This is a genomic window from Paraburkholderia phosphatilytica (genome assembly GCF_003443895.1).
In the GTDB taxonomy this organism is placed as follows: Bacteria; Pseudomonadota; Gammaproteobacteria; order Burkholderiales; family Burkholderiaceae; genus Paraburkholderia; species Paraburkholderia phosphatilytica.
The window spans coordinates 115,344-229,454 of the sequence record NZ_QQOA01000011.1 but is presented as its reverse complement, the minus strand read 5'-3'; the positions used below and the strand labels follow the sequence as shown (position 1 = coordinate 229,454).

Annotated in this window: 105 protein-coding genes and 4 pseudogenes (1 of these 109 cut by a window edge); 45 read left to right on the top strand and 64 right to left on the bottom strand. The window is 64.2% G+C overall.

The window, feature by feature from the left end; translation table 11 throughout:
* Positions 1–415 precede the first annotated feature (415 nt).
* Positions 416–751 carry a transposase gene (locus tag DVS29_RS14760; RefSeq protein ID WP_276314302.1) on the top strand — a complete coding sequence of 112 codons (336 nt, stop codon included), beginning with the start codon at positions 416–418 and terminating at the stop codon, positions 749–751.
* A 389-nt stretch (positions 752–1,140) separates the two neighbouring features.
* Here the strand turns inward: DVS29_RS14760 and DVS29_RS14755 are convergent, their stop codons facing one another.
* Positions 1,141–2,295 (bottom strand): porin, encoded by a 1,155-nt coding sequence (locus DVS29_RS14755; protein WP_118181201.1) that lies wholly within the window; start codon positions 2,293–2,295, stop codon positions 1,141–1,143.
* Positions 2,296–3,056: 761 nt separating this feature from the next.
* Here DVS29_RS14755 and DVS29_RS37310 point away from each other — a divergent pair.
* The 8 genes and pseudogenes from DVS29_RS37310 (at position 3,057) to DVS29_RS14720 (ending at position 10,946) form a co-directional block, all read left to right on the top strand.
* Entirely contained in the window at positions 3,057–3,464 is a 408-nt protein-coding gene (locus tag DVS29_RS37310; protein WP_164707915.1) for a hypothetical protein, read from the top strand.
* Between the two features lie 120 nt (positions 3,465–3,584).
* Positions 3,585–5,111 (top strand): APC family permease, encoded by a 1,527-nt coding sequence (locus DVS29_RS14745; RefSeq protein ID WP_240655612.1) that lies wholly within the window; start codon positions 3,585–3,587, stop codon positions 5,109–5,111.
* On the top strand, positions 5,112–6,926 hold the full coding sequence (locus tag DVS29_RS14740) for a bifunctional protein-serine/threonine kinase/phosphatase (protein ID WP_118181200.1): 1,815 nt from the start codon (positions 5,112–5,114) through the stop codon (positions 6,924–6,926). It abuts the gene before it with no gap.
* A 21-nt stretch (positions 6,927–6,947) separates the two neighbouring features.
* Positions 6,948–7,067: pseudogene (locus DVS29_RS38320) on the top strand (IS3 family transposase); the annotation flags it as partial.
* 66 nt (positions 7,068–7,133) lie between these two features.
* Positions 7,134–7,367: a type II toxin-antitoxin system Phd/YefM family antitoxin gene (locus DVS29_RS14735; RefSeq protein ID WP_118181199.1), complete on the top strand. Its 234-nt coding sequence runs from the start codon at positions 7,134–7,136 to the stop codon at positions 7,365–7,367.
* Positions 7,367–7,744 (top strand): type II toxin-antitoxin system VapC family toxin, encoded by a 378-nt coding sequence (locus DVS29_RS14730; RefSeq protein WP_118181198.1) that lies wholly within the window; start codon positions 7,367–7,369, stop codon positions 7,742–7,744. The genes DVS29_RS14735 and DVS29_RS14730 overlap by 1 nt, the downstream gene beginning before the upstream one ends.
* Positions 7,745–8,337: 593 nt before the next feature.
* Positions 8,338–9,213 carry a lipid A biosynthesis lauroyl acyltransferase gene (locus DVS29_RS14725; RefSeq protein ID WP_118181197.1) on the top strand — a complete coding sequence of 292 codons (876 nt, stop codon included), beginning with the start codon at positions 8,338–8,340 and terminating at the stop codon, positions 9,211–9,213.
* 743 nt (positions 9,214–9,956) lie between these two features.
* Complete coding sequence (locus DVS29_RS14720; RefSeq protein ID WP_164707914.1) at positions 9,957–10,946, top strand: alpha/beta hydrolase family protein; 990 nt, start codon at positions 9,957–9,959, stop codon at positions 10,944–10,946.
* A gap of 45 nt (positions 10,947–10,991) precedes the next feature.
* On the opposite strand, the gene DVS29_RS14715 is transcribed toward DVS29_RS14720, so the two are convergent.
* From DVS29_RS14715 to DVS29_RS37305, 6 genes and pseudogenes are all read right to left on the bottom strand, one after another.
* Positions 10,992–12,284, bottom strand: coding sequence for an Nramp family divalent metal transporter (locus DVS29_RS14715; protein WP_118181195.1), 1,293 nt, complete (start codon positions 12,282–12,284; stop codon positions 10,992–10,994).
* 102 nt (positions 12,285–12,386) lie between these two features.
* Complete coding sequence (locus DVS29_RS14710; RefSeq protein ID WP_118181194.1) at positions 12,387–13,352, bottom strand: ferritin-like domain-containing protein; 966 nt, start codon at positions 13,350–13,352, stop codon at positions 12,387–12,389.
* 1,266 nt (positions 13,353–14,618) lie between these two features.
* Complete coding sequence (locus tag DVS29_RS14705) at positions 14,619–14,981, bottom strand: helix-turn-helix domain-containing protein (protein WP_118181193.1); 363 nt, start codon at positions 14,979–14,981, stop codon at positions 14,619–14,621.
* Positions 14,982–14,985: 4 nt separating this feature from the next.
* A complete protein-coding gene (locus DVS29_RS14700) occupies positions 14,986–15,288 on the bottom strand; it encodes a type II toxin-antitoxin system HigB family toxin (RefSeq protein WP_118181192.1) in 303 nt (100 codons plus the stop codon).
* Positions 15,289–15,402: 114 nt separating this feature from the next.
* Positions 15,403–15,779, bottom strand: a pseudogene (locus DVS29_RS37825) (tyrosine-type recombinase/integrase); the annotation flags it as partial.
* Positions 15,780–15,793: 14 nt separating this feature from the next.
* The gene (locus tag DVS29_RS37305; RefSeq protein WP_164707913.1) at positions 15,794–15,955 is read right to left on the bottom strand and encodes a hypothetical protein; all 162 of its coding nucleotides are present in this window, start codon (positions 15,953–15,955) and stop codon (positions 15,794–15,796) included.
* On the opposite strand from DVS29_RS37305, the gene DVS29_RS14690 reads away from it, so the two are divergent.
* Positions 15,954–16,325 (top strand): YciI family protein, encoded by a 372-nt coding sequence (locus tag DVS29_RS14690; RefSeq protein WP_118181191.1) that lies wholly within the window; start codon positions 15,954–15,956, stop codon positions 16,323–16,325. The two genes, DVS29_RS37305 and DVS29_RS14690, sit on opposite strands and share 2 nt — an antisense overlap.
* A 205-nt stretch (positions 16,326–16,530) precedes the next feature.
* Here the strand turns inward: DVS29_RS14690 and DVS29_RS14685 are convergent, their stop codons facing one another.
* The 21 genes from DVS29_RS14685 to DVS29_RS14585 all read right to left on the bottom strand — a co-directional run bounded on the left by DVS29_RS14685 (position 16,531) and on the right by DVS29_RS14585 (position 39,889).
* On the bottom strand, positions 16,531–17,784 hold the full coding sequence (locus DVS29_RS14685) for an arsenic transporter (RefSeq protein ID WP_118181190.1): 1,254 nt from the start codon (positions 17,782–17,784) through the stop codon (positions 16,531–16,533).
* The gene (locus DVS29_RS14680; protein WP_118181189.1) at positions 17,781–19,016 is read right to left on the bottom strand and encodes an MFS transporter; all 1,236 of its coding nucleotides are present in this window, start codon (positions 19,014–19,016) and stop codon (positions 17,781–17,783) included. The genes DVS29_RS14685 and DVS29_RS14680 overlap by 4 nt, the downstream gene beginning before the upstream one ends.
* A 7-nt stretch (positions 19,017–19,023) precedes the next feature.
* On the bottom strand, positions 19,024–19,575 hold the full coding sequence (locus DVS29_RS14675; RefSeq protein ID WP_118181188.1) for a hypothetical protein: 552 nt from the start codon (positions 19,573–19,575) through the stop codon (positions 19,024–19,026).
* 55 nt (positions 19,576–19,630) lie between these two features.
* A complete protein-coding gene (locus DVS29_RS14670) occupies positions 19,631–20,425 on the bottom strand; it encodes a hypothetical protein (protein ID WP_118181187.1) in 795 nt (264 codons plus the stop codon).
* 149 nt (positions 20,426–20,574) lie between these two features.
* On the bottom strand, positions 20,575–21,966 hold the full coding sequence (locus DVS29_RS14665; RefSeq protein ID WP_118181186.1) for a sigma-54-dependent transcriptional regulator: 1,392 nt from the start codon (positions 21,964–21,966) through the stop codon (positions 20,575–20,577).
* On the bottom strand, positions 21,951–23,435 hold the full coding sequence (locus tag DVS29_RS14660) for a sensor histidine kinase (protein ID WP_118181185.1): 1,485 nt from the start codon (positions 23,433–23,435) through the stop codon (positions 21,951–21,953). The genes DVS29_RS14665 and DVS29_RS14660 overlap by 16 nt, the downstream gene beginning before the upstream one ends.
* 490 nt (positions 23,436–23,925) lie before the next feature.
* A complete protein-coding gene (locus DVS29_RS14655) occupies positions 23,926–25,029 on the bottom strand; it encodes a relaxase/mobilization nuclease domain-containing protein (protein ID WP_118181184.1) in 1,104 nt (367 codons plus the stop codon).
* A gap of 1 nt (position 25,030) precedes the next feature.
* Positions 25,031–25,525: a plasmid stabilization protein gene (locus tag DVS29_RS14650; protein ID WP_124800640.1), complete on the bottom strand. Its 495-nt coding sequence runs from the start codon at positions 25,523–25,525 to the stop codon at positions 25,031–25,033.
* Positions 25,526–25,768: 243 nt separating this feature from the next.
* Positions 25,769–27,697: a PriCT-2 domain-containing protein gene (locus tag DVS29_RS14645; protein ID WP_118181182.1), complete on the bottom strand. Its 1,929-nt coding sequence runs from the start codon at positions 27,695–27,697 to the stop codon at positions 25,769–25,771.
* The gene (locus DVS29_RS14640) at positions 27,694–29,502 is read right to left on the bottom strand and encodes a type IV secretory system conjugative DNA transfer family protein (RefSeq protein WP_420816108.1); all 1,809 of its coding nucleotides are present in this window, start codon (positions 29,500–29,502) and stop codon (positions 27,694–27,696) included. The genes DVS29_RS14645 and DVS29_RS14640 overlap by 4 nt, the downstream gene beginning before the upstream one ends.
* A 20-nt stretch (positions 29,503–29,522) precedes the next feature.
* Positions 29,523–29,951: a hypothetical protein gene (locus tag DVS29_RS14635; protein ID WP_240655610.1), complete on the bottom strand. Its 429-nt coding sequence runs from the start codon at positions 29,949–29,951 to the stop codon at positions 29,523–29,525.
* Between the two features lie 32 nt (positions 29,952–29,983).
* Positions 29,984–31,141, bottom strand: a complete 1,158-nt coding sequence (virB11, locus tag DVS29_RS14630) for a P-type DNA transfer ATPase VirB11 (protein ID WP_240655609.1) — start codon at positions 31,139–31,141, stop codon at positions 29,984–29,986.
* A complete protein-coding gene (gene virB10, locus DVS29_RS14625; RefSeq protein ID WP_240655608.1) occupies positions 31,138–32,370 on the bottom strand; it encodes a type IV secretion system protein VirB10 in 1,233 nt (410 codons plus the stop codon). Before virB10 ends, virB11 begins: the two co-directional genes overlap by 4 nt.
* A complete protein-coding gene (locus DVS29_RS14620) occupies positions 32,363–33,175 on the bottom strand; it encodes a TrbG/VirB9 family P-type conjugative transfer protein (protein WP_118181177.1) in 813 nt (270 codons plus the stop codon). Before DVS29_RS14620 ends, virB10 begins: the two co-directional genes overlap by 8 nt.
* A 1-nt stretch (position 33,176) precedes the next feature.
* On the bottom strand, positions 33,177–33,911 hold the full coding sequence (locus DVS29_RS14615) for a VirB8 family type IV secretion system protein (protein ID WP_118181176.1): 735 nt from the start codon (positions 33,909–33,911) through the stop codon (positions 33,177–33,179).
* A 164-nt stretch (positions 33,912–34,075) separates the two neighbouring features.
* Complete coding sequence (virB5, locus tag DVS29_RS14610) at positions 34,076–34,783, bottom strand: P-type DNA transfer protein VirB5 (protein WP_118181175.1); 708 nt, start codon at positions 34,781–34,783, stop codon at positions 34,076–34,078.
* Entirely contained in the window at positions 34,780–36,027 is a 1,248-nt protein-coding gene (locus DVS29_RS14605; protein ID WP_118181174.1) for a TrbL/VirB6 family protein, read from the bottom strand. The genes virB5 and DVS29_RS14605 overlap by 4 nt, the downstream gene beginning before the upstream one ends.
* Positions 36,024–38,492 (bottom strand): VirB4 family type IV secretion/conjugal transfer ATPase, encoded by a 2,469-nt coding sequence (locus DVS29_RS14600; protein WP_118181173.1) that lies wholly within the window; start codon positions 38,490–38,492, stop codon positions 36,024–36,026. The genes DVS29_RS14605 and DVS29_RS14600 overlap by 4 nt, the downstream gene beginning before the upstream one ends.
* Before the next feature lies 1 nt (position 38,493).
* Positions 38,494–38,814: a VirB3 family type IV secretion system protein gene (locus DVS29_RS14595; protein ID WP_164707912.1), complete on the bottom strand. Its 321-nt coding sequence runs from the start codon at positions 38,812–38,814 to the stop codon at positions 38,494–38,496.
* A gap of 19 nt (positions 38,815–38,833) precedes the next feature.
* A complete protein-coding gene (locus DVS29_RS14590) occupies positions 38,834–39,187 on the bottom strand; it encodes a TrbC/VirB2 family protein (RefSeq protein ID WP_118181171.1) in 354 nt (117 codons plus the stop codon).
* A gap of 33 nt (positions 39,188–39,220) precedes the next feature.
* Complete coding sequence (locus DVS29_RS14585) at positions 39,221–39,889, bottom strand: lytic transglycosylase domain-containing protein (protein WP_118181170.1); 669 nt, start codon at positions 39,887–39,889, stop codon at positions 39,221–39,223.
* 591 nt (positions 39,890–40,480) lie between these two features.
* Between DVS29_RS14585 and DVS29_RS14580 the strand changes: the two genes are divergently transcribed.
* Complete coding sequence (locus DVS29_RS14580; RefSeq protein WP_118181169.1) at positions 40,481–41,611, top strand: J domain-containing protein; 1,131 nt, start codon at positions 40,481–40,483, stop codon at positions 41,609–41,611.
* A 224-nt stretch (positions 41,612–41,835) separates the two neighbouring features.
* Here the strand turns inward: DVS29_RS14580 and DVS29_RS14575 are convergent.
* The 10 genes and pseudogenes from DVS29_RS14575 to DVS29_RS14530 all read right to left on the bottom strand — a co-directional run.
* Positions 41,836–42,855 (bottom strand): annotated as a pseudogene (locus DVS29_RS14575) (RNA-guided endonuclease InsQ/TnpB family protein); the annotation flags it as partial.
* The gene (locus DVS29_RS14570; RefSeq protein WP_118181168.1) at positions 42,852–43,457 is read right to left on the bottom strand and encodes an IS607 family transposase; all 606 of its coding nucleotides are present in this window, start codon (positions 43,455–43,457) and stop codon (positions 42,852–42,854) included. The pseudogene DVS29_RS14575 and the gene DVS29_RS14570, both read right to left, overlap by 4 nt.
* A 231-nt stretch (positions 43,458–43,688) precedes the next feature.
* Complete coding sequence (locus DVS29_RS14565; protein ID WP_240655619.1) at positions 43,689–44,672, bottom strand: porin; 984 nt, start codon at positions 44,670–44,672, stop codon at positions 43,689–43,691.
* 107 nt (positions 44,673–44,779) lie between these two features.
* Positions 44,780–45,325, bottom strand: a complete 546-nt coding sequence (locus DVS29_RS14560) for an amino acid synthesis family protein (RefSeq protein WP_118181166.1) — start codon at positions 45,323–45,325, stop codon at positions 44,780–44,782.
* A complete protein-coding gene (locus DVS29_RS14555) occupies positions 45,322–46,737 on the bottom strand; it encodes an amidase family protein (protein WP_118181165.1) in 1,416 nt (471 codons plus the stop codon). Before DVS29_RS14555 ends, DVS29_RS14560 begins: the two co-directional genes overlap by 4 nt.
* A gap of 68 nt (positions 46,738–46,805) precedes the next feature.
* A complete protein-coding gene (locus tag DVS29_RS14550) occupies positions 46,806–47,993 on the bottom strand; it encodes an ABC transporter substrate-binding protein (protein WP_118181164.1) in 1,188 nt (395 codons plus the stop codon).
* Between the two features lie 3 nt (positions 47,994–47,996).
* Positions 47,997–48,755, bottom strand: a complete 759-nt coding sequence (locus DVS29_RS14545; RefSeq protein WP_118181163.1) for an ABC transporter ATP-binding protein — start codon at positions 48,753–48,755, stop codon at positions 47,997–47,999.
* Positions 48,742–49,476, bottom strand: a complete 735-nt coding sequence (locus DVS29_RS14540) for an ABC transporter ATP-binding protein (RefSeq protein ID WP_118181162.1) — start codon at positions 49,474–49,476, stop codon at positions 48,742–48,744. The genes DVS29_RS14545 and DVS29_RS14540 overlap by 14 nt, the downstream gene beginning before the upstream one ends.
* Positions 49,476–50,549, bottom strand: a complete 1,074-nt coding sequence (locus DVS29_RS14535) for a branched-chain amino acid ABC transporter permease (RefSeq protein WP_118181161.1) — start codon at positions 50,547–50,549, stop codon at positions 49,476–49,478. The genes DVS29_RS14540 and DVS29_RS14535 overlap by 1 nt, the downstream gene beginning before the upstream one ends.
* A gap of 3 nt (positions 50,550–50,552) precedes the next feature.
* Entirely contained in the window at positions 50,553–51,428 is an 876-nt protein-coding gene (locus DVS29_RS14530; protein WP_118181160.1) for a branched-chain amino acid ABC transporter permease, read from the bottom strand.
* Between the two features lie 605 nt (positions 51,429–52,033).
* On the opposite strand from DVS29_RS14530, the gene DVS29_RS14525 reads away from it, so the two are divergent.
* The 5 genes from DVS29_RS14525 (at position 52,034) to DVS29_RS14505 (ending at position 55,244) form a co-directional block, all read left to right on the top strand.
* On the top strand, positions 52,034–52,273 hold the full coding sequence (locus DVS29_RS14525) for a helix-turn-helix domain-containing protein (protein WP_118181159.1): 240 nt from the start codon (positions 52,034–52,036) through the stop codon (positions 52,271–52,273).
* Between the two features lie 307 nt (positions 52,274–52,580).
* Complete coding sequence (locus tag DVS29_RS14520) at positions 52,581–54,014, top strand: amidase family protein (protein ID WP_118181158.1); 1,434 nt, start codon at positions 52,581–52,583, stop codon at positions 54,012–54,014.
* Between the two features lie 23 nt (positions 54,015–54,037).
* The gene (locus DVS29_RS14515; RefSeq protein WP_118181157.1) at positions 54,038–54,370 is read left to right on the top strand and encodes a hypothetical protein; all 333 of its coding nucleotides are present in this window, start codon (positions 54,038–54,040) and stop codon (positions 54,368–54,370) included.
* A 207-nt stretch (positions 54,371–54,577) separates the two neighbouring features.
* Entirely contained in the window at positions 54,578–54,817 is a 240-nt protein-coding gene (locus DVS29_RS14510) for a DUF2191 domain-containing protein (protein WP_118181156.1), read from the top strand.
* The gene (locus DVS29_RS14505) at positions 54,807–55,244 is read left to right on the top strand and encodes a TA system VapC family ribonuclease toxin (RefSeq protein ID WP_118181155.1); all 438 of its coding nucleotides are present in this window, start codon (positions 54,807–54,809) and stop codon (positions 55,242–55,244) included. The genes DVS29_RS14510 and DVS29_RS14505 overlap by 11 nt, the downstream gene beginning before the upstream one ends.
* A 103-nt stretch (positions 55,245–55,347) precedes the next feature.
* Here the strand turns inward: DVS29_RS14505 and DVS29_RS36875 are convergent, their stop codons facing one another.
* Positions 55,348–55,596: a hypothetical protein gene (locus tag DVS29_RS36875; RefSeq protein ID WP_124800639.1), complete on the bottom strand. Its 249-nt coding sequence runs from the start codon at positions 55,594–55,596 to the stop codon at positions 55,348–55,350.
* Between the two features lie 197 nt (positions 55,597–55,793).
* Here DVS29_RS36875 and DVS29_RS37820 point away from each other — a divergent pair.
* A pseudogene (locus tag DVS29_RS37820) lies at positions 55,794–55,916 on the top strand (CoA transferase); the annotation flags it as partial.
* Positions 55,917–56,091: 175 nt separating this feature from the next.
* On the opposite strand, the gene DVS29_RS14490 reads toward DVS29_RS37820, so the two are convergent.
* Complete coding sequence (locus DVS29_RS14490; protein ID WP_118181153.1) at positions 56,092–56,928, bottom strand: FadR/GntR family transcriptional regulator; 837 nt, start codon at positions 56,926–56,928, stop codon at positions 56,092–56,094.
* Positions 56,929–57,177: 249 nt separating this feature from the next.
* On the opposite strand from DVS29_RS14490, the gene DVS29_RS14485 reads away from it, so the two are divergent.
* From DVS29_RS14485 to DVS29_RS14430, 12 genes are all read left to right on the top strand, one after another.
* Complete coding sequence (locus DVS29_RS14485) at positions 57,178–58,443, top strand: acyl-CoA dehydrogenase family protein (protein WP_118181152.1); 1,266 nt, start codon at positions 57,178–57,180, stop codon at positions 58,441–58,443.
* 16 nt (positions 58,444–58,459) lie between these two features.
* Positions 58,460–58,738 (top strand): phosphopantetheine-binding protein, encoded by a 279-nt coding sequence (locus DVS29_RS14480; protein WP_118181151.1) that lies wholly within the window; start codon positions 58,460–58,462, stop codon positions 58,736–58,738.
* Positions 58,731–59,768, top strand: a complete 1,038-nt coding sequence (locus DVS29_RS14475; RefSeq protein ID WP_118181150.1) for a 3-oxoacyl-ACP synthase — start codon at positions 58,731–58,733, stop codon at positions 59,766–59,768. Before DVS29_RS14480 ends, DVS29_RS14475 begins: the two co-directional genes overlap by 8 nt.
* Positions 59,765–60,712, top strand: a complete 948-nt coding sequence (locus tag DVS29_RS14470; protein ID WP_118181149.1) for a 3-oxoacyl-[acyl-carrier-protein] synthase III C-terminal domain-containing protein — start codon at positions 59,765–59,767, stop codon at positions 60,710–60,712. Before DVS29_RS14475 ends, DVS29_RS14470 begins: the two co-directional genes overlap by 4 nt.
* Before the next feature lie 42 nt (positions 60,713–60,754).
* A complete protein-coding gene (locus tag DVS29_RS14465) occupies positions 60,755–62,383 on the top strand; it encodes an acyl-CoA ligase (AMP-forming), exosortase A system-associated (protein WP_118181148.1) in 1,629 nt (542 codons plus the stop codon).
* A complete protein-coding gene (locus DVS29_RS14460) occupies positions 62,380–63,588 on the top strand; it encodes a pyridoxal-dependent decarboxylase, exosortase A system-associated (protein WP_118181147.1) in 1,209 nt (402 codons plus the stop codon). The genes DVS29_RS14465 and DVS29_RS14460 overlap by 4 nt, the downstream gene beginning before the upstream one ends.
* A 34-nt stretch (positions 63,589–63,622) precedes the next feature.
* A complete protein-coding gene (locus tag DVS29_RS14455; RefSeq protein ID WP_118181146.1) occupies positions 63,623–64,741 on the top strand; it encodes an acyl-CoA dehydrogenase family protein in 1,119 nt (372 codons plus the stop codon).
* Entirely contained in the window at positions 64,738–65,391 is a 654-nt protein-coding gene (locus DVS29_RS14450; protein WP_118181145.1) for a GNAT family N-acetyltransferase, read from the top strand. Before DVS29_RS14455 ends, DVS29_RS14450 begins: the two co-directional genes overlap by 4 nt.
* Positions 65,388–66,458: a 3-oxoacyl-ACP synthase gene (locus tag DVS29_RS14445; RefSeq protein ID WP_124800638.1), complete on the top strand. Its 1,071-nt coding sequence runs from the start codon at positions 65,388–65,390 to the stop codon at positions 66,456–66,458. The genes DVS29_RS14450 and DVS29_RS14445 overlap by 4 nt, the downstream gene beginning before the upstream one ends.
* Positions 66,389–67,381: a 3-oxoacyl-[acyl-carrier-protein] synthase III C-terminal domain-containing protein gene (locus tag DVS29_RS14440; RefSeq protein ID WP_338069329.1), complete on the top strand. Its 993-nt coding sequence runs from the start codon at positions 66,389–66,391 to the stop codon at positions 67,379–67,381. Before DVS29_RS14445 ends, DVS29_RS14440 begins: the two co-directional genes overlap by 70 nt.
* Positions 67,382–67,782: 401 nt before the next feature.
* A complete protein-coding gene (locus tag DVS29_RS14435; protein WP_205962452.1) occupies positions 67,783–68,571 on the top strand; it encodes a LuxR family transcriptional regulator in 789 nt (262 codons plus the stop codon).
* Between the two features lie 206 nt (positions 68,572–68,777).
* Complete coding sequence (locus DVS29_RS14430; RefSeq protein WP_164707911.1) at positions 68,778–69,449, top strand: acyl-homoserine-lactone synthase; 672 nt, start codon at positions 68,778–68,780, stop codon at positions 69,447–69,449.
* On the opposite strand, the gene DVS29_RS14425 is transcribed toward DVS29_RS14430, so the two are convergent.
* On the bottom strand, positions 69,432–70,160 hold the full coding sequence (locus DVS29_RS14425) for a hypothetical protein (protein ID WP_205962451.1): 729 nt from the start codon (positions 70,158–70,160) through the stop codon (positions 69,432–69,434). The genes DVS29_RS14430 and DVS29_RS14425 overlap by 18 nt on opposite strands.
* Positions 70,161–71,033: 873 nt before the next feature.
* Between DVS29_RS14425 and DVS29_RS14420 the strand changes: the two genes are divergently transcribed.
* The 3 genes from DVS29_RS14420 to motB all read left to right on the top strand — a co-directional run bounded on the left by DVS29_RS14420 (position 71,034) and on the right by motB (position 74,071).
* Entirely contained in the window at positions 71,034–71,942 is a 909-nt protein-coding gene (locus DVS29_RS14420; protein ID WP_118181141.1) for a YihY/virulence factor BrkB family protein, read from the top strand.
* A gap of 283 nt (positions 71,943–72,225) precedes the next feature.
* Positions 72,226–73,095, top strand: a complete 870-nt coding sequence (motA, locus tag DVS29_RS14415; protein ID WP_118181140.1) for a flagellar motor stator protein MotA — start codon at positions 72,226–72,228, stop codon at positions 73,093–73,095.
* 13 nt (positions 73,096–73,108) lie between these two features.
* Positions 73,109–74,071 carry a flagellar motor protein MotB gene (gene motB / locus DVS29_RS14410; RefSeq protein WP_118181139.1) on the top strand — a complete coding sequence of 321 codons (963 nt, stop codon included), beginning with the start codon at positions 73,109–73,111 and terminating at the stop codon, positions 74,069–74,071.
* A 23-nt stretch (positions 74,072–74,094) separates the two neighbouring features.
* Here motB and DVS29_RS14405 read toward each other — a convergent pair whose 3' ends face one another.
* From DVS29_RS14405 to DVS29_RS14395, 3 genes are all read right to left on the bottom strand, one after another.
* A complete protein-coding gene (locus DVS29_RS14405; RefSeq protein ID WP_118181138.1) occupies positions 74,095–74,691 on the bottom strand; it encodes a TetR/AcrR family transcriptional regulator in 597 nt (198 codons plus the stop codon).
* A 38-nt stretch (positions 74,692–74,729) separates the two neighbouring features.
* Positions 74,730–75,113, bottom strand: coding sequence for a tautomerase family protein (locus DVS29_RS14400; RefSeq protein WP_118181137.1), 384 nt, complete (start codon positions 75,111–75,113; stop codon positions 74,730–74,732).
* 171 nt (positions 75,114–75,284) lie between these two features.
* Positions 75,285–75,488 carry a hypothetical protein gene (locus DVS29_RS14395; protein ID WP_118181136.1) on the bottom strand — a complete coding sequence of 68 codons (204 nt, stop codon included), beginning with the start codon at positions 75,486–75,488 and terminating at the stop codon, positions 75,285–75,287.
* Positions 75,489–76,011: 523 nt separating this feature from the next.
* Here DVS29_RS14395 and DVS29_RS14390 point away from each other — a divergent pair.
* From DVS29_RS14390 to DVS29_RS14375, 4 genes are all read left to right on the top strand, one after another.
* Positions 76,012–76,227, top strand: coding sequence for an FmdB family zinc ribbon protein (locus DVS29_RS14390; RefSeq protein WP_118181135.1), 216 nt, complete (start codon positions 76,012–76,014; stop codon positions 76,225–76,227).
* A 118-nt stretch (positions 76,228–76,345) separates the two neighbouring features.
* Positions 76,346–77,425 (top strand): hypothetical protein, encoded by a 1,080-nt coding sequence (locus tag DVS29_RS14385; RefSeq protein WP_118181134.1) that lies wholly within the window; start codon positions 76,346–76,348, stop codon positions 77,423–77,425.
* A 493-nt stretch (positions 77,426–77,918) separates the two neighbouring features.
* A complete protein-coding gene (locus tag DVS29_RS14380) occupies positions 77,919–78,365 on the top strand; it encodes a DUF2844 domain-containing protein (RefSeq protein WP_118181215.1) in 447 nt (148 codons plus the stop codon).
* A gap of 10 nt (positions 78,366–78,375) precedes the next feature.
* Complete coding sequence (locus tag DVS29_RS14375) at positions 78,376–79,629, top strand: DUF3443 domain-containing protein (RefSeq protein WP_118181133.1); 1,254 nt, start codon at positions 78,376–78,378, stop codon at positions 79,627–79,629.
* A 13-nt stretch (positions 79,630–79,642) separates the two neighbouring features.
* Here the strand turns inward: DVS29_RS14375 and DVS29_RS14370 are convergent, their stop codons facing one another.
* Entirely contained in the window at positions 79,643–80,080 is a 438-nt protein-coding gene (locus DVS29_RS14370; protein WP_118181132.1) for a PRC-barrel domain-containing protein, read from the bottom strand.
* Positions 80,081–80,203: 123 nt separating this feature from the next.
* Here DVS29_RS14370 and serC point away from each other — a divergent pair, with 123 nt between their 5' ends.
* Positions 80,204–81,298, top strand: a complete 1,095-nt coding sequence (gene serC / locus DVS29_RS14365; RefSeq protein ID WP_118181131.1) for a 3-phosphoserine/phosphohydroxythreonine transaminase — start codon at positions 80,204–80,206, stop codon at positions 81,296–81,298.
* Positions 81,299–81,315: 17 nt separating this feature from the next.
* The gene (locus DVS29_RS14360; RefSeq protein WP_118181130.1) at positions 81,316–82,665 is read left to right on the top strand and encodes an ATP-grasp domain-containing protein; all 1,350 of its coding nucleotides are present in this window, start codon (positions 81,316–81,318) and stop codon (positions 82,663–82,665) included.
* A gap of 4 nt (positions 82,666–82,669) precedes the next feature.
* Here DVS29_RS14360 and DVS29_RS14355 read toward each other — a convergent pair whose 3' ends face one another.
* From DVS29_RS14355 to DVS29_RS14345, 3 genes are all read right to left on the bottom strand, one after another.
* Complete coding sequence (locus DVS29_RS14355; RefSeq protein ID WP_118181129.1) at positions 82,670–83,098, bottom strand: GFA family protein; 429 nt, start codon at positions 83,096–83,098, stop codon at positions 82,670–82,672.
* 175 nt (positions 83,099–83,273) lie between these two features.
* Entirely contained in the window at positions 83,274–84,329 is a 1,056-nt protein-coding gene (locus tag DVS29_RS14350) for a nucleotidyl transferase AbiEii/AbiGii toxin family protein (protein ID WP_118181128.1), read from the bottom strand.
* Positions 84,326–85,048 carry a DUF6088 family protein gene (locus DVS29_RS14345; RefSeq protein ID WP_240655604.1) on the bottom strand — a complete coding sequence of 241 codons (723 nt, stop codon included), beginning with the start codon at positions 85,046–85,048 and terminating at the stop codon, positions 84,326–84,328. The genes DVS29_RS14350 and DVS29_RS14345 overlap by 4 nt, the downstream gene beginning before the upstream one ends.
* Before the next feature lie 594 nt (positions 85,049–85,642).
* Between DVS29_RS14345 and DVS29_RS14340 the strand changes: the two genes are divergently transcribed.
* Positions 85,643–86,509: a DUF6216 family protein gene (locus DVS29_RS14340; protein WP_118181127.1), complete on the top strand. Its 867-nt coding sequence runs from the start codon at positions 85,643–85,645 to the stop codon at positions 86,507–86,509.
* 162 nt (positions 86,510–86,671) lie between these two features.
* Here DVS29_RS14340 and DVS29_RS14335 read toward each other — a convergent pair whose 3' ends face one another.
* Entirely contained in the window at positions 86,672–88,435 is a 1,764-nt protein-coding gene (locus DVS29_RS14335) for a winged helix-turn-helix domain-containing protein (RefSeq protein WP_240655602.1), read from the bottom strand.
* 25 nt (positions 88,436–88,460) lie between these two features.
* The gene (locus DVS29_RS14330; protein ID WP_118181126.1) at positions 88,461–89,750 is read right to left on the bottom strand and encodes an MFS transporter; all 1,290 of its coding nucleotides are present in this window, start codon (positions 89,748–89,750) and stop codon (positions 88,461–88,463) included.
* Positions 89,751–90,181: 431 nt separating this feature from the next.
* Here DVS29_RS14330 and DVS29_RS14325 point away from each other — a divergent pair, with 431 nt between their 5' ends.
* Together DVS29_RS14325 and DVS29_RS14320 are read left to right on the top strand one after the other, a co-directional pair.
* A complete protein-coding gene (locus DVS29_RS14325; protein ID WP_118181125.1) occupies positions 90,182–90,742 on the top strand; it encodes a hypothetical protein in 561 nt (186 codons plus the stop codon).
* A 98-nt stretch (positions 90,743–90,840) separates the two neighbouring features.
* Positions 90,841–92,529 carry a long-chain-fatty-acid--CoA ligase gene (locus DVS29_RS14320; RefSeq protein WP_118181213.1) on the top strand — a complete coding sequence of 563 codons (1,689 nt, stop codon included), beginning with the start codon at positions 90,841–90,843 and terminating at the stop codon, positions 92,527–92,529.
* Positions 92,530–92,545: 16 nt separating this feature from the next.
* Here the strand turns inward: DVS29_RS14320 and DVS29_RS14315 are convergent, their stop codons facing one another.
* From DVS29_RS14315 to DVS29_RS14295, 6 genes are all read right to left on the bottom strand, one after another.
* Entirely contained in the window at positions 92,546–93,349 is an 804-nt protein-coding gene (locus DVS29_RS14315) for a c-type cytochrome (RefSeq protein ID WP_118181124.1), read from the bottom strand.
* On the bottom strand, positions 93,346–94,974 hold the full coding sequence (locus tag DVS29_RS14310) for a b(o/a)3-type cytochrome-c oxidase subunit 1 (RefSeq protein ID WP_118181123.1): 1,629 nt from the start codon (positions 94,972–94,974) through the stop codon (positions 93,346–93,348). The genes DVS29_RS14315 and DVS29_RS14310 overlap by 4 nt, the downstream gene beginning before the upstream one ends.
* Entirely contained in the window at positions 94,964–95,533 is a 570-nt protein-coding gene (locus tag DVS29_RS14305; protein WP_118181212.1) for a cupredoxin domain-containing protein, read from the bottom strand. Before DVS29_RS14305 ends, DVS29_RS14310 begins: the two co-directional genes overlap by 11 nt.
* A gap of 9 nt (positions 95,534–95,542) precedes the next feature.
* Positions 95,543–95,743, bottom strand: coding sequence for a hypothetical protein (locus tag DVS29_RS36870; protein ID WP_124800637.1), 201 nt, complete (start codon positions 95,741–95,743; stop codon positions 95,543–95,545).
* A gap of 7 nt (positions 95,744–95,750) precedes the next feature.
* Complete coding sequence (locus DVS29_RS14300) at positions 95,751–97,001, bottom strand: c-type cytochrome (RefSeq protein WP_118181211.1); 1,251 nt, start codon at positions 96,999–97,001, stop codon at positions 95,751–95,753.
* A gap of 85 nt (positions 97,002–97,086) precedes the next feature.
* The gene (locus DVS29_RS14295; RefSeq protein WP_118181210.1) at positions 97,087–97,773 is read right to left on the bottom strand and encodes a c-type cytochrome; all 687 of its coding nucleotides are present in this window, start codon (positions 97,771–97,773) and stop codon (positions 97,087–97,089) included.
* A 466-nt stretch (positions 97,774–98,239) separates the two neighbouring features.
* Here DVS29_RS14295 and DVS29_RS14290 point away from each other — a divergent pair, with 466 nt between their 5' ends.
* Entirely contained in the window at positions 98,240–99,697 is a 1,458-nt protein-coding gene (locus tag DVS29_RS14290) for an NCS1 family nucleobase:cation symporter-1 (protein WP_118181122.1), read from the top strand.
* A gap of 79 nt (positions 99,698–99,776) precedes the next feature.
* Here DVS29_RS14290 and hydA read toward each other — a convergent pair whose 3' ends face one another.
* The 5 genes from hydA to DVS29_RS14265 all read right to left on the bottom strand — a co-directional run bounded on the left by hydA (position 99,777) and on the right by DVS29_RS14265 (position 107,116).
* On the bottom strand, positions 99,777–101,240 hold the full coding sequence (gene hydA / locus DVS29_RS14285) for a dihydropyrimidinase (RefSeq protein WP_118181121.1): 1,464 nt from the start codon (positions 101,238–101,240) through the stop codon (positions 99,777–99,779).
* Positions 101,241–101,338: 98 nt separating this feature from the next.
* Entirely contained in the window at positions 101,339–102,844 is a 1,506-nt protein-coding gene (locus DVS29_RS14280) for an NCS1 family nucleobase:cation symporter-1 (RefSeq protein ID WP_118181120.1), read from the bottom strand.
* A gap of 112 nt (positions 102,845–102,956) precedes the next feature.
* Positions 102,957–104,255, bottom strand: coding sequence for an NAD-dependent dihydropyrimidine dehydrogenase subunit PreA (preA, locus tag DVS29_RS14275; protein ID WP_118181119.1), 1,299 nt, complete (start codon positions 104,253–104,255; stop codon positions 102,957–102,959).
* A 68-nt stretch (positions 104,256–104,323) separates the two neighbouring features.
* On the bottom strand, positions 104,324–105,721 hold the full coding sequence (locus DVS29_RS14270) for an NAD(P)-dependent oxidoreductase (RefSeq protein WP_118181118.1): 1,398 nt from the start codon (positions 105,719–105,721) through the stop codon (positions 104,324–104,326).
* Positions 105,722–105,847: 126 nt separating this feature from the next.
* Positions 105,848–107,116, bottom strand: a complete 1,269-nt coding sequence (locus tag DVS29_RS14265) for a Zn-dependent hydrolase (RefSeq protein WP_118181117.1) — start codon at positions 107,114–107,116, stop codon at positions 105,848–105,850.
* 488 nt (positions 107,117–107,604) lie between these two features.
* Between DVS29_RS14265 and DVS29_RS14260 the strand changes: the two genes are divergently transcribed.
* Positions 107,605–108,303 (top strand): TetR/AcrR family transcriptional regulator, encoded by a 699-nt coding sequence (locus tag DVS29_RS14260; protein ID WP_118181116.1) that lies wholly within the window; start codon positions 107,605–107,607, stop codon positions 108,301–108,303.
* Here the strand turns inward: DVS29_RS14260 and rfbC are convergent.
* Entirely contained in the window at positions 108,279–108,830 is a 552-nt protein-coding gene (gene rfbC, locus DVS29_RS14255; RefSeq protein ID WP_118181115.1) for a dTDP-4-dehydrorhamnose 3,5-epimerase, read from the bottom strand. The genes DVS29_RS14260 and rfbC overlap by 25 nt on opposite strands.
* A 141-nt stretch (positions 108,831–108,971) precedes the next feature.
* On the bottom strand, positions 108,972–110,033 hold the full coding sequence (rfbB, locus tag DVS29_RS14250) for a dTDP-glucose 4,6-dehydratase (protein ID WP_118181114.1): 1,062 nt from the start codon (positions 110,031–110,033) through the stop codon (positions 108,972–108,974).
* 505 nt (positions 110,034–110,538) lie between these two features.
* Between rfbB and DVS29_RS14245 the strand changes: the two genes are divergently transcribed.
* On the top strand, positions 110,539–111,471 hold the full coding sequence (locus tag DVS29_RS14245) for a phytanoyl-CoA dioxygenase family protein (protein ID WP_164707910.1): 933 nt from the start codon (positions 110,539–110,541) through the stop codon (positions 111,469–111,471).
* Between the two features lie 65 nt (positions 111,472–111,536).
* On the opposite strand, the gene DVS29_RS14240 is transcribed toward DVS29_RS14245, so the two are convergent.
* Positions 111,537–112,718: a glycosyltransferase family 4 protein gene (locus DVS29_RS14240; RefSeq protein ID WP_240655600.1), complete on the bottom strand. Its 1,182-nt coding sequence runs from the start codon at positions 112,716–112,718 to the stop codon at positions 111,537–111,539.
* A 490-nt stretch (positions 112,719–113,208) separates the two neighbouring features.
* On the opposite strand from DVS29_RS14240, the gene DVS29_RS14235 reads away from it, so the two are divergent.
* Positions 113,209–114,111, top strand: the 5' portion of a protein-coding gene (locus DVS29_RS14235; RefSeq protein WP_118181111.1) for a hypothetical protein. It continues 321 nt past the right edge of the window; only the first 903 of its 1,224 coding nucleotides appear in the window; it begins with the start codon at positions 113,209–113,211; its stop codon lies off the right edge, out of view.

Sequence of the window (114,111 nt, the reverse complement as noted above, 5' to 3'; positions counted from 1 at the left end):
AGGCGCGCGATTCGTTCTGTCGCTGACGCTGCAGTCCGCTTGTGAAAACTTATGGTCCTTGGATTTGTGGAAGCCGCCGCCGCTTTGCTTTCCCACGACGCTTCTTGCCTTTCTGTGCCAAGACAATAGGCAGCATGCAAATCAGTCTCGGAGGGCTGAACGACCGGGGACGCAGCCGCGTGTCCCAAAAGGAGGAACAGGGTGAAAAAAATGACGGTCGGGCGACGACACATTTTCATTTTCAAGTTGTTGTCCAGAAGGAGGGAACGTCGATCCTCCAGGATACGTAGGGGTCGATAAGGGCCAGCAACACTGGCTATTCGATAAAGCGCCCGGAGTGAAGGCCCCTGATGCCACCCAGAGCTAGGATTATTCGATTGTCGACGAATCGGGCGCCGCTGTCGAATGACCGCTCATGGCCGACCTGCGACCAACGCCATCACGCGACGCGTGCCAACAGGGCGACTATCCAGCCATGGCCGTTTTTCCACAAACCACTGCGCCGCTTTCCAGACTGGTACCGCAGCAATCGACTTTTCAAAGGGCATACAGGCTGTCACGCAAGGATCGCAAAAAGGTAGAGATTCTGTTTGCTCACCTCAAATGCGTCCTCAAGCTCGATCGTCTCCGACTGCGAGGTCCATCAGGTCCTCACGACGAGTTCTTGTTGGCCGCAACTGCGCAGAATTTGAGGCGAATGGCGAAGCGGTTGATGCCAAAGCAGGAGAAAATGGCGGTAGCGGCTGCTTGATACGCATCGCGTGGCGATGCGCAGAAGCAGCACGATCGGAAAGAGCGCTGGGCGCGTCGATCGCAGCGCAAACATGAGCACGTCCGTGAGCGAAAACTGGGCTTTTTCAACGAAATAGGCCGTCTGCAGTCGCTCGCGAAGACTGGAATGTGCTGGCCAGTCCCGCTCATCTGCTGGCCGCGCCGATCGCAGTGGGCGAGCCAGGCCCCGTAGTTCGGAACGAAAGACTGCTCAGGCAACCGTGCCGGAGAGCGCTTCAGGCGCAACGCCAGGTCAGGTCGATTTTTTTGCGAGGCGACCTGCCGATGAGAAAGACCTGGACAGGATCCGGTCTTTCTCAGTGTGCCGTCATGGCAGCAGGCTGGCCGCACCGCCGCCTGGCTGCTGCATCAGAACCGGTGGCGGATACCGACCATCAGCAGTGCCTGCGAGTCGGTGCCGCTGTAACCATAAGAACCGATCGAGGCGACGGCGGCCTGTGTCGAACCATCCGACAGACGCTGCGTGCCATTTGCATGCTGGTAGGCACCCACCATGTAAAAGTCGGTACGCTTCGAAACCAGATAGTCCGCCCCGACGCTGACCTGGTTGTAGTGCGCATCCGTATCGCCGCTTGCCGACGTGTAAGCGTAACCAACGCCCGCCATCACGGACGGGGTGAACTGGTACAGGGCGAACGCCTTGGCGGTATTGTACTTCTCTGTACTGCCAAACGAGGACGACGCGTCGGCCTTGTACTGTGCGTTGCTGTAGCCCACTCCAAGCGTCACCGGACCGGCGACGTACCGGGCAGCCGCCTGGGCGATGCCGACGGACTTCGCCGTTGCGTAGCCGCTGTTGATATCGCTGTCGAATACCGAGTCGCCGGTCGCGCTGCTCCAGGTGGTACGGGCCGCGCCGTCGCCGCTGTCGTTGGTCATCCGCAGATAGCCGCCCGCAAGCGACAGGCCGCCCGTCGTATAGGAAACCGCGCCGCTATACGTGTAACCCTGGCCCGTCTGGCCCGCTACGCCACTGAACGCGTAAAGACCTTCGAACTTCAGGCCGCCGTAGCTGGGCGACGAGTATTTGACTGCGTTGTTGACGCGCGCACTGTTGTCGTTGTTGTCCACGTCACCGGGCGTCGCAAAGCTGCTCGCAAAGTAGTTGTCGCCCGTGACCGGCTGGACGAGGTCGACTTCCGGGTCGTACTGGCGACCTAGCGTCACGGAGCCCCAGCTGTCGCCCGTCAGCCCGACATAGGCCTGGCGGCCAAACATCCGGCTCGACTGGCCAAGCTTGCCGGTGTTCACGTTGAAGCCGCTTTCGAGCGCGAAGATGGCCTTCAGCCCGGAGCCCAGATCCTCTGATCCCTTCAGCCCCCAGCGACTTCCGCTGAGATTGCCCGAACTAAGACCGATCTCGTTCGCGCTCGCCGATGCATGATTCACGTACATCACGCCTTCGTCGATGAGGCCGTACAACGTGACGCTGCTCTGCGCGCGCGCCGCACCTGCCACTGCAAGCAGCGCAAGGGAAACTGCAGCCAATGATGTCTTTTTCATCCAATCCTCAATCCACTGGTTTAAACGGGTTAAAGCGGAACGCAGAATAGCGCCTGGTCACGCATAGAATCAGAAAGATGTTGGTTATATGCAACCATTCATCGCGCAGATTCTTACGGGGATAAAAAAAGGCCATGTATGCCATGGCCTGAAGTCTGGGCCAGCAATGAAAAATTGCAGGAGAAATGGATAAAACGACCCGGACGGACCCGAATCTAGCCGGCCCTCATCTTCGCGTCAAGGCGAGGTGGATTTCACAGGATTGCCAGATGATGGAAGGGCTGAGATGCAGAAAAGCCCTGTCAGAGAGGCACAGGACCTGTTCGCCGGAGCACCGGCTTCTGATCTGCCCGGCCGGCCTGTCGAATGCGTACGCCAGGCGGTTCATGAATCGGAGACATGGCCGGACTGGAACGTCTGATTCGAATTTCTTGTTTATTATCTTTTCAGAAAATAGTTCATTCGATTCTGTTTCAGAATTGTTAGCCAGCCTTTCCAGATCTGAATTGATCCGCACATGAAATACAGCGACAGGAATGCAATATCCAGTCAGATTAATGCGTGGTCGACGGCCTCCTGCCAGACGGACGCAGTCAAGGTGAGCCGGGATGCGTTACCCCGGAACTGAACGGTCCTGATGCGTCGATATCGATCGCGCACGGAAGCGGGCAGATTGCCGGCAATGACGTGTCTCTGCCCACCATGTATGCCGGGTTCGAAAGCTGGATTGAAAGACAGGACGCCGGAAGCTGGCGGCATCCATGCAGCCGCTTTTCGTTGCGCCGGCACACGCAAGGCGAGACGTCTTCTATCTATCGCAGCGTTGCCTGAAAAAACCGCACGATGGCAGCGTCGAACTGTTCATGAAACGCAGCGCGGTTCAAGCCCGGCAGACTGCTGCAGATCTCCGGCCGTATACGGGAAAGCCGGGCATCGCAGGGTGGAAGGAATTCTTGGTGGCCTGCGTTGCCGACTGCGTGATATTCGGGCGCGCCGGGCAGTTCCTCACGTACCGGCTCGTCGTAAAAAGGATGCGGCTGATGACGATCGTCGGCAGCGCTCCAGAGCTGGACGGGGCGCCTCGCGCCCCTCTTGCGCGACCGCGTCGCCCGGTGGACGCGATCGGCGTTATTCCGGGAATCTTCCGTGAGCGCACAGGCACCGTTTGAGTACCGCCGCACCACCACTGGTTGATTCGTGCACCTCTTTCCCGCAAGGTTTTTCCACGCCCGGCGACTCTCCGCCGCGATCGGTCTTACCCGGCCGGATGTGTGATCCCGGTCACCTGCATGGCACGGACCTTGCCTTTTCCAGTTCTCCTCGACCGGCTGCTCATCACACTGCATCGAATTACCTATCTATTCAATAAGGAATCCTACATGAATATGCGACAAACCGGAACGCACGCGGAAGCGGTATCGTCAAGTGACTTGCGCTCCGGCAGTCTCGGATTCGCCGAAGTGATTGGTCAATCGATCGCGAATCTTTCTCCGACCTTTACGCCATCCATCAACGTCACCGCGATCGCCGCGCTGGCCGGCGCGGGCACCTGGCTCATCTACGGGCTTTCTACAATCGGGCTGCTGCTGGTGAGCATGAGCATCATCGCTCTCTCCAGCCGGATCGCATCCGCGGGCTCGTTTTTCGTCTACATCTCCCGCGCACTCGGCCCAATGGCGGGTGGCATAGCCGGCTGGGGTTTGATCGCCGCCTACATCGGCACCGCGATGGGTGTCGGCGCCGCCGGGGTGGTATTCGTGCAGAACGCGTTTTCAGCCTGGAACATCAGCATCCCGTCATGGGCGACCTATGTGATCTTTGTCGGCCTGGCGTGGTTTTTTTCGGCACGCGACGTGAAGCTTTCCTCCCGCCTCTCGCTGGCGATCGAAGCAGCATCGGTGGTGATCGTGGCGGGAGTGCTGCTCTATGTGCTCGCCATGCATCCGGACCACATTGTCGATCACGCCCAGTTGCGCCTGCAGGGCGTGACAGGCAAGGGCATGGCACAGGGCATGGTGCTCGGTATCTTCTCGTACGTCGGTTTCGAAAGCGCGGCCTCGCTTGGTCAGGAAACCCGCGACCCGCTGCGCGTGATTCCGCGCGCGGTGGTATGGAGCGTAATCCTGTCAGGACTGTTTTTCATGTTCGTCGCCTATTCGATGACTATCGCTTACCATGACGACACGGCAAAACTGGGAGGCGACTCGGCCGTCCTCAACACGTTGCTCGCGAGCGTCGGCGCTTCGCCGCTCGGCCCGGTGTTCTATCTGATCGCTTCGGTCAGCGCATTCTCGTGCGTGCTCGCCTGCATCAACTCGTCGAGCCGCCTGCTCTATTCGATGGGCCGCTACCAGTTCGTGCATCGTTCGATGGGCATGGTTCACCGCACCCACCGCACGCCCTATATCGCGGTTGCGTTCTCGGCACTCGTGACGCTGGCGGTCTGCATTGCAATGCTCGGCACGGGTCCGCTCAATACCTTCGGCTACACCAGCACGTTCGCAACCTTCGGATTTCTGGTGACGTACTTCCTGGTCGCGGTGTCGGCGCCAATCTATTTGAAGAAGCAGGGTCAGCCCGCGACGTCCGCCGTCGTATGGGGCGTGCTCGGAGCGCTCGCCATGGTCGGTGCGGTGATCGGCAGCGTGTACCCGGTTCCCGACTTCCCGTACAACATCCTGCCGTATCTCTTCGTCGTGTATATGCTGGTCGGTATCGCGTGGCTGATGATGCTCAGGAAGCGCTCGCCTCAGGTGCTCGCGAAGATCGAGCATGATCTGGAGACCAGCGAAGTCATGACACACGGCAAAAAGTAAATGCGCACTCCCGCCTTCCGCGAAACACTGTCCGAACCAGCCGCGAAGGCCGAGACAGTCGACGCTGAAAGCGGGAGCAAGCCGGGCGGAGCGGCCGCTCAGGAGATCGATCTGCACCTGCAGCCTGAGCGCGGCGAATGCGCCGCCCTTTCGATCGGCTGTGTCTCGATGCCTGCCTCCATACGGGGGCGGTCCCGCGTCAACGAAGACTATGTCGGCGTAATGCCCGGCAATCTCGCTGAGCGCGCCGCGCGCGGCAGCGTGATTGCCCTGGCAGACGGGGTAAGCGGCAGCCAGGGCGGCCGTATTGCGGCCGAGCTTTCGGTGCGGACCTTCATCGATGCGTACTACGGTCTTCCCGACACCCTCCCGATCAAACTGGCAGCGGCCCGCGCGCTCGAGTCGACGAACCGCTGGCTGCACCACATGGGGCGCGTCGATCCTGCACTGAAGCAGATGGCCGCTTCATTTGCGGCGCTGATCGTGCGCCGCGCCACCGGGTATATGGTGGCGGCTGGCGACGTCCGCCTCTATCTGCTGCGCGACGGCATCCTGACCCAGCTTGGCGATGACGACGTCGAGCCAGTCGCCTTCGGTGCCTATGTCGTGCAGGCGGTCGGCCTGCATCCAACACTGCTGACCCGCATGGAAATCTTCGAACTGCTAGAAGGGGATCGCCTGCTCATCTGTTCCGATGGTCTCTACCGGCGCGTGCCGACACGCGAGTTGCAGGCGGTGCTGGCAATGCGCAGAAGCGCGCTCGATACCGCGCGTCGCCTGAATGCGCTGGCCATCGCGCGCAACTCGCAGGACGACGTGACTGGTGCCGTGCTTGATGTGGGCGCGTTGCCTCCGCTCGATCTCGACTACCTGGAGCGGGTAGTCGGTGCGTTGCCAATTGCGGCTGTGCCCGACGTGGGCAACGTCATCGACGGATTCTGCCTGACCGGTCTGCTGAGCGACGGCCCCTACTCCCGTATTTTCGCGGGCTACGATCTGGCGAATCCGCAGGTACCACTCGCCCTGAAGTTTCCGAAGCCGCGTGTGGCAGAGGATGAGAACGTGCGTCAGTCGATCGTCCGTGAGCGCTGGCTGGCCGGCAGGATCGCCGAAGGAAGCGTGCTTGCGCCGATGCCGGTCGATGCCGGGCGCCAGACCCGACTTTACGTTGTGATCCCGCTCGGCGCCGGCGTTACGCTCGAAAAACTGCTGGAGCAGCCGCAGGCGATCTCACTGCCGCGTGCGCTGGCTATCGCGCGACATCTCGGCCTCTCGATCGACGCACTCAATCGCCGTAACGTCTTTCACCGGGACATCAAGCCCGAGAACGTGCTGGTCCTTGCGGACGACAGCACACGCCTGCTCGATCTTGGTTTTGGCCATATGCCAGGCTTCGACGCTCCAGACCCAGAAGCAACCCCGGGTTCGCCAGCTTACATGGCGCCCGAGCTGATGGAAGGCTCGAAGGGTGACAGCCGCTCCGAGGTGTTCGCGTATGGCGTGACGCTGTATCGGCTGTTCAGTGGCGGCAAACTCCCCTACGGCTTCAACGGCCGGGTGCCACTCTATCGATACCGGCCCGACGCACCGCGATGGCTCGACGCGGTGCTGGAGAAGGCCCTGCAGCCCGATCCGGAGCGCCGGTATCAGGATGTGCTTGAGGTTTGCGCCGACATCGAGCGCTTCCCGAACGTCAACGAGACCGTGGCGCCATCTCGATTCCGGCCTTTGCTCGAGCGCAATCCGGTGCTGTTCTGGCAGCTGGTCGCCGGGGTATTGGCGGTAGTTCTGCTTTGGTCATTGCTGCGGTATTAACCAGGCGCGGGCCGGCCCAGGGATGCGCCCACCGAAAGCCTGTGGAGTTCGCTGAAGGTCGCACGACTGCACGGTCGGCACTTCGCGATGCGGCGTGCTGCGATGGACGAAATCGTCGACTGGCTTGTTTTCTGCAATGCAGTGTATTAGGACGATTGCATCTCCGAGTTAGCTAGGCTAAACTAAGCCAAATCGGATGGAGGCATTATGCAGACTGTAAATATTCACGAAGCCAAGTCGCAACTCTCGCGTCTTATCGAAGCGGCTGTCGGGGGCGAAGAGGTCGTTATTGCGAAGGCTGGAACCCCGTTGGTGCGTCTTGTTCCCGTCGATCAAAAGCCCAAGCTTCGCTTCGGCTTGATGAAGGGGAAGATCAGGATCACTGAGGATTTCGATGCGCCTTTGCCGGAAGATGTCTTGGCAACGTTTGAGGGTCGGTAATGCGCCTGTTGATCGACACACATGTTTTTTTGTGGGCAATGGGCGGCGACAGAAAGCTTCCGAAACACGCCGAGGCGACCATGTTGAGTGCTGATGCCGTATTTGTCAGTGCTGCGAGCATTTGGGAAATTTCAATCAAGTCGGGACTCGGGAAGCTTGACGCTGACGTGAACGAGCTAGTGGCGCGCATGGAAGAAGCGGGCTTTCGCGAACTGCCGGTAACAGCGGTCCACGCTGCGGCAGTTCGCGATCTGCCTGATATTCACCGCGATCCGTTTGATCGCATTCTGGTTGCACAGGCTATTACTGAACCGCTTCGGTTATTGTCCGACGATGACAACGTAGCGAAGTACACGGACCTCCTAATCAAGATTTGATCCGCGCAACAGCTCTTCAAGAACTGTCTCACCCAGCATAGATTCCTACAGCGTGTTGATCGCAACGAGTAGTGTGCCACGGTGCCCACAGCGGTCCAACATCGCTGGAACCAAATCAAGCGGGTCGCCGAAAATGCGATATCGATTTCGGGGGCGACATGCGAGATATCCCGGCTAGTGACGATTTTGCCCAAAGCTTTTGCGAGGAAGTTGGTGGCCTCGTTGTGGCGTTCGGTCGGCTCGAATACGGCAAGCACGTCACCGCTGCCTGCGAACCTCCGGTATCGGCGTGGAAGTGCCGTTCGCACAACCGTTACCAGCAGGAACTCGCTTTGAGTTTGGGAACCGAGTCGTCGTCGCTGGTTTCGACGGTTCACGACCAGAATCGTCGAAGTGGGTCACACCTGAGCCGTCTGCTACACTGCCTAACTCGCAAGTCGTCCTTGCAATCCAATGATCGCAACCTGGGCTATGCAGTCCGTAGTCCGTATCTTGAGCGAAAAACATTTCCATGACGCGGCGACGAACGGAAAGTTCGCCCGCATGGCGTTCGGCGGCGCTTTCCAAACATTACCATCCAGAGGGGACAGTCTTTGAAACACCTCGGTTTTGTGTTCATCGTGGTGTTGCTACGCACGCTTTCCGTACTTCCTTACAAATTCGTCGCAAGGCTCGGGATGGTTGTCGGCACCGCGCTGTATGCGGTTCCGAGTCGCCGCAAGCATATCGTCCTGGTGAACTTGCGTCTTTGCTTCCCCGAGAAGACCAGCCGCGAACATCAGAAGCTCGCCAGAGATCATTTCCGCCACGTTGTTCGCAGCTATCTCGAGCGAGGCATCCAGTGGTTTGGCAGTGCGCAGTCGATCCGGGATATCGTCCAGATCGAAAGCAAAATTGATCTCGACGACGACGCTGCCCCGCCCACCATCTTCATGGGGTTTCACTTCGTGGGCATTGAGGTCGGTTGCATGCTCTACTCGACGCGCCTCCCGGTTGCCTCGCTGTACACACGGATGTCAAGCACGGCCCTATGCGCGCTGGCCAAACGGCAACGCGGCCGATTCGGGGCCGAGATGATCGAGCGCGCGACCAGCGCCAAAAAGATCGTGGGATTGTTGCGTTCCGGCAAACCCGTCATGCTCGCGGCGGACATGGACCAGGGCGTTGACAACTCTGTTTTTGTCCCTTTCTTCGGCGTTCCCGCCTGTACGCTAACGGCTGTTTCGCGCCTCGCGAGACTGGGGCGCGCGCGGGTTGTTCCGTTCGTGACTGAGGTGCTCCCGAACTATCAAGGGTATAAGTTGACGATTTTCGAGCCGCTCACGGACTTCCCATCGGGGAGCGATGTGGTCGACGCACGCCGCATGAATGCGTTTCTTGAGGAGCAGGTCCTTAGGTTTCCCGAGCAGTATTACTGGGTGCACCGACGCTTCAAGCACCGACCACCTGGTATGGCATCGGTATATTGAAAGGCTCGGCAGGTCATGGAGCCTGCAGGCAGCGTTTGCCGGCGTCGACGCAAATTCAGCAAAGTCCGCTACATTCCAGAGCCGCATGCATTCGAGGCCGTTGTCGGCGGAAGTTGGAGGCGCGATCCCTGCCGCGGCCCGGAGATGCACCGGCTGAATGAATGCGCGCCGCTGTAACCGGTTCTCAGGGCACGAATTCAGGCGAGACATTCTTCTCTCGACGTCAAGGCGGCTCGAAGCTATGTCGACACCTATGCTGATCAACCCAGAGGGACGGTCTTGCTGAATCATTGAAATGAACTTCGATGAGCTAGGCATGATTTCGATTTCGCACATGAGGTAGGGACAACTCGCGTGTGCGATACCAGTCGTCGTTGATCGACCGGATTGGCCGCGTTGCTCGCCGAGGCTATCAGGCGGGTTTCAACGTCGATCGGACAATTTAAGCACCTGTCGATTGGAAGGCCAATGGCTGCTTCATATGGCCTTGCGCCCTGACGCGGAGGACCGCCCTCGACCCAAGACGGTCATCTAACGTTCATCGTCTGAGGTCCAATGATGAACGGAGAGCGGACTCTCGCGGAACCCGCGTATCGATCTCCGTCTAGAGTGGATTTCCCGTTTCTTCATCTGCCAACAATGGCGCCGGGGGTCGAGGATTTCCTGCAATTGGGTATGCTGCTCTCTCGATGGGCTCAATTCATTGCCTGAGCTGCGGCAGCAGTCGAAGCAGGAAACGACGGATGCACTCGAATCACGACCAGGAGCGCGATACCGCAGAGGAACCGCCAATGACGCGACGTACGGATTTAAACTACCGACCTATCGTGCAGCGCGCGGCGCGGGTCGTCATAGTCATGGCGCTTGTGATGGTCGGGACGATCCGTTGCAACGCGACTGACCTCGAAGACTACCTGCAGCTTCGGGGGCCGGCGCCGACCGAGACGTTCCGATATGGATCGGGTGCGTCCCAGATGGCCGAATTCTTCCGTCCGCGAGGGGATGGCCCCTTCCCGGTCGTCGTGCTGATCCATGGCGGGTGCTGGCTCAGCCGATATCAGGGCCTGCGCCAATTCCAGGCCCTGGCGGGCGTACTGGCCCGCGAAGGCGTCGCCGTCTGGAATGTCGGTTATCGCGGCATTGACGAGCCGGGTGGTGGATACCCGGGTACCTATCAGGACATCGCTGCGAGTCTCGGCGAACTCGACAGGCAGGCGGACAGATTGCGTCTGGACATGCATCGCGTCATCGCCATCGGACACTCCGCTGGCGCCCATCTCGCACTCTGGGCCGCAGCGAGGCCGGAAATCCCGTCAACCAGCCCGCTTTATACGGACGACCCCACGAAAATCAATGAAGTCATCGCATTGGGCGCGCTCGCCGATCTGCGTGGAGATGCTGATGCGATCGAACAGTCGTGCGGGGTGAATCCTGCCGTGTTGACGGGCTCGTCGAGCGCGTCGCGGTCCGATGTCTATGCCGACACTTCGCCGGCGCAGATGTTGCCCATCCATGCGAAAGTCGTGTTCGTGAACGGCGAGAACGATGCGATAGCGTCGCCTGCGCTCGCGACGCGCTTCGTTGAACTGGCCCGCAGGGCGGGTATGGATGCGTCGACCGTGACAGTTGCCGCGGCTGGACACTTCGATGAAGTCACGCCTTCGACGCCCGCGTGGACCGCAATCAACAAGATCATCCTGCAGGCAGTGAGAGCGCCGTCCGATCACGACTGACTGACGGCGGAAACCGGTCGACGACACGCGTCCAACGACCGGTCGCTAGACCGATTGCATGACCAGAAGTCCGTTCAGCGCGACGATCGCCACGACCCCCACCGTCGCGAGGATCGAAGTGAGGCGCCGGTTACGGTGGCACCCCATCACCGCTTCGCGCGAGGTGAACCAGGTGAGTGCGACCATCGGCACGGGCAAAGCGATGCTCAGCAGCACCTGACTCAAAACCAGCGCCCGCGTGACGTCGATACCGCATCCGATTACGACGAACGCAGGCACCATGGTGACCAGACGGCGCACCCAGACTGGCACGTGAAATCCGACGAAGCCCTGCATGATCATCTGGCCGGCCATGGTGCCGACCACCGAACTCGAAATGCCGGACGCAATCAGTGCGACCAGAAAGAGGCCCGCGGAAGCCGCCCCGAGCAAGGGCGCGAGCGTGCGCCAGGCGGTCTCGATCGCTGCGATTTCCGCGTGGCCAGCATGAAACGCAGCCGACGCCATGACGACCATTGCAACATTGATCAGGCCCGCGATACCGAGCGCCGCGACGATTTCGATGTTTGAAAACCGGAGCAGCTTCATACGGTCTTTTTCACTTCCTATCTCCGCACGGTTTTGCATCAGCCCGGAATGCAGAAAGAGCACGTGCGGCATGACAGTCGCTCCGACGATGCCGACTGCGATCGTCAATGCGCCCTGGTCCTGAAAACGAGGCGTGACCGCACCTGATGCGACCTCAAGCCAGGCGACGTGCGCGAGCACGAGTTCTGCCACGTATGACAGGCCGATCACGCCGACCAGTCCGGCGATGATCAGTTCGAGCGGGCGAAATCCGCGTTTTTCGAATTGCAGGAGGCTGTACGTGAGCGCGGCCGTCACAAGCATCGAGGGAATCGTTGCCAGATGCAGCAGGAGTGAGATGCCAATCGCGCCGCCGACGAATTCGGCCAGATCGGTCGCCATCGCGGCAATTTCGCTGACTATCCACATCGCGATCACAAGAGGACGTGGCAACCTGTCGCGACAGATCTCCGCGAGATTGCGGCCGGTCACGAGCCCCAGTTTCGCGGACAAAGACTGGAACAACATCGCGAGCACGTTCGCCAGAATCACGACCCAAAGCAATGAATATCCATATCCGGCGCCCGCCTGGATGTTGGTCGCAAAGTTACCTGGATCCATGTAGGCGATCGACGCGACGATGGCGGGTCCAGCGAGCGCCACCATCGCGCGTGGGCCGCGTTGCCTCCCCGCGAGCGTGTCGCGAATCACATCGCGTGTGCGGCCAGTGAGCGTGGGTGAAGCGACAACGGTGTTTGCGGCATCGTTCATGGCTGGTCCTGAAGAGCGCGTGCTTCGATCAAGGCAATCGTGAATACCGGCCACCGCGGTTCGGGTCGCGCCGACGCCGCGCAGCCGGTCGGACGATGGCACCTATGCGCTCATGTTCAACGTGCCGTTCACACCATTCGGGAAGAAGCCGCCCTTCATGGCGGACGCGCTGGTGAGATAGACGATATTCAGGACGTTGCCGTACGCCCTGCTGTACGCGAGGCCATTGCTGTCCAGCGGCACGATGTTCGAGGTCCCGGCGGCAGAGCCGGAGATGCCCTGATCGTCATGGCCGTTGTTGTCCAGGCTATCCCGCGCTGCCGAGATCGCGTTGGCGGCGCTCACAAGGCTCGTGGTGTCGACTCCTTTTGCGTATAGCGTCGTGCGAACGAGCCCCGCGTGATAAGCCTCCGCAGCCAGGATGCCCGCAGCGGCCTCGAGGAAGGTCTTGTTCGAGATCAACGGTGAAGCGCCCTTGTAGGCCGTCACGCCGACATCCTCAAAAATGAAGGCGCCCAACAGGAAGTTGTTGTCGTTCGCATAGGGATTGAATGCCGCACCCGCGCCAACGAGCCCGGCCGCCCGGGCTGCGTTGGAGAACGCGCCGTTCGGATCCGTGCCGCCGATATCGATGGACGGCATCGCAACGGCAGCAGAGCCCAGTGCGCTTCGCAGGAAGGCCACGTGCTCGCGCTCATCGTTGGCGATTTCATTGGCGTACGCCTTGACTACGGGATCCTGGAACGGCACCGCCTGACCGGGAATCACCGTACCCATTGTCCCTGTTCCCGCCGTCATCGCTGCGGGCAAGCCAGCACCTGTCGCCGCATAGGAGTAGAACTGTGATTCGAGATACTCCAGGTTGAGCGCAAAGTTGAGGATTTCCTCGTCGGTTGGCGCGGTCGTGCTCGCCTGAACGCTGATACCTCCTCCGCCGCATGCGCTGATGACAGCGCCGCCGGCAAGTCCCAGCACAAGTCCTCCAGAATTCCTGAAAAACTGGCGTCGGGCTGCGCGACGCTCCACGCGACGGTCAAAGGCATCGATGATCTTCGTTGAATCCGACATGGTTCTGCTCCTTGATAAGATTCGGTAGAACTGACTCGTCAGCACTCGCGTTCGCGGAGACAACAGAACAGCCCGGCGATGCGACAACGCGGATCGCTTCCGGTATTCGAAGACACAACGACGCCTCTCCGGTGACTTTCGTCCAGGATGGTGAGCACATCAACAGGTCTTCAACGCGACTTACGACCCGACTCGAATGCCGGATGCAACTCAACGAAATATTTCGATGTGCGAACGCACATTACCGATTATCTATTCGCACTGCGAATTAACGATCTGATCTGGACGGAACTGAGCTACTTTGCAGGGCATTCGAATTGCCGGGATAAAAAAGCTCATGAGAATGGAAGCAGTGCATTGCCCACTGCAACTGGAGAGCGATATTCCCGCTGTCAAGATTGAGTCTCAGCACAGCCCCGGGCGATGAAGACGGTCTCAGGGAACGACGCCTCATTCGACACACGGCTGGCATCGCGTCAGCGCCGAGAAACCTGCACGCACGGATCGCCTGCGGATAGATCGGAGACACAGGCAAAAAGACTCTGAGATCGGAACCCTGTGCGCACCTCGAAAGGAAGGTCGGCGCCGGCAAGCGATCACCGGCGTCATGCCGCCGGGCATGAACGGTCTTCGCCGCTGCATCACGCAGCATTCAGTATCCGCAAACCTCGTGGAAGACCAGAAGCATGAGGGGACCCCCTCTACCGATAACCTCGTCGTGGGACGTCGGCCCGTTCGCTTGCACTCGCAACCACCTTGGCTACGCGAAAGGCAAAAAAGGGCCCCGGGCAGGATATGCCCCGGGGCCCGTACACGTCGCTCCCAAAGCTGACCGGGAGAGGCTTCACAATACCGTTTCGACGCATTCATAAAAAGAGGCAGATCTTGCGTTGCATTCTCGTGCGAGAGACGCAGTTACCGACCGGACGTAACTATGGGGGCGTTTACACAGGCGTGGGGTTCTTTCAGGCATGCGGGCAGATACGATCGCCTGCAATCCGACGGACCAGCAGCGGGATCGGTCGAGACCGCGCCGGAAAGCTGCGGTAGTCCGACGTTGCGAATGACCGAAACGCGTCGAGGTTCAGCCAGATTTCTCTTTCGAGCGAGCGTCGCCTCATGGCCGGAAGGAGAAGACGGCGCCGGAGCCTACTCATCTCTGTCCTTGCACGTCTCATCATGTAATTGGCGGCTGGGGAGATGCCGTGCTCATTGGTTTATTTGCGACAGCCGGCACCTCTTCGGCGACTGTTGTCGATGTCGCAGTTACGCGATTCCGATCAGCACGTCAGCGGGAATATGCAGCCCATCGTGCAGCTTGCGGATCATACCGAGGCTCAACGCGCGCCGGCCCGCCAGCACCTCGTACACGCGGTTGCTGCTCCCAATGTACGGCTGCATATCGCGCACCGACAGGCCCGCCTGTTCCATTCGATACTTGATCGCGTCGATCGGGTTCGGTGCCGCCACCGGGAAGTGCTCCGCCTCATACTTCTCGACGAGGATCGCCAGAATCTCCAACTCGTCGCCTTCCGGCGTGCCCAAAGCAGGATCCATATCGACGAGCGCAGACACCGCCTTCAGGGCGGCCTCATAATCGGCCTCGGTTCGAATCGGGTGAATATCCATCTCGTTACTCCATTTCTACGGTTGCCGCATCGATCTTGTCGTATTCCGCGTGCGTACCGACAAACTTCACATACATCACGCCGACCTGGTAGGCCACCGCGACGATCAACCGGAAATCGTTGCCCTTGATGTTAAAAACCACGCGGTTCCGACCGACGAAGCTCGCGCTGGCGTACTGCTCCTTGATGTTCTGCGGAGTCTTCCAGTTGGCCTTCGACGCTTCCGCGTGCCACGCCAACAAAGGCTGTTCGGCTTGCGCGTGACGCGCGATGAAGTCAAGCAAGATTCTTTTGGCAACGATTCGCATGCCTCGTATTTTAGTCCCAATTTGGGACTGGCACAAACATAAAAGTGGCCTGCGACGATATTGCCGAACATTGCTTCCTGGCCGGCAAGCGACCGCTCGTCGGCCGCGACGCCGTCAAACCTCGGTCTGCTCCGCCATCTCAAGGGCATCGTCGACCTCAATGCCGAGATAGCGAACCGTGCTCTCCAGCCTGGTATGTCCGAGCAGCAACTGCACCGTCCCAAGGTTCTTCGTTCACCGGTAGGTCAGCGAAGCTTTTGTGCGGCGCATCGTGCGGGTACCCGTATGCGGTATCGTCGAGGCCAATCGAGGCGATCCAGCGGTGCACCCAGCCGGGCATATTGCCGCGTCGACAGATGCGGCGACGTATACACCCGGCTCGGGAACAGAAAATCCGCCGCCTTCAGTCCCCGCGCTTCGATCCATGCATCGAGGCTCTCGCGGGTCTGTCCCGTCATCTCGAATTGCACCGGCCACCGGGTCTTCTGCTGACCTGACCTCTGCCTCACGCGATCCGCATGTGCAGCACGAGCGCGGCGGTCGGCACCGCACGGCCCCAAAAACAGACAGTCAGTCTGGCGAGACCCGCTACAAACTTTTCAGAAGATTGTCGATTTTCGACCGTCAGCTTCGTCGTCAGGTTATTCACACCCAAAGGATCTCCCATGAAATACCTCGGCCTGGCCTACTTCACCCCCGATGAATTCGCCGCGATGGCGCCAGACGACGTCAAGAAACTGGTGAGCCAATGCCCCGCACTGGACGACAGGATGCGGGCTACCGGCAAGGTATTGATTTCCGCATCGCTTGGCGATCTGGACCACTGGAGGACGCTGCGCCCGCGCAGTGGCAAGACGCACGTCACCGATGGGCCCTATACCGAGTCGAAGGAAGTCGTGGGCGGCCTGTTCATCATCGAGGCGGATACCCATGACGAGGCGTTACGCATTGCCTCCATGCACCCGGCGGCCACGCTGGGTGAAGAAGGTGGATGGGTCGTCGAGCTTATCCCCATGGATTTCTACTGGACCCGGTGAGGGCCTGGACCCGTGTCTCAAATATGCGTTGGCGCCCTGTTCTCCTCAAACACCTTCACGGCTTCGTGAGTCATCGCGGCGATGCTACTTCCGGGCCGAGCGGCGACGCCTGTGATTGACCGTTGCTGCCAGTCGCCCGATCGACGATCAAGGTCCGCTCGTGAAGCAGTTCCGGTCATACATTGCGCTCCTCTCCTGATCTGGCTTAACACCCGACCAGGAGCCGAGCACCCGTCGCGAGTACGAGCGCGGGCAGCATGACCAACGATCCGATCTTCAAAAACTGCATGAAACTTACCTCTTCCCCCTCGCGGCGAATCGAAAGCAGCCAGAGAATCGTCGCGAGCGAGCCCGTGACCGACAGGTTCGGGCCGAGGTCCACGCCGATCAGCATGGCGTCGATCACCTGCTCGGGGCTATGCGCCTGCAATGCGCTCGCGCTGGCTATCAGTCCGGCCGGCAGATTGTTCATCGCATTGCTGCCTAGCGCGACGGCAAACCCGGACGTCGTGGCCGCAGCCAGCTGACTGTCCTGCGTCGCCCGCGCGAGCAATTGCGAGAGTTGCGCAATGACGCCCGTGTGCGCGAGCATTTCGACAAGCACGAAAAGTCCTGCAACGAGCGGCAGCACGCTCCACGAAATGCCGCTGATCAGCGCCACTGGTGACTCGCGCTCCCTGATCAGCACAACAGACGTCGTCAGGACGCCGAGCACGGCGGTGGGCAGGCCAAGCTGCAGGTCGAAGGCGGAGACGACGAGCAAGGCAACCGCCGTCACGCCGAGGCCCGCCAGCGCCACCTTGCCGTTCGCGCCCAGTTTGTCGACGGGCAGACCGGAGGCGCATGTTCCATGTAGTTCCCGACGCTGCGTCCAGCGAAGCATCACGAAGGTCGCGACGATCGACAGCACCGACGGCATGGCGAAGCGCGACAGCCACAAGCCCAGCCTTGGCGTGTGGTTCGCGTACAGCACGAGGTTGGCCGGGTTCGAGACGGGCAACACAAAACTCGCCGCATTGGCAATGAATGCGCAGATGTAAAGTAGCGGCAGTGGCTTTGTATTTGCCGTCTTCGCGGCAGCGAACACGGCGGGCGTCAGCACGACCGCGGCAGCATCGTTTGAAAGGAACGTCGTCACCACGACGCCGACCAGGTACACCAGCACAAACAGCTTGCGCGGCGAACTTTTCGCATGGTTCACCGCAAGTACCGCGATCCAGTCGAACAACCCTTCGCGGCGACCGAGCTCGGACAGCAGCATCATGCCGACGAGAAACAGATACACGTCGATGCCTTTGCCAACCGCCTGCAACGCGAGACTGACCGGTAGCAGTCTGAGCGCGACGAGGAGCACGGCGCCGGCTACTGCCCAGATCGCTTCGGGCCAGCGAAACGGACGTAGCATGACGCCCGCAGTGGCGGCAAACGCGATGCCCCACGAGAGGAAAGCCGGATTCATGTAGCGAGCGAGCCAGGGTCAGCGAGATCGCGGCGAACGCCGCAAACCTTCTTCAGCGAGGTGCCAGACAGCAGCCAGAGCGCGAGAGAACCCGTCGACACGGTGCCCAGCACGAGAAATGCTGCCGCATAGCCGAAATGCTCCGCAAGCACACCACCCAGCGCGGGACTTAGCGACGCACCGATGCCCTGCACGGTCATCACCATGCCCTGTCCGACGTTGACGCGTCCGGTGCCCTTCAGAAGCCGCACGACGAGTGCGGGCACAACCACGCTTTGCAGCCCGGCGCCGATGCCATCGAGCCCCTGCACGGGCCAGACTCCCCAGCCTGTGATGAACAGTGCCGCGACCAGCCCGCGCAACGGCAACGCAAGAAAGGTAACCAGCATCACACGCCAGTATCCGAGGCGCTGGATCAGCCGGTTCGCGAAATACGCCGCGACAATCATCACGAGTTGTGCGACCACGATGGTCTGCGCGGTGAACGCGCTCGGATTGCCCTTGTGCGCGGCGACAACGGCAAGGCCATAGAGCGGTAGCATCGCTGCATTGCCGAGGTGAAACATTGCGAGCGAGGCAGACAACAGCAGTAGCGGGCGGCAGGTCGCGAGCACACGAAAGCCGCTCGCCTGCTCGTGCTCCAGCGCGGACGATGTTGCGGCGAGTCCCCGCGCGCTGTCGTGATCGATCGAATCGCGAGGGATCAGCAGCGTCCAGATGACCGAGAGTGCACCGAAGGCGCCCGCGAGCGCGAAGACCGCGCCGAATCCGTAGCGCCAGCCGAACCAGCCCGACAGGGCGGCGCCGGCGACATTGCCCGCGTGATTGGCCACCTGGTTGCGACCGAACTGTTGATCGAAACCGCGTTCATGGACGATGCCAAGCGTCACCCCTGCCACTGCCGGCCCGAGCGCGGCGCCTGTGACTGCCGTGAGAATCTGCGATGTCGCGACCATCCAGTACGTATGCGCCACCCACAGTACGAGTGAGGCAAGCGTCGTCATCACACCCGCCACGACGATGACGCCGCGCTTGTGACGGGTCCCATCGATGAGCGCGCCGGCCGGCGAAGTCGCCAGCAAACCCGCGACGCCGCCCAGCGTCATCACCGTGCCGATCGCCCCGGGATGCCAGCCCTGCGCCTGCAGATAGACACCGAGAAATGGCCCGATGCCCGCCTGCACATCGGCCATGAAAAAGTTCAGGGCTTCGAGTGCGTACCGGGGGTTCATCTTCCGTTTAACCTTCGTGGCTGAGGAAAGCGATCTCGTCCACTTCGATGGTTTTCCCGTGCCGGTTCGCGATGCCGCGTCCCCACGCATGGACGTGCGCGCCCTGCGCGAGGTAGGCCGCCAGTTCGGCAGCAGCATGCGCAGGCATGCGCAATGACGTGCCATTGTCGAGCAGCGCGCCGCGCAGCTCGCCCTTTGGACCATACAGCGACAGCACCACTTCGCCGCTCGCCTGCATCGGCCTGCGAGCCACACCCGGCTGGTGATGTCTGTCACCGTTGTGATGCGGGCCTTCGTCGAGAATGACCTTGCCTGTCCCCGTCGTGACCGAGACGGCTGCGATCATGTCCGCGCTGCGCGGCTTCACGCCACGCACGCGGATCTCATCGCCCGCCGCCACGTGTCGCACGATCTGCCGCGACAGGTGCGGAGGAAAGTGAACCTGCCGCTGTTGCCGCGAGCCGAGCACCAGGCCATCCAGCTCGCCGTGCGGGTTCAGGAGGAAACGCGTTACCGTGCCGCGTGTTTCGGGAAGGCTGTCCGGATCGATCCAATGCATGTCGTAAATCCTTTCTTGCTGGTGATTCAGTTGGCTGGTGACGCAGGGGCGTGACTCAGGGGGCGGGTGGCAAACGGGCGTAGAGCCGTGTCAGGTTGCCGGGCGTCCCGAATGCCGTTGCCTGCAGTGCGGTGCCGTACTGGTTTCGGGTGCCATAGCCTTGCGCCGAGACCTTCGCGCCGGTTTGCACGAGCGCTGGAAACTGCTGGGCTATCGGCGGCGTGAGCTTGATCACGGTGCCGTCGGCGAGGATCACGCCGTCCGGTTCGCCGCGAGGGGCGGTCGTGACGTGCGCCACCTGACCCTGCACGCTCAGACGCGACAGCGCCGCGCCGCGCAATTCACGCGGCAGCGGCTGCGCACCCGCCTGCGGCGGCTGATCCACCAGTTGCTGGCCGCTTCGTGTGCTGGTGATGCGCTGCGCCGTGAGATTGCCGGCCGCATTCCGCCATCCGCTGACCTGCACGTTGTCACCTACGCTGACCATTGAGGTGAGCTGGGTGCCCATGTGCGGCGGGAAATGCACGAGTGCGCCGTTGCCCGTCAGAAAGCCGTCGACATCTCCATCCGGATTGGTGAGAAAGCGCGCGACGGTTCCCTGCGCGCTGACGGCAACACCGGCGTCAGCGCGCGGATCGCCTTCCAGTGGTGGGGGCGGCGCCACAGGGGCGATCCCCGGCGGCGGTCCGGATGGCGTCGCGCCCGTCGCGACCGGTGGCGGAGGCGGAGGCGGTTCAGGCTGGGCCTGTGCTGCACAGCCACTGCTCGCCACGATGAGCGCCGCACCGCTTATTGCGCTCAAGACATGCGCGGCGGCGCTGTGGCCTGAATACTTCGACATCCCTTGCATGGTCCACTCCTTCGATTGACGTGGAGCTTTTTGCAAGGCCTATGCCATGGTTAAAAGGCCGGTCCGCCCGGGCAGCGAAGCCCCGGCGCAGAACCGCAGTGTCAAACAAACGGACAGGCTCTGTCCGTTTTCCCGACACCTGCGCGTCGTCAGGCGTCCGGGGCCGAGTCCGGCAGCCCAAGATTCGCCAGACGCGTGTAGAGCGACTGACGGCTGATGCCGAGGCGGCGCGCAGCTTCCGCGCGATTGCCAGCGGCGAGTGCCAGCGCACGGGTGATCAGTGCACGTTCAAGCTGCGCGAGCGCATCGTTCAACGGTAGGTCAATCAGGCTCGCGGGAATTGCGTCGGCGGCGCCCGTCGCCGGATCGAACAGGAAGGCGAAATCGTCGCGGGTAAGTAGCGAAGCTGGCGCGAGTGCGCTCGCACGTTCGATCGCATTGGCCAGTTCGCGCACGTTGCCCGGCCAGGCGAAGTTGACGAGCAGGCGCTCAGCTTCCGCGGACAGATGCTTGCGCGCAGACTCATCGGGCGCAGCGAGGGCAGCCAGAAAATGCTCCGCCAGCGGCAGGATGTCGGCTACCCGCTCCCGCAATGGCGGCATGTGCAGCGGAATCACGTTCAGCCGGTACGACAGATCCTGCCGGAACGTCCCGAACGCGACCATGGCCGTCAGGTCACGATGGGTCGCCGCCACGATGCGCACGTCAACCACGATGGTCCGGCTGGTGCCGAGTGGCGTGATCTGCCGCTCCTGCAGCACGCGAAGCAGCTTCGCCTGCATCGCCAGCGGCATATCCCCGACTTCGTCAAGAAACAGCGTGCCGCCGCTGGCCTCTTCGAAACGACCGCGCCGCTCGGCATAGGCACCGGTGAACGCGCCCTTGCCATGTCCGAAGAGCTCGCTTTCGAGCAGGTCCTGCGGAATCGCCGCGCAATTCACGGCGACGAACGGGCCATTGAAACGCGCTGACGCACGATGCAGCACACGGGCAGCCACTTCCTTGCCGGTACCCGTTTCGCCCGTGATCAGAACGGTCGAGTTCGTGCCGGCTGCACGGCCGAGGCGCTTCTGCACATCGCGCATGGCTTCGCTGATGCCGAGCAGCTGCGGCTCACGCGAGGGGGGTTCCCCTGCGAACGCCCGCGCCTCTTCCGGTGCCGGCGCAGCGGCGCGGGTCGCAACAATGCGCTCGAGGAGCGCGGCAATCTCGCCGCGGCCGACCGGTTTCGTCAGATGCTCGAAGGCACCGAGGCGCATCGCGCCAATCGTGTTATCGCTTGTCGCGTACGCGGTCAGCATCACCACCGGCACCTGATGGAGGCCCGCTGTATTGCGCAGCGATTCGAGAACCGAGAGACCATCCACGTCCGGCAGCCGGAAATCGAGGAAGATACAGTCGGGTACCGGATGCTCGCGCAACAGTTCGAACGCCTGCCTGCCCGAACACGCCTCGAGCGGTGTGTGGCCAAGGTCGTGGACGGTTTCCGCGAGACCGTCGCGAAAGGCGTCGTCGTCGTCGACAATCAGGATGGTCGCCATGGTATATCGATCACAAAACAGGTCATATCCGGTTCCTCCGCGAGCCATGCGCGGCCACCATGGACCGACGCGATCTCGCGTACCACGGCAAGGCCAAGCCCGGATCCGTTGGGCCGGCCCGTTACGAATGGCTCGAAAATGCGCTGGCGTTCGTTCGCACTCACGCCAGGGCCATCATCGATCACTTCCAGCCTGAGGCGTTTGCAGTCGTCCAGTGTTGCAGCACGCGCGCGGACCGTTACGTTTCCGCCTGGAGGTGCGTGCCGCAGCGCGTTGACGACCAGATTGTCGAGCGCCCGGGCAAGCTGTGCGGAATCGAAAACCGGCCGCGTCGGGCAGGATTCGACTTCCACCCGCAACGAGATACGCCGGTTTTCTGCGCTCGCTTCGTGCGTACGGACGACATCGGCGAGCCACCCGGACAGGTCGACCTCCTGTGTACGCACAATCACAGGCTGCGTTAGCGCGAGCAGGCTCGATAGCTGCGCCTCGACTCGCCCCACCTGCCCGATGATCGTTCTCAATGCAGCTTCGCGGCGTGCCGCGTCGCCTGCGAGTGCGTTTTCCGCCTTGAGCCGCATGGCCCCCACCGGATTGCGAATTTCGTGCGCGATCTGTGCGGCCATCTTGCCTAGCGCGCTGAAGCGTTCAGCCTGTGCGAGTTTGTCGCCCAGTTCGTTCGCCTCTCGCTGAAGCCGGTCCGCACGTTGGACATAGCGATTAAGCGCATCGACGATATGGTCGAGGTCGCGTTCACCGAGATGCCCGATCTGCCTGTTCTGCTCGAGTCTGCCGTCCGGTGCGAGCGACTGTTCGAGCCGGGTGAGATTGCGCTTCCAGCGCCGAAGCGTCAGGGCGAGCAATAGCGCCAGCAAGACGATGACCGCGAGTACGCCCGCCAGGAAGGTCGCGGCGCGCTGACCATATGGCCCGAGTGGCGCACGCGCGCGTGCGAGCATCCATGCGAGCAGACCGGCGTGATGCGGCACCGGGCAGGCAACGGCGATCACCGCATCGGCACCGCTCGCGACGGCGTCGGCGTGCAGCTGGCCGGTGTCGGCGACGTTTCGCAGTGTGCGAAGAATGAGCGGCGTCTCGGCCTCAGGAATGTCACGCTTTATGCCGCTTCCCTCGTAGGTTGGGAATGCGTAAGCGAGAAAGCCGTTCGCTGCACCGGGCGCAGGTGCAGAAGTCCAGAAGCCGCCTTCGATACCCTCCTTGCGAATCAGCACGAGATCGAGCACGGCATGCATGAGATCGATATTGGCTTCGCCCGGCCGCTGCATCGACAGGTCGTAGCGCGACGCGACCGCCGTACAGGTCGACACCGCCTGCTGCTTCGCGTCAGCGACGCGCTCTCCGAGGGCTGACGACAACATCAGCCAGACGGCTGCCGTCAGCAGGCTGCACAGGATCGCCACGAGGATCCACAGCGCGTAGAGCTGTGTGGAGAACGACGGTCTGGGCATGGAGTAGCTGAAAGGAGACTGGTGAGGATAAGGAATAGCAAATTTCCCGCCAGTACTGGCTGCAGACGCAGTTTTCTGCGCCGCCAGTCTGGCGCGCCCGGCGACCGTCCTGAGGAGGCCTTTTTAACATGCGCATTGCGAGCCGCAGAGGTGGAACACGTCAGGCCCGGCCCCGGGAACCTCTCCCGGGGCCGGGCCCGATGTCGATCCGCGGTGCTTGCCTCGGGGGTTCCATCATGATCCTGTCTCAGGCCGATGGGACCCCGGAGATCGTCGTCGGAGTATGGGTCTGGCCATGTCGCTTTCACCGTCGCAACAACGGGAAGGCGAACAGGAACGATCGAAATTAACCTGCCACCCCGGCCTGATGTGCGCACGCAGATGGATGGTCGCCCAGGCGAGCTTGCCGCGGTCGACCAGACTGAACGCCAGGCGCTGCACTGCCGGCCGGTCCGGGGAACACAACGTCGCCGGCATGGCGGGCGTCCTTTCACCGCTCGGGTCCGATGTCGGGACCATGTGGCGGAACAGCGCCGGCCGGACGGTCGCACGATACCTGGACGGACTTGCTGCGTGGCTGTCCGGAAGGCGCTCGCAGGGGCTTCAGCGCGGGCTCCGCTACGGGCACCACTGCGCCCTTCAACCGCGCGTCGGTCGCGCCTGCGACACGATCCGGTTCGACCTGTTGTCTCTCGCGCACAACCGGCATGGTTCGCACAAAATCCACGATGTCCATCGCCATGTGGCGGTCGTCTGCCCAGGCCGACTGCGCCAGTACCCGCGCGAGTTCGTGCCAGGCGACAAGCGTCTGGCCGTGCACTTCCCATCGACGGCGCTGTTCAGCGGCATCGGCAACTGTACGCCAGTCGCGAGGGACTTCACCACGTGCCAACATCTGTGTGATCGCGTAACTGTGACCGCGTCGCGTCTCACCGCGTACACGTCTCGGTGTTGCATTGGCACTGACATCGCGCTCGCACAGCAGGCGGGCAAACTGCTGACGCAGGCGCAGGCAGTCCTGGGGGGAAAAACCGAGCCGCGCCGCCGGGCCCCTTGCCTGGATGCACAGGTGCACATGCGGATGGGGCTCGTCGTCGTGCATTGCCAGCACATAAAGCCTTCCGTCACTGAACTCGCCGGCCGCGAAGGCGCGCGCCGCATCGTGCACAGCCTCGCGGTCAGTACCTGGTGGCATCGACAGCGTCAGACTGACGGTCTCCCGATGCCGGCTTTTCTCCGGAATGCCCCAGCCCGCGAAGCGCCAGAGGTCAACCAGATCGTGAAGTGCGTCACGACCGGTGATCACCTGTCCGTCCTGATCCTCCAGCCCCAGCGCGCCATCACGCGAGATGTAGCGCAGGTGCCTCGAGAGCGCTCTCATTCCCTGCGCCTCCGATGCCTTGCTGGCTATCCTTACGATTACCTCCGGAGCCTTCCCCAGCGTGCGCGCGATCCGCTTTCGCATGTGCAGCGCGTCCTTCTGCAGCAGTCCTTTCCCGAGTCGCGAGGCCTGGGCATGCCGCAGTGGATCGGGAAAGAGCCGTTCGCCCCAGTGCACGACCATCCGGTCAATATCGTCTTCGGGCAATGACATGCTAGCGGCTCCATCGATCAAGACTGGCGCGCAGGATCCGGGAAACTGTCTGCAGGTGTTCACCAATCATTTCCCGCAGCCCCTCCAGCTCACATTGCGCGTTTGCGGTATCACCGGTCCTCACGAGTGCCCCCAGCCTCATGCGGATCACGGCCAGCTGCTGGTTCGACTCCGCAAGGAGCCTGAGTTCTGCCTCGCCTGGCTGTGGCTTCCGGGACAGATTTGCCCGAACCAGCGCAATGATCCAGCGATGAGGAGCAAACCCACCCACCCGTGCGCGGTGCACCACGCCCTCGAACTCCTCCCGGGTCAGAGCGACCTGCACCCGCCTGAAGCATTTCCCGTTGCGCGGAACGTCAATGTCTGGAAGCTCGGGTTCGTCCCCGAGTTCAGCATGGATCAGTCGCCGCACGCCCTCCGATACGCTCAGCCCATGCCGCGCGCACCACGCGCTCCACTGCACCTTCATCGGACCAAGTTCCACGGATATCAGCATCTGCCTCACCATTTCACACCTCCAGCAACGCGGGTGACGCTGGTTGCATACGCACGCGTCCCGGTCCGGCGGCAAGCGTGCGTTCCGGGGCGCAGGTCGCAGGCCACCCACCCAGGTACCCGGACAACCGTTTGCGCCCTGGCTCTGAACCCGGCTCGCCCCGTTCTCCGCCAGATATACAGGGTTCGGCTTCGTTCACACACCATCCCGTCCGGGTGAGGACCGCCGGTTCGTCGCGCATGCTCAGCGCTCCGGCACATCCTGCGACCCGTCGCGCACCTGCCCGTGGGTACGTGCAAAAGCCGCTGCCCGCGCTTCGCGCACCCGTATCCATGACGCGGTCTGAAGCTGCTCGAGCGTGGTTTCAAGATCAGGCCCAAGCCCCATGTCGCGGGCCGACTTCTTCAGTGAGGCAACGGTGCGCTCGAGCTGGTCGCGCGCACGGTCCCACGGATAGACCTTCGGCTGCACGCCGTCGTAGGCGACCTGCACATCTGCGCCATTGAGCCGCTGGTTTTCATCCATCCAGCGAAGACGCCCGGAGATGAACTCCATGCCGGCTTTCGCATGGAATACGACACTGCGGGTCGACACTTCCTGGATCACGTAGTGCTCCGTGCTGTACACCTCGCCCCGATACGGGCCGCCGTTGACACGCGGTGTGGCCATGCGGACCTGCACGCCGAAACGATGCTGCGCAAGCGCGCGGGTCTCGGGCGGTACCGTATCAAGTCCGTACAGCAGTTCACCCGCCTCGCGGCGCACCGGACCATCCTGCGCCGTGAGAGCCTGCCCGTGCACGTCATGCACATCATGCGCGTCGCCATGCGGGCGGACGTCGTCTGCCGTGTGCGCCGTCGCGGAACCATCCTGCCCGGGCGCCTGATCAGGCTCGCCCCGCTGTCCGCTCTCCTCCCCACCGGAGGCCTGCTGCTGACCTGCGCGCAGCCGCAAAGTGCGCCGCTGCCCTGCCGGTGCGGCGTTCCCTGTCTGCTGTGTGTTGTCGCGTTCCATCGCCCTGCCCTCCATTGGTCTGTCTGCCGTCATGGCTGCGGCATACTGCCGCCCCGGGCCGGCAGCGGCACCCGGGGGCTGCTTCTGTTCTGCGTACACCGCGTCCCGCAAAAGATCGCCGACCGCGCGCAGCCCCGAGAGCACGGCCATGTCGTTGAAATCGGTTGGAACTGCACCTGCGATACGTGCCTGCGGCGCGAACCGGGGCATGGCGAGCGCAGCCGACACAGCCTGCGCCGCCCTGAGCGCAGCCTCGTGGCCAGCACCCGACTCGGCGAGCACCAGCAGTTCCGCCTGCGGGTACCGGGCGCGCCATGCGGCAGCCACGCGCGCGAGGTTGCCTGCGGAAAGCGCCGCGACACACATCCAGCCGGTCGCCTGCCACGCGGACAGCGCGGTGGCGACGCCTTCGGCGATCACAATGGGTAGCAGCCTGGCCTCGTGCGTCTGACCCGCAGTGGCGATCCAGCAACCGCCCGCCTTGAGCCCGCCCGCAAGCGCGGACTTGCGGCCGTCTGCATCGATCAGCTCCAGTGTCGAGAGCGTGTCGCCGGCATGCACGGGCACCACGAGCACGCGCCCTTCGAGCGGCTCACCGGAGCTGCATGGGGGATAGCCAAGCAGCACGCGCAGCGCCTGCGCCTCCAGTTCCCGAAGCGCGGGTACAGGCGCGACCTGCTTGCGTTCGAGATACGGGTGGGCTGGCCCCACGGGCCGTGCGCACTGCCAGATCGCGCACGCTTCGCGCGCGACTGCAGCATGCCGCGCCCGCAGGCGCGCATCGTCACGGGCGGCCGCCTCGGGGCGGTGCGCCAGGCTCGCAGTCTGTCCGCCCTGACGGTCGCCCGGTCTGGCGCCCCGGGGGTCACCCTGAACGCCGTTGTATCCGGGATCGAAACCGTGCTGGCGCGCGAGCCAGAAGAGCGACGCGAGCGTCTTGCGTCCGTCCGCACCAGCCGAGCGCCATGCCGCACGCGCGGCGCGCTCGCTGTAGTTGTGCGCGGTGCGGCTCCACGCATCCCATATTCCAAAACCGTCCTCACCGAGCCCCGCTTTGACTGCAAAGGCCATCCCGATCCAGGTCGTGTAGTCTTCGGCCGGAATCACGGCAAGTGCCGCACGCACCCGGTCGGCTTCGCTGACGTGGCGGGTACTCACGGGCGTGCTCCACGCCGTGCGGCACGGTGGGCCGGGAGCGCCTGCCCCGTCGCCTTTGCACCCGTGTCTTCGGCATGCTCCCGACCGGGTTGCGTACCTGGCTGCATACCTGGCTGCGGACCCTGCTGCGAACCGCCCGGCGCGCCGGACCCTGATACGGATTCCTGTGGTCTGTGCGCCGGCTGCGCGTGCGAAGCCCCGGCAACGTCGCCACCAGGCACGCCAAGGAGTGCGAAATGTCGTTCGACGTAACGGGCGGCTTCGTCGCCGGTAATATCGACGGGATCTGCCCGCCCCTCGCCCGGCTCCCCTGCCGGGGACACACTGGCCAGGCTTGGGCCAGTCCCGTCAACATCGTCCGGTCTGAACTCACGCACGCCCAGTTCGATCCGGGCAGCGAACCCCGCAAGGTCAAGCGGCTGCACCTCAGGGGGTGGCACAAGGCGCGCGCGCAGGAGCGGATCACGCCAGTAGCAGATCCGCCCGGCGAGGACTGGCTTCGTGTTCTCGAGCAGGATGATTTCCCTGTCCTGCGGGAGCTCCCTGAGCTCCTGCGGCAGCATCAGCGGGCGTCGCTGCTCGGAGAGGCTTTCGGTTGGTCCGCTGCGCCCACCGAAGATCGAGGCGGAGCGGCTCACGCTTCGCGAGCGGTCCGTGAAGGTGCCCAGCATCTCCGAGTACTCGTTCGCATCGCGCTGCTCGCGCGGCGCATAGAGGATCTGCATCGCGTGGTTGGTCACGAAGGTTCTGGCATCGGCGTGGCCATAGACCGACTCGAGCTGGGCGACGGACTGCACGACCGAGAGCAGCCGCAGGTTGTAGCCAGCCATGTACGCGACCGCACGCGCGAGAATGCCGATCCTGCCGGGCGCAGCGAGCTCGTCCAGGAGCAGCAGGCACTGGAACTGCAGCGCCGGGTTGTCTTCGGGCAGCTCCTTCGTGTTCAGGTTCACGAGCTGCGAGAACACCAGGTTCACGAGGAGTGCCGCCTCGTCCAGGTGATCTGGCGTGATGCCGATGTAGACGGACATGCGGCGGCGCCTCACGTCGCACAGATCAAAATCGCTTGCGCTGGTCGCAGCGTCGACTACGGGATTGGCCCAGATCACCAGCGGTGCATTGAATGTCGCAAGGACGCTCGCGAGCACCCGGTCGTCGTTCGAAAGGAAGCGGTTCAGCGCATCGGTACACGCGCGGCCAACCAGTCCCTGGCCGGCCACCAGGACCTGCTGCAGATGGGCCCTGAGCGGCATGCCGTTGCCCGAGGACTGGCGCAGCACCTCGCCGATCGTCACAGGGCAGTCAGGGGCATCCGGATTGCCGGCACGGCGTGCGTCGCGCCAGCCGCAAAGGAGCAGCACGATGCCCAGAAAGAGGTTGCGCGCCTGGTCCTTCCAGAAATCGTCGTGACCGCCACCCGGATAGAGTGCGTATGCAATGGCAAGAATGTCGCCAACCCGGAAAACGCCGGTGGACACTGCCGAGAGCGGGTTGTAGCGGTGGGTCCGGCCGTCCTGGGCAAAGGGGTTGAACAGGAACACCGCGTGTCCTGCCGCGCGCCGGAAGCCGGCCGTGATCCTGAAGTTTTCCTGCTTGATGTCGAGCACCACCACCGAGTCCGGATAGGTCAGCAGGTTCGGGATCACGATGCCTACACCCTTGCCTGAACGTGCGGGAGCCGCAAGCAGCACGAAGCGCTGGCCGCGAAGGCGCAGGTAGCGCCCACGCCAGAGACCGACCAGCAGCGCTGGTCCGTTGCCGGGCGGGACGACCCTGGGGAAGGCCGGCGACACAGCCGCATCGATGGCAGGACCGGTGCGCGTGCTCACAGCAGCCCCGCCCTGCGGATTTCCGCCGTACTGGCAAAACGCGCGCTGCCGTACAGGCGCCGGCGGTTCGCGCCCGCGAAGAGCGCGTGCAGACCCGCGCCCGGCACCCCGAACGCCACCAGCAGTGCGCACAGGGCAGCGCCCGCAATGCGCCGACCCTGTCCCGGCAGACGGCCGTCATACCAGGCGAGCATGGCCTGCGGCCACAGCGCCAGTGTCGCGTGCAGTGGCGTGCGGTGCAGGCTCAGACACAGGAACAATGAGGCAAGCCAGAGCGCCGCGGCGACACCGGCGCCACACAGCAGCAGTACGACGAGCGTGCCGGCTGCAGCACGCACGTGGTACCGCGCGAGCGCAGCAGAGCTGGTGGCAGCGGTAGCGGGAAGCACGGGGCCCGCAGCGCGGACCGGGGGGAGGCTTTTCATGGCGGGTTGTCCGGGTTCATTCATGAGCGGGTTCATTCATGAGCGGGTTCGTGATGGCGTAGCGGATCGAACCAGACTGCGGACATCGACCAGCAGCGTCCGCACTGCCGGCCCGTGGCATCGTGCACGGGCATCGCCTGCATGTGCGCCACCACGTCGACGGTCATGAAGAGCAGGCGCCGCAGCGCGGCATCGCTCCATCCTGCGGCCTCGGGATGCTCCCTTGCCATCAGGGCGAAGCGCTCGATCGCAACGGTCGCGTTCGGGGCGTGATAGCTCGTGATGGAGCCGCTGTGGCCGGTGGTGAGCAGCTTGAGAAAATCGTAGGCTTCGCTGCCGCGCAGCTCGGCAAGCAGCACACGGTCGGGGCGCATGCGCATTGCGCTCGCAATCAGGTCTGCGGGGCTGATGCGGGCCTGCCCGTGGCCGCCCTTGCTGTAGACGAGATGTACGCAGTTCTCCACGTGGTGGATGAAGAGTTCGCGCACGTCCTCGATCGTCACGATGCGCTCCGTGGCGGGAATGTACCGGCACAGCGTCTTCATGAAAGTCGTCTTGCCGGAGCCCGTGCTGCCCACGACCGCGATATTCAGCCGGCTGCGCACGGCAAGCCCGAAAAAGTCCGCGAAGCGGCGCGCGCCAAGGTAGCCGGCCAGCTCCCCGGTCAGGACGTCGCGCCCTGTGTCGGGATGCTCCGCGCCCACCGGATGCTGCCAGATGGTCTGCCCGAAGAGCCCCTCGTGCGCGTGGGCCTCAAGCGTGCGCGCCTGCGCCGACGGGCGACGGATCGAGACGGAGACGGTGCGCGGTGGCACGACGGGCGGAACCACGATCTGGACGCGCGCGTCTCCCGGCAGCAGTGCCGAGAGCACCGGATGGAGCGGCGAAATCTCCTGATCGGTGAGCGTGGCGACGGCCACGGCGAACGACATCAGACGTTCGAAATCAAGCGCTGCGCAGTCGTGTGCCTGCCAGCCGAGATGGGACTCCGTAAGCACACGCTGCGGGCGGTTGATCACGAGCTCCGTCACGGTGGGGTCGGCAAGGAGCGAGGCAAACGGGCGCATCAGCTCACGCACCGATGCATCGTCAGGCAGGCACGCGCACGTGCTGAGGGCTGCGCCGGGCAGCGCGGCAAGGGGCCGTGCTGCAACGGGCTGTGCTGCTGCGTGCCCCATGCGTGCACTCATCGCAGGTCCTCCGGCTCGAGGCGGTACACCGCGCTGAAATCGAGATCGCGCGCGAGCACGATCGTGAACTGCGCGCCCTGGTTCTGGGTGAGCGTGGGCGCGATGCCGACCGTGTGGTCGAGCACGCGTGCGGCCATGCTGTTGCCCTCGCCCTGCGTGTTCTCGAACACGGTGGTGCTGGTGCTGTTGCCCCCGCGCGTGGCCAGATAGCCGATCGCATCCTGCGTCATGCCCAGCAGGAGCGCCGCGCCGATGCGCTCGCCCCAGTGGTTGTCTACATGGCCGCCCGTGCCCATGCGGCCCAGCGCATCGGCCGCGGGCGAGCTGATCTCGACACTCACTCCTTCAGGCGTCCTGATCCTCGCCGCGAGAATGAACACGCGCGACTGGCCGGTCGACAGGTTCGAGCGGTATTCAGTGATGATCTGCGAACCCCGCTCGACCAGCACCACCCGGCCATCGTCCGAATACACGTTGCGTGTCACGGTACAGGTCGCGATACCGGCCAGCGTCGAGTCGAAGGCCGTGTCACCGGCGCACTCGATCTTGGTGCCCTGCGCAAGCAGCAGGCTGCGATTGCCGGTAAAACCGGCGCGCACGCGTGGAGCACCGGTGGACACGGGTAGCTGTTCCAGGCTGTCCATTCCCTGTGCAGTGACGGGTGTCTCACCAGCCGATGCCGCCGGAGCACCGGATCGCGCAGAGCCGCCATCAGCGACGGTACCGCCCGTGACCATGGCAGCGGTCGCGCCAGCGTCGCCAGTCGAGAGCAATGGCGCGTCGTAGTAGCTGCGCACGACCGGCGGGCCGGCGTGTGCCGGCGGCAGGGCAGCGAGCGCGGGCGCCCGGGCGCCCGCCACCGGCGACGACGCCGGGGAAGCAGGCACGTCATCAAACACGCGCCCCTGAAGCAGTCCGTCCTGCACCGCGTCGCGGCGCGCCTTGACGGCGGCTTCATGGCGCGCAACGAAACCGTGTACCGTCCACACCGCTGCAGCAACGCATGCGGCCACGATGATGAGCGGGGTGACCCACCAGCTTCCCGGGCGCCCGTGCGGGTGTCCGGGTCCCCGCATGCCGCGCTCCAGCAACGCCTGTGCGGCCTCCCGCGTGTCCGCCTGGGCGTACATCCGCGCGTCCGCCTGTCCCGGCACGTCACCTCCGGCAGCCTCCCCGCTGCCCGCCTGCCCACTGCCTGCATGTCCGTCTGGCGAGCCCGTCTCATTCATGGCCGTCACTCCTGAGCGCGCGTTTCACGCCGCCGACGGTCGTGCCATCCACGGGCGGCACACCGTCAGCATCGAAGGCGTCGTTCCACAGCCCCACCACCTCACTGCCAAGCCGCAGCGCGAAGCGGCGCGCGACCTCGTGCACAACGATGATGTCGCCCTCCATGTGCCGGTCCACCACACTCTCGCTGCCATCGGCTGCCACGCGGGTAATGGCCGGAACCCGGCGATTGCCGGAGATGCGGATGTAGGTGAACCGTCCGTCATCCCAGGCGGCCGCGGGCGCAATGTCGTCCGAACCTGGTACGACCTGCATCGAATAGCTCGCGTTGCGCACGAGCGGTGGCTGGTTCATGCGCTCACGCACCAGCGCCTGCGCTGCGGCCGCCGCCTGCGTGTCGGGGTAGGTGAAGGTCACGCGGTACATGGCCTGCGTGCTGCCGGCGCGAGCATCAAGCGGGAGCACCCTCAGATCGAGGCTGTAGCTGTGCAGGTCGGTACGGATCTCCATGTTCGTGTCATGCGCGGCAAGCTGTGGCTTCAGGTAGACATCGTGGTCACCCTCGCGCGCGACGACCTGCCAGCCATCCCGGTCACCGGGCGCGACCACAAGGATGTGCTCGGCCGGGTCCAGCGCGATGTGCGTGGCAAAGCCGCGCTGCGCGATGATGCGCACCACCTGATCGGCCCTGTACGTTACCTGCCGCACGTGACTGTCGCCCGTTGCCTGTGGCAGCTGCCATGCGCGCGCGGTGCCGCCAAGCACCAGCACTGCGGCGGCGACTCCAGCGAGCTTCGCATTCATGTCATTCTCCTGCCTGGGCGGCGGCGCCAGCGGAAGCAGCTGGGGCGGCCGGGGCGGCGGAAGCCGCAGGGGTGTATTCCGGATCGCAGCTGTAGGCCGTCACCTGGAAGCCGAACGGGTTTTCGATGGCAGTGCGCTCGCGCGCGAAGACCACCGGCCGGTACGTATACGCGAGCGTGATCACGAAGCGTCCGGGCGGCTCTGCACTGTCCGATCCGTTCTTCCAGCCCGTGCGCTCGATATGCACGACTGCCCGCCCAGGCTCGTCCGGCACGAGGGTGGTGGAGAGAATCCGCACGCGCCGCTGCACGGCGACGCCGAGCCGGCTGTCAAGCGCATCCGGACCGCTGTAGATCTGGCGGTACTCACGCGCGACGCGTTCGTCGCTCATGGCAAGCACACGGTCGTAGTCCATCTGCAGCAGCCCCCGGTCGTAGCGCTCGCGCGAGCGCACGTACACCTCGATCCAGTGCCGGTCAGTCACATCGCGCATGGGTATGTGCTGCGCATCCAGAACATCGATCACCTGGGCCTGACCGGTGAGCCGGTCAACCTCGAGCGGCAGCGGCACCACGCGGTAGAACGGCACCATGACAGCCAGCGCCACGACGCTCAGGATGCTCACCGCAGTGGCCGCGCCGGCGACATACCAGGCGCGACGTTCAGAGCGCTCCTGCAGGTGCGTGACTGACACCTCGAAGTCAAGCGCGCGGCGAAAGCCGGAGTCGTCTGTCATGGCGTGCCCGGCTGCGATCCGCCCGGGCCCGGTGGCACCCGGTTCACTGGAACCCGGTGCAGGCCGTCTGGCAGCACAGGCTTCGATGGCTCATCCCCGCATCCGGTCAGGATAACTAACTGGACTGCAAGTACCACACACAGGACATTCTTCATGACCGCTCCTCAGTTGCCGAACGTTGCCGGGACCATCTGGTCCTGCAGGCGCGTGGTGGAGCCGGCCCGCCTGAGCACGAGTTCCTGCTGCTGTTCGGCGGTCAGCCGGTCCTCGGTGTCGGCGAGCATCCTGAAGAGCTGCAGCTTCGTCATCTCTTCGCCCACCGCGGTGCTCTCCGACTGGATGCGCGCCTGCAGCTCGGCAATGCCTTTGGGATCCTGGGTCACATCAATCTGGCGCGTGAGGCTCTCGATCTGGTCGAGTTCGGAGAGCTCGGTCTGGTAGGCCTGCTCGCCGAAGGCCTTGTCCTGGAAGGGCTTGTTCAGTGCGCGCTGGCACAGCTGCCTGTCAACTCCGCTCTGGTCATCGCAGTCATAGGTGTCGGAGGCGGAACGCAGCGTCTGCGCGCTGCCGGTGAGTCCGGCATAGCCGCCCTTCTCGATTGCCGAGTAGACATCCTGCCATCCGGCAGGCAGCGAACCGGCAACGACGGAGTCCGACAGCAGCGCGCCAAATCCACGCGAGCCGGAAAGCGACTCATAAAGCTGCAGCTCCTGCTGCACCTGCTGCCTGAGCTGGCTGACCGCGGCAATTGCCTGCAGCACGTTCTGTGCGTCGTAGACGGGCAGCCCCTGCGCACGTGCGCACTGGATGCTGCAGGTGAGTACGGCTGTCGCGAGCGCAGTGTGCGCTGCGAATACATGGCGTCCTGTCATGACGACTCGCCTCCGGTGTGATCGGTCCATCCCGCCAGCTCGCTGTGCGCCGCGCGCTGATAGGCGGGGACATCGCTACTGCCCTGCGCTGCGCTACCTGCTGCTGCGCCTGGGGTGCCGCCCCTCGCGCCTGCGCCACTGATGCCGGCTCCTCCACCGGGCGTGCCCCGGCGCGCGCCGCCTGCACTGCTGCTACCGGCTGGCTGCCCTGCGTGGCCCGCACGCATCGCAGCACCGATGGCCCTGACTGCCTGGCGCGACGCATAGCCTGCGATGAACGCTGCCGAACCCGAGAGCGTCGCGCCTCCCGTGAGCCCGGCTGCGACACCTGGAAGCTGCCAGCCGACGGCCGCGAGCAGCACGGCGCTTGCGAACATCCCAAGCCCCGCTGACCAGGACGCCGCGCTGTCCAGTGCCGTCCTCGCTGCAGCGGCCAGCGCCGTGGCGTTCGTGTCCGGTGCGGCGCCTGTGACGCTGAACGGTGCAAGGTCAGCGGAGAAGGCAGTGAGCGCCATGCCAAGGAAGGCGGCGATGAGCACCTGCAGCAACGCATAGTTCGCGACCTTCGCCACCCACGCGTCGAAAAAGCGCACGCCCGGGCCGAACGCGCCGCACGCAATGAACACGGGCCCAAGTCCGAGCACCAGATCGAGCAGCATCCTCGCCATGACGACTTCAAAGGCGAGCACGATCAGGAAAATCGAGGCCCCCAGCGCGGCCACCAGCCCGCAGATGAAGTCACCCACACCCGCGACGATGCCGCTCACACTGAAGCCTTCGTGGGTCGCCTTGTCGAAATACGCGTCCATCACGAGATCGACCTGCCTGTCGTAGCAGTCAAGCGTGTCGTAGATGGTGCTCGCGCTGGATGCCGTCACGCTGTCCGCGCTCACCGAGCCGCAGCCGGTGTTGCCCGCACCGGCACTGGCTGCCGCACTCACGATGATCTGTGCGAGTCCCGAGGTCGTGTCATCGATCGCGGTGACGAGCTGGTCCTGATAGACACCGGTGCCAAGCGCAAAGGCGAGCATGATGGCGACCTTCAGGCCGCGCCAGGCGAAGGCCGGCACCGGTTCGTGCACATCGCCCCGCATGACCGCGAAACCCCAGGCCGTGACCCAGAGACCGAGCGCAGCACTCACCGGGGTCACCAGCGCACTCGAGAGCGCCGAGGAGACGCCCGTCACATAGGTCGACATGCCGTTCTCGAGCGTGCCGCCAACTGCGGAAAAAAGTCCGCTCACCTTTCACCTCCTGGCGCTCGTGCCACAGGACCCGACCCGCGGACATCCGCATTGCGGCGCCTCGCGAGCCCGGCATGAAAGAGCGGCAGCCATGCCGCAGGATCATCTCCGACCTGCGCACGGATGGTGTCGAGAAGGGCAACGTTGTCCGTGGTTCCCGAGAGCACGTCGAGCACATCACCGAGACCCGCCAGATCGAGCCGTCCGACAGCCGAGCGGTGTCCCTGCCTGACCAGGAAGAGGCGGCTTGCCTCGCCCATCGAGCGCACCATGCGGAACTCGGCCTCGCTCAGCTTGAAGCCATGCACATAGTCGTCGTGGTCCGCGCGCGGGTTGGGCAGGAAAAAGAAGGTCGCCGTCTGCTCGACAAGCGCCCGCGCGATGTCACTCTGAAGCACGTCGGCAGGTGACTGGGTGTCGAAGATGCCCAAGCCGTTCTGCTTGCGGATCGTCTTCTGCCGGTTGTTTGCAAAGTCCGCGAACACCGGATCCGCGAGCCGTTTCCAGAATTCGGTCATCACGTAGATAAAGCGCCGCCCGTCGATGAGGCGCCCGGTCAGGTAGAGCAGGTACATCGTGACGGGCGTTGACACCTCGGGATCGTCGAGCAGCTCGGTGTCGTCAAGTCCGAAGAGGTGGCCGTGGCTGAAGTCGAGCGCATCGGCCGGGTTGTCCAGCACCCAGCCGAGGCGCCCGCCCGCGCACCATTTCGCCAGACGTGCGTGGAGACTGTTTTCGCCAACGGCAGGCAGCAGCTGCCGGAGCATCGACAGGCGCCGAAGCGGCCGCTCCATGCGCGCCACCTCGCGCACCGCGCGCGAGATCTCAAGCTCTTCGCGTGCGCCTGGCTGCGTGCCGGTGTCCACGAGCCTGCGCACCAGCCGCTCCCAGAAATCGACCACGGCCGCATCCGGTTCGAGCTGGAAAGGATTCATGCCAGTGGGCTCGCCCCGGCGCAGCACCGTGTAGCGGCCACCCATCGCGCGCACGGCAATCTCGGTGCCGCGGTCCTTGTCGAAGACGACCGCCGTAATGCCGTGTTTCATCGCCATCGCGAGGAGGAACAGTTCCAGCACGGTCTTGCCCGCGCCCGCCTGGCCAATGATCAGCGTGTTGGCGAGCGCCTTCTCGTCACCGGAGTCCTTCTTTTCGGGCGTGGCGTGGAAATTCAGGTACAGCGGCTGGCCGCTTGGCGTCTTGACGATCGTGATCGCCTCGCCCCATGGATTGCCGTCGCGCTTGCCCGTGGCGAAATTGTGCAGGCTCGCCAGAGCGCAGAAATTGCGCGAGGTGAGCTTCGCCTCGCGCGGCCGGTAGCGCCAGTTGCCAGGCAGCTGCGCAAACCACGCAGCATCCGGCACGAGGTCAACGAGCGCGCTCTGGAAGCCGGCATCGGCCAGCAGCGTACGCGCCCGGGCGACGTGCCGCTGCAGCTCGCCAGGCGCTGGCGCGAGCACGGCGAGCGAATAGTGGTATTCGCCCAGCACGAACGCGCCATTGATCAGCTCGTCAAGCGCCAGGTCGATGGCTTCGACCTGCGAGACGGCAACGTCCTCTCCTGCAATGAGCTGGTTGCGCTGGCGCTCGAGCGCTTCCTTCGCTCCCGGGCGATCGAGAATGGTAAAGCTCTGCGTCTCGATGTATTCGAACTCACCGTACAGCAGCCCGTTGAGCATCCCGGCCTCGGTCTGCTCCGGATAGTCCTTCAGGTCAAGCAACGCGGCGTAGCGCGTCGCCGTGGGCGTGCGGATCTCGAGATTCTCGCCATGGAAGAACAGACGCGAGGTCGGCAGCGCCGCAGCAATGCGTCCGGCCGGAAGCGGGACTGGCTCCCACGCCGCGTTGACCAGATAGCCGAGAAATTCGAGGGCCGCGGAAAACCGCACGGCCTGCCGTGTGCCGGACTGCGGCGCGGTGTACACGCCAAGCGCGTGCGGGTCCCACGGCCTGAGCGCTGACTCGATCTGCGCACCAAGCTCGTTCATGACTTTCAGTGCTTCGTGCTGTTCGCGCCGGATGTCGGCCAGCGTGCGGCGGGCCGCCTTTCCGAACAGGCGCGCAAGCCGTGTGCGGCGCGGGCGGTACACGACGCTCAGATACAGCTCGTTGGCCATCATCCGGTAACCCTCGAAACCCGCGTAGTAGCGCCGGGCCAGCTCCTGGCAGAACGCGTCCGGATATGGGGTACTGAAGCGGTCAGTCATGCGCCGGCGCAGCCGGTGCGACCACAGCCCGATGTGTCCGCCAGGCAGGCTGCGCACAAGCTGGTTGAAGCTCTCGTGGCGCACCAGTATGTCAGCAGGGTCAGCGGCCTCGAACGCGATCCCCGCGATCTTCCAGACGCGCAGGTAGTCGCCCTCGCGCGTGCGGATCACGTGCTCACTCACGTGAGACGAGAAAGGCACGAAATCGGCAAGCGGCACTTCACGCTTCGCAATGTCGATCAGCTTCGGCGCTGGCTGCATGTCACCCTCTCCTCTTTACGGCAAGCGGCACATATGCGTGTGCCCGCCAGTAGTGACTGTTGCGCTGGCGCAGCGTCATCCGCAGGCGCAGGGCGTGCTGCGCGAGACGCTGGTCGTCGTGGCGGGTAACCACGCGCATCGTCAGGAAGACCGGCACGATGAGCAGCACGACCGAGACACCCGCGACCGGACTCACCAGCAGCACCCAGATGGAGGGGACAAGGATGCCGCCACCCACTGCCACGAAAGGCACGAGCGGCACCCCCCAGACCATCGCGGGCCGCGTGCATCCCTTGAAGACCGGATCACTGAGGGCATTCACGACATGCCTCCGTTCGCGCTCAGCTCGACGAAATGAGCATGGCCGCGATCACCGTCGCGCAGCCGACGAACAGACCGCCGATAAACACGTTTGCGATGTCGCCAAAGCGCGCATGCTGGAACATCATCTTGAAGCCCGCCCAGATGATCGAGATCGAGCATACGACGCTGCCCACGCCAAGCAGGGTGCTCTGGATGGTCGTGAGCAGCGTGCTGACCTGCGAGAGCTCCGCGTGGGCGGCAACAGGCAGCCCAAGGACCGGCAGCGCAAGCACGGACAGCGCCAGACGTACACGCCATGTCCGCAGCCACCGGGTCCTGAAGCCCGCACCTGTGGTTTTCCCATGAAATATTTTTCGCAGTCCTGATTTCATTATCGGCTCCTTTCCGGATTGATGGCGCTTTACTCAGAACACTACGGCGCTGTCCGGCCTGCCCTGCGGCTTCTGGCTCCGTTCGCTCAACCCGCTGTCAGGACGGAGCATCCTGCCGCGAGGAGACGCGTCTTCCCCGCCGGGCTGACCGGGGAGTCCAGCGGGCTTTTCTTCGGCTTCGTCTGCGACGACGGGGATGGAACCCGTCAGAGGCTGGATTTCGGGGACGACGGGCAGCCGCTGCGTCGCCGCGGCAACCACCTTCTGCACGTAAGCGGTGCGGTAGCCCGCCGTGAAATTGCCGCCTGCATAGCACGAAAGCGCCCCCCGCAGCGCCGCCTGTACCCGCGCATGCGCATCGGATGACGTTGCGCGCGCAAGGCATTCGCGCAGAATGGTTGCACCTGCTGCGAGGTTGCGGCACGACTCGAATACCGTTCTTTCGCTGAGCCCCAGGCGCGACCAGTTCGAACGGTTCACCTGCGCGAGTCCTGCGCTGTAGTTCCATCCCGCAGCATCCAGGGCGCGCGCGGTCGCCCTCGCCTGCGCGAGGTTCGCCGGCTGCCGCACAAGGTGTGCGTGCACCACGCCAATCGCCCAGGGGTTGAAGGAGGACTCAACGCGCACGATGGCGGCCATCGTGCCCGGGGCGACGTCTGGCGCACACTGTTGCGCCAGAAGCAGAAAGGCGGCGGGCATCATCACCTCGCATCTCCCCGAACAGCGCGCACCGGTGCGCCCGCGTGCAGTTGCTCCGCCATGTCCATCACATGGGCGCAGGCGATCTGCCCCCGGCGCATCACTGCACACGACGTCGAGCGCAACGTGCGATTGCAGCACCGCATCTGCACGCAGCACGGCCTGGCGTATGGACCCGACTGATCATCCGGCATGGCGTATTCTCCAGATCCACCGGGCCTTCGCTAACGGCCCACGTCCGTATTCAAGCAGGAGACGGCCTGACTCGCCAAACCCGTCCAGTCGACGGGAACTTCCGACGGGAAAAACACCGTCAGTGCGCGGGCCCATGCCACTCATGGCGGCTCGACGGAATGTTTTCTTCCGGAAGATCCTCGGAATGATCTTGCCCGGTTGTCCGGACGCACACGTAGCTGAAACGTCGCGACTGAGGCCTGTCGTGAGCAGCCACCATGCGGCGGAACGCGATCCCGTACCCCGGGATCGCAGACTTGCCTGGGCCAGTGCGGTCCTGTGTAGCTGGCACGCATCCGTGGCCGTCCAGTTAAAATGCCAGTCGTTCTTCGAGTACTGTGACAACCGGAAGCCCATCTCATGCCCAAAACGATCCGCCACGCCGTCAGCATCGCGCCGGGCCACAACAAGGCCAGTCTGTCCCGGGGACAGAAGGCGTTCAATACCCTGATCAAACAGATCGAAAAACGTCGCAGCCGTCTGCGAGCGTGGGAGACCGTCACGCCAGCCTTCCAGAAACGATACGTCGATGAGCTGCTGCCCCTCATGCAGAAATCCACGGATCTGCAGGTGAAGATGGTCTATCTGCTTGACGGTGCATGGGACCAGAAAGGGCTGACAAAGACCGAACGGGAGACGATTTCCGGGCTGATCGCTGAGCTGGCAGGTCACCTGGTCGAAGCATGCGACGACGCGCAGTTGAAGGTCATCTACAACAAACATGGTCAGTCTGACTACGACAGCGACGCAGCAGCCGGGCTTGCAGAGGTGAAGGCAGAACTTGAGGCAATGCTCGGCGTCGAGCTCGGTGATGACCTCGACATGAGTTCGCCCGACGAGGTTCTCGAGCGCGCACAGGCCGTGATTGAAGAGCAGCAGGCTCGGGAGGCAGCCGAAATTGAGGCTCGGGAGGCACGACGCGCGAAACGGAAAAAGTCGCCAAAGCAGCTGGCAGCCGAGGCAAGGCAGCAGGCAGAGCAGGCCGAACTGAGCCAGTCAATCCGCGAGGTCTATCGCAAACTCGCCAGTGCCCTGCATCCCGATCGCGAACCGGATCCGCAGGAGCGCGAGCGCAAGACCAGACTGATGCAGCGGGCCAATCAGGCCTACGGCAGAAACGATCTGCTGAAACTGCTGGAATTGCAGCTGGAGCTCGAGCACATCGACCAGAACGCCATCAATGACATCAGCGAAGATCGACTAAAGCACTACGTCAAGATTCTGAGGGAGCAGCTTGACGAACTGGATCAGGAAATCGTGCACGTCGAGGCTGGCTTCAGGCATGCCTACCAAATCCCGCCATTCATCGATGTTTCCCCCACGACGGTCCTGCGCAACCTCGCGAATGATATCGGCGAGTTCCGGCAGGATCTGCGTGTCCTGGAAGCAGATCTGCTCGTATTTGACGATCTCAGGCAGCTCAAGGGCTGGTTGAAGCGCCTCAAACGTCGGCAGCCCGCGGTCCAGTTCGACAACGACATTCCGTTCTGAGCGGTTCGGTAAGGGCTCGCAGTCTGGCAGTTCTGTGCTCCGCTGTAAGTCGTCTGCACATTGCTGTGCAAACCTGACTTTTTCTGCTTCACAGAGGCCGGTTTCACGGTTGCCGAAGCACCCGCCAGAGCCTTCCTCTCCACAGACTGCTGCGCCAGAGCTTGACGCCGAATGTTGATGGCCGCGTTCAGGTCGCGGTCCATCTTTAAACCACAGGCGCATTCGATAACGCGGTCGGCCAGCGTGATAGCGTGAATCGCGCCGCACGCCGAGCACGTCTTGCTACTTGGATAGAAGCGGTCGATGACAATCACCTGTGCGCCGGTCATGGCGGCCTTGTATTCCAGTTGACGACGGAACTCGAAGAACCCTGCATCGGCGATGGCGCGGGCGAGCCTGCCGTTCTTCAGCATGCCGCTCACGTTCAGGTCCTCGATACCGATAGTCGAGTAGTTCGTCGCGAGATTCGTCGTCAGTTTGTGCAAGGCATCCTTGCGGACGTTTGCGATGCGCAGGTGCAGCCTGGCCAGCTTGGTTTTCGCTTTGGCCCGGTTTGCGCTTCCCTTCTGTTTGCGCGACAGACGCACGATGCGCCTGTGTTCTGCACGGTGTGGCTTCATCGCGGGCGCAATGCCGCCGTCACTGTACGTCGCCAGCGTCTTGATACCAAGGTCCGCGCCGACCGCGCCGCGGTCCTCTACAGCCTTCAGGCGGTCTTCGGTTTCGACGCACAGCGCGACGTACCAGCCATCGGCCATGCGACTCACGATCGCGCCGAGCACGCGCCCGCTGAAGCGCAGTTCCTCGCGCATGCGAACGACGCCGCAGCGTGGGAGTTTCACGGTCGCACCGACTACCTGCACGGCATGACTCGCCTTGTCCGCAGGTCCGTTGTCGGCGCGGAATGAATCTCGGATGCCCTTGCGCTTGAAGCGCGGATAGCCCGGCTTCTGGCCGAGTTTCAGGCGCCGGAAAAAGTGGTCGAACGCGAGCCCGACATTCCTGATTGCGACCTGCGGCGCGCACTTCGTTACCTCTCCCATCCACGGGAATTCAGCGGCCTTGATGGCATTCAGCTGCCTGCGCAGCGCGGCCTCGTTCGGCTTGCCGCCTTCCTTGTGCTGACGCGTCCATTCCGCCAGCGCCCAGTTATAGGCAAAGCGAGCCACGCCGCACGCGCGAGCGAAGTATTTCGCCTGCTCTACGGTCGGGTCCAGGCGGATTTTATGGACGCGGACAATCACCTGGCGGCTTCCTGCAACGCGTCGAGAAGTTGCTTGTTCTTTTTGCTGCGCGAGCCGTACAGCCGCGCCGAAAAGACCGTGATGATTTCGGCCACATCCTTTGCGAGTTCTTCCTCGAACGACGGCTGCCCGCCGTGGTGGATGATGACGATTTCGATGTTTTGAGCCGCGCACATGGCAAAGACCAACTCCGAGCCGAAGCGCAGGAGCCGGTCTTTGTGTGTGATAACGAGCCGCTTCATCTGCTTGCGCAGAATCATTTCGAGCAGCCGGTTAAGACCTTTCCTGTGGTAGTTCATGCCACTTCCAAGGTCTTTGATGACCTCGCAGCGCCATCCCTTCGCAGCGCAGTAGCTTTCCAGCATTGCATGCTGGCGCTCAAGGTCTTCCTTCTGGTCGTGCGAAGACACGCGGGCATAGCAGACGGTCGGCGCGTCCTCGTTGCCGATGCCGAGCAGGTCCGACACGGCGTAATAGCGCGTGCCGCCTGCCGTCTTGCGCGCGGGCAACAGTTCGCCGGTCTCCTCCCACTTGCGCAGGGTAGACACGGCGACGCCGAGCATCTGCGCCGCTTCACCAATCTTGACCAATCGTTTTTCCATAAGGACAGCTTGCAGAAGATTTCGGCAGATAATCGGCTTCAGCTACGTGCCCTGCAGAACCTGCGAACGGGACCGTGAAAGGTGTCGTGCAGTGACCGGATACAGTTCGGCAGATCAACGCTCATCCAGTGCACGGCGATCCCGTGCCAGGGATCTGTGGATTACCCGTGCAGGCGCCACGGTAGTGCAACCGGTATGCACCGGTTGCTCATCCACGACCGGTCCGCCAGATCAAAATCTTGTCCGGATGCCGACGCCCACGCTGTTGCCGTCCGAGGAGCCGCTTACTGAATCAAGACGCCAGGCCGCATAGACATCAGTGCGCTTTGAGAGCGGGTAGTCATAGCCCAGCGAAACCGTGGACCAGTCGCCATGAGTACCGTCGGCCTCGTGCCGTCGCGTACCGGCCCACGACAGAAGGACACTGCCCTGCCCGGCAGCAACGCTCGCGCCCACCTGTACGGTGTCATCGTTGATCTGGTTGTTGTTATCAACCCGTTCGTACTCCATGTACAGCTTGGCCGGCCCGATCCGGCAGGCGGTGCCCAGCATCCAGGCCGTCTGCTGGGTCGCTCCGTTTGCAAACAGCGCGGCAGTATGCAACGCCTGTACCGCAGCGGTAGCCGAAAACGCGCCCGCAAAATACAGGACGCTGGCACTGTAGTTCGCCTGTCCCGCATGTCCCGCCTCACCTGCGTTGCTGTAAAGCAGGCTGCCGGACAGACCACCGGCTTCGGGCGTCTGGTAGAGAATCGAATTGTCCAGTGCGGTGTCGCTCTGCACGGATGCTGCACCCATGGCCGAAGTCATGTAGGTGTGCAGGATGACCGGCGAAAACACGAAAGAGTTGCCAAACGGGTTGAACAGCAGCGCCGACACGAACAGCGGCGCCGTATTGCGCCCGACCGTCACCTCACCGAACTGGCCACTCAGACCGACGAAGGCGTTGCGGCCAAAGAACGCCTGACCGGTATATGAACCCGACTGGCCGCTGCTGACGCGCATGAAACTCTCCAGCGCGAACACGGCCTTCAGGCCACCCGAGAGGTCCTCCGAGCCGGATATGCCCCAGTATGATGTTGTCATGCCACCCGAACCGACTTCCCATGTGTTGGCGCTCGCGCCAGCCGCGCGCACCTCCCCTGCAAATGCATCCACGAGTCCGTAAAGCGTCACGGACGACTGTGCGCCTGCGTCTGCACTTGCCGCGCACATTGCGATGCCGATCACCAGCGTGCACAGGTTACGTCGAAATTTCGATATCATCTGTAATCCTTATTATTTAATTGATGCATGATGAAAGTAGTGCGGCAGTGCGGATATCAGACCGGGCGGATGCGTGCGAGGGGTCGCCCCCGGTCAGCCAGCGCGACCGCGACCACAATCTCGTCCGGCGCAGGCGCATCGGCAACGGTCAGGGACACCGTGTCGAAATGATCAAAACTCCACATGTCCGTGACGCCATGCAGGGGAATGTCGATGCTGGCTCCGGGCGCCCCGCGCTTCGCGACCGACGGCATGATGGTGTTCGCACCGGGCAGACATGCACGCACGGCGCGGCCAAGGCGCGGGTGAAGCAGCGCGGCGCCGTATTCGAGCGGTACACCCGTGCCCATGAGAGCGGCCTTGCCGTAACACTGGATGTCCTCTGGCGGCACCTCCAGTGCCTGCAGTGCGCGCTGCACGAGCCGCGAGCCCAGTTCACCGCCCATGTCAGCGAGCGTGAGAAGGGCGTGATCCGGGCGCGCGCTGCCCACCTTCAGGACTGCGGCCGCCACAACCTGACGATGAGATGGCGTGAGCGTTGTGCCCAGTTCGGAGCATCGCTCAACGAGGTGGATGACAAGGCCGGAAAGCTGCACGGTCATCGGAATACCTCCGGTTCATCCGGGCTCACTGCACGCACGAGCGGCGAAAGCGGAAACGGCCCGCGCGCCGCCTCGTACGCCCGCGCAGCGCGAAGCACGCGCGCGTCAGCACCACAGGGTCCGACGATCTGCATCCCTGTGGGCAGGCCTGTGTCCATGATGCCGCACGGCACGCTCACGGCCGGCTGTCCGGTCTGGTTGCACCAGGAGGTCAGCACCGGCGCACAGCGAAGCGATGGCGGCAGGCCCGGTACCGGCGGAGGTCCGACATGAAAGGTCGGCGTCACCAGCAGGTCGTATCGCCCGAAAAACTGCGCCATGGCCAGCGTGAGCTGATGACGTGCCGCCAGTGCCCCCGCAAACGTGATCCCGTCGACACGCTCGCCCGCTCGCGCAAGTGCGATCAGGTCCGGGTCCAGCATGGCCTGCTGCAACGGACTCATCTGCCTGACACGATGTGCGAAGAAGACCGACCACTGAAGCGAATGCAGGCCGCTGCACGCGTACTCGGAAAGGGGAGCGAGCGTGACCTCCTCTACATGCGCACCCAGTTCCCGGAGCACGGTGAGCGCACGCCGGACGCACTCACCAATGGAGGACTCAACTGCCATTCCCGCGGGCGCGAGGCACGCGGCAATGCGCAGCCCCGCCAGGCGCTCGTCCGCTCCCGACAGAAAGTCGATGGCGCCCGTACCGGGTCGCTCCCCTACCGTCGGAGTGGTCAGTGCATCCATCATCAGCGTTGCATCTGTAGCCGTACGTGCGATGGGCCCAAGCGTGGACAGGGCCGTATAGGTACCGGCCGCGCCCGCCGGCACGAGACCAACGGATGGCTTGAATCCGACCACACCGTTCCAGCACGAGGGGATGCGGATCGAGCCGCCGCCGTCGGTTCCAAGCGACAGCGGCCCGAAACCGGCGGCAACCGCGACGGCCGATCCTCCACTGCTACCGCCGGACGACAGGTCCGTGTCCCACGCATTGCGCGTCGAACCGGTCAACGGGCTGTCGGTGACGATCTTGTTGCCAAACTCGGACGTGGTGTTTTTCGCGAAAAGCAGCGCGCCGGCGCTGCGCAGTCGCGCAACTGCAGGGGCGTCCGCGCTTTCGGGCTCGGGGGACGACGTAACCGAGCCGTAACGGGTCGGCTGGCCCCGCACGCCTACCAGGTCCTTCACGGACACGGGCACGCCATCAAGCGGACCACATGGACTGCCACGCTTCCAGCGCCGCTCCGACCCACGGGCAGCTGCCAGCGCCTGCGTTCCGTCTACAGCGCACAGACAGTTCACGACCGGATCCAGACCCGCAATGGATTCGAGCACCTCATGCATGACTTCCACCGGCGAGAGCAGCCGGTCGCGATAGTGCTGGACCAGCTCCCGTGCAGTCAGAAACCGTATCTCATTCATATGTAGTAGTCCTGAAGGCTATTGACGATACATCAGTCTGAAAAAGTACCTTTCCCCAGCTTGCCGCCCTAAGCTTCGCAGAGCGGCGCGACCGGTCCCGTAACGTCGAGCATGCCGAAGCTGTTATCAGCACGGTCCTGGCCGATCAGCGTCTGGCAGAGCACATGGCCCCCATCACTGCTTACCGCGGTTGTGCCCCGCGGCAGTGCATCGGATACCCGCGCGAGCGCCACCTTCACCCTGTCGACATCGACGCTGCCGGCCTGGCGCACAGCCTGTGCGAAAAGCCGGATGCCTGCGTACGTATTCTCTCCGTGTGGCAGCACCACCGCATACGGCCCGAGTCTGGGATCGCGAGGACCCGCATAGCGCGCGGTATAGCGGGCGAGGAAATCCCGGTTGGCCGGTGTGTTGACCGACATGAAATAGGACGACACACCGATGGTCCCCGCCGCCGCACCGCCTGTTGCGATCGACAGAGACTCGTGCGCGATGTCGCTTACGAGCAGCGGCGACATGGAAAACGAGCGGTACTGCTTCACGAAGCTGACCGGATCGTCTCCGATGCTGTGCCAGACGATCTGCGGGCGCAGCGCGGCGACGCGCTGGAGTACAGGCCCGTAGTCGCGCGTACCAAATGGCAGCCAGCTGACATCGAGGAGCCGTCCCCCGTGCCGGGCCGCCGAGGCCTGGAGCTCTGGCACGAGTACCTTGCGGTTGCTTCCGATGTCGGACATCACCGCGCAGACCGTGCTGCCGCCCCCGCGCATCAGCCAGGCGATGGCGGGCTCGACGCGCTGGTTCGCAGTCAGTCCTGTCGTGAACAGGTGGGGATGGCAGCGCCCCTCGTCGAAATTCGGATAGATCACCAGCCGGCCCGCCGCACCCGCTGCCTGAAGCACTGCTTCGCGCTCGGATGGCAGCACCATGCCGGTGATCATTGCCACCCCGTCACGCATGAATAGCTGGCGTGCCTTCTCGAGCGTGGTCGCTGTAGACATCTGGGTATCCTCGACGCGCAGTTCGAGTGGCCGTCCGAGCAGGCCACCAGCAGCATTGATCTCGTCGACAGCCAGCGCCGCACAGTTGCGGTTGGTCTCGCCCACCCGTGTCAGCGCGCCGCTCAGCGGAGCAAGCAGGCCGATCCTGAGTGGCGCGGCTGCCCGCACGGGCTGCACTGCGGCGGGCACGAAAGTGCCTGCTGCCGCGGCGAAGAGTCCGCGCGTGAAGGCGCGCCGGTTGAGTGTCGAATTCATCAGTCAGGGTCCTTGAAGGTCAGCGAAAGAAGCATCGGAAGGGATAGCGCCAGTGGTAACGGCAGGCGACAGGTATCGGGCAAGAGGATGTGCACCTGCCTGCCCGGTGGGCGTTTCGACGGGTCCGGCATGCACCACACGGCCGCTTTCGAGCACGACACACCGCGCGGCGGTCTGCAGCACGAGATCGAGGTTCTGCTCAACGAGCAGCACCGCAATCTGGAGGCGCTCGCACAGCGTGGGAATCACCTCTCCGATCAGCTCGACAATGTTCGGCTGGACTCCGTCGGATGGCTCGTCAAGCAGCAGCACCCTGGGCCGGCCGCACAGCGCCCGTGCAATGGCAAGCATCTGCTGCTGCCCGCCCGAGAGCGTGCCGGCGTGCTGGTCGGGGCGTTCGCGCAGCACCGGGAAATAGTCGAACAGCTCCCCGGGCACCGCACCGCCGCCTGCCGCCTGCGTGCCCATCTCCAGGTTTTCACGAACGCTCAGGCGCGGAAAAACCCATCGCCCCTGCGGTACCAGACCCATTCCCAGCCGGGCTATTTCGTGCGTGCTCAGGCCGGCAAGCGACGTGCCGTCCAGGCAGACGTCACCCGACACACCGCGCAGCATCCCCATCACCGATTTCACGAGCGTCGTCTTGCCAGCACCATTGCAGCCGAGCACGGCCACGACTTCACCAGCCTCGATGTCAAGGGAAACGTCATGCAGCACCTGCATGCCGCCATAGCCAGCCGACAGGTTCTCAACGTGCAGCATGGCCCGCTCCCCGCCCCAGATAGATGCGCCGCACTTCGTCGTCGCATGCAATTTCGCCATAGAAGCCACGCCGGATGATCTGCCCTCGATGCATGACCCACGTCTCGCAGCCCAGCGCCTGCACGAAGGCAAGATCGTGCTCGATGGCGAGCACGGCACAGTGCCCGCGCAGCTGGTGGATGAGTCGCACCAGCCGCTGCGTGTCCCCCGCTGACATACCCGCCGCTGGCTCGTCAAGGAGCAGCAGTGCGGGCCGGCACATGATTGCCATGCCGATTTCCAGCCACTGGCGCTGCCCGTGCGGCAGATGCATCGCCAGGTCATCGGCGTGTGCGGATAGTCCGACCTGTTCCATGACCACGTCGGGATCGGGCATGTCCGCTAGCCGGTGCGCCTCAACGCCACCTCCAGCCACCACCAGGTTGTCCCTCACGGACAGCCTGAGAAACGTGTTGGTACCCTGGAACTTGCGCACCACACCGCGGCGGCAAAACTGGTGGACCTTTCTTCCTGTCATCTGCGTGCCCGCCAGATGCAGCTCGCCCGCATCGGGCACAACCGCGCCCGACAGAAGACCGACGAGCGTGCTCTTGCCTGCGCCGTTCGGGCCGATCACGCACAGGAGCTCACGCGCGCCGATGGTTACGTCCACACCCGCCACTGCATCGATCCCGCCAAACGACCGCCGCAGGCCCCTCGCCTCGAGAACTGCGCGCTCCATCACTGCCCCTCCTGTGCGGGCGCAGCCCGTTGTCGTCTGCCCCTGTCTGCAATCGTCCGGTGAAGCCGGCCTGCGCCCGCAAGCGGTGCGGGCAGACGCACACCGGCCGGCAGGAAGAGCACGCAGGCAAGGAACAGTGTGCCCAGTATCAGAGGCCACCATTCGGTGCTGTAGCTGCTGATGTACTGTCGCAGCAGTGTGAGCGTGATCGCGGCAAGCGCCGGACCCATGATCGAGTCGCGGCCACCAAGTGCGACCCAGAGGAGAACTTCGGTAGCCAGCAGAGGAGAGAAGGCGTCAGGGCCCACAACGCCGGAGCACGCGGCCATCATGACCCCGGCCGCTGCGGCCATCGCCGCTGACGTTACGTAGACGAGCAGCAGATGGAAGGATGTGTGATATCCACACGCGCTCGCCCGCCATTCGTTCGTGGCGATTGCGGTAAGCACCCTTCCATACCGGCCCCGGCAGACTGCCCACATGACCAGCGCCGTTGCAAGCACGACGGTGCACACGAGATACCACGAGCCGCGCGGACTGCCCAGGTCGAACGCGTGGCCGGCAAGGTCCAGCGAGATGCCAGGAATGCCGAGGATTCCGGTGTCGCCTCCCGTGACAGACTGCCAGCTCGTTGCGAGCTGCTGTGCGACCAGAAGGACAGCCATACTGATTACGGCAAAGAAGTGCAGTCTCACCCCTGCATAGAGCAGGAAATAGCCGGTCAGGAGGGCGACTGCGGCAGCGCACAGCAGGCCGGTTGCGACTGCGGCCAGCGACGGTAGTCCCCACTGCACGGTTGCGACCGCATAGCCGTAGGCGCCAATCCCCAGAAACACGGTGTGTCCGAGCGTCAGCACGCCTGCCCTGCCCCACAGCAGTGCGTAGCTGAGCGCGAGCAGCCCCATGATGAGCGCGTCACGTATCACCGGCAGCCAGTACTGGCCAACACAGGAAGGAAGTATCAGACAGCAAAGGAGAGCGGTGGACCACGCGCCGACGAACGGGGCATCGTTGGGACGTAGCGTCACCTGCGGACGGCACGCGCGCGCGTGCACCGTGTGCTTCTGGAACATGGATTACCCCTTGCCGGTGAGCAGATGTGCCGCACTGAACCCGGGAATGAGTCCCTGCGGCCTGAAACGGATGAGGACAATGGACAGCACCAGCACGAGCGCCGATGCGAGCGACGGATCGACGCGGTAACTGAACAGCGTCTCCGCCGTTCCAATGACAGCACTGCCCAGCAGACTGCCCTCGATCGAACCGATGCCGCCCAGCACGATCACGAAAAAGGCCTTGCCAAGGTAGGAGACGCCAAGCTGGGACTGCACCGAAATCATCGGTGCAACGAGCGCACCGGCGAGTGACGCGAGCCCGGCACCGGCCGAAAACGCCACGCGGCTCAGACGCCGCGTGTCGATGCCAACGGCCTCCGCCATCGAGGGATGCTGAATGACGGCACGCAGCTTCGTGCCGAACCTGGTGCGGGAAAACGTCAGCCAGCACCCGGCAGTAACCGCCGCAGCCACGGCAATCACGAAGACGCGGTATGCAGGATAGCTCCCGCCCGGGACCGGCAGCACTCCGCCAAATGGTGCGCGCACAGGCATCGGCTGCGTCCCGAAGATCATGTCGAGCGACTTCTGCACGATGAGGCTGACCGCATAGGTCGCAAGCAGTGTGTCGAGCGGACGCTCACGGAGCCAGCAGATAACCGTGCGCTCGAGGCACCATCCAAGCGCCGCACCGACTGCGGGCGCGGCCACGATCGCCACCCAGAACGCCTGCACACCAGCAGCGGCCTGTGCGATCGCCACCGTATAGGCACCAATCGTGACCCATTCCGCATGCGCAAGATTCACGATGTCCATCATGCCGAAGACGATTGCCAGTCCAAGCGCCACCAGCGCGAGGATGCTGACGTAACTCAGAATGTTCAGAACCACTGTCATGGCAATCACTCCCGTTCGTGTGCCCGGCCGAAACCACACCCAACAGTCCGCTGTCCGTAACTGACCAATCTGGTGTAGCCCGCGTACGCGACCGGCAGACCATGTAGCCGGGAACGTTGCGTCGTACGGCACGAACAGAGTCTGGGCGAATGTCGAGTTCTTTTTACTAAGTTTTGCTTAGTTTTCAAATCGGAGCCCTCGTTATCGCTTCCGCCCCTGATCCGGCCGGTCGACGCCGATGCACGTCGATCCCCTTCGCGCTCTCATCCGTGAGTTCGAGCCGGGCAACTATCGCGACATGCGCCCGGCTAAAAGCGTCACGAGTGCCAGAAGCCTTTCTCCGTCGCGGCAATCCATACTTTCTGACAGTTCTAAATTTGATTCGCATATCTAACCAACCCTTTCACGAAGAGAACTCATCTGACCGGTCGTCTTATCGCTGCGAGCACAAGCACTCCGATCTGGACGCCTGCACACTGACGGCACCTACGTTTTCACAATATATTGTGAAAAAATAGTTACGCAAGACCGAAATTCACAACCAATTGTGAATTTCGGTTTACACGTTCCCGGATACTCGATGCGGTCACTCAACTTGGGCCCGCATGACAAAGGAAGCGCTAATCGAGGCACTCGGGAAAGAAATCCGCGCACGCCGAAAGCAGAAGAAGCTCACACAGGCCGGATTGGCCCTGCGCGCGGGAATTCATCCAAACACCGTCTCACTGGTCGAACGCGCGGAAACCGTTGTCGGCATCGATGCGCTGTTCGACCTGACAAGTGCTCTCGGAACATCACTGTCGCAACTGCTCAAGGCTGCCGAAGAGCGTGCCGGCATCCGCTAGACCTCTTTCATCACCTTCACTCCTCTTGTCCGCATTGCGCCGCCGAGCTCAGCAAAGCCGACGGCAACCATCTCGTCGCGAGAGCGACAACCAGACTCACGACTTTCGCCACGGACCGCGATGGTATCAGCCCGATCGCCTCTTGATGTATTTATGGTCATAAAATAGACCGCGCAAATTCCATTGTCAACCAGCGAAGTGCGATTCTTTCAGACCTCGCGGATCCTCGCAGATACGCTCGCTGTAGAAGCTTGACAGCATCTTCACCCCTGTCTACCCTAATTTATCATCATTAATAGGAGCAGACATGGATGACGGACTTTGCGGTCTCACCGCGCGCGAGATGTGCAACCTTTACGAATCCGGCGCGGCATCCCCCGTCGAGGTGGCAGAAAGCATTCTTGAGCGCGTCCGCTCATTTGACCCGGCGGTCAACGCATACTGCGCAGTCGCTGACGATGTGCTCGAATCAGCACGGGCTTCCGAGGAGCGGTGGCGGCGAGGCACGCCGCTAGGCGGCCTCGATGGCGTGCCCGTGAGCATCAAGGACAACATCGCGGTCACGGGCCTGCCCATCCGGTACGGCTCAAGGACAACGCCGGCGGAACCCGCCCGGGTCGACAGTCCCTGCGCGGCCCGCCTGCGTGAGGCAGGTGCCATCTGCATTGGCAAGACCACGCTGCCCGACCACGCGCACAAGATCGTGACGGACAGTCAGCTCACAGGCATCACGCGTAACCCCTGGGACCTTGGCCGGACGCCAGGCGGCAGCAGTGGCGGTGCAGCAGCAGCCGTAGCGCTTGGCATGCCTGCTGCTGCCATCGGTACCGACGGTGGCGGATCGATCCGCATCCCGGCCGCGTTCACAGGAACGTTCGGGTTCAAACCTACCTTCGGCCGGGTACCGCACGCACCACGTGGACCTTTCGCACTGCTGAGCCATGTCGGCCCGATGACCCGCTGCGTCGCGGACGCGGCGCGCATCCTGACTGTCATCAGCCGCCCCGACAACCGGGACTGGTATGCGCTGCCCTTCGATGGCAGCGACTACGAACTCGGCCTGAAATGCCAGCCATCGCCCGACGCAATGCGGATTGCGCTCAGCTCCACGCTCGGACTGCCGGTTGAGGTAGAGTCTGACGTTCACGACGCGGTGGCAACCGCGGGAAGCATTTTTCGCACACTTGGCGCCTCGATCAGGCACACGGACCCGCCTGGTGTCGCCAGGTGCAACGCGATCCATGCCGCACTCTGGCCTGCCTGCTGCCAGCAGCTCGCCGACGACATGGCCGACAAACGGGTGTTCCTCGATCCTTCGCTGCGGGCCTACGCCGACACCGGCGCCCTGGTGTCTCGCTCCACGCTGCTTGGCGCACTGGTCGAGCGCGGCGAACTCGGCGCGAAAATCAACGCATTCTTCGACGAACACGACCTCGTCATCTGCCCGGTCTATCCAAGCACCGCCATGCGACTGGCAGAGCTGCCCGCGGGAAACAGCCTCTTTCCGCATTTCACTGCGTGGTGCAACCAGCTGGGACTGCCCGCGGCCAGCATCTATGCCGGAATGACCGACGAAGGCATGCCTCTGGCCGTCCAGATCGTCGGCGCCCCACGCACTGATGCACTGGTCCTCTGGGCCTGCTCGGTGCTTGAAAGTGCTATCGGCCCGGCGCCGTTTCCCGGGCTTGCGCGCGGCCTCATGGCGGGAATGCCCGCTTGGGCCGGCATCGTAGCGAGATAAAAGGAATCTGCGGCCTGCCGGGTATGGACACGATCCGCCGGATCCTGTTGCCGATCATGCACCTTCTCCGCATCCGGCTGCACAAGCTGCCGCCAGCTGGATGCCGCCACCAGGCCATCGACATCTCGCGTCAATCATTCAGCTTTCCTCAGACAGCCCTAATTTCCAAGGCCTGTCGATCGGAAAGCACGATGCGGATGAGTAACGGGTACGTGTTGTCTTTTTCCGTGATTGTCCGGGATTCGACCATGACCGCTGAATGCCTGCACGCCGCAAAATGGCAGAAGAGCAGCTCGCTGGCATGGCTGCGGCCCGGAACGCGCAACGACCTCGCCCTAACCACCGGATGCCCGTGAACGAACTTTCGCAAAACGCGCCCGGCCACTTCTCGAGACGATGCGCGAAGCCGAAAGACAGGACAGCGACATTGCCCGGGGATATGGCGCTGGCAAACGCCCTGTCTACCAGGTGCGCACGCCCGTGCCCCGGAAGCGGCGCAGCGCTGGGAAACCGTTCGGCATTCTGCTACGATACAGAAATCTGTATGCAATTGACGGTGGGCCATGAAAACCACACTCGATCTGAACGATGCGCTGATCACTGAGGCCAAAGCGCTGGCCGCACGGGAGCACGTCACCCTTACCCGGTTGATCGAAGAGGCACTGCAGCTTCGTCTGCGCGCCCAGCGCGAGACAGGTGTCCGTGTACGCCTGCCAGTATTCCGCGGCAAGGGAGGCCTGGCAGCCGGTCTCGATGGCCTCAGCAACCGCGCCATGTTCGAAGCGGCCGACCATGACGCCTGATGTGAATGTACTGGTTGCGGCATCCCGATCCGACCATCCGCACCATCGCATCGCACGCACCTGGCTCGAACAGGCGCTGGTCGACGCCCAGCGTGGTACAACACTGACGCTCCAGCCAATGGTGACCAGCAGCTTCCTGCGTCTGGTTACGCATCCACGGATATTCAAGGAGCCGACGCCCATATCGGCCGCGCTGGAATTCGTGGACGCCATACTGGATGCCCCTGGCGTAGCACAACCGGAGATCGGCCGGGAATGGAAGAAACTGCGCGATCTCTGCATCAGCAAGAGTCTCAACGCCAATGACCTGCCAGATGCATGGCTTGCTGCAGCGGTGATGCAGCAAGGCGAACACCTCGTGACATTCGATGCCGATTTCCGGCGATTGCTCCCTCGAGGCCAGTACACGCGCCTCAAGGGATCCTGAAGGTGCACCGCCTCCCAGCGCAAGAAAGCGTCAGCAAAACGTTCAGACGAAACGGGGCGGAACTGCGGAACTGTAGTGTGTCTGCACCGCCGTCCGCGGGCCGTCACTCGACGACTGGCAAGCGTCCAACCACCTCTTTCGCCCTGCCCCGATCCCGGTCCCAGATGTGCGACTGCGTACGCTGACTCCGGACGATGCGCAGTCCTTCCAGTTTCTTCGACTGTCTGGATTGCGGGAAATGCCATCGTCGTTCATGTCGAGCTTCGAAGAAGAGAGGAACCGATCGCTCGATGGCGTCGTCAGGAGATTGACCGCCACCGAAGATCAGGCGGTTCTCGGTGCGTTCGTACATGGCCATCTCGCCGGGATCGCTGGAGTGCACAGGGGGCCTTTCGGAAAGACTGCCATAAGGCGCATCTATGGGGTGTCCATGTTGCTCCCGATTGCCGCGGAATCGGGATAAGCAGGCAGCTGCTGACGAACGCGACTAATTCTGCGCAAACAGTTCCCGGTGTGACGCAGAATTGATTGCCGATTTGCGCCGTGCAGACAGAGGTCGTGCTCCTGCCATTGCTGATGGGCGGACGCCGACCTGCGGTTCGCCAGGCGCTGGCCCGCGTGGGCGGGCACACGCAGCAAATCCCCGCCCACCTGACGGGTCGCGCCACAGCCTGCCCAAATTGCTTGAGATCGCACTCATGCGAGCCGGAGATGCGTCCAAGGCAATGGCACACGGCCCCCGGTCGCAGGGACCGTGCAACGAGTTCATGCTCAAGCCAAAATACCGGAACCTTCCGGCAACGCATCCGGCTTGCGTGCCGTGACGGCGCTGGCAGAAGCAGTACCTTCAGGCGGGATCGCGCCGGCGCAGGTGCAGCCCCAGATCCGAATCCAGCACCAGCTTCTGGCGCAGCGCTGCGTGAACCTTGCGCAGCTGCGCTTCGGCCTGCTCCATGTGCTCCTGCATCAGCCGGTACACCGCATCAGCGTCCTGACGGCGGGCCGCCTCCAGGATGGCCCTGTGCGCAACAGCGGTCGCCTGGCCAAACGCCTGGTAGTCCTTCTGCGTTACGTTGCCCGCTACCGTAACCAGGTTGTGCAGCATGTGGTTGATGATCTGGCACAGGCAGCGAAGAAATGCGTTGGGATTGGCGGCGGCCAGCACGTCGTGAAAATGCAGATCCTCGCGACGCTGGTCCATCGCACCTTCGTCGCTCGCCGCAAACGGTTCGCACACCGTCACGCTTTGCTCCAGTCTTAGCAGGTCCGCTTCCGTCAGATGCGCTACTGCCCCCGCAGCCACCATGGGTTCGAGTGCGCGGCGCACGGCATAGATGTCTTCAAGACCCATCCCCTCGAAAAAAAGATAGTTCTGCATAGCGAGGAACGCGCGCTCCAGTGGCACACGGGTGATCGTCGCACCACCGTCCGGTCCCGTGCTCAGGCTCACCAGTCCCTGCACCTCCAGTGCCTTGAGCGCCTCACGCACCGACCCCCGGCTCACGTTGAACATCTGCTGGAGTTCGGCCTCCTTGCTCAGCTTTACACCCGGGCGCAGCCGCCCCTCCGTTATCCAGCCCTTGACCTGCTCGGCCACCTGGTCGCCCCGTTTCGTGGTGCGGGGACCCCGCTGATCCGGCTGGCGGGTCGCAGCCCTGCCTGCTGTCTGTTTTCTTGCCGCCATGCGATTGGTACCCGTCACAGGCAATCCGTCAGTTGATCCAGGCGCCATTATCCGGCAAACGGGCCGCGGCAGGTACGGCACCACGGCATGCACGGGAGCCGCCGCCCCTGCAAAGGTTTGGGGGTAGTCGCACGTGCATGTGTGCCCTACGCTGCATCTCGAAGGGACCTGCACGGCCGGTGGTCATGCAGCGCGTATCCGTTCGTCCAGCGGGTGCGATCACGCACCGCGTCAGAGGAGCATCAATCCATGGTCCGCCAAGTCCGTGGTTTCGCCGGTGACGGCACCGTACTCGACAACGTCCGCGCGGCGCTGGCTGCCAGCGGCCTGCAGCTTGATGAACTCGCGCATCGCCTGCGTGAGCATTCGGCACAGGCAGACCAGACCGGACAGATTCCGGAGCCGTTCTGGAGCAGGGACGTGGTACGGGCGCTGAACCTGCATCTGGTGCCCACCGCCCACGGCGGATGCCCGCAGCTCGAGTCGCTCGCTGCGCGCGCAACGCTGATGGAGCATCTCGCGCACGCCGATGCCGCTCTCGCACTTGCACTGCCCGGCCCTGGACTCGCAATGCCGCCGGTGCTCGCCCTCGCCAGCCCCGAACAGCAGCGCACATTCTTCCAGCGCTTTCACGCTGACACGCCACGCTGGGCCGCCTTTGCGATCACCGAGCCGGACTGCGGCTCGGACGCCACTGCCATGCGTACGAAAGCCACACGCACCGCGCAAGGATGGGTACTGAACGGAACCAAGTGCTTCATCACGAACGGAGCACGTTCGGACCAGATCGTGACTTTCGCAACGATCAACCGGCGGCAGGGACGCTTTGGTATCCGCGCATTCGCCGTCGCCGCCGGCACGCCCGGTCTCGAAGTCGTGCGAATCGAACGGATGGTGGGACTTCGCGCAAGCCAGCTTGCTGTCCTTTCCTTTACCGACTGCGAGGTCCCGGAAGAGTCGCTGCTCGCGCGGGGTGACGAAAGGGCGCTCGATGATGCCTTTGCTGGAGCGCAGTACGCCTGGGACTACTTCCGGCCATTGCTGTCCTCGGTCATGGTCGGTACATGCCGCAGGGTACGCGATGAACTGGCCGCATATCTCGTGCAGGGCGGAAGGCCCGCCAGTCCGCGCTGCGGAGTCGCCCGCGTGCATGCGCGGCTGCTCGACATCGACCGGCGCATCACGGCTGCGCACCTGCTCTGCCAGCACACTGCCTGGAAGGCGGACAACCACATTGCGACATCCATGGATGCGTCCATGACCAAGGCCTATGCCTCGCGTGTTGCCGCGCAGATCACACACGAAGCGCTCGAACTCGCAGGGCTCGAGGGGCTGGCCTCGCACCCCGCACTCGAACAGTGTTATCGCGACGCAAAGGCGTACGACATCATGGAAGGAACCGGCGAGCTGCAGCGCCTGATGATTGCCCGGGCCGCACAACGCGCTGCGTCACTGCCATGGGACGCTCCCGCCACGGTATCTGCCCACCAGCGCCCTGCGGCCACGCCGCACTGAAAACCGGAGACGCCTCATGACTTCCAGTTCCCCTGCCGCCAGCCAGGACGACGTTGCCACCATCGTCAGGACGTGCCTGCAGTCCGTGCTCGGCGAACACGTGCGCACCGATCTCGTTGGGGACGACACCAGTCTGCTCGACCTTGGCATTGACTCGATGAACATGACCGACCTGCTTCTGCAGCTCGAGCTTCGCCTTGGTTTCACACTCGCACCGGAGGATCTGTCTTCTGATCTTTTCCTGCGCTTTGACAACCTGGTCGCATTCGCCTGGTCGCGACTGCATCATGGCTGATCGCGCTGAAGTACGGCCAGCCATCGTGGCGACGACATCCTATGTACCGTCAGTCCGGATGACGCCCGAGGCCGCAGCCAGGATCTGCGCGACGCCCCTTGCCGGCCCCGCCGAAGCGAGGATGCAGTCGGTCTACGCCGATACACTTCGCTGGCGCAATGCTGCGATGGAAGCCTGCCCTGCCCGGCACGACACCGGTGCACTGCAGGTTGCTGGACGCTTCGTGCCCAGTGTTGCCGTTGAAACCGCGCTCGGCGTCTCGGACATGGCGCTGCTCGTGGCGCGCAGGCTCGTAAGGGCACAACCGTCGCCTGAGGCACGCCAGCCCGACCAGATCATTGTGTGTCAGGGCAGTTTCGAGCATGCGCTCACGCTGTCCTGCGCCTGTCGCCTTCAGTGCGAGCTTGGTGGCGCACGCAGTCCCATTGCGATCGGACAGCTTCAGGGTGCGTCCTTCCTGATGGCCTTGCAGGTCACACGGGCGATGATGCGCAGCGACCCCGGGATGCAGTATGTCCTGCTGGTCGCGGCCGAACGGTGGCGCCCACCGTTCGCGCGCACGGTCGGCCCGCTCACTGCGCTGGGTGATGGCGCGGCCGCGGTACTGGTCAGCCGGTCAGTGCGCAGCGGATGGCAACTGGAGGCGCTTGCCGTGCGAACGCCCACGAGCGGCGATGCATCCTGCGCAGTTCACGTCGGGGTTGATCCGGCCATGCTCGTGGCAGTCATTGAGGAATGCTGCGCACAGGTGTGGCTGCAGCCGTCTGCGGTCGACCGGGTTCTGCCCGCCTGCATCGACGCGGAACTCACGCGAGAGATCAGTGCGCGATGTGGCCTGCCCCTGTGGCGCAACCGGGACGCGCAGCTCGCCAGTTGCGGCTACCTCGGCACGGCTGACACGCCGGTGCAGCTCGATGGACTGCTGCGCGCAACCACCCCGGAACACGGGCAGCGCATCCTCATCTGGTCTGCAGGACTCGAGAAACAGGTGGCCTGCGCCCTGCTGCGCTACACGGAGGGAGAGTCATGACGGCGCGACTGCCAGCACCAGTGCTCACCCTCTCCGCGCTCGCCTGCTGCCTTCCCGCACGCGTGACCGGTGTACACGAGTGGGCCGCACGCTGTGGGGTGCCCCGCGCACATGCTGACGCGCTGCTGCGAAACGGGGCACTGCACTTTCATGACGCGCAGGGAACCTCGCCCGTGTGTCTCGCCATCCGGGCCGTGCGCTCACTGCTTGAGGACAACCGCACGCCACCCGGGCAGGTCGACCTGCTTGTGCACGCCTGCACCATCCAGACAAGCGCCGATGCGGCTCCATACAGCTCGGTCAGCCGGATCCAGCGCTGCACCGGCCTCTCGGGCGCGCTCGCCTTCTCCATATCCCAGCAGAACTGTGTCTCACCGCTGGCCGCCATCCACGTCACACAGGCACTGATGGAACAGCACCCCGCGATGTCCCGGGCAATCGTCGTGTGTGCCGATGTGATCGGCTCCGGCTGCGACCCGTTGCGGGCGGTGGGTGAACTCGCGCTGCACAGCGACGGCGCATGCGCACTGCTCCTTGAGCGCGGTGGCGCGCGCAACCACATCGCGGCCCTGCGCCTCTTCACAGACGGGCGCTTTTTTCACGGCACGGATGCGAACGCGCAGCCTGTTCCTGATGACAGGTACTACTGGTCGGCGTTTTCCACCATGCGTGCAGCACTCGCACAGGCGGGCGTCCCCGCGCGTGCCATCACGCGCGTGCTGCCACATCACGTCGACCTGCAAGGCTGGTACAGGCTGCTCGGGATGCTCGGCATCGCCCCGGAGCGCCTTTTCACGCGCAACTTCACACGCACGGGCCATGTGTTCGGCGCCGATCCGTTCATCAACCTGCACGGATGTGGAGTCACGGCACCGGGCGAATGGTCGCTGCTTTTCTCCAGCGGCCTCGCGGGTTGCTTTGGCGCGATGGTCATCCGCCACTGACACCCGGCCCTGCGCCATGACCTCTGCAGTGCGGAGACAGACATGCGAAACATCCTCGATCTGGTTGAAACAGTTGCCCGGCATTCGCCGCACGCCACAGCGTTGATCTCGGGGCGCACACGCATTACGTACGCTGGCCTCTCCTGCCACGCCCGTGCGTTCGGCGAAGCGCTTGCCGGATATGGCATCTCCCCTGGCGAACGCGTTGCCATCTTTCTGGACAAACGTGTCGAGACCGTCGTCGCGCTCCTTGGCAGCGCGGCGGCGGGCTGCGTGTCGGTCCCGGTCAATGCGCTGCTCAGGCCGCGACAGGTTGCGCATATCCTGCGCGACTGCGGGGCGCGATGTCTTGTGACTACCCGTGAGCGCGCCCGCATTCTGGAGAGCGAAGCGTCGCTGGTCGTGCCCGCCGTGATGGCAGTCGATCCACCAGACGGTTCACACTCCAGTCCATCCATGCAGCCAGCCTGTGCCGCTACCCTCTACCCATGGCCAGCACCCACGCGCACGGGTGCAGCCGATGAACCCTCGCGCCTGCCGGCAGCCGCTGCGGGCGGCATCGATACCGATCTTGCCGCCATCCTCTATACGTCTGGCTCAACGGGTCTGCCCAAAGGTGTCATGGTCACCCACCGCAACCTGCTCGAAGGCGCATGGAGCGTCGCGCACTATCTGCAGCACACGGCCGCTGACCGCATTCTCGCCGTGCTGCCACTGAGCTTCGATGCCGGCCTGAGCCAGCTCACCTCGGCCTGGGCCGCCGGGGCCACGCCCATACTGCTCAACTATCTGACACCCGGCGACGTCACCACCACATGCGAGCACGAGGGCGTGACGGCCATCACGGGCGTGCCTCCGCTGTGGATGCAGCTTGCGCGCGCAGACTGGCCAGATACCGCACGCAGGCAGATCCGCTACTTCGCAAATACCGGTGGACACCTGCCGCTTGCCGTTCTCGGGCGGCTGCGTGAGATCTTTCCGCAGGCGGCACCCTGCCTGATGTACGGCCTGACCGAAGCGTTCCGTTCGACCTTTCTCGAACCGGCCGAAATCGACCGGCGTCCCGGATCGATCGGCAAGGCCGTGCCCAATGCCCGCGTGCTCGTTGTGCATGAGGACGGCACGCCCTGCGCGCCGGGAGAGACCGGTGAGCTCGTCCATACCGGCGCGTTCGTCACGCCTGGCTACTGGAATGACCCCGCACACACTGCACTGCGCTACCGGCCATCACCGGAACCTGGCCCGGGTGGCACATCGCCCGCCCAGGCGGTCTGGTCAGGCGATCTGGTGCGGCGCGACGCGGAGGGCTTCCTGTACTTTGTCGCGCGCCAGGACGCCCAGATCAAGACGTCGGGTTACCGGGTGAGCCCCGAGGAAGTGGAGGAAACAGTCCACGCGAGCGGGCTCGTGAGCGAAGCCGTAGCGATCGGTACTCCTGATGAAGCACTCGGCGAGGTGATCACCCTGCTTCTCACGCCGGCTTCGCCCGAATCATTCGACCCGCAGGCACTGCGCAGCTGGTGTGCCCATCACATGCCGCCCTACATGGTTCCGGCGCATTTCGTCGTCTGTGCACGCCTGCCGCGCAATCCAAACGGCAAGTTCGACCGCAGCGCGCTGCGCGCCATGCTGCGTGAGCGCCCGACTGCTTCAGGAGAGGCCCGGCCATGACTGCACAAGCGGACAACGCACATGTTGCACCCTGGATCAGTGGCACTGACCTCCGGCGCCTCGCTGCCCGCGCCGGCCAGACCCCGTTCTTTGCCTACGGGCGCAGCGCCATCGAGGCGCGCGTACGTCTGCTGCGCGATACGTTGCCTGCAGGGACGCAGCTGCACTACTCGGTCAAGGCCAATCCGATGCCGGCAGTCGTCCAGCTGCTTGCCGGCTGCGTGGACGGATTCGATGTCGCCTCGGCTGCGGAGATGGCGCTCGCGCTGGACACTGGCGTGTCGCCGCAGCAGGTGGGATTTGCCGGACCGGGAAAATCCCTGCAGGACCTGCGGCGTGCCGTGGCAGCAGGCGTGCCCATCCACGTCGAATCGGTTACGCAGCTGCGCCACGTCGCAGCGCTTGGCTGGGAGCTGGGCGTACGCCCCGGCATCGCCATCCGGGTCAATCCTGACTTCAGCCCCGGTCGCAGCGGCATGCGCATGGGCGGCAGCGCCGGTCCCTTTGGAGTCGACGCCGCGCAGGTGCCCGCACTGCTCGATGCCGTCGTCGCGCAGGATCTCACCCTCGCGGGTTTTCACGTGTTCTGGGGCTCGCAGTGCCTGCACGCGCCAACCATCATCGAGGCGCAGGAGCAGAGCCTCGCGATGATCACGCGGCTGTGCGCCGGCCTGGCCGGCGCACCAGGCTTCATCAACTTCGGCGGAGGCTTTGGTATCCCGTATTTCCCCGGCGAGCGCGCACTCGACCTGCATGCGGTAGGCACTGCGATGCACGCGTGGCACGCCCGCCTGCGCGAACAGCTGCCGGGCACACAGGCCGTGATCGAACTGGGTCGCTACCTGACCGGGGAAGCCGGCATCTACGTGTGCCGCGTCATTGACCGCAAGATCTCCGGCGGCCAGACGTTCCTTGTGACCGATGGCGGAATGCACCATCACCTCGCCGCTTCAGGCAACTTCGGCCAGGTGCTTCGCCGCAACTATCCGGTCGTGCTCGCGCAGCGCACGCACAGCCACAGGCTTGAGCGCTGCAGCGTGGTCGGCTGCCTCTGCACGCCACTGGATCGCATCGCACACGACGTGATGCTGCCTGTCGCGGAGATTGGCGACTTCGTGGTCGTCCTCCAGTCCGGCGCGTACGGCCGCTCGGCAAGTCCGGGCGACTTCCTCGGACACCCGCCCCCGGTCGAGATGCTCGTCTGAACCGGTAACCCGCCTTGCCGCCTGGAGGCCCGCGATGCTCCACTGCCAGAACCGCCCCGCCATCACGCCCCCGCCCATACGCGCACCGGGTGAGGACCAGCAGCTGCTGCGTGACGCAGCAGGACGCCTTGCGCGCGAGCACCTCATCCCGCTGCTCTCCGTGCCTGCACAGCCGCACAGTCGCGCCCGGAGCGCGCGCCTCGCAGCGGCACTCGGCCTTGACGCGCTGATACTGCCAGTCACGGCAGGCGGAGCAGGTGTCAGCCAGGAGGCCCTCTACGCCGTGATCGAGCAGCTCGCACACGGTCCACTGGACAGCGCCGCGCTGCTCACGCTCAGCGTGCCCGCGCTCCTCGTGCTGCGCGCCCATGATGCCCTGCACCGTCTGGCGGCACCGGACATGCGCAGCTATCTCGACGGCACCACATCCGTGAGCCTCACCGTACCGGGCGCGCATGCGTGCACGCTGTGGCGGCTGCAGCTGCACGAGCACGCCGCAGGGTTTGCCATGGTCCGCACGTCCGGCGCATCCGGCGCATCCGGCGATTGCCGTCTGGTGCTCGCCACCGGCGATGACTGGACCAGGGCCGTCACGCACCGGCATCCCGTTGCCTCGGTCGGGGCGCTCGCCCTCGAGCGGCTGCAGGTGAGCCAGGCAGGTCTCTCGCGATGCGAGGCGCTCGCTGCACCGGCGGACGATGCGCCGCCCGTGCGCGAGTGGCTCACCGAGACCGGCTCGTACCTCTGCGCACTGCTTGCCGGTACCATGCAGCAGGCCGTCGCGCTTGCGCTCGACCACACCACCACCCGCCACGCATTCCGCAGGCCACTTGCAGCACAGCAGCTGGTTGCCGCCCGGCTCGCCGACATGCTGGTCGCCACACACGTGAGCACCCTTTTCCTGCGCAGCGTGAGCGCAGCAGCCGGCGCCACACGTGCGTGTCTCGCACCGCAGGTGTTCCGGCACGTCGCGCTTGAAGCGGTCGCCACTACCCGAGAGCTCGTACAGCTCTGTGGCGCTCACGGCTACGTCGAAGGCCTGCCTGCGGCTGCGTGGTTCCAGCAGGTTCCGCCGCTGGCGAACCTGCTGCTGCTCTCGGCAGACGCGCTGTGTACGCGTGCTGCGGGCGCTGCGCGGGCAGGCTCGCCATGAAGTGCGCTCCACACCCGGGCAGCGCCGGGCCCAGACCCGCGCGCGCGTCACCAGTGGCCTCCCCCACGCCTTCTGCCACGCTGTCTGCCTCCCCTTCTGCCACGGTCCGTGCAGCCGGGCACTGCTGGCTTCGTGAACCTGCAGGCGACGATCTGGTGGCCATCGAGGCGTGGTTCGCGAACCCCGCGGCGAACCAGTGGTTCGATTTCGGTCAGGGTCGGCAAAGCCTGCCCATGCACGCCCTGCGGGCCATGCTCCTGGGCGGGCGGCATTACCTGCGTGTGTTCGGTGAGGCGCCCCGGGCCGAAGCGTGCGGCCTTGTCGCCGTAAACGACGTCACGCATCCGTTTGCCAGTGGCTCGTTCTGGGTACTGCGCGATCCGCTGTGCCATGCCCGCCCCGGCATCACCTGCGACGCATCGGTGTGCATCCTTCGTGAGGTCTTCAAGCAGTACGGGCTGCGCAGCGTCTCGGCCTGGGCCGTGGAGTGCAACGTGCGTTCACAGCGCCTCCTCACGCGCGTCGGCTTTCGACGCATTGGCCTGCAGCGGTACTGCCACCGGCTTGACGGACAGTACGTGGGCAGGATCCTCTATGACCTCGTGCCCGCCGAGCTCGACGACGGGCGGTGGACGTCGTGCTCCGCATGAACACGCCAGTCATCACCGCACTCGCCACGCACGTCCCGCCCGCAGTGACGCAGCGCCGGTGGAACAGGATCGCGCGTGAGCTCGCCCGCACCGCGCCCGCAGGATGGGCACCCGCAATCTGGCGCCCCTGGTTCGACGCATACCGTACCGGTCATCCGGACGGCCCCGCGCGCGGCCACGGACACACGCGCAACGGCAGTGGCAACGCGTGCGGCAGCGCATACCAGGGCCCGGTTCCTGTTGAATCCGGTGACGATCTTTCGGGACTCGCTGCGCGCGCCGCAGGCATCATCCTCACCGGGCGTCAGCGCCGTGCGCCCGCGCCGGACGTCATCATGTTCTGCCACAGCTGCCTGAACGAGCACGTCTCCACCACCACCGCGGGACGCCTGGGCTCGCTCGCCGCAGGCACCCCGTTTGCCTTTGCGCTGTCGCAGCAGCAGGGCGCATCGGTGTTCACCGCGCTGCGGCTCGCCTGCGACCTTTTCGTGGCGGAGCCCGCGTCTGACGCAGTCCTCATCGTGGCGGCCGAGAAATGGCGGCCCCCGTTCAGCCGGCAGGTGCCACGATCACTCATGCATGGAGACGGCGCAGGTGCGCTGCTTCTTGAGCGCGGCCCGCGCGAGGGCCGCGGACTTCGCGTACTCGGCACCGTGACGCAGACGCTGGCGCCCGCCACACCTGCAGCGCAGGACTGGCCCGTTGCGCCCGCCGCCTTTGCACCAGTGCTCGCCAGACTGATCGACACGCTCCTCTCGCAGCACCGCCTCAGCACCTCGATGATCACGCACACAACCGGGCACCCGGTCGCCCTCTTCCCGGCGGGTACGGTCCTGCGTTATCCGCAGCTCATGGCATGTTCTCCGGGTAGCGCACCGTCGTGTTACCTCGGGGCAGCCGACATCATCGTGCGTCTTTCGGGACTGCCCCGCGCACAGGCCCTGCCCGCAGGCAGCCTTGTGCTCGCCTGGGGAATCGGGCCCGGCGGCTTTGCAGGATGCTCGCTGCTACAGGTGCAGGGAGCGCCCGGTCAGTGGATTGCCTGCCCCACAGCGCCTTGCCCATGAAGCCACAGATCGGTATCGCCCACGCGGCGTACTACCTGCCAGGAGGCGTGCGGGATGTCTCCGGATGGGCCGCCCGCACCGGAGCGCCCCGGCACCATGCGATGCAGCTCGGGCGCGCAGGCGCGCACCTTTATCGCGACGCTGCGGGTGAAAGCGTCCTGACGATGGCAGCAACGGCCGTGAAGACGCTGCTCGATGAGACCGCCCTCGAACCCGCGTCGATCGACTGTCTCGTCTACACGCACACGCTGCAGATGAGCGTCGCGCCACCGCCCCTGTCATTGCCCCGCCTGCTGTGCTGCCATTGCGGGCTCGCGCGTGCCGAAGCGTTTTCGTTCTCGCAGCAGCATTGCGCCTCGCTCCTTGCCGCGCTGCGCATCATCCGCGCGATGTTCGCCGCGCGCCCCGCGCTTGCCCGCGTGCTGCTCGTCGGTGCGGATGCAATGCCGTATGAACCGGACCGGTCAGTCAACGGTGCGGGACTGATGAGCGATGGCGCAGCCGCTGCGCTCATCGCGCGCAATACGCCCGCGAACCGGCTCGCAGCACTGGCCACCCACACCCGCGCAGACGACTGGCGAGGCGCGCTTGCGCCCGTTCATCCACTGCGCGCCGCACAGGAACTGCTCGATGCGCGTGCGCTGATACGGCAGGTGTGCGCACAGGCAGGCCTCGAGCCCCACGCCATCGGGCGCGTGCTGCCTCATCACCTGGACCTGCCAGGATGGCGACGGCTGCTTGCATCGCTGGATATCCCCCCGGAGCGCCTTTACGTCGCAAACTTCGCGCGCATCGGGCATGCAAGCGTCAGCGATGCGCTCATCAACCTGCGCGACTGTACCTCGCTGCAGCATGGTGAGCCGGTCCTGCTCTTCGCCAGCGGTGTAGGCGGTTTCTCGGCTGCAGCACTGCTGCTGCACTGACGTTGAATCCCGTCGCGCACCTGCCCGGGCATACGGCCCCGGCAGACCATTGCCATGCCAGCGAACGTGCATCGCGCCCTGCATCCCGCACATGCTGCGCCAGCCTGGACGGCACACGTATGTACATACAGTCAGGACTGCACATCATGAAACGAACGGTAAGCGTCATCATGTCGTCATCTGCGGCGTGCCGCCCTAGAATCAGCTGGAGGACGGGTTATGCGTGGCGCCCCGTGGCGTCACGCCGCAGGGCGTCACCGTACAACCCCGGTGGCAGGCATCGCGCAACGTTACGTGTGATGCGCAGGAGCGTCGCATAACAGCGTGTCCGCAATGGGTTTCATCCATTCCGGATCACCCGCGGCTGGCATCAGGCCTGCCGCCAGCATACAGGTGCGGCGATGAACAGACTCAACCGGCGCCGCGCGCCTGCGGCCCGTCGCGGCCGTCCCGATGGGCCCGGCGTCGCGCGCACGCTGCTTTCCGCCATCGCGATGCCGTTTGCGGGCACCGCGGATGTGTCCGAGCTTGCCATCTCCTTTGCGCACGCAGCGCGCGCGCTGGGCTTTGCCCACCACGTGGTCAGCCGCATCACGCGCAGCCCTGCAGCCGCGAGCCGCGAATCACACATCGAGATCATCTGCGGGCACTATCCCGACGGGTGGGCACAGCACTACCTGCAGCACCACTACGCACAGATTGACCCGGTGCATCGCGCCGCGCAGTCCTTCACCACGCCCTACAGGTGGCGCAGCATCATGAGCCTCACAGCCCGGGAACAGCGTCTGCTCGATGAGGCCTCGGAAGCCGGGCTGCCGGACGGGATCAGCATACCCATCCATCAGCCCGCGGGAGGCATCCTGCTTGTCAACCTTGCTGCGCCGACCGCCGTCGTGAGCCGCATGGCAAGACAGCGCCTCGCCTATCTTCTCGGTACGCAGTTTCACTTCGAATTCCAGCGCCTCGCGCAGCTCGGCAACGACGCCGCGCCCGGCCACCTGACGCCCCGGCAGTGCGAGTGCCTCACCTGGGTGGCCCGCGGCAAGTCATCCTGGGCCATCGCCCAGCTGCTCGGCCTGTCCAGCCACACAGTCGAATATCACATCACCGGTGCCATGAAGGCGCTCGGCGTCAACAGCCGTACAGCGGCAGCTGTCCAGGCGGCGGTGCTCGGACTCATCCGGCTCTGATGCGTGCCACACGCGCCTGATGCCTCACGCGGGCGCACCGTACGGGCGTACCGCGACCCCGCGGCCACGCCCCGGTCCCTGCCCGTGCTGACGGCTTTGCGCCAGTCGATGGCCGCACGCAACCCCCGAAACCTGCCAGTTCAGGTGCACCGCCCATCCCGCTACCTTCGGGCTTTCGGATAACGTCGACACGACAGGAGAAAGCCGTGACAGTCATCGTTGCAGGCACAGTGAATGACCTGCCCTCCGCTATCACCAGCAGGCTGGGCGCCTACCGGTACCAGGTCTTCGTCGAGCGCCTCGGCTGGCGCCTGCCACTGGCGGACAGGACCGGGGCCGTGGAATGGGACCAGTTCGACAGCACGGTCGCGATCCAGCTGGCAGCCCTGGATGCCAGCGGGCAGGTGTGCGGCTGTGCGAGACTCATGCCGACCACGGGTCGCCACCTGCTGCGCGAGGTCTTTGCAGATCTGGCCGCCCCGGGCGCCTCCCCGGTGTCGCCCCGCACGTGGGAGCTCTCCCGCCTGGCCGCGACACCATCGCGCGGATGCACCGGTGCGAAGGAAAGCGGCGGCGGGATCTCACTTTTTGCGAGCGCTCTCGCACTTGCCCGCTCGTTCGGCGCGAACCGGATCGTTGGTGTCCTCACACCGGCGGTTGCGCGCCTGTACCGCCGTGCCGGACTCGAACTGGAGCCGCTGCAGCCCGATGCGCCAGCCTGCGCACCGGTCCAGGCCTGCGCAGTCAATATCGTACCCGCCACGTTTGCCCGGCTTCACTGTGACCCTGAAGAACTGCTGGGCTCGGTCCACTGGTTCGGTCCGTGGCCGCCGGCATGCGCCGCACCTGTCACGCAATCCCTAGGGGGCGCCACGTGAGCCCCGTTCACCCTCGCATGCCGCAATGCCGGCACACAACGGAACAGCGCGCGGCGTCCCTGTACATGCACCATCCGCCGTACCCACCCCTGCGCAGGTCACGGCATGCCGCAGGCAGCGTCTGTGGTGACGGTGATCGTCCTCCTTCACCCAGTCGGGACGGATTGCGGCAGCGTAGGCCTGGGCGCTTCGCGATGCATTGCCATCGGCCTGGGAGCGCAGGTTCAGGCGCTCATCGAGCGCTCTTGCAACGGTCGAAGATTTCGGCGCACTGTTGCGGTCGCATCCGGCCCAGTAGGTGCGCATCGTATCGATCAGTACCGTGAGCACTGTGGTCATGTACGGAAGCCGGACAAGCACGCCACCGGCGTCGTCCGCCTGCAGGTCCTCCCGCCGATCAGCAGGCATCGTGTCCTGACCCGTGTCCTGACCCGTGTCCTCATCCGTGCCCTGCGCCGTGCGTGCAGGTGCCCTGAACATCTCCAGTTCACGTTCAAGCCGTTCCTGCGCCCAGTAGTGCAGCGTCGCCGAATGCGCGAACGCCATGCGCAGCTCGCCCAGCTGCTGCTCCCTGTGCTTCAGGAGCAGCGTGAGCCTGGCTGCTTCGGCTTCGGCCTGCTGCACGCGCAGCGCGAGAAGCTGCGCTGCACCGTCAGGCCTCTGGTCCCGTTCACTGGCAGACGCCTCGCACCTGTTTCCGGACCCGCTCATGACAGCTCTCCCAATGAAGGCACCCGGTCCTCGCGCCGTATGGCACGCTGGACACTATCGAGACATGTGCCGGTGGATGCGCCGGTCATCGACTGCCATCCGGACGGCGCCGGCCTGGTGCGTGGAGAAACGGGGGACCATTGCAGCATCGATTCGCACCCGCGCCATGCCCGCTGTCTGCCGGACCGTTACGTTTTCCCGCGGGATGGTTGCGTCGTCAACTGGAAAACCTCACAGGGTGCGGATCCCGTTGCTGCAGGGACGCGATCCGGTAATCCTGCGCAGTTCGACCAGCGGGGGATCAAACCGGCGACGCCGGATAGCAGCCGTGCCGCTCGCGCCGGGATATCCCCATTGTCCCCATCCCATGCCGGCAGCCCTTTCATCTGCAACGTCGCCGGATGGGTACAAACGCCTGCAGGCCGTTCGCCTTCCCGACTGTTCGAATGGTCTGCCGCGCTCACTGCTGTCGCGCATTGCAGCGGCCGGGTCGCACATGAACCATGCGATGCGGATTCCGGGGAATCGAGGCTGAGCGGCTCCGTCCACATCAGAGCGCCACGGGATCGCCATGAAACCCCGATCCCCTGAAACGTTCTCTCCAGATCCCTGCACCCTGAACCCGGACGGCAGCCCGCCAGGCAGCCACGGGCAGACTTTCGCCTCGAACGGAGGAACTTCACATTCCTCGCGCCTTGCCCGGACGGACCGGCCGGGAGCTGCCCGGCGCGCCGGCGGGACCGATGGGCACGTCGCTTGCCCCTGCGCACACAGACGGCTACCGTAGACAGTCCACCCCACGACAGGACGCGCGCCGGTCCGACACGCCGGCGCAGCAGCACAGTACCCTGTCGAACCTCAAGGAAAGATGCCATGCAGCTGTTCCGTGCCCGTGCGATGCGCGCAGTGGCGCTGCATCCCGCGACTTTCATGCTGAACGCGATGAAGGCGTTCCGCGCGAACCAGGGCTTCCTGCTCGCGGGCGCGGTCGCCTACTACGCGCTGCTGTCGATCGTGCCGCTGCTGATTCTCGTCGTGATCGGCCTGTCACACGTCGTGAGCCGCGCGCTGCTGTTTTCCACACTCACGCGCCTGCTCGAATGGCTGGTGCCAAGCCAGGCACAGGCAATCGTGGGCGAGCTCGCGAGCTTTCTCGTGCATCGCACCGCAATCGGCTGGTTCCTGTTCGTGACAATGGTCTTCTTCAGCTCGCTCGCGTTCACGGTGCTCGAGAACGCAATGTCAGTGATCTTTGTGCACCGGGTGGCCATCCGCCGGCGTCACTTCCTGGTCTCCGCCATCCTTCCCTACTGCTACAGCCTGTGCCTCTGCGCTGGCGTGCTCGTGGTGACGCTGGTATCGAGCGCGCTGCAGGCAATCGGCGCGGACAGCATCGACCTGTTCGGCTACCGGATGCCACTCGTCGGTCTCGCGCGCGCGGTGCTGTACGCACTCGGTGTGGCCGGTGAGATCTTCGTCCTGACGTCGATCTATCTGGTGATCCCCGTGGGCCGGCCCGCGCTGCGTCACGCCTTCTTCGGCGCCGTGTTCGCCGCGATCCTGTGGGAGATCACGCGACATGTACTCGTCTGGTACTTCGCAACGCTGTCGCAGGTGAGCGTGGTCTACGGCTCGCTCACGACGGCGATCGTCGTGCTGCTCAGCCTCGAGATTCTCGCCATGCTGCTGCTGTTCGGTGCGCAGCTGATCGCAGAATATGAACTTCTCGCGAGCGGACAGCGCATTGACCGGCCTCGCCAGTTCAGAACCGGGGCTTTCTGACGCAAACGTTTTACATCGATTCATTTATCGATAATCGGACTCTGTGTTAACCCTGATTCGCCAGATTCAGATCTTTCCAATCCTCACAAAATCCCGGTATTTTTTCCCACGCAAGAGAACTTTAGCGCCGACATCAAAATAAATTCGGAAAAAATATCCGGATTCAATGCGCCTGCCACTTCAGCATCGGTGGTCCCCAGCCGTTACTACATCCTGGCGGCCAGCACCCGTGAGCGACATCGTGCCTGGCCTGAAAGCATCCGCGCTCTCTGGGGGAAAAAGCATGTTCGTCGCAATTGGTTGGGTCATCGTGATCGGCTCCGTGATCGGAAGCTTCATGGGGGTCGGCGGCCATCTGGCAGCGCTCGTCCAGCCCTTCGAGCTGCTGTGCATCTTCGGTGCGGCCATTGGCGCGTTCGTCGTCAGCAACCCGACGAGCACGCTGAAGAAGACCATCAAGGCGCTGCCGACGATGTTCAAAGGCGGCGGCTACACGAAAGAGAAATACCTCGAACTGATCGCGCTGCTCTACGAACTGCTGCAGAAGGCGCGCAAGGAAGGGATGATGTCGCTCGAAGCGGACGTCTCTGCGCCCGAGGAAAGCGCGCTCTTCCAGAAATATTCGCACGTGCTGCACGACCACCATCTGCTCGACTTCATCGTCGACTATCTGCGCATGATGTCGGGCGGCAACGTGAACGTGCACGAGATGACGGACCTGATGGACGAAGAGCTGTCGACGCACCACGCGGAAGCGTCGGTTGCCGCGAACGCGATCCAGAAAATGGCGGACGGCCTGCCCGCATTCGGCATCGTCGCCGCGGTGATGGGCGTCGTGCACACGATGGGTTCGGTCGGCGCGCCGCCGGCCGTGCTCGGCGAGATGATCGCGGGCGCGCTCGTCGGCACCTTCCTCGGCATTCTGCTCGCGTACGGCTTCATCGGTCCGGTGGCCGATCTGCTGAACGCGAAGGGCCGCGCGGAAGCGAAGCCGTATCAGTGCGTGAAGGCCGTGCTGCTCGCGTCGCTCGGCGGTTACGCGCCGCCGATCGCCGTCGAATTCGGCCGCAAGGTGCTCTTCACCGCCGACCGTCCGAGCTTCCAGGAGCTCGACGACGCGGTGCGCGCCACCAAGATGCCGAAGTCGGCTTGAGCGGAGCTGCGTGATGGCCGATCAGAAAACACCGATCATCGTACGTCGCAGGAAAGGCGACCACGAGCATGGTCACCATGGCGGCGCGTGGAAGATCGCGTACGCGGACTTCGTGACCGCGATGATGGCGTTCTTCCTGCTGATGTGGCTGCTCGGCTCGACCTCGAAGTTCGACAAGCAGGGCATCGAAGACTATTTCAACGCGCCGCTCTCGAGCCTGATGGGCGGCCCTGAAGGCACGTCGGTCTCGCGTCCGAACGTGATCAACGGCGGCGGCCGCGACATCTCCGACACGCGCCCAGGCGAGGGCAAGCGCACCCAGGCGCAGCCGACGCCTCCGCGCGCGGACGTCGTCACGACGCCGGTGCCCGCCGACCTGTCGCGTCTGCAGCAACTGAAGGACAAGCTCAACGCGCTGATCCAGACCAGCGCGATCCTGCGCGATTTCAAGGATCAGATCCGCATCTCGATCACAAACGAAGGCCTGCGCATCGAGATCGTCGATTCGCAGAACCGGCCGATGTTCGCATCGGGCAGCTCGAAGATGGAAGGCTACGCGACGACGATCCTGTCGCAGATCGGCTCGACGTTGAACGACGTGGACAACCGCATCTCGATCGCGGGCCACACCGACTCCGTGCCGTATCAGCAGGGACCGGCCGGCTACTCGAACTGGGAGCTGTCGTCCGAACGCGCGAATGCAGCGCGGCGCGCACTGGTCGCCGGCGGCATGCACGAAGACAAGCTGCTGCAGGTGCGCGGCCTCGCCGACGTGCAGCCGCTCGATCGCAATGTGGCCGATGAGCCGACCAACCGGCGCATCAGCATCCTCGTGCTGAACAAGGCCGCGGAGCAGGCGTTCTTCCAGGACGGCGGTCGTGCGGAAGTGGGCGATGCGAAGGGCGCAGCCCCCGCAAGCGAAGTGGTTCCGACGGTCGCGCAGAAGCTGCTGCCGGCGGTGCACAAAGCGTCCTGATCGCGGCCGCGACCGGCCCGCGTTCAATCCTCATCGACAGTGGCGCGCAGATGTTCGCGCGCCGCCTCGAGAATCTCATCCGATAGCGGATCGTCGTGCATCGCGCGCGCGAGCGTCACCGCGCCCACCAGCAGCGACAGCTTCGCGAGCGCCGCGCGCCGCGCGCGCTTCGTGCGGCGCGCGTGAGAAAACGACAGCAGCATCTCCACCATCGCCTTCACGCCACGCGTGTACACGCCGCGCACCGGCTTGTCGTCGCTTTCACGGCCGATATCCGTAGCAAGCGAGATCACCGGACACGCCGTGCCCGGCTCGTCGCACTGCCTGCGATTGAAGTAATGCGCGGCGAGCGCGGCGACGAAGTCCTGCTCCAGTGGATTCGCTTCGACGAACGACTGCCAGCGCGCAAGCGCCGCGTCGAACGCCCGCTCGCAGGCGACCGACGCGAGTTCGTCTTTCGAGTCGAAGTGGCCGTAGAAGCCGCCATGCGTGAGATTCGCGGACGCCATGATGTCCGCGACCGATACGCCGTTGAAGCCGCGCTCGCGAAAGAGGCGCGCGGACGCGGCCTCGATCAGTTCCCGGTTCCTGTCGGTCTGCTCGCGCGATACGCGTGGCATCGTGACCTCCTGCCAGTGTGGTGACGCCAGGCGGGCGCTCAGGTAGCGTACTGCGCTTCGCCGTTGCCGAACGACCAGTTTTCCTTCGCCACCTCGACGAGATTGATGAACACGTCTTCCCGACGCAGCGCGACGCGCTGGTTCAGACGGTCCGCGACCGCCCTGTAGAACGCGCGCTTCATGTCCAGGCTGCGCCCCGCGTTCAGCGTGATCTGGATCAGCACGCATTGCGCGGAACGTTCGATGCCGAGGTAGGTTCGATCGACGATGATGTCGTTCGGCGAGTGCTCGCTCACGACCACGAAGCGGTCGTTCTCCGGCACGTTCAACGTGTCGCGCATCGCGTTGTAGACCTCATCGGCCACGGCGCTGCGGTATTCGGCGGATTGACCTTCGGCAAGCTCGATACGGACGAATGGCATGACGGCTCCTCACTGGTGGGCAGACGAAACGGCTGCAACCAGCATAGATGATGACCGTCATTTATTCAATAGATGATGGATGACATTTATCTGACCGCGACCGCGGCCGGAGGTGACCGGTGGCGACCCGGTAGCCGCTCGGTGACCACTCAGTCACCACTCAGTGACCACTCAATGCAGCGTGCCGAACAGACGGGATGCGGCATCGACCGGATCGAGGCCGTAGCGCTGCAGCGCGAGCGCGCGCGTAAGCGTCGCATCGTCGAACGCGCGCGGGGTCGTCGCGAGCCCCGTGCGGGAGGCTTCGCTGATCCACAGATGCACCCATGCACGCAGTTCCGCGGAACGGTCGTTCGAGAATTGGTCGAGTTTCATCTGCAGTTTTCCTGTCGTTGCGGCATCGGCGAAGGTCGTACGAATCGCCTGCGGCCGGAACGGATTCCGGTGTCGGTGCATCGTCGTGACGGCGGCGTGACATCCGCCTGAGTTCACGATAACGGTCGATACACCGCGAACCTTGAGACCCGGCGAAGTAACGAAAACATTTCCCAGCCTTTCTTCGCGATCGACACGGCGGGGCCGCATCGCCAGCCCCGCGTGTAAGGGCTACACGCATTTTTTACCAGCCGCGTAACGGTTGCATTTCCTTGTGCATAAGGACCGCCTTATCCACACGCCGGCGCACATTTCTGTGGATAACCTCGCCGCTTCGCCGCGCGCGGGGGTCGTATCCGCGGCGCGCGGATAACTTCGCGAATCGCGCGCGCGGCGCATTCCTGCGGATTCGCGACGCAACGGCACACATCGCGTGCGCTCCGCTTCGGCTATCCTTGATGTAAGGACTGCGGGAAGGACTGCCCCCAGCCCGCAGCCTGCTCTCTTCACCACACCGGACACCATGCCTCTTTACGAGTACCTGTGCGACGACTGCGGACGCTTCGAGATGATGCGCCGCGTCTCCGAGCGCGACGAACCCGCGCTCTGCCCCGAATGCCATGAGCAGGCCGGGCGCGTGCAAACCGGCGCGCAGATCCGGCGCAGCGCCAGCGCATCCGGCGACGATGCCGGCTCGTACGGGTTCCAGCATCGCGGCGGCTGCTCGTGCTGCAGCTAGTCGCGCAACGCTGGTCGCGCGGCTGGCGGTGCACGACCCGCGGCGCGCGACAAACGTCACACCACGCGGCACGCCTTACACTGGCACCTTTGATCAACGTGCCACGGCATCCGCATTCATGACTTCGCAACCAGAGGGTCAGGTTGACCCGGTCGGCTCGCCCGCCCGCGGCATTTTCCTGCACACCGGATGGCGCAGCGCGGGCACGTGGGTATGGTCGCGGCTGCGCGCGCTCGATCACGTCACCGCGTTCTACGAGCCGTTCAGCGCGCTGCTTGGCGACCTGAAGCTCGCGGACATCAACGTGATCCAGCCAGCGATGACGTCGGGCCACCCCGCGCTGAAGAAGCCCTACTACGACGAGTACCGGCCGTTTCTGCAACCGGACGCGCGCGGCGTGACGGGTTATCGCAAGCGCTTCAGCATCGACCGCTTCGCGCCCGTCCCCAACGACGAATTCCCGCCGCAGCACGCGTATCTGCGTCAGCTGTGCGGGCACGCGCTCGACGCGCACAAGGTGCCCGTGCTCAAGTTCTGCCGCACGTCGGGACGGCTGCCGTGGCTTGCGGCCGCGTTCCCGGACGCGATGCACGTCGGCGTGATGCGCAATCCTGTGTCGCAGTTCATGTCCGGCTGGCAGTTGCATCAGCAGTGGTCGAATCCGTTCTTCGTCGCCGCGCCGTTCCGTGTACTCGGCATCGATCAGCGCGAGCCCGACGTCCGGCGTGCAATCGATGCGTGCGGCGTGCGCCTGCCGCCCGAACCCATGACGACCGTCGACGAATACGCGGCAGCATGCGAGCGCTACGCGCGAACCGTTGAAGGCGGCCACGCGTATCGCGCATTCGTTGCGCTGTGGGCGCTGGCCGCCACGCGCATGACGGGCGGCATCGATCTGACCGTCGACATGGATCGCATCGGACAATGCGCCGACTATGTCGCGACGCTACGCACGGCATTCCGCGATCAGGCAGGCGTCGCGCCCGACTTCAGCGGCGCGCGCAATCTGGTCGACGAAACGAAGCGCAGCGCGTCGCGCATCAAGGGCATCGATGGCGCAACGATGCGCAGCGTGCATGCCGCCGCGCGCCAGTTCATCGCGGCGCATGCCGACGCGCATCGCATGCCCGCCGACATCGCAATGCTGATCGCCGGCAAGCTCGCGCTCGCCGACGAACTGTCGGCGCTATGGCGTTAGCGGCTCGCGATCCAGCACGACGCTTCGCGGCGCGCGTAGTGTGCAATTACGCGCCATGCGAAGCGACGCGTGCTTCAGGCACGCACGCGATGCACACGCTTGAAGAAAACGCTTAAAAATCCGGACACCTCGCCTTTCGCGAACACGATTTTCTGTGCGCGCCCGCGCTTCGCAACACGTTCAAGTTCAAACGCACCCGAACGCCGGTCGCGCCCCTCCGCCCATAGCGCGCCCGGCCTTGCGCAATGAACTGCCGATTCAATCAAACGACCTCGTTTCGTGTGATGTTTTCAAACTGCGCGCAAACGATTGCAGCGTCGCAAATCCTTCCCTAAAGTTTCGCCGCCCGGCTCCGTTGACGCATTCACAACGACTTCCCGGGCATCAGCGCAGTTCGATTCGCAGCCTGAGAAGTGCCTGGTTTTTTTGCCCGTGAGCATTCGATCGCACGACCTCACAGGCCACTCACTGCGAAGGACTCCAGTTGAAATCGATGCTGCAAACAGGCATTGCGATCGCAATGCTCGGGGCAAGCTGTGCGCTTTCGATCCCCGCGCACGCCACGCTCGGGGGCAACGTCGCGAGCATCGCGAGCGATGCCGCTGCGATGCACGCCACCGCCCACACCGTCACGACGCAGGCCGCGTATGCCGTGCATACGCTCACGCTGCCGGGCGGCACCGTCGTACGCGAATACGTGTCGACGGCGGGCGCGGTGTTCGGCGTCGCGTGGAATGGACCCACACTGCCCGACCTGAAGACGACGCTCGGCGCATCGTTCGACACGTACGTTGCCGCGAACGCGACCCGCCACGTGAACGAAGGCGTGTCGACCGACAGCCTCGTCGTAGTCTCCGGCGGGCACCTTCGCGCGTTCGCCGGTCATGCGTATCTGCCGCCGTCGCTGCCTGCCGGCGTCGACGCGAATGCCATCCAGTGACGGAGCGATCATGCGTACCTTCCGATCCTTCGCCACGCCTGTCGTTGCCCTCGTCTTCTCGCTGATGGTCGCTGCATGCGGCGGCGGTGGCGGCGGTTCGTCCGCCACGACCAGCACGTCGGGCGCAACGCAGTCCACGACCGCGGTTCCCGCAACCACCGCGCTCGCCGCGAACGCGGTGGCCGTCACGGTCGACTCCGGCATCAGCAACGTGCCGAACATGCCGTTCGTCAGCGTGACCGTGTGCACGCCCGGCACGTCGCAATGCACGGCGATCGATCACGTGCTCGTCGACACCGGCTCGTGGGGGCTGCGCATCTTCGCATCGCAACTGCCGTCGGGCATGACGCTGCCGCAGGAACAGGATGCGTCAAACCATGCGCTCGCCGAATGCATGCAGTTCTTCGATGGCTACACGTGGGGTCCGGTGCGGACCGCCGACCTGAAGGTGGGTGGAGAAAAAGCAGCGTCGCTGCCGATCCAGGTGATCGACCCGAGCTACAGCCCGGTGCCGACCGACTGCTCGAACGTCGGCGCGTCGCGCAACACGCCCACCGCGCTTGCGGCGAACGGCGTGCTCGGCATCGGCGTGTTCAGGCACGACTGCGGCTACAACTGCACGCAGCAGGCCGTGCCCGCCACGTACTACGGCTGCAGCGGCTCGAGCTGCACGTCGATTCCGCTCGCCGAATCGCTGCAGGTCGCGAACCCGATTCCGTACTTCACGACCGACAACAACGGCTCGATCCTCGAGCTGCCCGCCGTCAGCGGCGATGCGCAGGCGAGCGTCACCGGACAGCTCGTGTTCGGCATCGGCACCGGGAGCAACAACGGCCTCGGCAGTGCGCAGGTGATCGGCGTGAATGTGAACACGGGCGTGTTCACGACCGTGCAGAACGGCACGACGTTCACGTCGAGCATCATGGACAGCGGCTCGACTGGTCTCTTCTTCCAGACGGGCGCGCTGCCCGCTTGCGCGAGCCCGGACAACGCGTACTATTGTCCGGCTTCAACGCAGCAGCTGGGCGCGACGATCGAAGGCGTGAACGGCACGACCAGCGCGGTGAACTTCGAGGTCGGCAATGCGCTGACGCTGTCGCAGACCTACGGCAGCGACGCGGCGATGCCGCTGCTCGCGGGTCCGGCCTACGTGCAGTCCGACGTGTTCGACTGGGGCCTGCCGTTCTTCTACGGCCGCAACGTGTACGTGGCGATCGAACAGCAGTCGACGCCGGGCGGCGCCGGCCCCTACGTCGCTTACTGACCGGGCGAGGCGCTCACTGCGCCTCGATCTTCTTCGGCTTCGGCGGCGTCTGCACCTTGTTGTACTGGAATTCGGGCGTCGCCTTCAGCGCATCTTTCGTCGCGCCGGCCAGATAGAAGTTGCCGTTGCGGATGTCGAGCGAATCGATCGGCACCGCCACGTCGTGCGTCGCCATGCCGAGGAAGCCGCCCGTCGAAATCACCGCCGCCGACAGCGAACCGCCGGGCGCGACCACGAGATCGAGAATCGCACCGATCTTCTCGTTCTGATCGTTGTACACGGGCTTGCCAAGCAGGCTCTTCTTCACGCTCCAGCCCTGCAGCAGCGCCTGCGACTGCTGGACCGTCACGCCCAGCGGCTGCGTGCCCGCCACCTGCGCATTCGCCGCGTCATTCGCCGCGCTACCCGCCGCGAACGCCGCGGCAATCCACACTGCTTTGCCCCATCCCATCGCGTTGCTCCTCTTCACTGGAAGTGCGACGCCGTCAGCAGGATGCGTGCCCGGGTCTGTCACCGAAAACGCGCCAGCCAGCGCCAGCGCGTATCATCGGCGTTTTCGATCGACCGAAAGCCCATGACGCCCAACGCACTGAATTTTTCCGGCGGCCCCGGCGCGCTGCCCGCCACGGTGTTGATGCAGGCGCAGGATGCGATCGTCGCGCTGCCGGAAACGGGCGTCTCGGTGCTCGGCATGAGCCATCGCTCGGACTGGTTCCGCGCGATCCTCGACGAAGCCGAACAGAATCTGCGGCGCCTGCTCGGTGTCGCCGGCGACTACGCCGTCACGTTCCTGCAAGGCGGCAGCAGCCTGCAGTTCGCGATGATCCCGATGAACTTCGCCGCTGCGCCGCAAGGGCCGCCGGCTTACGTGACGTCCGGCTACTGGAGCAACCGCGCGACGACCGAAGCCGCGCGCGTAACGCCACGCGACGTGCTGTGGGACGGCCGCGCCGGTCACTACCGGCAGCTGCCCGACCTGTACGCGCTCGAAGTCGCGGAGACGGCCGCATATCTGCACTACGTATCGAACGAAACTGTCGAAGGCCTGCAGTTTCCGGTGTGCGACGAACCGTTCGCGGTGCCGCTGATCGCGGACATGTCGTCGGATTTTCTGTCGAAGCCGTTCGATGCGGGCCTGTACTCGATGATCTACGCGCACGCGCAGAAGAACCTCGGTCCCGCCGGCGTCACGGTTGCCGTGATCGACCGCGAGCTGCTCGAACGGATTCCGGACCATCTGCCCGCAATTCTCGACTTTCGCACCCACGTCGCGCACGCGTCGAACTACAACACGCCACCCGTGTTCGCGATCTACGTGCTGACGCTGATTACCCGCTGGCTGCTGAACGACATCGGCGGACTCGGGGCGATCGAGCAGATCAACGCGCGCAAATCGAAGCATCTCTATGACACGCTCGATGCATTTGGCGGCGCGGTGCGCATTCACGCGGCCCCGCAGTGGCGCTCGCAGATGAACGTGTCGTTCACGTTTGGCGACGTGCGGCTCGACGAAGCGTTCGTCGAACACGCGCACGAGCTCGGCATCGTCGGGCTCGACGGGCATCGCTCGATCGGCGGGCTGCGCGCGTCGCTCTACAACGCCGTCACCGAAACGGCGGTCGATACGCTCTGCAACGCGCTGCGGCAATTCGGCGCCGCGCATCTGTGACGCCAGGGGCCGATCGCATGACCATCGACACGCTTGCCGAGATCGACCGCGAACTCGACGCGCATCCGCTCGACGTCGCGCTGCATCGCCGAATGGTCGATGCGCTGCGCGCCGCGAACGACGAGATCGGCCTGCTCGCGTTTCGCGTCGCCGTCGAAACCTTCGACGACATCGCGGCCGGCGCGAACTGCTCGCTCGCGATTCCGCTTTACAACCTCGCGACCGTGCTCTACCTGCGCGGCCGCCCTGCCGACGCGCTGCGCTGGTACCAGCACGCGCTGGGCGTCGACCCCAACCTCGCGATCGTGCATCAGAACCTCGCGGCCGTGCTCGATGCACTGGGCCGCAATGAAGACGCGCAGGTGCATCGCACGCGCGCCTACACGTTGCAGCGTGTGTACGTCGAGCCCGCCGAGCATGCGCCGCGCCGCGTGCTGGTTCTGTGCGCGGGCCGCGCGACCGGCAACACGCCGTTCGACATGCTGCTGCCGCTCGGCGCGACCTACCGCATCAAATACGCGATCGACTGCGCAGACGAAGCGGAAGACCGCCGCCTGCCGCCGTTCGATATCGTGTTCAACGCGATCGGCGAGCCCGACGTCGCGCACGTGTTGAGGCCGCGCCTCGAGCGCTTCGCCGCGCAATGCGGACGCCCCGTGCTGAACCGCCCGGACCGCATCGCGCGCACGCGGCGGCATCAGCTGCCCGAGCTGCTCGCGGGCCTCGACGACGTCGCCGTCGCGCCGTGCCTGCTGCTCACGCAGTTGCCCGCTTCCGCGGACGCGCTCGATGCCGCGCTCGCGGAAGCCGGCATCGCACTGCCGGTGCTAACACGCCCGCTCGCGTCGCATGGCGGCGAAGGGCTGACGCTACACACGACGCGCGAATCGCTCTGGCACACCGTGGAAGCGCTGAACGGCCACTGCTATCTGACCGCGTTCATCGATTTTCAGAGCGACGACCGGCACTTTCGCAAGTACCGCACGATCTTCGTCGATCGCAAGCCGTACCCGTACCATCTCGCGATCGGGCCGCACTGGATGGTGCATTACGTGTCCGCCGGCATGGATGTGCAGTGGAAAATCGACGAGGAGCGGCGCTTTCTCGAAGACACCGGAGCGGCGCTTGGCGCACGCGTGGCGAATGCGTTGGCAGCAATCGGTGCACGGCTCGATCTCGACTACGGCGGCATCGACTACACGCTGCTGCCCGACGGCCGCGTGCTGGTGTTCGAGGCGAACGCAACGATGCTGATCCACGGCGAACCAGCCAACAGCCCGATCGCGCACAAGAACGCATTCGCGCAGCGTATCGTCGCGGCGTTCGAGCAGTTGCAGGCGGAACGCACGCAGGCTCGCCAGGCGTGACGATTCACACGGGCCGGTCGCCCTCGTATTCGGGGCGCACTCCGTGCGGCAGCCACGGCTCGCGCCGCTTCACCCACAGTTCGTATTGCGGCTCGTAGATGCCGGTGCGATCGAACGCACCGAGCGGCAGTTCGACCTCGTCCGTATCGAGCCCGTCGAGAAACGCGACCGAACCACACACAGGACAGAAGTGCCGTCGCCCGGTTTCCGAACTGCGCCACGCTTCCGTTCGACCCTGGACGGTCACGTCCTTGCCGTGAAAGATCACGAACAGGGCGAACGGTGCGCCCGACACGCGTCTGCACGTCATGCAGTGGCACATGCCGACGCGCTTCGGCGGTGCGCTCACGCGAAAGCGCACCGCGCCGCACGCACAGCCGCCCTCCTGAACAACGTCGGAATGCGGATTCGATCCAGTGCCGGTCGATGTCATCCTCAGCTCCTCCCGATGGAATGCCGCGCGAGCCGCAGGATCGGCGCCGCGCGGCATATGCGAGCTTACGCCAATGCACGCGAATCGACCTTCACGCGCAGACCACCGGCGGCGTCGCCTGGAAGCTTCGGGGCGAGTGACAAAAAATTAAACCCGCCTGCCCCTCGCATCCGGCTTACGCAGAGTCCGGCTCGAGCGTGTTCAAATTCCCCTCCAATGTCGCGATTGCTTTCAGGACATCATCAATCGGAGGCAACTCCCTGAAAATCATGCCACCCATCGCTGCGTAATCTCGGACCAGCGCGTCGTGCATGCCATCGGAACGCGCCAATGTGAAATTGCCGCGAGTGGCTGCGTCAAGGCCGAGATCCGCGCTGCCAAAGAAAAGTCTGGCGTGCTGCGCGCAGTCCTTCGCGAGGCAATGATTTGCCTGCCACGCAGCCGAGTCTGGGTGTTTCAGCAACTGGTAGATATCGTAGTAGTGTCGGGAAACGCGCTGCCCGCCGTGCCGTAACTCGCCTCTTCGGTCGTGCCATTGTCGCAGGCCGTGCAAGATGATGATCTTGTCCCAGAACGTGCGTTCAGGCTTGACCGTTGTGACATTCCGTACGGCAAGGTCCAGATCGGGCAGATCGTCCGCGATGTAAGGTTTGACTGTGGCCACTTCGTGTGGATCCAACGCCGACTTGGCGCCTGCTTCTATCTTTACGGCCGAACGGATGTAGTCCTTTGGATCGGCGGTCACGACGGGGTACCAGAACAGCAGCGTCTGCCGGTCAGGGTCATCAGCATCGAACTCAACGCGGAATTGATCTGCGGGAATCGTCGTTTCAGCGATTTCTCGGAAACGCACAGCCATCTCTTCAGCTATGTAGTGCTGACAAGCATCACGAATGCGCTCCAATCTGGCTCGGCGCTTTTTGCCGCTCAGGGCGTCCAGGTCCTCCACTTCCGCCGGCTCGCCGATGTCTTCCCGGAACACCGTGATATCAATGTCCTCGGAGAAACGCGAAATGAGTCCGAACGCTTTCGACAGCGACGTGCCGCCCTTGAACAGCAGACGAGGGCCGTCCTTCGGCAAGCCGTTAAACAGCGCGTCCAGGGTCCAGCACACCCAGAAATCCTTTTCGACGTTCTGGACTGCCGTCCCCATTCGGGCGGCCGCTGTCAAAAAGAGATCGCGCCGCTCGTCGTTCTCAGCTTGAATAATCTTGTCGAAATTCTGATTCATGGCCGCACCTTGTTGCTCGTAGACCTACGCTTCCCGGCTATGGCTTCCTGCTGATGCATGCCTTTTTCGTCCGCCAGCGGTCCGCCTATCAATGGATCGCAGCCGGGAAGTTTCCGAATGAGTTCCTGCATCCATGCCGGTAACTTGCTAAAGCCAATGAGCAGGTCTTGGCGAATGGCGTCTCCTTGTGCAGGGTCAGCCAGAAGCGCGGTCAACCGTTTGAGAACTCGAGGGTTGTCCGACGGCAACATATCTTTCAACCAGTACAGCGCCTGCACCACCCGCATCGCCGGGCGGCCAGCCCAATACAGGCGACTCGGTGCGGTTAGCTTGAAGTGGACGGTGAGGTTATCGAGTTGGATGGATCGGCGACGCGAATCCGTATGGATTGTGACCATAGCCGGTACTGCGTCCGTCAAACCGAGATCGTTTGCAGCAGTCATGCCGTCGACCATAAGACGCAATTGGTCTCGACGTGCAATTGCATCGATGACCGCCCGGTAGTCCGGAGCTGTGGCTTTCCTGGTAAGGCTGTTAATTTTGGGTCGATCGTATAACCCACGGTCGATCCGGCGCAGCCGGCCAGCGACAACGAGGCGCTGCAACACCTTATCCACGGCGTCGCGGCTGCCAAGATGGGAAAAATCGGCCGGCACCCACACACGGCCTGGCTCAGATGCCTCTGTGTAGCTAACAATCTGGGTTTTCAAGTCATTCATAATCACACCTTGTCCGATATTTGTATATTTTTTTCGGACGAAGGTCAACCCACACGCACAATCTGTCCGAAATTTGTACACTTTTTCCAGACAGTACCCGCTGAATAGCTACGGATCGTGTGACAGTAAGCGCACGACGTCCCTGCCGCGCCGGCCGTCCCGTGACCCTGTCATTGACATAACCGAGAGACAGGGACAAATCACCGGCGTGCCATGGAGGGCCGGACATCCACGACAGGGGCTTCTCGCAGAGGTTCATGAAGTGTCTACGGCCCGCACTGCGCCGGCAGCCCGCAGGCTCCCGCAGCGAAGTGACCGCCGCGCAACGTCTTGTCGCATGATGCGCCGCGTGCTCGCTGAAGAATTGGCAGACCCGACGCTCACCCGGCTCAAGGAGAAGGTCAAGCGGGTAATCTCCCGCTGAAATGTACTGCCAATGACAACGCTATCCCGACCATCGAACTTAATCCGGACCGCATAACCCTTGTACCGCATCGCATTCATGGCTCATTCTCACAACGCTCAATTCACATCCGGCATTCCGTTCACAATTCACGTATTCCGTCTCTCACGTTCGATATCACCAAAGACACCATGAATGCAATCTGGGTAGCAGCAATCACCCCGCTGGTCACGTTTTTTCTTTCCATTATTGGTTTGACCGGATTCACCGGCTACGCCATCTTCCGTCTGAATTCTCCACAGATCATTCGGGAAAAAATATGGAATGCTTTCGCCGGCGACAAGGACTTTAATGATGAAAAGCTGAAATCCTTTTCCAACCATCAACTCGACCTGACACGCTTCCGCGTCGTGTATGGTGTGCAGGCCCGGTCGGTTGCGGATCTGCACCGCCTGCTGTCCTGGATGGCACGCCATCAATTCACGCCCGCCGATGTCAAACGTGCGCGCCGATGGATAGACCCGTCCAGGCACCATCCGCTCAACGCCCCGAGCAGGCTCCGTCTCATCGCGCGCCTCGTCGTAGCTGCGATCATGTTTGCCGGCTTCACGGTGGTTCAGGACAAGGCGACCAACTCCAGAACCACGATGATCCGCATGCGTGTGTCAAAAACATGGATGTGGAGCGACGGCAAGAGCGTCGAAGGTGTATTGGGTCAACCGTGGAGGATTGACGCCCAATCCTGCGCCCGACACACGCTTCCCGGCAGATCGATCACCGGCCTGACCGACGGAGAAACGAGCGCGATCTGTCAGGGCATTCCCGGCGGAGACCTCCAGACCACCGTAAATGACGGATTGCGGTATCAGCGGTGGAGTCTCGCCGCGATTTCAGTTTTCCTCTTTCTTGCCGGAATCAAAACCGGCTTCACCCTGTGTTACGGCATGCGGGCGAGAGAGCTCGCACAAAGACTGTCGCCAGCCACGCCGTCTCAGGCGAATCCTCGCCGGCCCAGGAAGAAACCCGCGCCTTCGAACGACAGAAGAGAGTCAGCGTAATCTCGCCGCCGTCCGTAACGTGGATACTCGCAGCTTGTCCGAAATTTGTATACTTTTTTCGGACAGAATCTGCTGAATGGCTACGGATCAAGTGCGCGTTGTTTACCGGCCGTCTCAAGCCATTGATTGAAAATGGTAACTCCTGAAAACCCCTGCTCCCGCTCAATACCCGACACGCTTCTCGATCTCGCGGAAGCGATGCGTGGAGCGATAGCGCTGGAACCACGGGTTGGTGCGAAGCTCACACATGCGCGGCGAGCGCTCCGCGAGCGCGATGTCGAGCCAGCGATACATCTCGTCCGCGTTCCTGAGCCGCGCGTAGATTTCGGCGAACAGCAACGGCGACGTATACCCCCGGCGTCCGCGCGCAACGAGATCGTGCAGGTACCACTGCAGTACCGCGTCGTATCCGCTCTGCCGGAAGATCGTGCGGATCGATTCGGCCCGCGTGAACTCGCCGCAGCGGGTCAACGCTTCCGCAGTGGCCTCCACCGCATCCTCATGATGGCCCTGCACTTCGAATGCCGTAGCGAGCAGCTGGTACACAAGCGGCGAACGTTCGCCGTTTCCAGCCACGAGACTGCTGTGCGCGACCTCCTCGTAATGGCCGGCCTGCACGAGACCGAACACTCGCGAGCCCTCGAAAGCAAGCGGATCCGCGCGCTCCGCGCGTTCGAACTGCGCGCGCCCCTCGGCCTCGCGGCCCTGTACCAGCAGCAGACGCGCATAGAGACGGCTCGTTTCCGCGTGATTCGGATTCAGACGCAACGCTTCGAGAAACTCTTCTTCCGCCCTGCGCCAGTCCCAGTCGTAGAAGTAGTACACGCCGGCCAGCGCCTGGTGCGCTTCTGGCAGACCGTCGTCGAGCTCCAGCGCGCGCAGCGCGGTTTCGCGCGCTCGCGGATAGCCTTGAGACGACGGATAGCAACCGTGCGCGGCTGTCGCGCCATACACGTTCGACAGTCCCACGTATCCGAGCGCATAGGTCGGGTCCCGCTCGATCGCGGTTTCGAAATAGCCGCGAGCGCGAATGAAATCTTCGACGCTCAGCGCATGGTGCGCGGCGAACCCGGCGTCGAAATGCACGCGCCGCGTCCAGTAATAGCGGCCGCGCAGAAACGCGTCGTGCGCGGAAGGATCGATCGGCAGGCGGCGCGCGAGCATGCGGTCCTGCTGCTCGGAGAGCGAAGGCGACAGTTCCGTCGCGAGCGACATGCCGAGATCGCGCTGGATATCCAGCACGCCGTGCGCCGCCGCTTCGCGCGCACCGGCCCAGATCTGCGCCTGATCGATGCAGCGCACCAGCTGCGCCAGCACGCGCACGCGGCCCTCGCTGCAACTCACCGCCCCTTCGATCACGTAGTCGAGACCGAGCTCCTGCGCGATCTCCGCGATGCTTCTCGGCGTGTCGCGATAGCGCGCCGCGGTCGTCCTCGCGATCATCGACACCTTATCCGGATTCAACGCGCCCAGATTCGCCGACGTCTCGTCCGCGAGCGCATCGCACAGGCCCTGCAGATCGGCGCTCTCGGAGCGGTCGCGAAACGGCAGCACCAGCACGCGCACCGGTGGTGGCGGCGCGATCGGCGGCAGGTCCGGCACCGCGATCTGCACGACCTCGAGGCGATACCCTTTGCCCTTCACCGTCAGCAGATTGCGCGGATGTTCCGGGTCCTCGCCCACCGCGACGCGAATCTTGCGGATCGCCGTGTTGATGCTCGTATCGGTATCGCGAAACGGGCTACCGCCCCACAGCGTCTTCACGATGTCCGCGCGCGTGACCAGCTGGCCGCTGCGCGAAGCCATCAGGATCAGCAGTTCCATCGGCAGGCGTTCGAGCGGCACGCGCTCGCCGTCGCGCAGCAGTTCATAACGCTCGACGTCCAGCACCGCCTCCGCAATCCGGACAGGACCACGCAGATTCACGGGCACGCTCCATCGTATTCATTGCTCATCGGGCCGCATGCCCGTCGCGGTGCGGCAGCATCGCAAACGACGCGGCGAACGCGATCGCGGCACACGAGATCTGCACGAGCGCCGGCGCGGGAGCCCAGTGCGTGGCCGACACCAGCAACGTGGCGAACAGCGGCGCGCCGCCCATCGTCGCCGCGAGACTCACGTTCAGCGCGATGCCGACGCCCGCATAGCGCACTTCGATCGGGAACAGTTCCGCCATCACACAAGCGTATGTGCCATTCGCGAATGACGTCACGACCGCGGCCAACGCGAACGCCGCGAAGAGATTCGAGTGCGTCCCCGTCACGGTGATGAAGAACCATGGCGCGAACAACGCGGACAGCACCGTTCCCGTGCGAAACACATAGCGCCGCGGCACCTCGTCGCTAAGCGCGGCCGTGCCTAGCATGCAAAACGCAATCACTATCACGTAGACGATCTGCGCCGTTGCAATCTGCACGCGTGGATAGCCGAGCGAGCGCAGAAACGCGGGCGCATACGCGACGAACAGGCCGTTCGCCGCGCCCACCACCGTCGTTGCCGCGATCGCGACGACGAGCGATTTCAGATGATGGTGAAACACTTCGGCAAGCGGTTTGCGGGGACGTGTGTGCACGGACTGCGCGAAGGCTTGGGTCTCCGAGAGTCTGCGGCGCAGTATGAAGCTCGCAAGACCGATCGCGCCGCCGATCAGAAAACCCGCGCGCCAGCCGTAGGTCGCGATCTGCTCGGCGCCCAGCACGCTCTGCACATAAAGATTGATGGATGCGGCGAACAGCAGCGCGACGTTGACCGCGAAGAAAACACCGCCGCACAGCAGGCCGCGATGCCTGCGCGTGCTTTCCACCGCGTAGACGACCGAGCCCGAAATCTCGCCGCCGACGCACACGCCCTGGATCAATCGCAACGCAAGCAACAGCGCGGGCGCCGCGACGCCCCAGCTGGCGTAATCCGGCAGTAAGCCGATCGCGAGCGTGGCGACGGCCGCGATCATCGCGGACGCCGCGAATACGCCGCGGCGTCCGTGCCGGTCGCCGAGATGACCGAACAGCATCCCGCCGAGCGGCCTCGACAGATGCCCGATCGCAAAGACCGCAAAGGAGAGCGCCATGGCCGACGCGTGACTCGTCACGGGGAAAAACGCGCGGCCGATATCCTGCGCGAAGAATCCGTAGATGACGAAATCGAAAGTTTCAAGCGCGCCGCCCGCGCTGACGATCAAAATCGTCCAGCGTGGCCGCGTGACTGCTACCTCACGTGGTACCAGGCAGGATCCCTCGGACATGCCACACCTCGTTCTTCGTCGTCGCGTGCAGCAATGGCGCTCGTCGGCGCCGTGTCTCGCCCGACATGCGCGGGCGGACTTCTTCATGTTAGTCGTTGGTCACTCGTTTGAAAGTGCGAGTTGAAGAAAACCTTCCTACGTTCCACTAATGACTTTGGTTTGCCCAGGTCTGGGGCACAACCCATCGGTCGTCAACCTAAACACTTAACGAACCGCGCGCGCAAAGCCTGGCCGCGCTATTCGTCAGACGTCGGCGCTTAAGCGTGCGCCGGCCTCTCCAGTTCATTCATGGTTTCTTCAGGTTGCCTCGATGGTGCCGGGCCTTGCGTCAGTCGAACATGAACCCGCATGCGTGCGGACGACGCATGAAAGCTTTCCGATAGCGTCCAGCATGGCTCGGCCATCGTTCATGTCCATCCAAGGAGACTAAGATGAAACGTTACCCAGGCATTCTGTCGGCATTCGCGGTTCTGGCTTCCGTTGTCTGCACTTCAGCGTATGCGTCGCCGCCCGCCTGTTCGGCCGCGACGCTAAGAGGCAGCTATGCATTCGAGGCGCACGGCCAGGTGATGGGCATCATCTCCGGCGGCACCGTGCATGCGTTCACCACCCCGCAGTTGCTGAACGATGTCGCGATCCTGAATTTCGACGGCGTCAACAGCTTCGCGCGCACGGACTTCGGAATGATCGCCGGCCTGCCAAAAGGCGGCCAGACGATGTTCAATCCGAACCAGACCGGCACCTACACCGTGAATTCGGACTGCACAGGCACGATGACGATCAGCTATACCGGCTCGGGCGCCGGCATCGTCCTCGGTCTGGTGATGGTGATCAGCTCGGACGGCACGCACGTCGACGCGATCATTACGTCGGAGACCGTACCGTTCGCGGGCCCCACAGTCGACGGTACGACGTGCGGGTCGAGCTGCCAGGAAGGCGTGCAGGTTGCGCTGTCCGGCAGGAAGGTCGCGAACTACGGGCCGCATCCGTGACGCTGAAGCAGTACCCGGCTGCGCGACTTACGGCCATCGCGGTTGCCGCTCCGAAAGCGCTTTTCGACGGCAACCCGAGCGATGCACAGGAGGACATCATGACCGCATCTCCATACTGGCCCGAAGGCCTCGCGCAACACGTGCCGTCCCCACAGCCCACGCTGTATGACAATCTCGCGGCCGCTGCCAGCCGACACCCCGACAGGACCGCGATCCACTTTTACGGCGGCGCGTTGAGCTACGCGCAGTTGCATCGGGAAGTCGGGTCGCTGGCCGGCTATCTGCAGCGCCGATGCGGTGTGGGACACGGCGATCGCGTCGCGCTGTACATGCAGAACAGCCCGCAATACGTGATCGGCTACTACGCGATCCTGCGCGCCGAAGCCGTGGTGGTGCCGGTCAACCCGATGAACATGACGGCCGAGCTGCGTCACATCGTGGAGGATTGCGGCGCACGGGTCGCGCTGGTGGGCGACGAGCTTTACGAACAGGCGCGGCCGCTGCTCGGCAACGCGATCCATCACGCGATCGTCGCGCGCTATGCGGACTATCTCGGCGATCACACCGGCTTGCCGCTGCCGCCGGTGTTGACTGACGCCGCGCCCACACTCGACGTGCTCACGGAGTGCGACGCGGCGATCGCACCCAGAGCCATGCACTGGCGTGCCGCCATCGCAGCCGCGGAGCAGCCGGCGCCCTGTTGCGCGACGCCCGACGATCTCGCGGTGATCCCCTACACGTCCGGCACGACAGCCGCGCCCAAGGGCTGCATGCACACGCATCGCAGCGCGACGCACGTCGTCGCGGCGTCCGTGCAATGGTGCCGGCTGTCGGATGATGCCGTGATCCTGTGCGCGATGCCGCTCTTTCACGTCACCGGCATGCAGCAATGCATGAACGCGGGCATCGCGCTCGGCTCGCCGCTCGTCGTGATGACGCGCTGGGACAGCCGCTGTGCCGCGCTGTTGATCGAACGCTACCGCGTCAGCTTCTGGATCGCGATCTCGACGATGATGATCGACTTCATGAGCCAGCCGGACCTCGAGCGTTACGACCTGAGTTCGGTCAAACGGCTGGCGGGCGGCGGCGCGGCGATGCCGAAGACGTTGGCGCAGCGCATCGAAGCACGCCTCGGCGTGCCCTACATGGAGGGCTACGGGCTCTCGGAAACCATCTCTGCGACGCACATCAACCCGCCCGATCGCTGCAAGCGCCAATGTCTCGGCATCCCGATACAGGACACAGAATCAGTCGTCGTCGATCCGGTCACGCTCACGGTGCTCGGCCCGCGCACAACCGGCGAGATCCTGATCAGCGGGCCACAGGTGTTCAAGGGCTACTGGGGCAAACTCGATGCGACGCGCGACGCCTTCGTCGAAGTCGACGGCAGGCGCTATCTGCGCACCGGCGATCTCGGCTATATCGACGAGGACGGGTACTTCTTTTTCGTCGACCGCCTGAAGCGGATGATCAACGTAGCCGGCTACAAGGTGTCGCCCGCGGAAGTCGAAACGTCGCTGTTCGAGCATCCCGCAATTCAGGAAGCGTGTGTCGTCGCCGCGCGCGATGCACGCAAGGGCGAAACCGTGAAAGCGTTCGTCGTGCTGCGCGCAGGTGCCGATGCATCGGCCGCGCAGATCGTCGAATGGGCGCACGGGCATATGGCAGCGTACAAGGTGCCGCAGATCGTCGAATTCGTGTCCGCGTTGCCGAGAACCGCGAGCGGGAAAGTGCAGTGGCGCGTGTTGCAGGAACAGGAGAACCGGGCTGCCACGCTGGCGAACTAACGCGGCGCGCCGAGCGTCACGGCTTCGCCGCCGTGCCGTGATACCAGTCCGCGGCCTGTTGTATCTCTTCGCTCGTCATCGATCGCGCGATGTTGCGCATCTGCTCCGAGATGTCGTTATGCCGCGCACCCGCCGCGAATGCCTGTAGCTGCATCGCTGTGTACGCGGCCGGCAGGCCACCGAGCCACGGCGCGCCCGCCTTGTAGCCGATCTCGCCATGGCATGCGCCGCACGAAGGAATATTGCGCAATGGCGACCCGAGCCTGACGATGTCCGGCGCGGTCGGGTTGGCCGGATCGCGCGGCCGTGCAGGCCGCGGCAGGAATTCGTAGTACTCGGAGATATCGCGCATGTCCTGATCGGAGAGGCCAGCCACCATCGGCGACATCACCGGGTTCGCGCGCGCGCCGCTCTGGAAATCCTGCAACTGCTTGTAGATCACGATCGCATACTGGCCCGCGAGATTCGGCGTGTTCGCGCCGCTCACGCCGCGCGCGCCATGACACATCGTGCAACGCAACGCGAGCGTCGCGCCGCGGCCGATCGACAGCCTGCTCGCAGTGGACAGCAGCTGCGGCGTGACCTGCACCGTGCTCAGCTGCTCGCTTGGCTTGACCGGCGCGGTGCCGTCGGACCAGTCGCGCGGCACGCCCGCCGCGCTGCAGATCGCGTTCCAGACGCCCTGGAACGGCGCATCGCGATGCACCGAAGGCAGCCACACGAAGCCGACGACGACGCTCGCGACGAACACGGCCACCGTCGTGCCGACGCTCGCGCGAAACCACGGATTGCGCAGGGAGAACAGGCGCTCGTCACTCATCGCGACGCCCCGATCGAAACGGCCGGCACCGACGTATCGCCACCGCGCGCCATCAGTTGCGCGACCGGGTAACCGTAGTTGACGATCGTCAGCGCGACCATCAGCGAGAGCCACAACGCGAAGCCATTGAGCGCGACCGGCACGGTGGTCGCTTCATGCACGGCGGTACTGAAGCGATATTCCCCGGCCACCGCCCGCGCGCTGCGATGCCCCTGGATCAGCACGACGAAGAACACGATTGCCGACACCACAAGGATGAAGCCGCCGATCGCGGACATCGTCACCCAGATCGCCTGCGGCGCGATCGCCGGGTTCGAATAGTCGTAGTAGGCCATGCGCCGCGGCATGCCGAGAATGCCAACCCAGTGCCACGGGAACGTCAGCACGATCATGCCGATGAACCAAAGCCACAGCTGCACGCGCATCAGCTTCCAGTTCAGCATCGTGCGGCCCGTGAGCTGCGGCCACAGGTCGTACGCGATCGCGAAGTACATGATCACGATCGCGCCCGCGTAGATCAGATGGAAATGGCCCGTCACCCACTGCGTGTTATGGATCGTCGAATCGAGCTGGTAGCTCATGTTGATGAGCCCGCCCGCGCCGCCGAAGCCGAGCATCACGAACGAGAGCGCCAGCGCGAGCATCTGCGGGTTGTCCCATGGCAGCGCACGCAGCCAGCCGAACGTCCCCTTGCCGCCGCGCAGCCGCGCCGCTATCTCCACCGACGCGCAGATCGTGAACACGGTGAGCAGCGTCGGCACCGCGACGAGCGCCGTGAACACCGAGTGCAGGAACTTGAAGCCCGCGCCCACCTGCGGGTCCGCGAACAGATGGTGAATGCCGATCGGCATCGCGACCACCAGGAACAGGATGAACGAGATGCGCGCCATCGAGTCGCTGTACAGACGTCCGCCGATCGCGCGCGGCACGATCGTGTAGTACGCGATGTACGCGGGCATCAGCCAGAAATAGACGATCGCGTGCAGCGTCCACGAGAAGAACACGCGCGCGAGGCCCGCGTCGATGGTGGTGCGCAGACCGAGCGCGACCGGCAGGATCTGGAACAGCACCTCGATCGCGGCGCCCACCGCGGTCCAGCCCCACAGGTACGCGCCTGCCACAGTCGCGAACATCGGCAGCGGCACCGCGCGGCCGGGATTCGCGCGCTTCCACACGGCGAGATTCACCGACATCAGCGCGACCCAGATCCACGAGCCCACCACCACCAGCACGACGCCGATGTAGTAGAACGCGTTGCCGACCATCGGCGGATAGAACGTGTAGAGCACCGATGCGAGCCCCAGCGCGATCGTCACGCTCGCCGTCACCGCGCCCAGCGCAACAAGCGTGAAACCGAGCCACGCCCAGCGCGCGCCGGCGAGCGGCCGCTTCAACGACAGCTCGCTCACCGCATAGCCGAAGCCCATCGCGATCAGCGTGGGGAACACGTAGCCCATCACGGTGCCGTGCTCGGTCACCGAGCGGTAGTAGAGCTCGGGGTCGCCGATCCACGGATGCAGCGGACTGCGAATGTACATCTGCCACGCGCCGAGCAGCAGCGCGATGCCGAATACACCGAACGCGAGCCAGAAATGCGCGAGAACGAGGCGCCTGTTATTTAACACAGCTCAATCTCCGCGAATGGGCCGCCATCTGCAGGAAGTCGGCCCTGTCGATCACCTTCACATGCGCCCACATGCCCTGGTGCCCGGTGCCGCAATACTCGTGGCACGGCATCAGGTGGTCCGCGGGCGCGGAAAACGTGGTCTTGAACGTCGAGATGTAGCCGGGCTCCACCATCGAATTGATATTGGTGTCGGTCACGAGAAAGCCGTGCACGACGTCGGCGCTCGTTGCGCGAAACGTGATCGGCGTGTCCGCCGGCACCAGCAGGCACTGCGGTGTGAACGAGTACTGCTGCGCAATCACGCGCACCGTGACCGTGCCGTCCGGCTCCACCGCGCTGCCCAGGTTGCTCTCGATGAATTCGCCCTGCACGTGCAGCGTTTCCGGACGGATCGTCTCGACGCGCGACGGCGGCATCATCGACCAGTGCACGCCGGTGTAGATCACCATCGCGACCGTCGACGCAACCAGCGCGCAGACGAGGATCGCCCAGCGGCGTTCGATGCGCTCGGCAACTGCGGCGGACTCGTGCGGATCGGGTGCAGTCGGGTTCGACATGGCGTTGCTTTAGTGGATGGTGCCGCGAGGCAGGAACACAAAAAAGTAGAACGCGTACCAGAGGCCGACCACGATCAGCGTCGCGATGCCCGCCACCGCGATCGCGCCGCTCGGCCCGCGCCGCACGATGCCGTCCACCCGCTCGGCTTCCGACCGCCGCCGTCCGTCGGGTCCGGTTTCGCTATCGTCTGGAACGGGAGAATTGAGCATCGCAGCCTCAGAAAAGTGGTGCCGTGCGGAGCATGTTGACTTCCTTCACCGTGACCGGCGAACCGTGATTGCCCCACGCAGTGCGGATATACGTGACCACTGCGGCGACCTCCTCGTCGGACAGCGACTGCGCGAACGGCGGCATGCCGTACGGTGTCGGATTCTTCATCGTGCCGGGCGCATAGCCGCCGTTCAGCACCATGCGGATCGGGTTCACCGACGACGTCATCTGGATCGACTGGTTGTTCGCGAGCGGCGGAAAGTTAGGCGGCTTGCCCTGCCCCTGATCGGCGTGACAGAGCGCGCACTGCGCGTCGTAGATCTTCCTGCCGAGCGGAAACAGACGATTCTTTTCCTCGGTGACGGCGGTAGTCGGCGGCGTGGTGTCCACCTCGCCCGAATGCGCGGGCAGCGCCTTCAGATAGACGGCCACCGCTCGCACGTCGTCGTCGCTCAGATACTGGAAGCTGTCGTACACGACCTCCGCCATCGGCCCGTACACCGCGCCACGATTCGATACGCCCGCCTGCAGCAGACCGACGATGTCCTGGATGCTCCAGTCGCCGAGACCAGCTTCACGGTTCGACGTCAGCGACGGCGCGTACCAGTCCTGCAGCGGAATCAGGCCGCCCTGAAACTGCTTCGAACGCGAATTGCCGCCGAGCGCATTGATCGCGGTGTGACACATCGTGCAGTGACCGAGTCCCTCCACCAGATACGCGCCGCGATTCCATTCTGCCGATTGCGACGGATCGGGCTGGTACTCGCCCGCGCGGAAAAACAGCGTGCGCCAGCCGAGCAGCAGCTGACGCTGGTTGAACGGGAAGCGCAGCTCGTGCGCGCGGCTCGGCCGGTGCACCGGTGGCACCGATTGCAGGTACGCGTAGATCGCGTCCGAATCCGCACGCGTGACCTTCGTGTACGACGCGAATGGCATGGCCGGATAGAGCAGCGAACCGTCGCGCGACTTGCCGTCGTGCAACATCGTGTAGAACTCGTCGGCGGTCCATCTGCCGATACCGGTGTCGGGGTCCGACGAGATGTTCGGCGTGTACAGCGTGCCGAACGGCGTCACCATCGGACGGCCGCCGCCGAACAGCCTGTCGCCGGGCACGGTATGACAGGCCACGCAGTCGCCGGCGCGCGCGAGGTATTCGCCGCGCGAAACCAGCGGCGCATCGCTCGACGGTTTCGGCGCGGCGCCCTGCGCGTTTGCGGGAGGCGTCTGAATGAACAGCGCGACGACGGCAGCCGCCATCGCGCACGTTGCTGCTGCAACCCACCTGGACTGATCGCCTGGCTGATACGTGAACTGATGAAGGATGCGCATCTCGCCACCTCCTTCAGTTGGGCTCGCTGCCGCATGCGAGCGGCAGCTTCAGCGAACCGGCGGCAGCCGGCGCAACGTCTGAAGGTGGTGGCAGCGACGCGAGCCACGCGGCGACCGCTGTGATGTCGCGGTCCGACAGACGCGTCGCGATGTCATGCATGCAGTCGGGGGACGCTGCATGCCGCGTGCCGTAGCGGAACGCGCCGAGCTGCGCGCTGATGTAGTTCGCATGCAGGCCGAGCAGCCCCGGGATCGCGGGCGCGAGGCCCGTCAGCGATGCGCCATGGCAGGCGATGCACGCCGGCACGCCACGCGAAGCCTCGCCGCGCGTTGCGAGCGACTTGCCAAGCGCCACCGTCGATGCATCCACGGACGGCGCGGCGGATGCGGGAAAAGGCGGCCGCTGTTCCGCGAAGTAGTCGGCGATCTGCTTCAGATACGCGTCCGGCAGATACGCAAGCAGGTAGTTCATCGGCGGGTATTGCCGCCGTCCATCGCGAAACGCGATCAGCTGGTTGAACAGATAGCCGGCCGGTTTGCCGGCGAGACGCGGGAAGTAGTCGTTGTCCGTGCCTTCGCCGTGCGCGCCGTGGCACGCGGCACAGCCAAGCACACGCGCCTGCATCGTATCGGGCGCGGCTTCGACTGCCGGCCCGGCGCTCCATGCAGGCACGCAGGGAAGCAGGCAGGCTGCGATCATCAAACGGATTGCGCGGCTGGCCACCGTGACCCCTCGGATGAACGACTCGTTACGGACATGTTTGTCCGCTTGTGTGACGAACGCATGCTTGATGCGAAACCGGCTGCCGGACGGCCGGTCCGGTCACTGCATGTCCTCCTGCATCGTCTGTTATAGCAACTTTGCAGCGACGCGCGAAAAGTTTTGCCCCGAGGCCGGATAACGGGCCACGCGTTTGACGCGTCGCACTGTATTCGCGCTGTATTTCTTTACTCCTGAAAAATGGCTTCGTAGGATTGCCACGTGAATTGCAATGGGCGTGCGGCCATCGATCCCGGAAGGTAACCGTCCCGATGCGGGTTAACCCGTCTGCCGCGGTCGTTGCGCGCCACATCGTTCATATCGACAGGCTTCAGACGCGCAGGCATCTCCATCGAGGAGTGTCCAGCGGTGTTTCCTTGGTCCACGAGCACAAAGGAGATGACAGATGGAAGTCCGCAATTCCTCCCCCGGCCTCTACAACGAAGATCTCGCGCCCGCGAAGGAACGCAACTGGGGCAGCTTCAGCATCTTCAACGTCTGGACCTCGGACGTGCACAGCCTGTGGGGCTACTACCTCGCCGCCAGCCTGTTCCTGCTGTGCGGCAGCTTCATCAACTTCCTGCTTGCGATCGGCATCAGTTCGCTCGTGATCTTCGCGCTGATGAATCTGATCGGCTACGCCGGCGAGAAGACCGGCGTGCCCTATCCGGTACTCGCGCGCGCATCGTTCGGCGTGTGGGGCGCCAACCTCGCAGCACTGGTGCGCGCCGTGGTGGCCTGCTTCTGGTACGGCGCGCAGACTGCCGCGGCCTCGGGCGCGATGGTCGCGCTCCTCACCCGCAACGACAGCCTGATGGCATTTCACAAGGGCACCCAGCTGCTCGGCCATTCCGCGCTCGAGGTGATCTGCTATGTGGTGATCTGGGCGCTGCAACTGCTGATCATCCAGAAGGGCATGGAGACCGTGCGCAAGTTCCAGGACTGGGCCGGGCCCGCCGTGTGGGTGGCGATGCTGATCCTCGCGATCGGTCTGTGCGTGAAGGCGGGCGGCTTCTCGTTCTCGAGCGGCATTCCGATGGACGTGCTGCTCGACAAGACGAAAGACGCGGGCGTCGCCGGCGAGCCCGGCACGTTCTGGGCGCTGATGGCCGTGGGCGCGACGTGGATCACCTACTTCGCGGCGCTCTACCTGAATTTCTGCGACTTCTCGCGTTACGCCAAAAATCGCGATGCGGTGAAGAAGGGCAATCTATGGGGCCTGCCCGTCAACCTGATCGCGTTCTCGCTGGTGGCGGGCGTGACGACCATCGCCGCGTTCCGCGTGTATGGTGAAGTGCTGCTGCACCCGGACCAGATCTCGGCGAAGTTCGACAGCTGGGTTTTGGCGTTGATCGCCGCGCTGACCTTCGCGGTGGCGACGCTCGGTATCAACGTGGTGGCGAATTTCGTATCGGCCGCGTTCGACATTTCGAACACGTTTCCGCACCAGATCAGTTTCAAGCGCGGCGGCTATATCGCCGCGCTGATCGCGCTGGTGCTCTACCCGTTCGCGCCGTGGGAAGGTAACGCCGCACACTTCGTCAACGCGATCGGCGCGACAATGGGGCCGCTGCTCGGCATCATCCTCGTCGATTACTATCTCGTTGCCAAAGGGAACATCAACGTCGCGGCGCTGTACGACGAACACGGCGAATACCGCTACGAAGGCGGCTGGAACATCAATGCGCTCGTTTCCGCGGCGGTGGGTGCGGTATTTTCGACCTTCCTGCCGAATCTGACCAGCCTGCTGCCGGCCTGGTGGGGGACCTACGGGTGGTTCTTCGGCGTACTGATCGGTGGCGGTATGTATCTGATCATGGCGTCGCTAAGGCCGAGAACGGTGGTGACGGCGAGAGGCGTTTGAGCGCTTTTCCCGCTGGCGTGACAGGCAGAAAAAACCCGGCGCGTGGCCGGGTTTTTCTTTCACTCATCGCCGCTTCCCATCACACCTCCGCCTTCCGCTCCACCGGCTTCGCCTCGCGCCGGTGGTTCGCCACTCTCACCGCATCGAAATACGCCGCGTTGGGCGGACGCTTCAGATAGCGGCCCGCGCCGCGCTGCGCGCGCAGATCCCCGTTCGCCCACGCCAGTTCGCCGCGCGCGAGCGTATGCGTCGCGACGCCCTGCACCGTCATGCCTTCGAACACGTTAAAGTCGACATTCTGATGATGCGTCTTCACCGAGATCGTGCGGCTCGCCTGCGGATCCCACACGACGATATCCGCGTCCGCGCCTACTTCGACCGCACCCTTGCGCGGATACAGGTTGAAGATCTGCGCGGCGTTCGTCGACGTGACCCTGACGAACTCGTTCGGCGTCAGCCGGCCCGCATTGACGCCGTGGTGCCACAGGATCGCCATGCGATCCTCGACGCCGCCGCAGCCGTTCGGGATGCGCGTGAAGTCGTCGCGTCCCATCGCCTTCTGCGACGCGCAGAACACGCAATGATCGGTCGCGGTGGTGTGCAGCTGCCCCGCCTGCAGGCCATTCCACAGCGCGTCGCGATGCTCCTGCGTGCGAAACGGCGGGCTCATCACGTGCGCGGCGGCACGCGTCCAGTCCGGATCGCGATACACCGATTCGTCGATCACGAGGTGCCCCGCCAGCACTTCGCCGAACACGCGATGCCCCTCGCTGCGTCCGCGCACGATCGCATCGAGCGCCTCCTTCGCCGACACGTGCACGATGTACACCGGCACGCCCAGCACCTGCGCGATGCGGATCGCGCGGTTCGCGGCTTCGGCTTCCACCTGCGGCGGCCGCGACAGCGGATGCGCTTCGGGTCCGGTGAAGCCGCGCGCGAGCATCTCCTTCTGCAGCTGGAACACGAGTTCGCCGTTTTCCGCGTGCACGGTGGGCAGCGCGCCGAGTTCGAGCGATCGCGCGAAGCTCTTCACGAGAATCTCGTCGTCGGCCATGATCGCGTTCTTGTACGCCATGAAGTGCTTGAAGCTCGACACGCCATGCTCGTGCACGAGCGTGCCCATGTCGTCGTGCACCGACTGATCCCACCACGTCACCGCCACATGAAAGCCGTAGTCCGATGCCGCTTTCTCGGCCCAGCCGCGCCACTCGCGAAATGCGCCCATCAACGGCTGCTTCGGCGACGGAATCACGAAGTCGATGATGCTCGTCGTGCCGCCCGCGAGACCCGCCGCGGTGCCCGTGAAGAAATCGTCGCTCGCTCTCGTGCCCATGAACGGCAATTCCATGTGCGTGTGCGGATCGATACCGCCGGGCATCACGTACTGACCACCCGCATCGACGACCGTTGCGCCAGCGGGCGCATCGAGCGCTTCGCCGATCGCCGCGATCGTGCCGCCCGCGTCGTTGCCGTGACAGAGCACGTCGGCGCGGTAGGTGCGATTCGCGTCCACCACCGTACCGCCACGAATCAGGATTGCCATGTTGCTGTCTCCTTCGATCGAAATTCGAACGGTGCGTGCCCTCGCATCCCGCATTCCGCTTCGTGCAGGGAACGCACCGGCTTGAAGCCACCACTACGTCATGCGTTCATCACCCGCGCGCTGGTGCTGCGGCTCATCGACATCCACACACCGTACACGATCGCCGCCAGCGCGAGACCGACGAACCACGCGTACGTATAGACGCCCTTGAACAGATCTGGCACATTCGGGAACGCCGCGGGAAATGCGGTGTTCAGAAAGCCCGGCAGATTCGGCAGCACGCCGACTGCGAGCGCGACAATCGCCGCGATGTTCCAACCGCCCCGATACGCATACTCGCCGTGCTCGTCGAACAGCTCGCGGTGATCGAGCCGCGTGCCGCGAATCAGGAAGTAATCGACGATCATGATGCCCGCCACCGGACCCAGCAGCGCCGAGTAACCGACGAGCCACGTGAAGATGTAGCCCTGCGTCGTCGCGAGGATCTTCCACGGCATCATCACGATCGCGATCGTCGCGGTGATCAGGCCGCCGGTGCGATACGAAATGCCCTTCGGCCACAGGCTCGAAAAATCGTACGCAGGGCCGACGAGGTTCGCCGCGAGGTTGCAGCACATCGTGTCGAGCGTGAGGATCAGGAGCGCGACGCCTACACCTATGCCCGTCATGCGGCTCGTGAGATCGATCGGATCCCAGATCGCCTTGCCGTAGATCACGACCGTCGCCGACGTGACCACGACTGAGATGATCGACAGCAGCGCCATCGGCAGCGGCAGCCCGACGGCCTGCCCCACCACCTGGTCGCGCTGCGATTTTGCGAAGCGCGTGAAGTCCGGTATGTTCAGCGCGAGCGTGGCCCAGAAGCCGACCATCGCGGTGAGGCTCGGCCAGAACGTTGCCCAGAAGAGGCCCGCCTTCTTGCCACCCGCGACGAACTGCGACGGCGTGGCGAGCATCGAGCCGACGCCCCCCGCTTTCGACGTGGCCCACCACACCAGCACGATGCACATCACCACCTTGATCGGCGCGGACCAGCTTTCGAGCCAGCGGATCGAATCCGTGCCGTTGACGATGAAGTAGATCTGCAGCGCCCAGAACGCGAGAAAACACGCAGCCTGGCCAACCGAGATGTCGATGAACGCAATCGGCTGCCCCTGCAGCGCGTTGCCCGTCAGGATGTTGAGCAGCGTATAGATCGCGCTGCCGCCGAGCCACGTCTGGATGCCGTACCAGCCGCACGCGACGATCGCGCGCAGTAATGCCGGCAGCTTCGCGCCCTGGGTGCCGAACGACGAGCGCACCAGCACCGCGTACGGAATGCCGTGTTTCGCGCCGGCGTGACCGATCAGCAGCATCGGCACGAGCACGATGGTGTTGCCGAGCAGCACGGTCAGCACCGCCTGCCACGGCGACATGCCCTGCTCGGTCAGGCCAGCAGCCAGCATGTAAGACGCGATGTTCATCACCATCCCGACCCACAGCGCCGCGAAGTGATACCACTTCCACGTGCGCTGCGCGGTTCCGGTCGGCGCGAGATCGTCGTTATAGAGCGTGCTGTCCTGCACGTTCAGCGACGGCTCGCTGATTCCCGCTGACTGATTCATCGAAGGTTCTCCAATCGTCGAAAGACTGGCGCGCCGTTGCCATCGCAACGGCATCTCCAGCGTGGGTTGACTCGCGGCGGCTTCTCCCGGCCAGCTCGCTTGCTCTCAGGCTTCAGGCGGCACGTGCCGCGGCGGTTTCGTCTTCGGTGGCTGTCACGCGGGATGGGTTATTCGGATGCGTGGTCCAGTTCGCGAATTCGCCCGTATCCACCCGCTCCATCGTGATGCATCCGTCGACCGGGCACACGTGCATGCATAAATTGCACCCGACGCAGTTTTCGTCGACCACGTCGAAGTGCCGCACGCCGTCCTTTTCGCGCGTGATGGCCTGGTGCGAGGTGTCTTCGCATGCGATGTGGCACAGGCCGCACTGGATGCAGCGGTCCTGGTCGATGCGCGCCTTGATGTCGTACTTCAGGTTCAGGTATTTCCAGTCGGTCACGTTCGGCACCGCGCGGCCGCGGAAATCGTCGAGCGTCGCGTAGCCCTTCTCGTCCATCCAGTTCGCGAGGCCGTCCGCGAGATCGGAGACGATGCGAAAGCCGTAGTGCATCGCGGCCGTGCAGACCTGCACGCTGCCCGCGCCCAGCACGATGAATTCGGCGGCGTCGCGCCATGTCGTGATCCCGCCGATGCCGGAGATCGGCAGGCCCGGCATTTCGGCGTCGCGCGCGATCTCGGCCACCATGTTCAATGCGATCGGCTTCACGGCCGGGCCACAGTAACCACCATGCGTGCCCTTGCCGTCGACGGTCGGCATCGGCGCCATCTGGTCCAGATCGACGGAGACGATCGAGTTGATCGTGTTGATCAGCGACACGCCGTCCGCGCCGCCCTTGTACGCGGCACGCGAGCCGAGGCGAATGTCGGTGATGTTCGGCGTGAGCTTCACGAGACATGGCAGGCGTGAGCCTTCCTTGACCCAGCGCGTGACCATCTCGATGTACTCCGGCACCTGGCCCACGGCCGATCCCATCCCGCGTTCGCTCATCCCGTGCGGGCAGCCGAAGTTCAGCTCCACCGCGTCGGCGCCGGTATCCTCGACGAGCGGCAGGATCCATTTCCAGTCGCGCTCGTTGCACGGCACCATCAGCGACACGATCATCGCGCGGTCCGGCCAGTCGCGCTTCACCTGTGCAATCTCGCGAAGGTTCACGTCGAGCGGACGGTCGGTGATCAGTTCGATGTTGTTGAGGCCCGCGATGCGCTGGCCGTTCCATTGCACCGCGCCGTAGCGCGAGCTCACGTTGACGACGTGCGGATCGAGCCCGAGCGTCTTCCACACGACGCCGCCCCAGCCCGCCTCGAACGCGCGGTTGACGTTGTAGGCCTTGTCGGTGGGCGGCGCGGACGCGAGCCAGAACGGATTTGGTGACGTGATGCCGGCAATCGTGCAGCGTAGATCGGCCATGTTCTGCTCCGTGGGGATTCGTTGTGTCGCGTTGTGTCTTCTGTTTACGGTGCTTCGATTCGATTCGCTCATGCCGCCTTTGCCGCACCGCCCGCAAGCATCGCGTCGATCGATGCCGCCGCGAGCTTGCCGTCCTGTACCGCCTCCACCGTCAGATCGAGGCCCGTTGCCGCGCAGTCGCCGCCCGCCCACACGTCGGGCAACGACGTGCGGCGCCCGCCATTCACCGCGATACGGCTGCCATCCGTCGTCAGCAGTTCGGCATCGAACCCGCTCGCGACCAGCGTCTGACCGATCGCCTTCAGCACCATATCGGCCTCGATCACGAAGCGCTCGCCGGTGCCGACGAGCCGCTTCATCTGCCCATCGGCCGAGGTCTCTTCGCGCGTGCGTTCGAACTCGACGCCGGTCGCGACGCCGCCACTGCCAAGCACGCGCAGCGGCTGTGCGTACAGCACCAGCGCAACGCCCTGGGTTTGTGCGAACTCGCGCTCCGCCCACGTTGCGCTCATCGCGTCGACGCCGCGCCGGTACACCATCGTCACGCTCTGCGCGCCGAGCTTGCGGCTCTGCACCGCCGCATCGACGGCGGTATTGCCGCCGCCGATCACGACCACGCGCCGGCCCACCGGCAGCGTCGACAGGTCGTCGCTCTGCCGCAGCCGCGCGATGAAATCGACCGCGTTCATCACGCCGTCCAGCTGCTCGCCTTCGCTCTGCAGTGCCTTCACGCCGGCCAGGCCCACTGCGAGAAACACCGCGTCATGCTGCTGGCGCAATGCATCGAGGCTCACATCGCGACCCAGCGCGACACCCGTTCGCAGTTCGATCCCACCCACCGACAACAGCCAGTCGACTTCCCGCTGCGCAAAATCGTCGACGGTCTTGTACGCTGCGATCCCGTATTCGTTGAGGCCACCGGCTTTGTCATGCGCATCGAAGATCGTGACGCGATGACCGGCCACGGCGAGCCGATGCGCGCACGCAAGCCCCGCCGGACCCGCGCCGACCACGGCGACATGACGTCCAGTTTCGGGCCCGCGCGTGAACAGTTGCGCGTTGCTCGCCATCGCCCAATCGGTCGCATGCCGCTGCAACGCGCCGATCGTCACGGGCTCGCGGTCCTGGTGATTGCGCACGCAGGCGCCCTCGCATAAGACTTCGGTCGGGCACACGCGCGCACACATGCCGCCGAGCGGATTCGCGGACAGAATGTCCACCGCCGCGCCCTTCAGGTTGCCGTTGCCGATCTTGCGGATGAAGCCCGGAATGTCGATACCTGTCGGGCAGGCCTGAATGCACGGCGCGTCGTAGCAGTAGTGGCAGCGGCTCGCGGCCACGGCCGCTTCCTGCGCATTCAGCAGTGGCGCGACGTCGCCGAACTGGCAGGCGAGCTCCGCCGCAGACGCGCGGCCCGCGGCGATATCACCGATTGCACCGGCTTCGCTGTTTGATTGGGTAGTCATGCGGTTCCTCATGCTGTGAAAGGCAATACGACTCCGTCCGGCTTTGCAGGGCAAAGCCGGATCGTCCTCACATCGTGTGTCAGATCAAATGAAGCGCAGGATCGCTAACTTTTCTTCAAGGTCACGTCAGGAAGCCGGCTCGCGCGCCCGTTCGAGCATCGCGTGCAGCAACACGTTGGCGCCCGCTTCGATCCACTCGAGCGTCGCATCTTCGATTTCGTTGTGGCTGATGCCGTCCACGCAGGGCACGAACACCATCGACGTCGGCGCGACCTGCGCGAGATAGCACGCGTCATGGCCCGCGCCGGACACGATGTCGCGGTTCGGATAGCCGAAGCGGTTCGCGGCGGCGCGCACGGAATTCACGCAGGCGGTGTCGAACGGAACCGGCGCGTAATAGAAAATCTGTTCGAGCTGCGTTTCGAGCCCGATCGCTTCGGTGATCTTCTTCATGCCCTCGCGCAGCTCGGCGTCCATCTGGGCGAGCACCGCGTCCTCGGGGTGACGGAAATCGACCGTGAAGAACACACGGCCGGGAATCACGTTGCGGGAATTCGGATACACCTGCATCATGCCGACCGTCGCGCACGCGAGCGGCGCATGGTTCAGGCCGATACGGTTCACGAGATCGACGACGCGCGAAGCGCCCAGCAGCGCATCGCGGCGGCGCGGCATCGGCGTCGGGCCGGCATGCGCTTCCTGGCCGGTCAGCACGACTTCGTACCAGCGCTGGCCCTGCGCGTCGGTCACGACGCCGATCGTCTTGTGCTCGGCTTCGAGAATCGGGCCCTGCTCGATATGCAGCTCGAACGCTGCGTGAATCGGGCGGCCACCACACGGCACATCGCCCGCGTAGCCGATCCGCTTCAGCTCGTCGCCGATCGTCTTGCCGTCCACGTCCTTGCGCGACAGCCCGTACTCCAGCGAAAACACGCCCGCGAACACGCCCGACGCGACCATCGCCGGCGCGAAGCGCGAGCCTTCCTCGTTGGTCCAGATCACGACTTCGACCGGATGCTCGGTCTCGATACCCTGATCGTTGAGGCTGCGGATCACTTCGAGGCCGCCCAGCACGCCGTAGATGCCGTCGAAACGGCCACCGGTCGGCTGCGAATCCGCATGCGAGCCCGTCATCACCGGCAGCGCGTTCGGGTTGCGGCCCGCGCGGCGCATGAACACGTTGCCCATCTGGTCGACGCTTACCGTGCAGCCGGCTTCTTTCGCCCAGCCAACGATCAGGTCGCGCCCTTCCCGGTCGAGATCGGTCAACGCGAGACGGCACACGCCGCCTTTCGGCGTCGCGCCGATCTTCGCCATCGTCATCAGGCTGTCCCACAGACGCTGACCGTTGACCTTGATCGACGTGTCGAGCGCCGCTTCCGTTACTGCGTTCATCGGCTCTACTCCTGACCCGGATCCTGCGATCCGTACTGAGGGCCGCCGTCCGCTCGGCTCGCCTCTATGCGGACGAACGCCAGGAACGACGGGCTGTAAAACAGATGCTGCCGTACTGCGGAACTGCAATTGCCTGCTGCTTGAGCGGGTTCTGAGACGCGCTAACCCGGCGCTGCCAAGGTGCGGACAAGACTGCTTTTGGGGCGCCGCGCTCGCGTGCGGTGCATGCGTTCGACCGAAGTTGCGGTACGCTATGAGCCGCGATCCCAATCCTGTCCGATTGGACAGGTTTTAGCCGATTAGCGCCGGGATTTCAATGGCTTCTTGCATTGCGAGAAGCGTGCCATTGCGCTGCAGCACGCGTGCTGTTCGAGCATTTGACGGGTTAACCCGATGCATCGCGCGAGCGGTGCCGAGGCCGGATGCGATGCGTGCAATGCCGCTACAATGAGGCGCGATGCGGCAACCCAGCCGACTGAGGGTTCTGGATGAAGATCGACGAAACGCTCGCCGCGGGCGCCGAACGGGAAACGCAGGCGCAGCCTTTGCGGCGGCGCAAGGCACACATTCGCAGCTCCAACGAGGCCCATCTGCTGGCCTGCGCGGAAGCCGTATTCGCGGAGCGCGGACTGGAAGGCGCGAGCACCGCGATGATCGCGGAGCGCGCCGGACTGCCGAAAGCCAACCTGCACTACTACTTCCCGACCAAGCTCGACCTGTACCGGCGTGTGCTCGAAGACGTGTTCGAGGAATGGCATCGCGCGGCGGATTCGTTCGAATCGAACGACGACCCGGTCGAAGCGATTGCAGGCTACGTGCGCGCGAAAATGGAGCTGTCGCGCCGCCGTCCGCTCGGCTCGAAAGTGTGGGCAAACGAGATCATCCACGGCGCGACGCACATGCAGGACATCCTGACGGAGGCGGTGAAGCCGTGGATGGAAACCCGCGTCGCGATGATCGACGGCTGGGTTGCGCGCGGACTGCTCGCACCGGTGGATGCGCGCACGCTGCTCTTCATGATCTGGGCGCTGACGCAGCACTTCGCCGATTTCGACGCGCAGATCGTCGCGCTCGCCGGCAAGCGCGCGCTATCGAAGAAAGCCTTCGACGCCGCCACCGAAGAGGTAGTGACGCTCGTGCTGCGCGCGTGCGGCGCGAAGCGTCAGGGAAAGCACTCCGCTTCGTAAAGCAGCTTGCCCGCAGCATCTTTCGGCGCGAGCACGGGCTCGAATTCGATCGGCCAGTCGATGTCCACTTCGGGATCGCACCACAAGAGGCTACGCTCGTATTCGGGAAACCAGAAGTCTGTGGTCTTGTAGACGAACTCGGCCTCCTGCGATATCACGATGAAGCCGTGCGCGAAGCCCGGTGGAATCCACAGTTGCCGGTGGTTGTCGGCGGAGAGCATGGTGCCCGTCCATTTGCCGAAGAGCGGCGAACTGATGCGCAGATCCACCGCGACATCGAACACCTGGCCCGATACGACCCGCACCAGCTTGCCCTGCGGATGCTGGATCTGATAGTGCAGGCCACGCAGCACGCCGCGCGTGGAGCGCGAATGGTTGTCCTGCACGAACTCGAACCCGCGCGCGACGTTCTCGTGAAATTCACGCAGGTTGAAGCTCTCGAAGAAGAAACCGCGCGTATCGCCGAACACGGTCGGCTCGACTATTTTTACTTCTGGCAGCGCGGTCGATGTCACCTGGATAGCCATGTCGGCTGGCTCCGTCTGGAAGTTCGTAAGCGGGTCTCGTTTGACGGTGACCCGTAACCGGCACCGCGTGCTGCCGGACGGACACTCTTCGAACGCGGCCGATGCGATGCGGGCGTGTGACGCATCGCACCGGCCACGGCATCACGCTACCTTGGCATAGTGGGTCGTCACCCACTTGCGGTAGTCGCCTGACGCGACGTCATCGACCCACTCCTGATTGTCGAGATACCACTGCACCGTTTTCGCGAGCCCGCTTTCGAAGGTCTCTGCAGGCTTCCATCCCAGCTCCCGTTCGAGCTTGCGCGCATCGATCGCGTAGCGCCGGTCGTGCCCCGGCCGGTCGGTCACGCGGGTGATCTGGTCACGGTACGAGCCTGCCTGCTTCGGCCGCTCGCGATCCAGCAGATCGCACAGCACATGGACCACGTCGAGATTCTTCATCTCGTTCCAGCCGCCCACGTTGTAGGTCTCGCCGGGCACACCGCGCACGAGCACTTCGCGGATCGCGCTGCAGTGATCGCCCACATATAGCCAGTCGCGCACGTTCTGCCCGTCGCCATAGACCGGTAGCGCATCGCCCGACAGCGCACGCGTGATCATCAGTGGGATCAGCTTCTCGGGGAACTGGTACGGACCGTAGTTATTCGAGCAGTTCGTGGTCAGCACCGGCAGCCCGTAAGTGTGGTGCCATGCGCGCACCAGATGATCCGAGCCCGCCTTCGACGCCGAATAGGGGCTGTTTGGCGCGTACGCGGTCGTTTCGGAGAACGGCGCATCGTCCGCGCCGAGCGAGCCGAACACTTCGTCGGTGGAGACGTGCAGGAAGCGGAACGAGGTCTTCGCTTCGCCCTCGAGCGCGCTCCAGTATTCGCGTGCCGCTTCGAGCAACGTGAATGTGCCGATCACATTGGTCTGCACGAAATCGCCGGGTCCGTGAATCGAGCGGTCTACGTGACTCTCCGCCGCGAAATGCACGATTGCGCGCGGTTTGTACGTGGACAGCAGCTGCCCGATGGCCGCGCGGTCGCAGATATCCGCACGCGCGAAGCTGTGGCGTGGATCGTCGTGCAGCGACTGAAGCGTGCCGAGATTGCCCGCGTAGGTGAGCTTGTCGACGTTGACCACCGCCTCGCCCATCACGCGCAACCAGTCGATCACGAAGTTCGCGCCGATAAAGCCCGCACCGCCCGTTACTAGAATCATTGCATCTCCTCACCTTGAACACATCGCCGTTGCCTGCGGTCCTTTCCTTGACCTGGCAACTTCATGTTCGATGCGCGGACAACCAACGCATCGCTCCGTCCTGCCGCGCGGTTCTCGCGCCACGCAAACAGGGCGCTCTCGACTCGCGTTTTCAACCTGTATTTCAAGCCATTTTCTTGGCGTTTGTCAGTTCGTTGTCAGTGAAACGTTACGTGCAAATTTCAGGACTGCCGTAAACCCTGACCGGGTCGACATGACCGTGCAATGAACCCTACGGACCGCCGCCATGCGTCATGTGCGAAACCGTACAGAAGCGGTCTGTACCACTAAATAGCATCGGGCTCACTTCAGCCCGGCCTCCCGTTCTTCCGACGAAAGCTGACTGTCGGCTGGCCCGGTTGTCCCCATCTGTATTCCAACGAAAGCAGCCAGCGCGTACCCCGCCCTCGTCCTCCGTTTCACCGGCGCCTCGCGTTCGGCCGCAAAACAAGAAGAGGCTCACAACGTGGCGACCCTGATCAACAATACTTACAGCGTCGACGAAGCAGCTGCAGCACAACCCCTCACGGACGAACAACTCGACGTCCTTCGCCGTTCGGGCTTCGTCACCTTGCCGTCCATCGCGCCGCGCTCCGAAGTCATACGGATCGACGCGACCATCAAAGACCTGCTCGACCGCAAGGTCGGCTTCAAGGAGGGCTCGCGCCACGACATCGTCGACCCTGAAGACGGCCCCGGTTCCGACCAGCTCACCGAACTCGTCTGGACTCACCATTACGCTCCGCAACTGCACAAAACCGCGTACTTCCGCAACGCGCTGGCCATCGCGCGCCAGGTGCTCGGCCCCGACGCCGCGTTCGCCTTCGATCACGCTATCTACAAGCCCGCGTTCCATGGTGCCGAAACGCCGTGGCATCAGGATGAGGCTTACCAGTCCGACGCGAATCGCGGCCGCCAGCAGATTGCGATCTGGATGCCGACTACGGACGCCACGATCGACAACGGCTGCATGCGTTACATTCCGCTTTCGCAGACTCGCGGCGTGCTGCCGCATCGGCCTTTCAACGACGATCCCCGCGTACACGGCCTGCAATGCATCGGCGACTTCGATCCGTCCGATGCGGTGTACTGCCCCCTGCCACCGGGCGGTGCGGTGATCCATACGGCGAGGACGCTGCATTCGGCGGGCGCCAACCTCACGCCGAATCCCCGCCTCGCCTATATCCTCGTGTTTTCGACGCCCCCGCGTCTGAACGTCGCGCCGCTCGCATTCGAATGGCTGCAAGGCCGCGACGAGACGACCGCGCGACGTCGCCAGCAGTGGCTACGGCGCGGCGGCGTCGTCATCGAGCTGCTGCGGCGCGCCCGGCGCGGCCGCCATCAGGCTCGCGGCAGTTTCGTGCGACGCGTTGCACGCGCACTGCGCCGCCTTGGCTGAGCGTCCGGGCGCGCCCGGCGAAATCGGCCGGCGCGCCCGCTGCCACGCGCGCCGCGGCAGTCGGCTCACCCAGCGCGCCCCTCCCGCGTCACCGCGTCGAAGAGGCGCCGGGCCGCGTTGTCCCAGCTGAAGCGTTTTGCGCGTTCGCGGCCGCGCTGCCGCAGATCGTCGCGCAACGCCGCGTCGTTCATCACCTCCGCGATCTTCGCCGCGATGTCGTCCACCGACCACGCGTCGCAATAGACCGCCGCGTCGCCGCATACCTCGGGCAGCGAGGCCTCGCGCGACGTGACCACCGGACAGCCGCACGACATCGCCTCGAGCGGCGGCAATCCGAATCCTTCGTATAACGACGGAAACACGAAGCAGCCCGCGTGCTCGTACAGCGACTTCAGCTCGCCGTCGGACACGAAGCCAGCCTGCACGATGCTCTTCGACTGCTCGTAGTTGGTCTTCGCGCTCGAATTGAACACCTTGAGATCGCAACTGCCGACCACGACGAACTTCCAGTCGTAACGTTCGCCGAGCTGTTCGACGGCCGCGAGCACGCGAGCCAGATTCTTGCCAACCGACAGATTGCCGACGATCAGCACGTAGCCGTCGCGCCGCAGACCGAGCTTGCCGAGCACGCGCGCGTCGGGCTCGATTCGGTCGAAATGATCGACGCCGTTCGGCACAACGGCAATGCGCTCAGCGGGAATGCGCAGCCGTTCGACGATGCGCGCCTTCGAGAACTCCGACACCGTCACGATGCGTTCGACACGCGATTTCAGCACCGAATACGCGAAGCGATACCAGAGCCGGTACTTCCACGAATAGTTTTCGGGCAGGTCGTAGACGGCCACGTCGTGGATCATCAGCACCTGGCGGCGCGCGAACAACGGGCCGATGTTGCACAGGCTCAGCAGTGTTCGGCCGCCCGTCGAAAATGGCAGCGCAAGCTGCTCCCACAGATTGCCTGCCATCGATCCGCGCAAGGTCTTCGCGCGCGGCAGACTCACTTCCGCATTCGCGTCCGACGGCATCAGCACGAGCGGCGCCGAGCCTTCGGGGCAGAGCCGCAGGAACGCGGCGGCCAGTTCGTAACCGACCCGCTGCACGCCAGTCATCCGCTGCGACGCGAACTTCCCGTTGATCGCCAGCGCGTCGGCAAAGGTACGCGAGCGCGTATCGATCGGCGCGGCCGCACGGGCCGGATCGGCCGCCGCGGCGGATTGCGCGGTTGCGATAGCTGGTTCCCGGTTCAACGTCGTCCCCCTCCATATCGTTACGTTCGTCGCGTCATCGCCTCGATTAGGCATTTACCCGGAGTACCCCCTCAGTACGGTTTCACACACAGGTTCCGGTGGGATGCGAGGGTTGCCTCGATTCGCGTTCCATCATATGGACGGCGGCGCATGGATTCGAAGGACGCACCACCCGGACACGCGAAAGTGCGCTCCCGCACGGTCGTGCAACAGCTTCGCCTTTAATTTGAACATTGGAGGCTGGCTGGCACATTATGTGCAGCGAATAAGGGCTCGTTACTGACGAGTCGCAGGGCCACGGCCCATCTCCGCATGAATGGCCTCACGGCCATCGGATCGGGTTCGTGCGAGGCACGCTGGCGCCATGTCGCCGAAGCCCGCGCGTGGACGGGTATTGCCGACGGCCGACATTGTCCTTCCTGGACGGACCGTTTTCTTTTTTACACGATCGCGGATGCAGATGCACCGCGCTCGACGCGTTGGAGATGCCATGTACGCACGAGTCATCTCGGTGCTTTTTTACATGTTTTTCACCTGCGTGATCTTCAATCCGCAGATCAAAGGCCTGACCATCTATCTGTACGTGGTGCTGCCGTTCTTCGATCCGGGGTTCGTCAGCTTCCTGCTCGCCACCGCGCGCCGCTGGGTCATGCCGTTCGGCATCGCGCTCGTCGCGTGCGGGCTCAGCGTGCCGTCCGCGGCGATCAAGCTGGTCGCGGTCGGCGTGTGTATCGCGTATGTGATGTATACGATCGCCCGGCGCATGGAGTACCTGCACTTCTGGATGGCGATCAACATCCTGTTCGCGATCGTGCAGTTCATCACCTACTACGTGGCCTACGACATCTCCGTGCAGCTGGGTCCGGACCAGATATCGCAGATGTTGTGGGGCACTGCCGCGGCGGAAACGAATACGAACTTCTACGAGATCATGCTGTTCGCGCGGGTCTGCGGCTTCTCGCGGGAAGCGGGCTTCTTCGCGTCATTGATCTCGGTGTCGTTCGTGCTGTATCTGCTGCAGGGCAAACGCAACCGCTGGATGCTGCTGCTCTATCTCGTCGGCCTCTTCATCAGCCTGTCGAAGGCGTCGTTCGTGCTGGTCATCTTCGGGATGCTGTACCTCGCGCGCCGTCCACTACGCTCACTGCATCCGCTCGTATCGATCGGCGTGTTCTTCGGGTTGTCGATGCTGGTCGCGCTGTATTTCGCGCAGCACAACTTCTTCGGCTCGGAGACCTTCGCCGATCGTTTCAGCGGCTATCCGTTCCTGCTCGACGCGAACCTGAGCGACCTGCTGAAGGGACTGAAGGCCAAGGCGCTCGCGGATAACTACAGCTATCTGCCCTATATCCACATGAGTCAGGCGCAGTACTACGTGCGGGATGCCACGTTC

Bases quoted from the DNA above. Each gene is read 5' to 3' on its own strand.
- DVS29_RS14355 (WP_118181129.1), bottom strand. From the start codon at position 83,098: ATGACATCGACCGGCACTGGATCGAATCCGCATTCCGACGTTGTTCAG.
- DVS29_RS14540 (WP_118181162.1), bottom strand. From the start codon at position 49,476: ATGGAGCGCGCAGTTCTCGAGGCGAGGGGCCTGCGGCGGTCGTTTGGC.
- DVS29_RS14300 (WP_118181211.1), bottom strand. From the start codon at position 97,001: ATGGCGGCTGCCGTCGTCGCGCTGTTCATTCAGACGCCTCCCGCAAAC.
- DVS29_RS14340 (WP_118181127.1), top strand. From the start codon at position 85,643: ATGAATGCAATCTGGGTAGCAGCAATCACCCCGCTGGTCACGTTTTTT.
- DVS29_RS14580 (WP_118181169.1), top strand. From the start codon at position 40,481: ATGCCCAAAACGATCCGCCACGCCGTCAGCATCGCGCCGGGCCACAAC.
- DVS29_RS37305 (WP_164707913.1), bottom strand. From the start codon at position 15,955: ATGGGAGATCCTTTGGGTGTGAATAACCTGACGACGAAGCTGACGGTC.
- DVS29_RS14360 (WP_118181130.1), top strand. From the start codon at position 81,316: ATGACCATCGACACGCTTGCCGAGATCGACCGCGAACTCGACGCGCAT.
- DVS29_RS14480 (WP_118181151.1), top strand. From the start codon at position 58,460: ATGACTTCCAGTTCCCCTGCCGCCAGCCAGGACGACGTTGCCACCATC.
- DVS29_RS14450 (WP_118181145.1), top strand. From the start codon at position 64,738: ATGAAGTGCGCTCCACACCCGGGCAGCGCCGGGCCCAGACCCGCGCGC.
- DVS29_RS14675 (WP_118181188.1), bottom strand. From the start codon at position 19,575: ATGCATTGGATCGATCCGGACAGCCTTCCCGAAACACGCGGCACGGTA.
- DVS29_RS14560 (WP_118181166.1), bottom strand. From the start codon at position 45,325: ATGACCGTGCAGCTTTCCGGCCTTGTCATCCACCTCGTTGAGCGATGC.
- DVS29_RS14700 (WP_118181192.1), bottom strand. From the start codon at position 15,288: ATGCGAATCGTTGCCAAAAGAATCTTGCTTGACTTCATCGCGCGTCAC.
- DVS29_RS14660 (WP_118181185.1), bottom strand. From the start codon at position 23,435: ATGCCCAGACCGTCGTTCTCCACACAGCTCTACGCGCTGTGGATCCTC.
- DVS29_RS14565 (WP_240655619.1), bottom strand. From the start codon at position 44,672: ATGTGCGCGGCAAGTGCAGACGCAGGCGCACAGTCGTCCGTGACGCTT.
- DVS29_RS36870 (WP_124800637.1), bottom strand. From the start codon at position 95,743: ATGCTCAATTCTCCCGTTCCAGACGATAGCGAAACCGGACCCGACGGA.
- DVS29_RS14520 (WP_118181158.1), top strand. From the start codon at position 52,581: ATGGATGACGGACTTTGCGGTCTCACCGCGCGCGAGATGTGCAACCTT.
- DVS29_RS14455 (WP_118181146.1), top strand. From the start codon at position 63,623: ATGCTCCACTGCCAGAACCGCCCCGCCATCACGCCCCCGCCCATACGC.
- DVS29_RS14665 (WP_118181186.1), bottom strand. From the start codon at position 21,966: ATGGCGACCATCCTGATTGTCGACGACGACGACGCCTTTCGCGACGGT.
- virB10 (WP_240655608.1), bottom strand. From the start codon at position 32,370: ATGAATGAGACGGGCTCGCCAGACGGACATGCAGGCAGTGGGCAGGCG.
- DVS29_RS14425 (WP_205962451.1), bottom strand. From the start codon at position 70,160: ATGAGCGGGTCCGGAAACAGGTGCGAGGCGTCTGCCAGTGAACGGGAC.
- DVS29_RS14320 (WP_118181213.1), top strand. From the start codon at position 90,841: ATGACCGCATCTCCATACTGGCCCGAAGGCCTCGCGCAACACGTGCCG.
- DVS29_RS14550 (WP_118181164.1), bottom strand. From the start codon at position 47,993: ATGAATTCGACACTCAACCGGCGCGCCTTCACGCGCGGACTCTTCGCC.
- DVS29_RS14510 (WP_118181156.1), top strand. From the start codon at position 54,578: ATGAAAACCACACTCGATCTGAACGATGCGCTGATCACTGAGGCCAAA.
- DVS29_RS14570 (WP_118181168.1), bottom strand. From the start codon at position 43,457: ATGGAAAAACGATTGGTCAAGATTGGTGAAGCGGCGCAGATGCTCGGC.
- DVS29_RS14505 (WP_118181155.1), top strand. From the start codon at position 54,807: ATGACGCCTGATGTGAATGTACTGGTTGCGGCATCCCGATCCGACCAT.
- virB11 (WP_240655609.1), bottom strand. From the start codon at position 31,141: ATGAGTGCACGCATGGGGCACGCAGCAGCACAGCCCGTTGCAGCACGG.
- DVS29_RS14435 (WP_205962452.1), top strand. From the start codon at position 67,783: ATGAACAGACTCAACCGGCGCCGCGCGCCTGCGGCCCGTCGCGGCCGT.
- DVS29_RS14350 (WP_118181128.1), bottom strand. From the start codon at position 84,329: ATGAATCAGAATTTCGACAAGATTATTCAAGCTGAGAACGACGAGCGG.
- DVS29_RS14315 (WP_118181124.1), bottom strand. From the start codon at position 93,349: ATGAGTGACGAGCGCCTGTTCTCCCTGCGCAATCCGTGGTTTCGCGCG.
- DVS29_RS14460 (WP_118181147.1), top strand. From the start codon at position 62,380: ATGACTGCACAAGCGGACAACGCACATGTTGCACCCTGGATCAGTGGC.
- DVS29_RS14655 (WP_118181184.1), bottom strand. From the start codon at position 25,029: ATGTCATTGCCCGAAGACGATATTGACCGGATGGTCGTGCACTGGGGC.
- DVS29_RS14685 (WP_118181190.1), bottom strand. From the start codon at position 17,784: ATGAATCCGGCTTTCCTCTCGTGGGGCATCGCGTTTGCCGCCACTGCG.
- DVS29_RS14525 (WP_118181159.1), top strand. From the start codon at position 52,034: ATGACAAAGGAAGCGCTAATCGAGGCACTCGGGAAAGAAATCCGCGCA.
- DVS29_RS14290 (WP_118181122.1), top strand. From the start codon at position 98,240: ATGGAAGTCCGCAATTCCTCCCCCGGCCTCTACAACGAAGATCTCGCG.
- DVS29_RS14705 (WP_118181193.1), bottom strand. From the start codon at position 14,981: ATGGATATTCACCCGATTCGAACCGAGGCCGATTATGAGGCCGCCCTG.
- rfbC (WP_118181115.1), bottom strand. From the start codon at position 108,830: ATGGCTATCCAGGTGACATCGACCGCGCTGCCAGAAGTAAAAATAGTC.
- DVS29_RS14305 (WP_118181212.1), bottom strand. From the start codon at position 95,533: ATGTCGAACCCGACTGCACCCGATCCGCACGAGTCCGCCGCAGTTGCC.
- DVS29_RS14755 (WP_118181201.1), bottom strand. From the start codon at position 2,295: ATGAAAAAGACATCATTGGCTGCAGTTTCCCTTGCGCTGCTTGCAGTG.
- DVS29_RS14615 (WP_118181176.1), bottom strand. From the start codon at position 33,911: ATGACAGACGACTCCGGCTTTCGCCGCGCGCTTGACTTCGAGGTGTCA.
- DVS29_RS14445 (WP_124800638.1), top strand. From the start codon at position 65,388: ATGAACACGCCAGTCATCACCGCACTCGCCACGCACGTCCCGCCCGCA.
- DVS29_RS14555 (WP_118181165.1), bottom strand. From the start codon at position 46,737: ATGAATGAGATACGGTTTCTGACTGCACGGGAGCTGGTCCAGCACTAT.
- DVS29_RS14600 (WP_118181173.1), bottom strand. From the start codon at position 38,492: ATGCAGCCAGCGCCGAAGCTGATCGACATTGCGAAGCGTGAAGTGCCG.
- DVS29_RS14590 (WP_118181171.1), bottom strand. From the start codon at position 39,187: ATGAAATCAGGACTGCGAAAAATATTTCATGGGAAAACCACAGGTGCG.
- DVS29_RS14535 (WP_118181161.1), bottom strand. From the start codon at position 50,549: ATGTTCCAGAAGCACACGGTGCACGCGCGCGCGTGCCGTCCGCAGGTG.
- DVS29_RS14485 (WP_118181152.1), top strand. From the start codon at position 57,178: ATGGTCCGCCAAGTCCGTGGTTTCGCCGGTGACGGCACCGTACTCGAC.
- DVS29_RS14760 (WP_276314302.1), top strand. From the start codon at position 416: ATGGCCGACCTGCGACCAACGCCATCACGCGACGCGTGCCAACAGGGC.
- DVS29_RS14745 (WP_240655612.1), top strand. From the start codon at position 3,585: ATGGCACGGACCTTGCCTTTTCCAGTTCTCCTCGACCGGCTGCTCATC.
- DVS29_RS14265 (WP_118181117.1), bottom strand. From the start codon at position 107,116: ATGAACGCAGTAACGGAAGCGGCGCTCGACACGTCGATCAAGGTCAAC.
- rfbB (WP_118181114.1), bottom strand. From the start codon at position 110,033: ATGATTCTAGTAACGGGCGGTGCGGGCTTTATCGGCGCGAACTTCGTG.
- virB5 (WP_118181175.1), bottom strand. From the start codon at position 34,783: ATGACAGGACGCCATGTATTCGCAGCGCACACTGCGCTCGCGACAGCC.
- DVS29_RS14385 (WP_118181134.1), top strand. From the start codon at position 76,346: ATGACTTCGCAACCAGAGGGTCAGGTTGACCCGGTCGGCTCGCCCGCC.
- DVS29_RS14530 (WP_118181160.1), bottom strand. From the start codon at position 51,428: ATGACAGTGGTTCTGAACATTCTGAGTTACGTCAGCATCCTCGCGCTG.
- DVS29_RS14715 (WP_118181195.1), bottom strand. From the start codon at position 12,284: ATGAACGATGCCGCAAACACCGTTGTCGCTTCACCCACGCTCACTGGC.
- DVS29_RS14740 (WP_118181200.1), top strand. From the start codon at position 5,112: ATGCGCACTCCCGCCTTCCGCGAAACACTGTCCGAACCAGCCGCGAAG.
- DVS29_RS14635 (WP_240655610.1), bottom strand. From the start codon at position 29,951: ATGAAAAGCCTCCCCCCGGTCCGCGCTGCGGGCCCCGTGCTTCCCGCT.
- DVS29_RS14260 (WP_118181116.1), top strand. From the start codon at position 107,605: ATGAAGATCGACGAAACGCTCGCCGCGGGCGCCGAACGGGAAACGCAG.
- DVS29_RS14375 (WP_118181133.1), top strand. From the start codon at position 78,376: ATGCGTACCTTCCGATCCTTCGCCACGCCTGTCGTTGCCCTCGTCTTC.
- DVS29_RS14440 (WP_338069329.1), top strand. From the start codon at position 66,389: ATGCTCGCTGCTACAGGTGCAGGGAGCGCCCGGTCAGTGGATTGCCTG.
- DVS29_RS36875 (WP_124800639.1), bottom strand. From the start codon at position 55,596: ATGTACGAACGCACCGAGAACCGCCTGATCTTCGGTGGCGGTCAATCT.
- DVS29_RS14650 (WP_124800640.1), bottom strand. From the start codon at position 25,525: ATGCTGATATCCGTGGAACTTGGTCCGATGAAGGTGCAGTGGAGCGCG.
- DVS29_RS14270 (WP_118181118.1), bottom strand. From the start codon at position 105,721: ATGACTACCCAATCAAACAGCGAAGCCGGTGCAATCGGTGATATCGCC.
- DVS29_RS14465 (WP_118181148.1), top strand. From the start codon at position 60,755: ATGCGAAACATCCTCGATCTGGTTGAAACAGTTGCCCGGCATTCGCCG.
- DVS29_RS14295 (WP_118181210.1), bottom strand. From the start codon at position 97,773: ATGATCGCAGCCTGCCTGCTTCCCTGCGTGCCTGCATGGAGCGCCGGG.
- DVS29_RS14690 (WP_118181191.1), top strand. From the start codon at position 15,954: ATGAAATACCTCGGCCTGGCCTACTTCACCCCCGATGAATTCGCCGCG.
- DVS29_RS14735 (WP_118181199.1), top strand. From the start codon at position 7,134: ATGCAGACTGTAAATATTCACGAAGCCAAGTCGCAACTCTCGCGTCTT.
- DVS29_RS14280 (WP_118181120.1), bottom strand. From the start codon at position 102,844: ATGAATCAGTCAGCGGGAATCAGCGAGCCGTCGCTGAACGTGCAGGAC.
- DVS29_RS14710 (WP_118181194.1), bottom strand. From the start codon at position 13,352: ATGTCGGATTCAACGAAGATCATCGATGCCTTTGACCGTCGCGTGGAG.
- motA (WP_118181140.1), top strand. From the start codon at position 72,226: ATGTTCGTCGCAATTGGTTGGGTCATCGTGATCGGCTCCGTGATCGGA.
- DVS29_RS14515 (WP_118181157.1), top strand. From the start codon at position 54,038: ATGGACACGATCCGCCGGATCCTGTTGCCGATCATGCACCTTCTCCGC.
- DVS29_RS14325 (WP_118181125.1), top strand. From the start codon at position 90,182: ATGAAACGTTACCCAGGCATTCTGTCGGCATTCGCGGTTCTGGCTTCC.
- DVS29_RS14720 (WP_164707914.1), top strand. From the start codon at position 9,957: ATGCACTCGAATCACGACCAGGAGCGCGATACCGCAGAGGAACCGCCA.
- DVS29_RS14420 (WP_118181141.1), top strand. From the start codon at position 71,034: ATGCAGCTGTTCCGTGCCCGTGCGATGCGCGCAGTGGCGCTGCATCCC.
- DVS29_RS14330 (WP_118181126.1), bottom strand. From the start codon at position 89,750: ATGTCCGAGGGATCCTGCCTGGTACCACGTGAGGTAGCAGTCACGCGG.
- DVS29_RS14670 (WP_118181187.1), bottom strand. From the start codon at position 20,425: ATGCAAGGGATGTCGAAGTATTCAGGCCACAGCGCCGCCGCGCATGTC.
- DVS29_RS14470 (WP_118181149.1), top strand. From the start codon at position 59,765: ATGACGGCGCGACTGCCAGCACCAGTGCTCACCCTCTCCGCGCTCGCC.
- DVS29_RS14545 (WP_118181163.1), bottom strand. From the start codon at position 48,755: ATGCTGCACGTTGAGAACCTGTCGGCTGGCTATGGCGGCATGCAGGTG.
- preA (WP_118181119.1), bottom strand. From the start codon at position 104,255: ATGGCCGATCTACGCTGCACGATTGCCGGCATCACGTCACCAAATCCG.
- DVS29_RS14380 (WP_118181215.1), top strand. From the start codon at position 77,919: ATGCTGCAAACAGGCATTGCGATCGCAATGCTCGGGGCAAGCTGTGCG.
- DVS29_RS14475 (WP_118181150.1), top strand. From the start codon at position 58,731: ATGGCTGATCGCGCTGAAGTACGGCCAGCCATCGTGGCGACGACATCC.
- DVS29_RS14370 (WP_118181132.1), bottom strand. From the start codon at position 80,080: ATGGGATGGGGCAAAGCAGTGTGGATTGCCGCGGCGTTCGCGGCGGGT.
- DVS29_RS14490 (WP_118181153.1), bottom strand. From the start codon at position 56,928: ATGGCGGCAAGAAAACAGACAGCAGGCAGGGCTGCGACCCGCCAGCCG.
- hydA (WP_118181121.1), bottom strand. From the start codon at position 101,240: ATGGCAATCCTGATTCGTGGCGGTACGGTGGTGGACGCGAATCGCACC.
- DVS29_RS14620 (WP_118181177.1), bottom strand. From the start codon at position 33,175: ATGAATGCGAAGCTCGCTGGAGTCGCCGCCGCAGTGCTGGTGCTTGGC.
- DVS29_RS14395 (WP_118181136.1), bottom strand. From the start codon at position 75,488: ATGAAACTCGACCAATTCTCGAACGACCGTTCCGCGGAACTGCGTGCA.
- DVS29_RS14405 (WP_118181138.1), bottom strand. From the start codon at position 74,691: ATGCCACGCGTATCGCGCGAGCAGACCGACAGGAACCGGGAACTGATC.
- DVS29_RS37310 (WP_164707915.1), top strand. From the start codon at position 3,057: ATGCAGCCGCTTTTCGTTGCGCCGGCACACGCAAGGCGAGACGTCTTC.
- motB (WP_118181139.1), top strand. From the start codon at position 73,109: ATGGCCGATCAGAAAACACCGATCATCGTACGTCGCAGGAAAGGCGAC.
- DVS29_RS14680 (WP_118181189.1), bottom strand. From the start codon at position 19,016: ATGAACCCCCGGTACGCACTCGAAGCCCTGAACTTTTTCATGGCCGAT.
- serC (WP_118181131.1), top strand. From the start codon at position 80,204: ATGACGCCCAACGCACTGAATTTTTCCGGCGGCCCCGGCGCGCTGCCC.
- DVS29_RS14390 (WP_118181135.1), top strand. From the start codon at position 76,012: ATGCCTCTTTACGAGTACCTGTGCGACGACTGCGGACGCTTCGAGATG.
- DVS29_RS14585 (WP_118181170.1), bottom strand. From the start codon at position 39,889: ATGATGCCCGCCGCCTTTCTGCTTCTGGCGCAACAGTGTGCGCCAGAC.
- DVS29_RS14730 (WP_118181198.1), top strand. From the start codon at position 7,367: ATGCGCCTGTTGATCGACACACATGTTTTTTTGTGGGCAATGGGCGGC.
- DVS29_RS14345 (WP_240655604.1), bottom strand. From the start codon at position 85,048: ATGAATGACTTGAAAACCCAGATTGTTAGCTACACAGAGGCATCTGAG.
- DVS29_RS14400 (WP_118181137.1), bottom strand. From the start codon at position 75,113: ATGCCATTCGTCCGTATCGAGCTTGCCGAAGGTCAATCCGCCGAATAC.